This is a genomic window from Bradyrhizobium sp. 190 (genome assembly GCF_023073415.1).
In the GTDB taxonomy this organism is placed as follows: domain Bacteria; phylum Pseudomonadota; class Alphaproteobacteria; order Rhizobiales; family Xanthobacteraceae; genus Bradyrhizobium.
The window spans coordinates 393,737-499,403 of record NZ_JADPJL010000065.1; the positions used below are offsets into that span (position 1 = coordinate 393,737).

Genomic DNA, 105,667 nt, shown 5'->3' on the forward strand with positions numbered 1-105,667 from the left:
TATCATCAATGAGCCATCGAACCCCAGTGCAGTTGCCCCGTGGCCGCCCGCGAAGTTTTGACGTGGAAGCCGCTGTCGAACGCGCGATGGGTGTGTTCTGGTCGCGCGGCTATCACGCCACGGCGCTGCCGGACCTTCTTCGCGCGACGAAGCTCTCGCGTGGCAGCCTTTACGCCGCTTTCGGTGATAAGCACTCGCTCTTCTTGCGTGCGCTTGATCGCTACATTGCCGATGCCCTGACCCGGATGGATATCGAACTCGACCCCCGCGGAGAGCCGGTCGACGGCCTGCGGGCCTACCTTGCCGGCTATGTTGACCGCACGACCGGTGCCAAGGGTCGACGCGGATGCCTGCTGGTGGCCACAGCCATGGAACTGGCTGGCCAGGATGCTGAAGTTGGTCGCCGCATCGCGAGCTTTTTCAAGGCCATGGAGACCAGGGTGGCGGATGCACTTTCCCGTGCGAAGACGGCGGACAAGCTGGCCGATGGCGTTGAGCCTTCGAGTGCCGCCCGAATTCTCGTCTGTTTCGTTGAGGGGCTGCGCGTGGTCGGAAAAACGGCGCCGACACGGATCACATCGCAAGCCACCGCTGACGCGCTTCTCGATCGCTTCATCAGGTAAACAACCCGTATTAGCTAAACAACCCTTGGACGCCCCCCTCTATTGGCGCGCCGATATTTGGACTGATTGGTCTTGAAAGAAGATACCATGTCTGCCATTCAGATCGTCTGCGCGGTGGCCGTTCCCCTGCTCTGGGGTTATCAGTTCGTGGCCATCAAAGTGGGCGTTACGGAGTTTCCGCCGCTGTTCTTCCTCGCGCTGCGCTTCCTGGCCATCGCGCTGCTGCTCGTTCCGTTCGTCAAAAGGCCCGCGCGTCAACAGTTCGGCGCTATCGCGGCTATTTCGATTTTCCTTGGCGGACTGAACTTCGGGCTGTTCTATGTTGGCCTTGGGCTCGGCTCGGGAAGCATGTCGGCCGTCGCCTATCAACTCGCCACGCCCTTCACCGTCCTGTTAGCCTGGCCGCTGCTCGCGGAGAGGCCGTCTCTCGCCACGTCCGCCGGCGTGGTGATTGCATTCGTCGGCGTGGTCGTGTTGGCAGCGGAGCCTGGCCTGTCGGCAAACGCGCTTCCGCTATTGCTTGTGGTCGGGGCAGCCTTCGCATTCGCGGTGTCCAACGTCCTGACGAAACGCTACGGCCCTTTTGATCCCCTGATGTTGATGGGATGGTCGTCGCTGCTCACGGTGCCGCAGGTCATGTTGATGTCGTTGCTCCTTGAGTGTGGACAACTGGCGAGCCTTGTCACGGCGGATGAACGTGGTTGGCTGGCCCTCGCCTACACGATTTTCATCGGAGGGATTGTCGGGTTTGGCCTTTGGTTCTGGCTGATCGCCCGCTGCTCCATGGGCCGCGTCGCCCCCTTCGGTCTGCTGCTTCCGGTATTCGCCTTGATTTCGAGCGTGTTGTTCCTCGGTGACCGCATCACCCCGAAGTTGATTGTCGGTGGGCTGCTCGCGATATCAGGCGTCGCCATTACACAAGCCAGACCAAGCGCTCGACCAGTTTGAACCCGGATCGAACCAAATCTGCCGCCGTACCGACCAATCAACGCACCCAGCAGGACGCCCCTGGCGAGGACCCGGCACAACAGCTGGCTTGAAAACCGCTATGAGTCCTACGCCGGAATTACGCCAAGGCGATCGAGTTGGCCGACGCGGAGAAGATCAAGGGCAAGATCGCCCGAGGGCTGGTAAAATGAGGCGCCCGGCGGCGTGGTGACGACGCGATGCCACGTGCGCTAACTCCGCCTGGTTTACTGCCGCGCAATGCTCTCTTCGCGCGACGTCGTTCGCTTTCTCCACACCCGTAGATCAGCCATGACTTTTACGCTCGCCGCGAGGACCAGCGCGCAAAGCGCCGCCTTCGAGATCGTCTCCATCGTTCCCTCGATCAGCATGGCATGGACCACACTCCCTGCGACGATGATGATCGCGAGAGGCATATGGACGATACGCCACGTTTGCGCTCGCAGTCCCAATCGCCGGCGGAGTGCAGCTAAAGCTGCGACGGCGAAGATTGCCCACATGGCGATCACACCCCAGGGGGAAAACGGCGTCGGCGATACGAAGAGAAGCGCGTCAATCATATCAGGCGGACTGGTGATCCAAAGGCCCCCAACGTGGACCACCACCGCCACGACCAGCGCGCCTCCGATCCAGTGATGTATACGCCGTCCGCGATAGGCCGACAGTCCCGACAAGTATCCGCCAATCAGCAGAGGTTGAACGAGCACAAGACCCAGTGCGATGATCCCAGCGAAACAGGCCAGTATGTAGACTGGATCGCGCCATGCCAGCAGCGGGCTCGTCCCTGCCGCGGCGATCGGCACGCAAATGGCTGACGCAAGGGCGAGCCAGATCAGGGTGACCCGGGCCAATCTCCAGCCCTTCGTTCGCAACTCGGTCAGACCGGCTGCAGGACGAAATGCGCCTCCAGACTGGTATCCTTTGCGCTCCGCATCACGGGACGCAGAAAGACGGTTTTGAATTCACCGCTGTCATAGGCGAGATGACCATGCGGTTGGCCAAAGATGGGAATAATCTGCGGCATCTCGAGACGGAACGCCCCGTTCTTGTCGGTGAGCGTGGCTCCATGACTTTGCGGCTCATGCTCCCGACCTTCGGTCGTGTGCGCCCAAATCTGGATGCGCTGGCCGGCAAGCGGAGCCCCGTCGCCTGCGCGGCGCACCGTGCCACTCATCCAGAAGCCACCCTTGCCGATCCGATCCACGGTCGGCGCGCCCTTGAAGTAGTTGTTGGCCCCGCCCGGCATCGAAGCGGTCGGCACGACGCCTTGCGCGCGGGCGGGCAACAGGAGCCCGGAAACCCCGGTTGCCAGAACGCAGCCGCCAGCAGCGAGAAGGTTCCGGCGATTGAGTAGGACGGTGGTCATGTAGATCCCTCCTGGCGAGCGTGCCGTTGCTCCGAGGGTACAACAACAAGCGCGAGACGCCCAGTTGAGGGAGGCGAAGAGCGCGACAGGTCGCAATGTTGTGAACGGGTGTGCCGGCCGCTCGACCAGCGTCTTTCACGAGGCTTACTCAGAAGCGTCCCATGCACGCACCGTCGTTCCACGGCATCAATGCCTGCAACAGATGGTTGGAGACGGTTAGAGCATTGCCGAGCGGTCGTCGGGAACGCCTAACAAGCCCTACGCTCAACCCTCTTTCTTAGCCTTGGCCCGCATCTTCATCTCGCGGTACTTCGCCGCCCCGCCTTCGCGGTTGCTCTGCGGGCTGCGCTCCACGGCCATCGCATCATCAGGCACGTCCTTGGTGATGACCGAGCCCGAGCCGATGTAGGCGCCGTTGCCGATTTTCACCGGCGCCACCAGCGAGGAGTTGGTGCCGATGAAGGCGCCGGTGCCGATCGTGGTCTTGTGCTTGAAGAAACCGTCGTAGTTGCAGGTGATGGTGCCGGCGCCGAGATTGGCGTTGGCGCCGACATGGGCGTCGCCGACATAGGAGAGATGGTTGACCTTGGCGCCCGCTTCGATTGTCGCGGCCTTGGTCTCCACGAAATTGCCGATCCGAACGCCCTCGCCGAGCGAGGTGCCCGGGCGCAGGCGCGCATAGGGACCGACGGACGCGTGTCTGCCGATCGAGGCCTGCACGATGTGCGAGAACGAATGGATCACCGCGCCGTCGGCGATGGTGACGCCGGGGCCGATCACCACGAACGGCTCGATGGTGACGTCGCTGCCGAACGTGGTGTCGGCCGCGAGATAGACCGTCTCCGGCGCGATTAGCGTCACGCCGGCATCGAGCGCCGCCTTGCGCAGCCGCGCCTGCATCACCGCTTCCGCTTCGGCGAGCTGCGCCTTGTTGTTGATCCCGCGCACTTCGTCCTCGCTGGTCTCGATCACGACGGCCTCCAATCCCATTTCCCTGACAATGGCGACGGCATCGACCAGATAATACTCAGCCTTGCTGTTGGCATTGCCGATCCGGTCGAGAATTTCCAGCGCCCGGCTGCCGTCGAACGCCATCACGCCGGCATTGCACAGCGTCACCTTGCGCTCTTCAGGCGTCGCATCGGCATGTTCGCGGATCGCCATCAGGCGGTCGCCCTCGAGCAGCAGCCGGCCATAGCCGGTCGGATCCGCGGCGCGGAAACCGAGCACCGCGAGAGCGGCGCCCTGCTCCAGCGGCGCGCGCAGCCGCGCAAAGGTATTTGCCGAAATCAGCGGCGTATCGCCGAACGCCACCAGCAGATCATCCGCGCCACGCGCGATTGCCTCGCGGCCGGCCAGCACGGCATGCGCGGTGCCGAGGCGCTCGGCCTGAACGAAGGTCGCCGCATCGGGGCGAACACGCCTGACCTCGTCGGCAACCGCCTTGTGGTCCGGCCCGATCACGACCGCGAGCGAGGCACCCTCGCCGTGCGGGGCCGCGTCCAGCACATGCGCCAGCAGCGACTGGCCGGCGACGGGGTGCAGCACCTTCGGCAGCGAGGATCGCATGCGCGTGCCCTCACCGGCCGCAAGCACGACAGTCAGGCTGGATCGGGCGGTCATTCAATTTCCTCGGGCGAGCACAGCGGTCGGCATCGGCCGTCTTTAATTGTTTTCCCCCGGAGATGAAACCGATTCGCCGCCCCGAAAACGTCCGGATTCAAGTGGCCGGCGCTTTTCCTGTTAATGTTTGCCGTGTGATTCGGCAGGGCCTTGAGGAGGGCCAGGGGCGCTTGGCCAAGAAACCAGACCATCTCGCGGACTTCGAGGCGGATGACACCGGCGGTGTGCTGGGCGGTTTGCTGGCCGAGGAAAATGAACTCGACCGCCGCACGCTATGGCGGATCGCATCCTGGGGCGTCGGCGCCACGGCTGCGGTGATTCTGGCCGTCATGGCCAACCAGTCCTCGCTCGGATTGAAGCGGGAACAGGTCGCCGCCGTCGATCTGACGCGGCAGGCGCAGCAGATCCAGGTGGTCGCCAGGGAAACCCAGAACGAGGCGCGACGGCTTGCGGCGGCCATCGATACGCTCAATAGGGATCGTGACAGGCTGTATTCCCGGGTCACCGGCCTGGAACAGGGGCTCGAGTCCGTCACCGGGGCCATCGCGCGGCAGGGTTCCGCTGCGGCTTCGCCGCCGCCAGCAAATGCAGAACCGCAGGCCGCCCAAAGCCCGCAGCCGTCGCCTCCCGTCGCGCCGGTAGCAAGCACCCCGGCCGCGGCGCCCGCTGCAGACAAATCCGCCACCGCGGAGCCCGCCCCGGCTGCGGTTTACTCCGCCGCCAAGGATGCCGCGAAGACCGACGCAGCCAAGGCTGAGAGCGCCAAGCCGGAAGCGGCAAAGGCCGAGATGACAAAAGGGGACTTGGCAAAGGCGGACTTGGCAAAGGCAGATTTGGCAAAGGCAGATTTGGCAAAGGCCGATACCGTCAAGCCGGAGCCCGCAAAGCCTTCGCCCGCCACGCCGCTGATGGCTGCGCAGTCGATGATGGCCCCGCCCGATCCCGCAGCCGGCAAGCTGATCGAGCCGGGCAAGGCGCCAAACCCTGTCATCGCGAGCCCGATCCCTGACGTCGTGGCGTCGGCGCCATCGGCGACCGATGCGGAAGCCGACGATGACACGGCGCCAAAAGTCTCCCTGCAGCGAACCGAGTTCGGGGTCGATCTCGGCGCCGCCAATTCGGTGAACGGCCTGCGCGCGTTGTGGCGCGGGCTGTTGAAATCGCGATCGAACGCCCCCCTGACCGCGTTGCGCCCGATCATTGTCATCAAGGAGGGCACCAATGGGCTGGGCATGCAGCTTCGCCTGGTGGCGGGTCCCCTGAACGACGCCGGCGCCGCCGCCAAAATCTGCGCCGTCCTGACCGAAAACAACCGCCCTTGCGAGACCACGATCTTCGACGGCCAGCGGCTGTCGCTGAAGTCAGATGACCCGCCACCCACGGCCGCCAAGCAGCCCCCGCGCCGTCGCGCCGCCATCGCCAAGCGGCCGGCGGTGGTCGTCGAGGAGGCGCCGAAGAAGCCGGACCCGCCGCCTGCGACGACGCAGACGTCATTGTCGTCCTTCTTCAACCGGAAGAATTCGCAATAATCATTTGACTACAGAGTGTTACGCCAAATTTTTGACACGCCGTCCCGCCACATGCGAACGCTTGTCCCGGCAGCCAATCCCAACCATATTGTCCCCATGAAAAAATCCCCGTTCCGGCTCACGCCCTATCAAGTGCAATTCCTGTTGGTGGTCGGCTTCGTCACCGTCGGTTACGCGCTTTACCTGCGCTACCTCGCGGTCGAATTCTCAACCGTCGCGCTCGCCTGCGACGCAGGCCTGCAAAGCATGCTGTGCAAGTCGCGGACGCTTGCGACCTATCTGTTCAAGAATTCGGTATTCGGCATCGTCGCGCTGATCATTGCGACGCTTCACGTCATGCGGCCGTCGATTGTGCTGTTGACCGGCGGGCTGATCGCGGCGGGATTGGGGATCGTGCTCTACAATATCGTGCTGTCGGGAATCGCGATCGGCCTGCTCATTTTGGGATTTGCACGGCCCGCGCCCGCCACAGCGTGAGCGCCAGCAAGAGATAGACCGCGCAGGTCCACATCGACTGCCAGTTCTGGTTGCCCTCGTTGATGCCGGTGAAGAGCGCGGCTGCGACCAGCAGCCCGGCAAAAGTGGATTCGGCGATCGGGCGCACGCCCTCTTTCGGCCGGTTGAGCAGCATCAAGGCCGCGAACGGCACCACTGCCATGGTCAGCGAAGCAAACGGAAAATCGCGGTAGCGCGGATCGAACACAAAGCCGAGCGCGGTGCCCGCCGCGATCAGCGTGGTCACGACAAGCACGAAGCCCAGCAGCGCTGTCAGCACCGAGTTGGTCCGGCCGCCGCTCGGTCCGAGCAATTCGAGGAATGTCGGCAGCGGCCGTCCCGACATCGCAGCGTTCGCGCACAGCATCGGTGAGGCAATGGCGGCCGCCAGCAGCGCCCCCCATTGCAGCCAGCCGCCGGCGCCGTAGCTCTCGTAAAACATCTTGTCGGCGGCGACCCCGAGCAGCATGCCGGCGGTCGTCGCCGACGTTCCGACCGCGACCCATGAGGCGAACCGCGGTTTCCACGGCCGCCGTCGCAGCGTCAGCCAGCCCGCCAGGAAGACGAAGGCGCTGAGCGCCATCCCGCATCCCATCTGCAGCTTCCAGAACGGATAATTGCTGATCGGCTCGCCGGGCGGATATTTCACCGCGCGCTGCGCGTCATCGATCAGACCCCAATAGCCGCCGACCGTGCCTTCGAGCTGGCGCTTCCACGGCTGGTCATAGGCCTCGATCAGGTTGACCCGAAACTTTTCGCGCTTGGCGAGGTCGAGGATTTCGGACACGACGCGCGCCTGGTTGGTGCGCGACGGCAGCGCGCCCTCGCGCATCCTGCCCGCGCTCGGCCAACCGGTTTCGCCGATCAGGATTTCCTTATTTGGAAACGCAACCGCCATCCGCTTGCGGATGTCATCGACATGGCCGGCGGCGAATTTCGCGCGCACCGGGATGTCTTCCCAGTACGGGAGAATATGAATGGTGACGAAGTCGACGGCGTCATAGACTTCGCGGTTGCGCAGCCAGAATTCCCAGACGTCGGCATAGGTGACCGGCACGGTGACGCGCGACTTGACCGAGCGAATATTGGCCGCGAGATCCGATGTCGTCATCTCGCCGCGCAGCAGCACCTCGTTGCCGACCACCAGCGCCGTAATGACGCCTGGGTGTTCCTTGGTCAGTTCGACCGCGACCGCAATCTGGGCGATGTTCTTGATCCGGTTGCTCGATAACCAGATCCCCTGGATCACCTTCAGGCCGACCTTGGCGGCCAGCGCCGGAACCTGGTCGAGCCCGTTCTCGATCGAATAGGTCCGCACGCAGTCGGTGATCTTGGCGAGTTGCGCCAGGTCCTGCGCGATCTGTTCAGGAGAGATTTGCGTGGTCGGTATCAGCGGTGTCTGCGCGCCGCGGAACGGGGCGTAGGAAACGCATTGCAGCTTTGCGTTGGGATCGATCGGCGCGCGCGCGAGCGTGATCGGCGTGGCCAGCCACCACCAAAGGGCCGCGATCATACCTAGCGATGAAAGGAGAAGCGCCAGCGGCGTACGAAGAGAAATCGGTTCCATCCTCCGGGCGGGGACCGTCGATTACCCGTTCACCGGCGTTCTGCCAAGATGGAGTATAGCCATATTGCGCCTCATCCCCTGCGGCAGTTTTACCACCTCCATGATAAAGTTGTGACTTTGCTGGACAAAATCCGAAATACCCGTCATTTGAATCGCTGAGCGTGTCCGCCGCATTGGGGACCAATTTGGGCGGCAACAAGCCAGATCACCACACCAGCCGCGCGGCTGGAAACTAATCGGGGAATGTATGCGTCGACGGGTGCTTGATCCAAGAGTTGCGGTTTTGAGGCGCTTCGCCGCTGCCGGCCTGGCCCTTCTAATCGGATCGGCTGGAGCGTTTGCCCAGAGCGGCACCCCCGCCCCGCAGGATCAGCAAGGCAAGGCGCCGGCCGGCAATCAGGCCGACCCCACGAAGGATAATCAGCGGAAAACCGACGAATTCGTCGAGGCGGCCCAAGCCATCAACGGCCCGGGCGGAAACCCGGAATGCGTCTGGCTCGGCCGACGCGTCGTGCGCCTGATGTGGCGCGATGACCTCGACACCGCATTCCGCCACCTCGATCTCTACGATCGGTTCGGCTGCCCCGGCGGCCATGTCCAGGCGACCTTCCGCTGTCTGACCCGCTTTGGCGGACAGATCGATCCCAAGGTGGCCGAAACCCTCGACAGCCGTATCCACGTCTGCTGGATCAACCCGGGCGCCCAGCCTCAGGCTGCTGCGGCAGCCAGTCCGGCACCTGCGACCGCCGGCAACGCGACGCCAGCGCCGGCCGCTTCGCCCTCGCCGGCGCCTGCCGCGCCGGCGAAATAGACGTCCGGCATTCAGGATACGTTCAGCGGAACGATCCTATCTATCCGGTGTTGGATCGGCTGCGCGCTTAAAACGCCGTCCTTAAAAAAGTCATGGCGTCATACCAGTTGTGAAAACGTACGGCAGGACTATCCTTATGATGCCGCCGTGCCGGTCGAACCTAGGGGACAGGTTCGCTTCCCATAAATTACAGCCCCGTATGGTTTAGTCTCCGATGCGTGCCGTCGTCGCCGTTCTGCTGTTTGTGACCGCAGCTCACGCCGGGCTGTGGGGCCTGTTCCAGGAGAAGCAGGCGGCCCCCGATTTCAGGGGCATTTTGCCAAGCGTCTCCTATGCGCCGTTCGAGGGCAGCGCCCATCCCGACGTCGACAATATTCCGCAGGTCGAGAAAATCCGCGCCGACCTGAAGAAGCTGTCGACGATCACACGCGCGATTCGTCTCTACTCCTCGACCGGTGGCGTCGAACTGGTGCCGCCGATCGCCGCCGAGTTCGGCCTGAAGGTCACCGTCGGCGCCTGGATCGACAAGAATTCCGATCGCAACAAGCGCGAGATCGAGGCGGCGATCAGCCTTGCCAAGCGCAACAGCAACGTCAACGGCATCGTCGTCGGCAACGAAACCATTTTCCGCGGCGAGCAGAAAATCGACGACCTGATCGAGCTGATCAAGCAGGTAAAGAAGTCCGTCAACGTCCCCGTGACAACCGGCGAAATCTGGAACATCTGGCGCGACAATCCGGAACTGTCCTCATCCGTCGATTTCATCGCCGCGCACGTGCTGCCCTATTGGGAAAACTTCACCTCCAAGCAGGCCGTCGATCAGGCGGTGGCGATGTTCCAACTGCTGCGCGACCAGTTTCCCGGCAAGCGGATCGTGATCGCCGAATTCGGCTGGCCGAGCGCCGGGTATAATTTGAGAAACGCCGACCCCGGCCCGTTCCAACAGGCCTCGGTGCTGCGCAATTTCGTCACCCGCGCCGAAGCCATCGGCATCGACTACAACATCGTCGAGGCGATCGATCAGCCCTGGAAATTCTTCGAAGGCGGCGTCGGACCCTATTGGGGCATTCTCGATGCTTCCCGCGAACCGAAATTCGCGTGGACCGGCCCGATCGTGAACGAGAACTACTGGAAGCTGGCTGCGATCGCGCTCTTGGTCGGTATCCTGATGTCGCTGCCGATCCTGCGGATCGAGCAGCCGACCATCATGCAGGCCGTGGTGCTTTCAGCCGCGGCCAACGGCGTCGGCGCCTGGGCTTCCACCGTGTTCGCCTACTGGGCCGGGCACTATTTCGTGTTCGGCTCGGCGTTTGCGCTGACGCTTGGCCTGATCCTTCTGGTGCCGCTGGTCCTGATCGCGATGGCGCGCATCGACGAAATCGCGGCGATCGCCTTCGGCCGCGGCCCGCGCCGGCTGATCACCAAGAGCGCGCCGTTGGCGCCCGCCACCATCGGCGAGAACGTCGTCTTCCCGAAGGTCTCGATCCACATCCCCGCCTATTTCGAACCGGTCGAGATGCTGAAGCAGACACTCGATGCGGTATCGAGGCTCGACTATCCGAATTTCGAATGCGTCTGCATCATCAACAACACGCCCGATCCGGAATTCTGGCGGCCGATCCAGGACCACTGCCGCGCGCTCGGCGAACGCTTCAAGTTCATCAATGCCGAGAAGGTGCAGGGATTCAAGGCCGGCGCGCTGCGCATAGCCATGGAGCGCACGGCAGCCGACGCTGAAATTATCGGCATCATCGACGCCGACTATGTCGTGCATCCGGACTGGCTGAAGGATCTCGTGCCTGTATTCGCCGATCCGCGCGTCGGCCTGGTGCAGGCGCCGCAGGAGCATCGCGACGGCGACCGCTCGCTGATGCACTACATCATGAACGGCGAATATGCCGGCTTCTTCGACATCGGCATGGTCCAGCGGAACGAGTTCAACTCGATCATCGTGCACGGCACGATGTGCCTGATCCGCCGTTCCGCGATGGACATGGCCGGCGGCTGGTCCAGCGACACCATCTGCGAGGATACCGATCTCGGCCTGACCATCCAACAGCAGGGCTGGCTGACGCATTACACCAACGTCCGCTATGGCGAGGGCCTGCTGCCCGACACCTACGAAGCGTTCAAGAAGCAGCGCCACCGCTGGGCTTATGGCGGCTTCCAGATCGTCAAGAAGCACTGGCGGCGCTTCATGCCCGGCGCGAGCCGGCTGACACCGGACCAGCGCCGCGAATTTTCGCTGGGCTGGCTGAACTGGCTCGGCGCCGAAAGCCTGGGCGTGGTGGTCGCGATCCTCAACCTGATCTGGGTGCCGATCGTGGCGTTCGCGGACATCGCCGTCCCCGACAAGATCCTGACGCTGCCGATCATCGCTTCCTTCGTTGTCTCGCTGGTGCATTTCCTCGCGCTCTATCGCCTGCGGGTGAAGATCAAGGCCGGCCAGATGCTGGGCGCCATGATCGCAGCGATGAGCGTGCAATGGACGGTGTCGCGCGCCGTGGCCCAGGGCCTGATCACCGAGCATCTCGCCTTCGCCCGCACCTCCAAGGGCGGCCTGTCGCGGATGTCGATCGAATTCCAAGCGTTCTGGGAAGCCGTGATCGGCGTGCTGCTGCTGATCGGCGCCGCCGTGCTGATCGTCACGAACGGCTACAAGCAGGTGCACGAGATCTATGTCTTCGCGGGCGTGCTGGTGCTGCAAAGCCTGCCGTTCCTCGCGGCGGTCGCGATCGCGCTTTTGGAAAACTCCCGCACCAATTCCTTTGCCTTCTGGCGCAACAGCGCGGTGCGGACGGCGGAACTGATCGGGCTGCGCCCGGTCCGCCTGCCGACCGTCGGCAGCCAGTCCCAGCCGGTGGCGTCCGAGATTCGCCGGGAAGCGAATTGAGGTGGTGATAGTTGGTCCGGCCCGCTTGAAGAAGCCGGGCTAACCGATAGCTAAACAACGGGAATCCGCACCGGCAGAACGACACTTTTGTCGGCCGACACTATTGACCCGCAGGGGCCCGCCCCCTACACAGCGCGGCAAGTGAGCGCGTAGCTCAGGCGGTAGAGCACGTGACTTTTAATCATGGGGTCGAGGGTTCGAGTCCCTCCGCGCTCACCAAAAGAATCCTTGCAGCGCAGGCATTTCTTGAATTCTAGAAGCTCAGGTTCCGGCCGAGAAAAATCACCAAAAATCGGATTTGGGTGCATTTTTGGGTGCAAGTCGAAACGCTGGCGCCGCAACCTGTTCAGTTGACCGATTCCGCGCCCGGCACCACCCTGCGGCATGGGCGCGATCATGACGATCGAGGTTTTGATCTTGGGCGGCTATGCCAAGCTGCGGCCGGTCCTGGTCTCCCTGCCGTGCCGGCCGACGTTCCGCCCACCAAGAAGCGCCGCCACCCACGCCGTGGCCATGAGGCCCGGTTGACCAAGCGCTGGCGCCTGCGGATCAGTCGGCGCGAGCTGCAAGAGATCGAGAGCGCGACCTCGATCGGGCGAAGGCGGCGGAATCGGCACATGCACCGTAACTCCGCCGCCGCGCCGGTTGCTCACGCCGAGATATCTTCCGAGCCGCCGCTATGAGAAACTGGTTTCGCTCGACCAAAAGCGTCTATGTGTCGACTTCGTTCATGAAGATGAATGGGAACTCGATGGGACGGTTCGCATTTTATCGCACTGCTAACTCTTGCGCTCCGGATTTGCCAAGCGCACACTTGCGACCTCAAGCACCATCATAAGAACCTGCGGAGGATGCAGACCATGCCAAGGGTCAAGCAAGCTTCGAAGCAGAAAAGCACAACCAAAGCCGCCGCCGCGACGGTGCTGGGTGCCACTGGACTGGGTTTTTCGCTGCTGGGTAGCGCATCAGCATCCACGATGCCCGCTGCTGATATCGCGCAATCTGACAATACCCCTCCTAATCAGCGCTTCGTCCTTAGCGAAGAGGAAATGGCCGACATCAGTCTCGCCACGTTCCATCTCCTCGATAACGAAGAAAACGTTGGCATCGGCGTGCAGCTAGCCGCCCGCGGTGGCTGCCGTGGCTGCGCGGCCCGTGGCTGCCGCGGCTGCGCGGCCCGTGGCTGCCGCGGCTGTGCGGCCCGTGGCTGCCGGGGCTGTGCGGTCCGGGGCTGTGCGGTCCGTGCCTGCGCGGTCGGTTGCGCGGTCGGCAGCTGTTGCGCATCTTGGGGATATTGCCGCGTGTGCTAAGTTCCCACGATCTAGCGGCCCGACGCTGAGAAAATTGCATCCAACAGGCTCGATAGCCGGTTTTCCCAAGCCTTCGGGTCGAAGTCAGGCCTGCGCCGTCAGAAACACGTCATCCATAAACAACGCGTCAATGCCAGACTTGCGAAACGTGACGATGGCGTCGGTGGGTCCGCAAATGATTGGTTCGCTGTCGCCGTCGTCGAGCCGATTCACCCGAAGGCAATGCCTGTCATCCTAATGACCGATGAGGAGCGCGATGTTTGGACGCGCGCCCCGTGGGATGAGGCCAAAGCGCTGAAGCGGCCGTTGCCGGACGATGCGCTCACGTTGGTGATGCGCGGCGGGGGACGAAGACAGGGCTGCAGCATGGCGGATAACGGTGGAAAACGCTGGCGCTGCTGATCAATGGAGGCGGCGCTCCCAGCACAGCAGCCACTCCGGCATCACGTCGAGCGCATGACACAGCTTTATCAGCTCGATCGGGTACAGCCGCGCGCGCCCGCGCTCCCAGCTCACGATCTGTGCCTCACTGTAGCCCGTCAGTTCGGCAAGCTCGCGGCGATCCATGCGGGCCTTGGCCATCGCACGCGTCAGGCGCTCGCCGATCCGTTGCTGCTTGGCAGCGTAATTCTCTTGAGGCATCGCCGCGCCTCCCTCTGTCCCACTGTAGCCTACACCAGAATGTTAGGAGACGGCAGACTTTCCCGTGCCAAACAATGCGCGCCGTGGGATGAGGCCAAGGCGCTTCAGCGACCACTGCCCGATGATGCAATCAGGATCGTCGACCGCGGCGAGGACAAGGAAGATAAATCTGCCGCATGAATGCGTCCTAAGTTGCCGGGCCGAATAGGACATATATCAGGAGAACGATCATCGCCGCGGTCGCGATTGTCTCCAAAATAACGCTGGAAATCGAACGTTGCATATCGCATCGTTATCATCTCAGGTAGCGTCGTCTGCCCGATAGACAACATATGGCACACCCAGGCAAATTCACGAAGAGGATCATAGAGACGGCCGAGCTACCCAAGGCCATCGACGCCGGAGGCTGGGGTGATGGACGTTCGCCTGTCCGATCCTGAGCGAAATTCACCTGTCAGGTTTACGGTCACCACGGCAGCGACGAATGCCCCAGGAACTGACCTCACCACGTCTCGTTGCCTTCCGGAGAGGAGAACGGAGCATCGGCGCTCATGGTAACATCGTTGGAATTACCGCATTGGCTGATGATCGCAGGGACCTTGCTGGTGGTCGCCGGCTTTGTTGGTGTCCTTGTCAGCGGAAAGAAGGCGAAGGAAGTTGAGTCACCTTCCGACGAGCCGACCGATGCTTCCCACCAGCAGATGCCGCCTTTGCCAAGCCTTCTCGACTCCAGGCCAAAGAACAACGCCTAGTAACCGGTTGGGATTCTCAACGGGTCTTCGGCCATCGGCGCTGCAATCAAAGCGTCACTAACCTGCGGCAGGGTTAGCTAGCCGGCATTTCAGCAGCCGACCGGGGAAATGTTGAGAAAGTAATCGAGGTTGCCCAGCGCTTCTCAGCGTACTAATCGATCGCAACCGTGATCGCGTGGACGTGCTGATAGCAATGGCCCTCGCGCGTGGGCCCCGCTGCCGGAGTTCGGCGAACGCCTTACGCCAGGGCGAATTGTTAGACACCTCACCGTCGCACCATGTCAGGCGATCACATCACCACCGTAAGACAGAACTGGGCCGCGAGAAGCGCGCCCTTAGGGGCTAGTTCGAAATCGCAATTGCCACGGGCATTTCTAGTTATAGCATTTCGATAGTCGTGCGGTTTTGGCCGGCGCGCATTAAACCCGACCATGCGTATCGCGCGATAAGGGGCCGTTGCTCCGCTCTCGCAGCGACGACGGCCCCGCCCAGATGAGAGTGCGATGGAACTGGCTCCGTGCCAGCAGTCGCAGAATGGGCCGTCCGGTGATCGCCCGGGCGGCTTGTTCTGTGTCAGTGCGTGCCGTCTCCAAAACAGTCCTTGCGGTTTCCTAGCGGCCGATATTGCAAAGCTGGATCTCACGACCCCAAGAGCGTCAGGATAACCACGATGATCGATGAGAAGTTGGCTCGCCGGCGCGCGCACGAGAACAACATCGCGCGCTATCGCCGTTTGCTTCAGACCCGACTATCGGATGTCGAACGCCACTTCATCGAGAGCCGCCTTGCCGAAGAGCAGACTGCCCTTTCAATGCTTGCTCTTGCTCAATCGTGACGCTCGGCGACACCTTGCGGCAAGCATCCGGCGGGGCGCTTCCGCTTGGCCAAGCCATCGCCGCGCTGTCGGGAAAATGTTGGCAATCGCTGGAACTCCGGGCACGGCGAGGCGTCGAATCCTCGCTTCCGGCCGATGCCCCCAAAGCCCCCTGGCTGGAAGAAAACCTGCCTCCAGGTTGGCGGCCCCAGCCTGAAAACCTGGGGCCGTTTTGGCTCGCTGGATCGTGGAATGCCCATGCACTTCAGCCGCATTGCTCCCGCGACACAGGCGCTAGAGATATGGAGCGCGAGCGAGCGCGGCTTCTCATTCGTAATCAGTAATGAGAGTAGCAGTGGTCCTGGACTTCACGGGAAGCCCGGCTTTGTAGCCTCTTGGCGCCCCATCAATTTCAACAGGACTGCCGTCAGGGTGGGCGGATCCCCCTTTAAGACGTTCGCCGAAGCCGAGAACGCCTGTGAGGCCATGCTTGCTCACCTGACCAAATAGCTTCGGATCCGGCGTAACCCTTGCCAGCCCGGCCGCCTCGGGTTGGATATCCCGGGGGATCGTGAACGAACCGGGAGAAAGTGGCGGCCCCGGCTACCTCCTCCCAGGGTGCTGGAGGCCGCTTTTTGATCGCGTGTGGCCGCCTTAACCGGGATCTAAAAAACGGCCCCAGCAGGCTTGGGGAGGCTGGGGCCGCAAGTAAGGAATATGCGTCAGTGCCGAGAAACAAACTGGGTTCGGCACATCCACTTGATAGCAAATGGCAGATTACCTCGTACCTACTCTATTGGCTGTCCAATCGGATCTTTTGGAGTGCCCCATCAGGCCGCTGTTCGAGCCGGGCGGGAATGGGAACGGGAGGCAGCTAGGCGTTGATGCTGGCGCCAGTCATCCGTCGCCCCTTGACTTGGCGCATTGGAATGACGGCCCCAGTTATTGAGAGGGCTGGGGCCGTTTCACTCCGAAAACGAAAAGCCCGGCTTTTGGCCGGGCGAATCGAAAACATTCTGAACGTGATGAAACGCGAACATCCTAGATCAGCCTAGACACAGTGTCGGTTCGCTTTGTAACCTAGAAAGTTGAATTCATCCGACTCTCAGATTTTCAGCGGACGTCTTGCCACGGTTGCTGATTTCTTCGTAGCTTACCTTGGCACCCTCATTGAGGCCGCTCAGTCCCGCTTTTTCGACGGCCGAGATGTGCACGAAGACATCCTTGCCGCCGCTGTCGGGTTGAATGAATCCATATCCCTTCGTCGGGTTAAACCACTTCACAGTACCTGTCGCCACTGACGATCTCCCTTTTGAGCTAATGGTAACAGCCTAAATCGATAGCGCGGGGCCCCGCAACCCTCCCCAAAGGCCAATAAAACTTATGAAGTTCTGGAATGAAAGGGCCGCCATCTGAGGTGGCCTTACTCCAGGAAATATTGCCGGCCGGGTCGATTTCAAAATGAGCATTGGGTAGAGACCCAGCAAATTGAGCTGACGCTGGTCTCCGTCATCGGCACCTGTGCCGCCTATATGCCAACGTCCAGACGGAAGCGAACTGGCTGTCGCACGCGCTGGCACGGCGGGGCTGATGAAGCCCGACTGACGGGAAACCGCACCGGCCGGCCACCGTCCACCCGCACCGGTGGGTAAGGGACTAAGCGCGCTACCTGCGCGGTTGTAGGATGATTGATCAAGATCAAAGGTTGACCTCAAGCCGCGGGCAACCAATGACCCTGTTCCTGATCCGGAGGGGGTCGTGCGGAAAGTGCCAATCAACTGGGGAGTTGTGTTCTGGCTTCTATGTGGAGCCGCGCTGGTGCTGGCTTTTTGGCATTACGGCACCATGGTCAGCGGCTACACGGATTGAGCCGACCATGCGCGATCTGATCGAGTTCCCTGAGCGTGGATGGGTTCAGAATAGGAACGCTAACGGTCAATCGCCGTTAGAGTCGCGAACAAGGAACAAGCGAGACTGCGATGACGAGACCAACGATCTTACTTGGCGCCGTTGTCCTATTATTCCTATCCGCACCTGCCAGCCCGGCGTCGGCGCAACACGTAATTACCAATCCGGGCAAATGCGCCCAGTTCTATCCGAACGCAAATTGCCAGAACTACGGGCGCGGAAACCCCTACACCAGCTATGGTTGGCAGCGAGCAGGACATCGTCACTACTGGGGCCATCGTCAGTACCGCCGCCATTGGCGCTGACGCCAGCCGGCAGGACGAGCCTATCTAGACGTGAGTTAGAAAAGCCGAGGCGAGCGGGCAAGTCGGTTCAATTGCGCGATTGGGCTATGCTTCCGGCGCCCTCGCGCGTGTTGCTGGCGACTTGTGGCAAGGCAAGGGTGAAAGCATCGACCAGCCGACGTCGCCAGGGTTGCGTTAGCATCGATAGCTTCCCTTCGAGCAGAGCCGCCCTTTCCCGGGCGCCCATGCCTTCCGAGGTGGCCTTGAGCAATTCGGCCAGGAGCTTGTTGGTGCGTTCGCATTCTCTCTCGAAGTCGGCCCGATGGCCGTTGGCAATCGCCTTCGCCTCAAGCAGTTCGGCCTGCAAGGACTCAATCTTTTGCTTTAGGGCGGTGACCACCTGTTGACCGGCCGGTGTTTGCGGCTGACGGGAGATTGGGGAATGGTTGATTTCGGTGAGGTCGACCTGCACCAGTGTCTTGCCGTCGTTGGAGGGGGAACGCGGCAATCGATGTCGTTTCACCAGAGCCCGGGCGGCCTCCGGAGAAATTGTGAGCCTTTCGCCCAGTTCGGCGTACGTCAGCATCTCGACGGGCATGATATTCGCTCCCGTTTAGCCGGACGGTCACCACCCGGACACAACAAATAGTATCAATCCATGGTTAAGCGTTGGTTTACTGCGAGCGGGCGCACCTCAGGCGCGCGTGACAGCCTCGCCCCCGGTGTCTTGTCCGGCAACGATCCGCATTGAACCAAACCAACCTATCCTCTGCGACGGCGCATCCCGAGCAGGTCGAGGCCCCAGAAGGCAATGAGGATCAGGGCGCACGTGCTCACGCCCAGCAACAATACGATTGCTTCCAGCATGATCGAATCACTCCGCTGGTGTCACAAAAAGCATGCGCGAAGGTCGCGAAATTGTCATCATTCAGTTGCGGCCAACGTCCGGACGAAACCATTTTCCGGGGCCGACGAAAACGTCCTGAAACAAAGGGGTGCGTAACTGGTTGTTAACGAGACAGGGACAGCCAACATGCAACTCTTATTCGATCTCATTTGGAACCAGTCACGCAGCAGATTCCTCGCCACAATCCATAGGCGGGAGTCCGGGCAATGATCGAGCTCTCAGCAGCTATCCTCGCCCTGGTCAGCGTGGGTATCTTCGCCGCCCATGCGCTGGATGCCTACCGCACCGGCTAGGGCTCGAAGCAGAGACCGCATTGGAACCACCTTCGCCTCGAGGATCCGTAGGCGTTGCCTCAGTGGCGTTCGTCGGACACGGGCGGCCTGTAGTCGCTCTCTGTCCAATTGAACTCCGTGGACTCCGGATCGGTGGCCCCTGAGCGCGCTTTCAGAGGTAGTCCCAGTTGGTGAGCCTTGAAGGCCACCCCACCCACGCTTCGATCCATCTTTTCAGCAATCGCTTGAACGGAATACTTTTGAGCGAGCGTCATGAGGTCTTTGATATCCTCGGCACTCCAGCGCTTGGCCATGTTTATCGCTCTCCCTGCTCCCGGGCTTAAATCGGGAAAAAGCAGGAAGTTCCCTTGAGCGCCTCTGCACGAACAATTTAACCGTAATTATGCTGGTTGCTTGCCTGAAACGCTCGGGCCAATTAAATGGCTCTATTAGATTAATTAAACGCGCCGTGACGTTTGCGGGTAAGAAAATAATCCCTCAGACACGATCGTCGTAAGCCTCGACCAGGAGACCATCGCCTTTCCGGGGTCCTTTTTTGGCGGTGGCTTCCAAATCTTGGAGCGATGCCTCATGCATACGCGATCCAAAAGATACCTCCGGCGTCACCGCGCACGGTTGAGGGCGCAACGTCGAGCGTCGTTGAAGCCATTCCAGTGTGAAGACCGCCTGGCCCAACAGATCGCCGTCGGCATGAAAAAACGTTGGCCTGAGATCACCGGCTATTCGCGCGCTCACGACCCGGGCTCGAACCGCAACCCGTAAGCGCCGTTCCTGAGCCCTCCACCTGGGCCATGATGATCCTGGGGTTCGCCGGCGTCGGCTATCTGGCCTATCGCCGCCGCAACCAGGCAGCCGCGCTTCAACGCGCCTGATCCTCAACAGGCCGGATGCCTCTACCGGCATCACCCTCTACCGGTATCACAATGACAGGCCGCCTCCGGGCGGCCTTTTGTTTTCATGCCTCGGGGGCCAGCCTCAGCCAAGCTGAATGGGCGGTGAATTGCCCGTTCAGCCGCCATTGCGCGATGGTCCAAGACTGTGTCGGCATGCTGGCGGCCGCAAGAACGTTGCGCTTGAAGGACGCCCTAATTTCGCAAGCCGGCCTTCCCGACAGCACACACAGCATCGATATGGAAACGTATAATCCGCCGTAGTGTTCAGAAGAGGGACCCAAGGATGTTTGCCAGCATTGCCGGCGTAGCCCTCGCGCTACAATTAGGCGTACCTGCGCAGCCGCTGAACGAAAGCGTCCCCTTGGCCCAGGGAATCTTGGCCCATGAAATCCGCTACCGCCGTCACGGCCATCCGCCGCCATGCGGCCACGGCTACGATCTCGATGATCGTGACGGCAAGTGCTACCCGAACGGGATGGTGCCGCCGCGGTTTCAATCGGGCCGGTATTATCCCCTGGAATACGGCGGCGGCCGGCGGCCGGTACCATGCGGTCACGGCGCAGACGTCGATATTCGCGACGGGCTCTGCTACCGAACTGGTACGGTGCCACGGCAGTATCAGGCAGGCCGCCCAGGCTATCACTATCGACGAAACGGCTACTATGAAATGCGATAGCACGGCGACGCTGAACATCAGTTCGTCCGCGCCGCTGATATCCCGTGACGGCCGCTGCAGGGATTTCACTTCCGATACTTGAAATGCGTTCATCGGATATTCAGGGCATGTTTTGATATATTCGTATGGACGCAACAGCAGCCCCTCGATCGTGATCGGGCGACCGGTCAGCGCAACGTGGAAACGCCGGCAGCTTCTGGTTTGATCGGAGAAGGACCATGACCGTCAGCATTGCCGCCGCAGCACTGGCCGTTCAGTTGAGCATGACGCCTGGAAGCGCTGTTGCACCTGCCTTGGCTCAAACCGTGCAATACCGTGTACCCGCCCATCCGCCGCCATGCGGCCATGGTTGGGACCTGAGCGCGCGGGATGGCCTGTGCTATCCGAACGGCTATCTGCCGCCGCAGGAGCAGGCCGCAAGGCAGTATCCGCGTCACTATGGTGGCGGCCACTACCCCGTGCCGTGCGGGCATGGCGCAGACGTCGATAGCCGGGACGGTCAATGCTATCCGACCGGAACGGTCCCGCTGCAGTATCAGCAGGGACGTCAACGATATTACGGCGATAGGTACTACCGACACCCGCCGCAGGGCCGGTACTACTATCGGGACTGAGCCTTCCGCTACGGCCGGCGCAACACCGCGACAGCTTCGGCAACCACCGCGATGAGCGAAGCCATGGTGTACGGCTTCGGCAGCCATCCGAGCGGGGCATAGGGCTCAGCGCGCCCGCGCGTGTGCGCATCGTCATGCGCGGTTGCAAAGATGCAGCGAATGGCGAAGTCCTGATACAGTTGCCGCGCGGCGTCGATGCCGTCGCGGGTGCTGGCGAGACGAATGTCCATCACGGCGAGAGTCGGCTGCGCCTCGCCGGCCAGCGCGACGGCTTCCTCGGCAGTCGTGGCCGGCCCGACCACCTCAAAGCCAGCTGCCGCCAGCGCGACCTCGGTTTGCATGGCGATCAGAAAATCATCCTCGACGATGAGAACGCGCGGCGGGCCCTGCTTGTCTTCCATCCGTCGGGCCTCTTCAGCAGGCGACGGCGGGTTTTGGTCCGGCTCGGACGGCGACGCAAAATGCCCTGCGCTTTCGCTCTGCTGAGGCGTCATCGATCGCCGATCTAGATTTTCGCGGCGGGAAAATCGAGGCACGCCCGCGAAGGATTTTTCGTGACGCAAAGCGTTCCGTGCAGCTGGCGCGCGAGGCCGAGTACGAGCTGGAGTCCGGACGAGGTCTTGCGTACCTCCTCCAGGTCGAACCCCTCCCCGTCATCCTCGACGCAGAGCGCCAGCCGTCCGTCCTGATCGGTCAAGCTGACCCGGACGGCCTGCCTCGCATGATCCTTGATGCCGTGCTTCACGGCGTTTGTCAGAAGCTCGTTCAATATCAGTGCGAGCGGCAGCGCCACGTCGTTGGAAAGCACGCCGCGCGCAACGCCGCATTCAATTCGCGCATCCGGCGGCAGCAATTGCCGGATGGTTTCACAGACCGCCGGCAGGAATTCTTCCGCCGCGAAACGGCTGGCGTCGCTGCGGCCGTACAGCACACGCTGCGCCGCCGCCATGGCCGAGATCCGCGCGCTGGCTTCGTTCAGGACTTTCCGCGCCTCCTCGCTGTGCGCGGTTCTTGCCGCGGAGAACAGCAGCGACTGCAGCATCTGCATGTTGTTCTTGGTGCGATGATTGAGTTCATCCAGCAGAAGCCGCTGCTGCGTTTCCGCCTGCCGCCGCTCGCTGATATCCACCAGCATGTTGATGGCGCCGTTGATCCTGCCGGAAGAGTCCCGCAGCGGCGTCGGGAACGGAATGAAGGGCACCCGCGTCCCGTCCGGCCGCTCCGCGACCGCTTCGGCGCCACGCACGGCGCGCCCTTCCTTGAGCGCCACCGCCATCGGGCACTGGTCATGCGGGAGCGGCGTGCCATCCGGCAGGAACAGCTTCCACGTAACGCACCATTCGTCACTGCCGAGCGCGGGTGTCCGGCCGGAGAATTCGACGGCCGCCTCGTTGAAGTAGGTAATTTTCCCCTCCGCGTCGGTCGTGTAAATCGCGGCCGGAATCGCCGCGAGCAATTCGGTGAGACGCTGCTCGCTCTCCCGGAGCTTGCGTTCGACTTCCTTGCGATCGGTGATGTTGCGGGCGATCTTCGATGCGCCGACGATGCGCCCCTCGCCGTCGCGCACGGGCGAGACGGTCAGCGAAATGTCCAGGAGACTGCCGTCCTTCCGCCGGCGAACGGTTTCATAATGGTGGATACGTTCGCCGAGCCCTATGCGCGCGAGTATCCCGGGCTCCTCGTCTTCGCGCCCTGGCGGAAAAAGAATTGTCACGGGCTTGCCGATGGCCTCACCGGCGCCATAGCCGAACAGCCGCTCGGCGCCTGAATTCCAGGTCCGGATGATCCCATCCAGATCCTTGCTGATAATCGCATCGTCGGAGGACTCCACGATGGACACGAGCTGCTGCGCACGCTCTTCGGCGGCGCTCCGCGCCTGTTCCGCCCTCAATCTCGCAATGCCGAAACCCAGTTGCCGCGCAAGAGTCAGCGCGACGTCGATCTCCGGTTCGGTGAAGTGATGCGGCCTGTCGTAATAGGCCATGAATTTTCCGGCGAGCCGGCCGCTGATCAGGATCGGAATGAAAGCAACCGCTGAAATATGTTCTCGCGCAATCGTTTCCTTGAGCGCAACCGAAAGCGCTGAAACGCCGATATCCTCGAAGGTGACCGGACGCGGATTTCGCTCGTCCCTGTCCCATGGCGAATGGCCTTCGACGGCCTTCCGATACCCGTCCGACAGGTCCCGCCATCCGACGAAACGCATCACGTCGCTATCATCAAACAGCAGAATGGAGGCGCGCTTGCAGGCGAGCGCGGCGAGGATGGCGTCCAGGCCGGCGTCGTAGACGTCTGGAAGCGACGCCGCGTATTGGAGCCTTTCGGAGACCCGGAATAGTGCCGTCTGCTCTTCGCTGCGGCGTGCCAGCGCCTGTTCGGTCTCCTTGCGGGCGCTGATATCATGCTGAACGCGCACCGCGTAAAGGAAATTTCCCGACGCATCGCGAACGCTTGAGGACGTAACCTCCGCCCAGAAGTATGAGCCGTCCTTGCGTGCGAGGCGCTTTTCAATCGTGTAGCGATCGATTTCGCCGGCGATCTGTCGCCTGAACTGCGCAAGATCCTGCGCGACGTCCTGTGGCGCGGTCTCGTCAAAGATGGAGCGGCCGAGCAGGTCGGCCGCCTCCTGTCCCGTCAGCTCGCAGACCTTCTGGTTGACGCGCAGCATGCGCCCGGCCTGATCGATCTCGGCGATGCCCACGCCGATATGCTCGTAGGTGACAGCCAACCTGTCTTCGTGCGCAGGCAACTGTTCTTCGCGAGGCCCTCGGGCGATATCCGGGGTGGCAGACAGGCCTGGCTGGGAGAGAGGCTTGGCCGTCCGTTGCTGGATGTTCATTCCCGGCATCCCCTGCCCCAAGGGCAAATTTTGCGTCACACGATACTCGGCGTCACCACATGCAGGATCGGCACGCATGACGGCTCAGCTCATAAGTCCGGCCAGAGAAAATTGTTCCTCGCGATGGCGGGAACTCGAAATGTCCGTTCTTGCGCGCCTTCGCTACCCGCAGGACGGAGCGCTAGCACCCCCGGCAGATGCCCGTGAACGAACTCACCTCCGGTCGCGCCCGTGGCCGAACCGGCGGTTTTCGCGGGCGATGTTGGCGCGCGCTGATGATCCGTTGCGAGGCACTGGGCGGCGTCGCGACCCGTGCGCGCGGCGCCGTCGGACCAACCGTTCCATAGGAGACGGCCGGCGGTGGAGGGTTGGGCCTGAGCGGTGGGATATTCGAGGCGTTGCCGATGCCGCTGGGATCCGAGAGCGCCCTGGGATTGGCCGGGCCGAACGGCACGCCTGATATCGATGAATTGCCGGCGCCGGCCGAGCCGGCTGGCGGCGTCAATTGCGCGAATGCCGTGGCGGGGACGATAAGGGCGAGCCCCATGAAGAGAACAAGCGCCGGATTGCGGGACATCGAGGTCTCTCCAGGAGCCACTCATGCAACGATCATGTGGGGCACGCGTTCCCCTGCTTCCAGGTCTCTGCTTTCAAGTCGTCGGTTTTTCCTGCCGTCCGTCCTGCCCTGGAGTAGGCGCCGGCGGGAGAATCAGGCCTAATCATGGCGCGATCACGTTTTGAGATTCCGGCGGAATGAACCAGCCTGAGATCCTCGATTCCGATATCCGCGCCCTGCAGCAGTGGCTGCGCGCTGCCTGGCGGCAGCTCGGCGATCCCTCCCTCACCACCTTCAGCCGGCGCGAGTTGCGCAACCAGATGAAGCAGTGCAGCGCCGACCTGCGGGCGCGGCTGCAGGTGGTGGCCGAGCAACAGTCCGGGCCGGTCCAGCAACCGATCCCGGCCTACTCCCGGCCGGAGCTGCGCATCCTGTCATGGTGACGGGACAAGGTCAGGCACCTGCCGCTCCGCCGCCAGCCACGAACACACCGCCGACGGCACCGCGCCGATGAGGCCAAGCAGCAGGACATACGGCCCGTGGCCGAAGCCGATCCAGAACGCTGCTGCCAGCGGCAGGTAGGTGATCGCGTAGCCGAACAGCGCCGTGAGCGCGATGCGGTACGAGACATTTCGCTTTGCAAGGGCATGGTCGAACCACGCGGCCAATAGCGCGGGGATCAACCCGACCAGATATATCGTCGGCAGCATCATGATTTGGGCGACATCGAACGTGTTCGGGCTGCCCGCAAGCCAATTGGCAATCTGCAGCATCACCCAGAACGCGACGACGAAGCCGAGCGGCGGGGCTATGGCGGCAAAGATGAGAAGGCGCTTCATGCTGGTAATCCGTGGTTGCTGATGTTGGCCCGAACCGTAGCGCCGCGTCGTTCGTTGCCGCTGTGACGCCACTCACGCTGGCCGGCGCCGCCGCTCCGGCCCATGGTCGGAGGCGCATTGGGGAAGTCGGCGATGACGAGGACCGGCCTATGCTTGGCGGCGTTGGGCGCGCCGATCGTTTCGGCCGCGTCCGCGCAAGGCCCCGCGCCCGCCGCGTTCAGGGTCATCTCGCCGATCTTCGGCCAGCTCGTCACGTTCTCGATGCCGGCGAATTTCGTCGTCGTTTCCGACAACAGCACCGGGCCGAACTACATTCGCGAGGCTGTGCTGAAACTCATCCTTTCGTTCGTCCGGCGCTTCGGTCTCGCACAGCCGATCGTTGAAACCGTGGCGCAGCGAATACAGCGTGTGACGCTCGCTCTCGCGCAAGCCATGATCTTCAACGAACTTGTTGACCGCAGCGGAGAACGCATCGCCATTGTCGCGGTCGCAATTTTGGTCTGGGTTGTTGACAACAAATCGCGGAACAACCTTTGGTACGTAAAAACTTTAAGTGCGAACTTGAAATAATTGCTCTATAAGTTGTGTTCCCAGCGTTTGCTTTATTCACTCATTACTTGAAGACGTACCGCGATGTCTTCGTCGATGATGAGGATCTCTACGGAGACGCAGGAGCCCTTTTGCTTGGGCTGATTCAACCGCGACGGCCGCCCTTCACTTAGGCCGTGCATGTCCCAAGCGCCGGTGCCGCCCCCTTTCCGGGTAAGAAAAGCGGAGCAAGAACATGGCGAAGAACATTGTGATATTTTCCGACGGAACTGGCCAAGGTGCTAGCATGCCGAAGGCGGAGCGCACCAACGTCTGGAAGCTATGGGACGCAACCGAAAAGGCTGCCCCCGCTCGACAGGTAACCTTCTATGATGAAGGGCTGGGTGTGGAGCACAAGCGTGAGTGGTGGCGTTGGGCGTACGATCTCGCCAGCCGGGCGACAGGCCTCGGAATCTCACAAAATATCAAGGACTGCTATACAGCGCTCATCGAATATTATGAACCGGGAGACCGGGTTTTTCTTTTCGGATTCAGTCGCGGTGCGTTTACCGTACGCAGTCTCGGCGGCGTGCTGTCGCTGTGTGGTATTCCGCAACGCGACGCCGCGGGAAACAGTCCTCGCGACCGTCAGAATAAGAAGGGTCGATTGGCGCTTGTCGAGGAGGCGGTTGAAACTGTCTACAAGCACTACGGAGACAATGAGAAGCAAGAAGAGCGCATTGCCCTTGGCCTGCAATATCGCAACCGCTACCAGAGCCTTTCCATCGATTCCAGCAACCCTCCCTTTCCCTATTTTATTGGAGTCTGGGACACCGTGCGCGCGCTCGGCATTCCGGGCTCAAGCGGATTGGTCTTGTGGCGTCACGACTTCCACAATGCCTCGCTAAATCCCAGCATCCCCTACGGACGCCAAGCGCTCTCGATCGACGAAAACCGCGAAATCTTCGCGCCGGAGATTTGGGACGAGTCGGAAGAATCGCCGGAAGCCAAAGCGCGGGATCGTATCAAGCAAGTTTGGTTTCCCGGCGTACATTCCGATGTGGGCGGTGGCTATCGCGAGACGGGCCTATCCGATTTGGCGCTGGAGTGGATGATCAATGAGGCAATGGCAGTCGAGCATCCGCTCATCGTGGATATGACCAAGCTGAAACTGACGCCTTCATACGAAGGCATCCAGCACGACGAGCGGACCGGATGGGGTCGCGCCTGGACCGAGGGCACCAGGGAAGGCGTACGAGACGGCAATGGGCCGGACATCCTACATGAAGACTTTGTTCACAACCGCTTTGGCTTAGCCAAGGCACGTTGCGTGACTGGCGACCGACCCTATCGTCCAAAGGCGCTGGCGAAGCACCGAGAGTATTTGCCCTTCTATGGAAGTCCAAATGGCGCGCAATGAACGCCTAATTCACCTGCACAAACAAATACGCAAAGGATGCGCTACGACTGATGGCGGAGCTCCAATCAAACTGGGATACTGCACATCGTTTGATGAAAGAAGGAGCTCAGATCAATGGGCGATCCCTTATCCGTTCCGATGGGATCGGAACTGGGCCCTAGATTCTTGATTTGACGCGTTTTCTTGATGCGAACCGGCCTCCGATTCGCTGGAAAACGCTCTGCCTGCGCCGGCCGGCCCTGTTGATAACCCACAAGTCCCGGGCCCAGCGTCGAAACAGACCGCCATGGTGTGCTATCCGCATACCGGCCTGATTAACGACGGACAGAACATATGCGGATCACCCTGGTCGGTTCCCGCCATTTCGGCGTGACGACATTCAACACGTTGCGCCAACACGGCGTCGATATCGTCCGCGTCGTCGTCCACGATGGCGAGGATCGGCTTGCCGCGACCGCGCGGGCCGCCGGGATCGAGGTCGTCGTGCAGGCCGATCCCAAACGCGTGGTCGCACCGGAAATCGCGCCCAATACCGACCTGATCGTGACCGCCCATAGTCATGCCCGCGTCACCCGGGAAGCACTGGCTACCGCCAAACTCGGCGGCATCGGCTATCACCCCTCGCTGCTGCCCCGGCATCGCGGCATTGCCGCCGTGGAGTGGACCATCAAGGAAGGCGATCCGATCGCCGGCGGCACCATCTATCACCTCGCCGACCGCATGGATGCCGGCGCCATCGCCGCGCAGGAGTGGGTATTCGTCAGGAAGGGAGAGACCGCGCGCGAGCTCTGGGAACGCGCGCTGGCCCCGCTGGGCCAGAAACTGCTCGCTGACGTCATCTTTCACGCCAAGACCCACAACAACCTCCCGGCCACGCCGCAGGAGGAGGAGTTCGCCACCCAAGCGCCAAGCCTGTCCGACGCGAAACACTGAACCCTACCTAATTACCTCTGGCGCGGCTGTTGGTACGGAATCAGTGGCGAAATCGCAGCTTTTTTCGCTCCTCGCCCGGAACCGGATTCACCTTGATGTGTTTGAAATTTCGGGAACATTCCGCAGTGTTGCGTCGCACCCAAGTTTGGACACATTGTGACCAGATAAGGCGTGTCTTCACACACACCTCAAGGATTTGATCCATGCGCGCCAATCGCATCAGCGACATTTTGTTTGCCTCGTTTCTTGCCTCCGCCGCGACCCTGGCCGCAGCTCCGGCCTCCGCGCAGTCGCCCTATGACGGCCTTTGGCAGGTTACCGTTGTCACAAAAACGGGCAGTTGCGATGCGCAGACTACCTCGACCGTGAATGTCGCCGACGGCAAGATTTCGGGCGGTCCTGTTTCCGGCAGTGTCGGCAGCGGGGGACTTGTGCGAGTCTCGATCAATGGTGCATATGCGAACGGTCAACTCAGTGGCAACTCCGGATCGGGGAAATGGAATGGGGCTTCAGCTGGTGTCGCGTGCAGCGGTCGATGGGAAGCGTCCCGTCAGTAAGGCAAGCCAGACTTCAGAATTTTTCGCCAAAGCGCGGCGGCTGACATTCGCAGCCGTCGCGTTTTTTTTGACAGCCCTTTCGGACTCCACGAGCTACGCCCAGTCCAGTACATTCGCCGGCATGGCCGGCACCTGGTCCGGTCCCGGCACCGTGACGCTGGACGATGGTTCGAGCGAGCGCATCCGCTGCCGGGCGACCTACAAGGTGATCGGCGCCAGCATGGACATGAACCTCACCTGCGCCAGCGACGCCTACAGGTTCAACCTGCACGCGGCGGTGGTCGCGGCGGGCGGCGAAGTCACCGGCACCTGGAGCGAGACCAGCCGCAATGTCGGCGGCAGCATCCAGGGCCACGGCGCCGGCGGCAGCTTCCAGATCATTGCCCAGGCGGCCGGTTTCAGCTCCAGCATTTCGTTGAAGACGACCGGCAACAAGCAGGCGATCGCCATGAGGGCCGACAGCCAGTTCCGCGCCGCCAATATTTTGCTGTCGAAGTAGACTCGTTTCCCCCACCCTCAACTGTCATCGCCCGCCTTGTGCGTAATTGCGCACAAGGCGCGCGACGACAAGTGTGGTCGCTCACGTCGTTCTTTAACTCGTCTTTGGCTTCTCGAGTTTCGCCGCGGTCTCCTTGATCGTCTTGGCGATCAACAAAGCCTGCTCCTTGTTGAACGCAAAATCCTGCACGCCCCGCTGCGTGGTCAGCGACAGTACCATGATGTCGGGCTGGTGCTCGGGCCAGCCGGTTGCGAAGGCGGTCACGAAGTCTGCAGAGGTCGATCGAGTGGTCATTGGCTCACGATATCCTTTTGTCCTTGCCGGCGCGCTTATTGAAGCAGACAGCGCCTGGCGCTTGTGATCACAGTTACGCCTTGACAGTTAAGCCTTGGGCACGAAGGCGGTAACTTCGATTTCGACTTTCGCCCGCTGGTCGACCAGCCCGTCGATGTAGAGCAGCGTCGATGGCGGGAAATTGCGCCCGAGCGTTTCCTTCCAGGCTGCACCGATGCCGGGACCCGCGGCTTCGTATTCGCTGCGGCTGGTCAGGTACCAGGTCAGGCGGACGATGTGCTGCGGTCCCGCGCCGGCTTCTCCAAGCAGCTTGACGATGCGCTTCAGCGCCGTGCCGACCTGGTCGGCCATGTCTGGGGCATAGTCGCCCTTCTCGTCGCCGCCGGTCTGGCCGGCCAGCACGACCCATTTGCCTGAAGCGTCGACCTCGACGCCGTGCGAGAAGCCGCGGGGTTTCGACCATTCGGCCGGTTGCAAGATACGCATGCGTAAGTCCTCCTTGAGACCGCCGTCTTATAGCGTTTTCAAGCGAAGTGGGTACCGGTTCGCGTGAAGAAAACGCGTCAAAACAAGAATCTAGAGCTTCGGTTCTGATCAATCAGAACCGAAGCTCTAGCACTGAACCGGCCGCCGCTCCCACAGCGAAATTGCGACGCCGCGCATCGCTGCCCCGCTGCATATGCGCATTGCAAATTGTGGCGCGCTCGCCGATACCGGCCTGCCCTAACCCCTCAGCTTCCCGAATGGACCGCACACAATCCAAAACCCTGGCTGCGCTGTGGATGGCCGGCTGGCTCTCCCTGATGCTGATCATAACGATCGCCGGACGCGAGGCGGCGCGCGAGATCAACGTGTTCCAGCTCATGGAGATGCGCTCGGTCCTCGGCTTCCTGATGCTGTACCCGCTGATCCGCGCCAGCGGCGGATTTGGCATGATGAAGACGACGCGGCTGCCGCAGCACGTGGCGCGCAACCTCATTCACTACGGCGCACAGCTCGGCTGGTTCTTTGCACTGACGCTGATCCCGATCGGCCAGGTGGTGGCGATCGAATTCACCATGCCGATCTGGACCGCGATCCTGGCCGCGACGTTTCTCGGCGAGCGGATGACCGTCTGGAAGATTGCGGCGATCGTGCTCGGCATCGTCGGCGTCGTCGTGATCGTTCGTCCCGCCACCAGCGAAGTCGACCCGGGCCAGCTGATCGCGCTTGCCGCGGCAGTCGGGTTTGGCGTGTCGGTCGCGATGGTCAAGTCGCTGACCCGGACCGAGCAGACGCTCTCGATCATGTTCTGGATGCTGGTGATACAATCGGCGGCAGGTCTGCTTCCCGCACTCTACGTCTGGACGTGGCCGCCGACCTATCTCTGGGGCTGGATCGTGGTGATCGCGTTTTGCGGCACGTTCTCCCACTACTGCATGGCGCGCGCGATGCTGCATGCGGATGCCACCGTGGTGATCCCGATGGATTTTCTGCGGGTTCCACTGAGCGCCGCCGCCGGCTGGCTGATCTATTCCGAACGGCTGGATCTGCTCACCGTGCTCGGTGCGGCGCTGATTCTCACCGGCAATCTGTTGAACCTGAAACCGAATCCCTCGACTAAGGCGTCCGCCCCAAGCTGAAATTTATTTGCCGAGCTGTGATCTAGATCACGCGACAGCGCGTGGCGCAACGGTAACGGATGGCCCCGGATTTGGTTATTCGCCCGCTTTTTTGTGGCGCGAAGCGGGTGATTTTCTGTAATCTCCGCCCAGAGTTAAAACCAAAGCCTTTATCGATTCTGCAGGGGGATTTCCTATGCGCTACCCAACCCTCATTTTGTCCGCCATCTGCTTGGTCTTTACGGCGGGCGCCGCCAGCGCCGAGAAGCGTGTTGCCTTCGTCGTCGGTAACGGCGCCTACAAGAACGTAGCCCCGCTGCCGAACCCGTCGGTGGATGCGAAGGCGATGGCCGCTACGCTTCGCAATGTCGGATTCGAAGTGGTCGAGGGCTCCAATCTCACGCGCGACAAGATGACCGAGCGGCTGCTCGACTTCGGCAAGAAGGCGCAAGGCGCCGACGTCGCGCTGTTCTTCTACGCCGGTCATGGCATTGCCATCTCGGGCACCAACTATCTGTTGCCGATCGACGCCGACATCAAATCCGAAATGGACGTCAAGCTCGGCGCCGCGATCAACATCGACCTCACGCTCGAGCAGACCATGGGCGACGCCAAGGTCAAGCTGGTGTTCCTCGATGCCTGCCGCGACAACCCGTTTGCGGCCAAGATCAAGTCGAACTCCGCGACCCGCAGCGTCAACGTGCAAACGGGTCTCGCCGAAATGAAATCCGGCGAAGGCACGCTGATCGCGTTCGCGACCGGCCCCGGCCAGACCGCGCTCGATGGGCAGGAAGGCAGCAACAGTCCGTTCACGCGCGCCCTGCTTGCCAACCTCACCCAGCCTGGCATGGAGATCCAGCAGGCGATGACCAAGGTCCGCGCCCAGGTCAATGAGGAGACCAGCAAGGGACAATTGCCGTGGGGTCACACCAACCTGATCGGTTCGGTCTACCTGAACGGCGCGCCCGCGCCCGGAGCAGTCGCGGCCGCCACGCCGGCAGCAGGAGCTTCAAAGGCGTCGGACGTGGAACTGGAGTTCTGGCGCTCGATCAAGGATTCCAACAAGCCGGAAGAGCTCAATGCCTATCTGACCAACTATCCCAATGGTCAGTTCCGCTCGCTGGCATTGTCGCGCATTGCATCGCTTGAGGCTGGTCCCAAGCCCGATGCCACCCGCAACCTGAGCTCGGGCATTGATCCCGCGACCTTCAAGGATGAAGCGAACCAGACCACCGAGGATCAGATCGGCCTCGACAAGGGCCAGCGCCGCGACGTGCAGCGCCGTCTGACCGGCCTCGGCTTCGACACCAAGGCCACCGGCCAGTTCGATCAGGCAACCCGCGGCGTGATCACGCGCTGGCAGGCCGCCCGCGGCTATCCCAAGAGCGGCTATCTCAACAAGCTGCAGCACAAGGCGTTGCTGACCGAAATCGTCGCGGCCGCACCGACCGCGAGTTCCGACGAGGAGCGGCCGAAGCGCCGTGCTCCCAGCAACGCCCAGGCCCAACCCCAGCCGCAGCCGCAGCAAGCCCCGCCGCAGCGCCAGTATAGCAATCCCCCGCCCGATCCGGCCGGAGCCGGACGCTTCATCGGCGGTGTCGTCGGCGGCATGCTGCGCTAACGACGAGTAAAACGATCTACGCAAAAGGCCCGGGTTCATCCCGGGCCTTTTTCGTTATGCGCTTCGCAATATCAAAATGCGTGCGCGCGGCGATCTATTTGCCCGCGGCCTTTCGCAATGCCTCGTTGATGCGATCCTGCCAGCCGGGGCCGCCTTCCTGGAAATATTCCAGCACATCCTGATCGATGCGCAGCGAGATCAATTCCCTCACGCCGGGAAGCCGGGGCGTCTTCGGCGGCGCTTCCGCCACCTTGGTGGTGGTGCGTTTGAACGCGGCCTCGGCCTCGGTGCGCGCGTCGTTCAGGGTTCTCGGCCGCCGCGGCTGGTCCGCCATCGCTAGATTCCTTCAAATAGTGCGGTTGACAAATAGCGCTCGGAAAATGACGGCACGATCGCGAGGATGGTCTTTCCGGCGCTCTCGGGCCTTTTGCCGATCTCGAGTGCCGCCGCGATCGCGGCGCCCGAGGAAATGCCGCCGGGGATGCCTTCCATGCGCGCCAGCGCACGCGACATCTCGATCGCCGTCGGGCCGTTGACCCTGACGATCTCGTCAATCACCGATCGATCCAGAATGTCTGGAACGAAGCCGGCGCCGATGCCCTGGATCTTGTGCGGCGTATGCTGCCCGCCGCCCAGCACCGGACTTTCCTCCGGCTCGACGGCAACGATCCGCAACGACGGCTTGCGTGGCTTGAGCACCTGTCCGACGCCGGTAATGGTGCCGCCGGTGCCGACGCCTGCGACGAAGAAATCGATGTTGCCACCGGTGTCGTTCCAGATTTCTTCCGCCGTGGTGCGGCGGTGAATTTCGGGGTTGGCGAGGTTCTTGAACTGTTGCGGCATTACCGCGTTGGGCGTGGTCCGCACCAGTTCCTCTGCCGTCGCGATCGAGCCCTTCATTCCCTGCGCTGCCGGTGTCAGGATGATCTCGGCACCGAGGAAGGCCAGCATCTTGCGCCGCTCGATCGACATCGACTCCGGCATCACCAGTTTCAGCCGGTAGCCACGCGAGGCCGCGACAAACGCCAACGCGATGCCGGTATTGCCTGACGTCGGCTCGATCAGCACGGTGTCGGCATTGATCACGCCGGCCTTCTCCATCGCGATCACCATCGCCGCGCCAATGCGATCTTTGACGCTCGCGGCGGGACTGAAGTATTCGAGCTTGGCCAGGATGGTTGCGCTAACACCGTGCGCCTCCGGCAATTTGCCCAAGCGGACAATCGGCGTATCGCCGATCGCATCGACGATGGAGTCGAAAACCCGCCCCCGCCCCGGACGTTGCACTGCACTAGCGGCTGACGACGCATCCATCTCGACACTCCTATAGCGATCATGTGCAGGGAATTAGCGGCTCTCCTACTTAGGAGGCGGTCGCGCCGATGCGCAAGCCGAAATCGCCGGAGCAACGAGTTCGCTGCATTGCAAAACAAGAACGTCGCTAAATATCGTGAAATCAACGCATTTGTGTTGCGACAACGTCAAAGATTTCTGCTTATACTTTGGTCGTGAGCTGAACCAGAGGTGAGGTCACGATGCCAGGAATTGCCGAGCTCCTGTCGCCCGTAGCGTACCGGCCCGATCCGCGTGGTTGTGATTTGCCGACGTGCCCCGTGTGTGCCGACACCATGGTGGCAGCGGAAGCTTCCGCCTACCTCAACGACAACGTGATCAGCTATCTCTGGACCTGCGACACCTGCGGTTACGGCTTCGTGACCAAGCATTCGGTCAAGAGGTTCGCCTGTAATTGACTCAAACTATCGTGGAACAATGTCACCGCGCGCCCAACCGGCGCGCGTTTGCTTTCGGAACGTCTCGAACGTACCGCCAGCGATCGCCTCGCGCATGCCCTGCATCAGGTGCTGGTAATAGGCCACGTTGATTTCCGACAGCAGCATCGCGCCGAGCGTCTCTCCTGAGCGAACCAGGTGGTGCAGATAGGCGCGCGAGATGTTGCGCGTCGCTGGCCATTCGCTTTCCTCATCGAGCGGCCGCGGATCGTCGGCGTGGCGCGCGTTGCGCAGGTTGATCTGGCCGAAGCGGGTGAACGCCATGCCGTGGCGCCCGTTGCGGGTGGGCATCACGCAGTCGAACATGTCGATGCCGCGCGCCACCGCCTCCATCAGATCCTCGGGCGTGCCGACGCCCATCAGGTAGCGCGGACGATCCACGGGAAGTGCCGGCGCGGTTTCCTCGATCATCGCAAGCATCACCGCTTGCGGCTCGCCGACCGCAAGTCCGCCGATCGCGTAGCCGTGGAAGCCGATCTCCACCAGGCCACGTGCACTCGCGTGCCGCATCTCGGGAATGTCGCCGCCCTGCACGATGCCGAACAGCATGTAGCCTTCAGGCGTGGTCTCGAACGCCCGCTTGCTGCGCTCCGCCCAGCGCAGCGACAGCCGCATCGCGCGCTCGATGTCGTCGCGCCCGGCCGGCAGCCGCACGCACTCGTCCATCTGCATGGCAATGTCGGCGCCGAGCAGCCGCTGCACCTCGATCGAACGCTCCGGCGACAGTTCGACCTTGGCGCCGTCGATATGCGAACGGAAGGTCACGGCCTTCTCGCTCACCTTGCGCAGATCCGACAGCGACATCACCTGGAAACCGCCGGAGTCCGTCAGCATAGGCCCATTCCAGCCGGTGAAGGCCTGCAGGCCCCCCAGCGCGGCGATCCGCTCGGCGCCCGGCCGCAGCATCAGATGGTAGGTGTTGCCGAGCACGATGTCGGCGCCGGCATCGCGCACCTCGCGCCAATGCATGCCTTTCATCGCACCCGCGGTGCCGACCGGCATGAAGGCCGGCGTTTGCACCACGCCATGCGGCGTGGTCAGGCGCCCGGTGCGGGCATTGCCGTCGGCGGCGAGCAATTCGAAATGATTGGGCAGGCTCATGGCGCTGCTTATTGCGTGCCGGGAACGGCCAATCAACCGCTCAGTGGATGAAATCTGACGCTTGGTGCCCATCTTGGATTATTGTCTGCTGGCCTTAGTGGGCGGAGGCAAGTTGAAATTTAGTCCGGACTAGTGAGATAGACCGACACCTCGATCTGGAACCCCCAACGACCAAGCACGAGCGCAAAGGTGCTTGGAATGAAGAGAGAAGTGGTCATGCGGTCGTCAAGGAAAGACACGGCGATGTCGGCCCATGGCTGGCCCATTTCACCGCGTTCCACCGAGGCGGTAGTAGCGGGACCGAGACGTTCCGCTATGGTCGCGGCGCTCGCCCACGCGTCGCCGTCTTCAGGCACGTCGATTTGAGCATAGCTCAGCGGACCGTCCTTGGACGGCTCAAATCGATCCACGGGCATTGAGAGCGTCGCTTCAAATACTTCTCTTGAAAGCGACACAGCAGGAAAGCGAAACACAATCGACATCGGGTGCTGATTGGTCAACTCAAGCTTCCGATCAGTGGTGGCCATCAGTGATCACCGCCGGAGCTGTGATCGCCGACATGATCACCGCCGCTGTGGACGGCGCTCTCACCATCGCCACCCGATCCAGAGCTAGATTTAATAAAACCCCAGCGCTCCGCATCGACCATCATCGACGTGTAAAGCGCCCTGACAGCGGTGTACTCAGGATCAGAGGCCCTTAGTTCATCAAGTCTCTTTCTCAACTCAGCCAAATCTCGCAATCTAGCCTGCTTGTTGAACAGCCAGTAGATTCCGAAGCCAAGCGGAAGCAGGGCGACAAGGCCGACCACGGTTGCCCAAAGAGCCGCCGGAGCTGCGATTATTTTCGTGACTGCATCCATGCCTTGTCCGCCCACGGCCGGCTAATCGGCTTCTGTGCGAGAGATCCATATCATCTGCAACCTAACGGCGATCTGAACCAAATGACGAAAATTTGTGGACTTCTCGAAGCGTCCGAATTTGCTCTTTGCTAACTTAACGCCGCGATCCGCCATCTCCGCTGTTGGCCCATCGCGTCAGCTAGTGCGATGCAGCGATATGTCTGAAGTTGGGAATGAAACGGACTCCCAACCAACGATTGCGATCCGACGATCCAAGCTAAGGTGACGTTCACGTTTGATCGATTTCGCGTGTGGGCGTGGGCACCAAGCGTCAGATTTCATCCACCAGTGCGCGCCCCGGAGCAGCCGTGTCCGCCGGACACAATTGAACCGCCGAGAAACCCCACTTGTTAAACAAAACGATACCGTATAGTTTTATGAACGGGGCAGGACGGAATGCTGCGGGCGATGGGGCTGGCGGCGTGCGTGTGTACGGTGACTGACGGCGAATGCCCTCCCTCTCTTTCATGACTGGATCAATCCTCTCCGACAGCCGGATCAGGAGGACAGGCTCACGCCTGCTCAGGTCGGCGGTCCTGCTGTGCAGCCTCGCACTGGCGGCCTGTACATCCCTGCCGCGGACGCCTTACAGCGCCGCGGAAGCCAGCGGTTCGCGCGTGCTCGATATCGACGGCCTGCGGCGCTACACCGACGAACCCGTCACAAAATTCCGTTTCGAGAAAGACGACCGCTCCTCGACCAGGACCTATCTCGCGCTCTCCGGCGGCGGCGCCGATGGCGCCTATGGCGTGGGCGTGTTGAACGGCTGGACCGCAGCCGGGTCCCGCCCGGCCTTCTCGGTCGTCTCAGGCGTAAGCACCGGCGGCCTGATTGCGCCTTTTGCGTTTCTCGGGTCCCAATACGACGACACGCTGAGGGAGGTCTACACCAGCGGCATAGCGGAGAGCCTGCTCAATGATCCCAGCATCATCCGCGTGCTCTTCGGATCCGGCCTGTTCGGCAATAAGCGACTGCGCGAGCTGGTGGCCCGCTATGTCGGGCCGGAGATCCTGGCCGCCGTTGCACGCGAAAATGCCAAGGGCCGAAAACTGCTCGTGGTGACGACCGATCTCGACACCCAACGCACGGTCGTTTGGGACATGGGGAAAATCGCCGCGATCGGTTCGCCGGAGGCGCTGCGCCTGTTTCGCGACGTGATGGCCGCCTCCGCCAGCATTCCCCTGGTCTTCCCGCCGATCCTGATCGAAGCCGAGGGCCAGGGCCGGCGATTTGAGGAGATGCATGTCGACGGCGGCGTGACCGCTCCGGTCCTGACGTTGCCGGATGCCCTGCTGTTCCAGGGACGTCTGCCCGGAAACAGCCGGATGAACATCTACATCCTCGTCAACAAGAAGCTCGAACGAACTTTTGAGCTTGTTTCCAACAGCACGATCGATGTCGCCTCACGCAGCCTGTCATCGATCACCCAGTCCCAGACGCGCTCGGTCATCTTCTCGACCTACGATTTCGCCAAGCGCAACCGATGGGGCTTCCATCTGTCCTATATCGAGCGCGACTATCCCGCGTCTTCATCAGAAGGGTTCGACACCGCCTATATGCGCGCCCTTTATCAGTATGGCTACGAGAAGGCTGCGTCGGGCCGCGCCTGGACCTCGACGCTTCCGTGAGCCACGCAGGGAGCGGAACGACGACCTGCCCATCGCGTTTTCGAGTGAAGTGGATACGGTTCGCATAGCAACGGTTCTGACATGGTAGATTTCATGCTGCTTATGCCAGCAAGGCGTAGGAGTTCATCGTGAGCGCGAATAAAGCGATCAAACTTGCGGTGATCGGACGTGGTATGATCGGGTCGGCAGCTGCGCGACATCTGTCCAAAATGGGCCATGATGTTGCATTGATCGGGCCCGATGAGCCTGCAGATTTTTCGCGCCATAACGGCGTCTTTGGAAGCCACTACGATGAGGGCCGTATCACGCGGAGGTTCGATCCGGAGCCATTTTGGGTGCAAATGAACTGCGCTGCAATTTCGCGCTACGACGAGATTTCAGCGGAAAGCGGTGTGCAGTTCTACCGGGAAGTTGGGGTGCTGCACGTTGGTCGTTCCGAAAACCAGAACGTCACATCGGTTGGCAAAATCACCGCTGAGGCCGGGATCCTTTGTGAAGTATATAATGATACGGGGCTCGCGGAACGCTTTCCGTTTCTGAGATCAACGGCGGGAATGCAGGGGTATTTCGAGCCGCGGAATGCCGGATACATCAGCCCGCGCCGCTTGGTTCGAGCGCAGACGATCGCGGCGAAGCGCGCCGGGGCTCGGATCATCGATGAGCCTGCCCTGGGATTTCGGAAAGCGGCTCTGGTGTGACGATCCGGACGAGATCGGGCGGTGTCGATGCCGAGCGTGTTCTCGTTGCGGCAGGCGGGCATACCCAATCACTGCTCGGTCAATCATTGGGTTTTACGGTCTATGCGCGTACGGCGGCGCTGTTTCGGCTCAGTGCGGCGGAGGTTCAACGCTTAGCCGGAATGCCGTCGATGCGTTGTATCGGGCCCAAGGGCGAGAATCCCTATATTCTGCCACCAATCCCCTATCCGGACGGCCAAACCTGGTTAAAGCTCGGCGGTGATCCGGTCGATATTCCGCTCGAAAGCGAGACGGATATCAAGGACTGGTTCAAATCGGGCGGATCGATTCAGGTTGCTGATCGGCTTCAAAAACAGATCCTTAACCGTATTCGCGACCTCAATTTCGAAGAACGCCGCGTCGTGCCTTGCATGACCACCTTTGGCGACACGGGCCTGCCCTGCATCGGACCACTTTCGGAGCGCGTAGCGGTTGCATTCGGCTGCTACGGCAAGAGCGCGAAATGTTCGGACGAATTGGGTCGGTTAGGTGGCATGGCGCTACTCGGTGAGGTCACGGCAGAGCTTGCCCCCTGAAGAGCCACGGGTTCACCTTCGTCCCCTGAACCGTTGACGATAAGGCCAATTCGGCCAGATTCGCGATGACGTCCCTCCCACTGCGCGTTATAGAGCAATGACTGATATCACGACCGCGCAGGAATCAATGGGCATGGGATTGACTGCGACCAGGGCCAGACCGGCCAGACGAGACGTCCCGAAGTCGCGCGGCGGCCGGCCGACGAAGAGCGCCGCCATCGAGCGCGATCAGCGGCTGATCGAAGTCGCCACCCGTCTTTTTCTGGACCGGGGCTACGATGCGACCTCGCTTGATGCGGTTGCGGAAGCAGCCCGGGTCAGCAAGCCCACCGTCTATTCCCGCTACGGCGACAAGCGCGGGCTGTTTGCAGAGGTGCTGAGGCGCGAAATAGCGCGCTGGCTTGCGCCGCTGTCTGAAGCGGCGGAGGGGCAGCTCACGCGTTCCTCGGACATTTCGGTCGAGCAGCGCCTGATCGAGGTCGGGCGCGAGATGCTGATGTTCACCTGTGGACCCGATGCCGTCGCGTTCAGCCGCATGATGACGTCACAGGCCATCAACTTTCCCGACATTGCCAAACTTGGCAAGGAAGAAGGCTGGTTGAAGGCCGTTTCCACGACCGCGCGCTTCTTCGATAAACTGGTCGCACAAGGCGCCATGGACGTCGAGGATACCGGCATCGCGGCGGAGGTCTTTCTCGACGTGGTCGTCGGTCACACGCACCGCATGGCGACGTTCGGAACGCCGCTGGAGATGAAGTCCGCCGAAAAACGCATGCGCTCGGCGATCAAGCTGTTCCTGGCCGGTGCGCTTGGGCCATCGAGCCGCGTTCAGTCCATCCCCAAAGGAACCATTCGGCGGCGTCCTTCCCGCTGACAATTCCGTGAGAACGGCACTTTACGTCGGTAAGGCCATAGACCAAAACAAAACGATACGGTATGGTTTTGTTGTAAGCGAAGTGCGGGTTCCTGCTTTCACTGGTCCCGGTGGGGCCCGTCGCTTCGACCCGCCGCAAACGGCGGTACAGCCCCGTTTGCGACACTCCGCGGCCGACCCTATGCCTCCAAAAGGGTCGGCCGCGCGTTGTATGAGACGATCCGGCCCGTCCGCCGGCAGAGACAGGCTCAAGGATGGAGACTGCAAGCATGCGTGCCCCGAGATCTTGGAGACAGTTGCTTGCAGCCGCCCTGGTGGCGGTCATCCTCCCTGCCCCGGTCTATGCCGTAGCGTCGTCGACCGGCGAGCCAGCCTCGCTCCGCAATGAGGGCGAGGAGCGCGCTGCGTCCGACCAGCAGGCGGCCAACCGCGAGCTTGAGCTCTTCCGTGGCTCGGCGATCTCGCTCAGCCAGGCGATGGCGATTGCCGAAGCCCTGCATGCCGGTGCGACGACCGCCGATGTCAGCTTCGACGGCGCGTCGGGTTCACCGGTCTACCGGGTAAAGACCCTTCACCACGACCGCGTCTGGCAACACGCCATCGATGCCACGACTGGCAAGATCGTCGGCGGCGAAGCCGCCCTGCCCCTGAAGGAGCTCGATGCCGAGGACCGCAGCAACCTCGTTGCACTCAAAACGATCCGGCACCGCCTGGCGGATGCCGTTCGCGTGGCCGAGCAGGCGGCGGCCGGCAAGGCAATCAGCGGCGGCCTGATCCGCGAACGCAGCCGGCTGAATTTCGCGATTGTCGTCATGAGTGGCAGCGACCTGAAGGAGGTGATCCTCAAGCCTCCTGGCGCCGCAAGGCGGCGATGACGGGACCCGTCTGCCACCGCTGCAGCCCGGATAAGACCGAAACCCGTTGACGGCGGCGCCAAGCTGCCGCATAAGTCCGCGCCATGACGACTTCGACCAAAGCGACCACGAAAACCAAAGCACCCTCCGGGGGCTCGGGAGCCGTGCGCGCGTAGTCGAACGATCGCATTATCTGAACCGAAGCCCCGCCTGAAAAGGACCGGGGCTTTTTTATTGCCCGCAGCATTGATGCTCAACCAAAGAGGATAGACCCGTGAGCCACGAACCCGTTGTTGCCATTGCCGGCGTGACCGGCGCTGTCGGCGCCGAATTCATCGCCACCATAGACAGGCGCGCCTTCCCGGTCCGCAAGCTCAAGGCGCTGGCCAGCGCCCGCTCGGCCGGCAAGACCATCGATTTCCGCGGGGAGAGGATCGTGATCGAGGAGCTCACCGCAAAGTCGTTCGAGGGCGTCGACATCGCGCTGTTCTCAGCCGGCGGCGGCATTTCGCGGAAGTTTGCCCCCGCAGCGGTGAAGGCCGGCGCTGTCGTGGTCGACAATTCCTCGGCCTTCCGGATGGACCCAAACGTGCCGCTGGTGATCCCCGAGATCAACGCCAACCGCATCAGGGAGCACAAGGGCATCATCGCCAACCCGAACTGCTCGGCGATCACGGCGCTGGTGCCGCTGTGGCCGATCCACCGGCAGAACCGCATCAAGCGCATGATCGTGTCGACCTATCAGGCAGCGAGCGGCGCAGGTGCGGCCGCGATGGAAGAGCTGGTGGAATCGACCCGCGCCTATCTCGACGGCCGGCCTTTTACGCCAAAGGTCATACCGCTCCCCTACGCCTTCAACGTCTTCAGCCACAACACGGCGATCGATCCCGAGACCGGCTACAACGACGAAGAGACCAAGGTCATCAAGGAGACCCGCAAGATCTTCGAGGACGATCAGATCGCGATCGGCGTCACCTGCGTCCGCGTGCCGGTGCTGCGCGCCCATTGCGAGGCGATCACGTTTGAATGCGAGAAGCCGATCACGGAGCATGACGTGCGCGCGATCCTGGCCAACGCGCCGGGCGTAAAGATCGTGGACGACCGCGCAAAGAACTACTTCCCGATGCCGATCGATGCGTCAGGCCAGGACGACGTCCTGGTCGGCCGTATCCGCCGGGATCTCAGCGACGCAAGCGGCCACTCGATCTCGATGTTCGTGTCGGCCGACCAGCTCCTGAAGGGCGCGGCCTTGAACGCGATCCAGATCGCGGAGTTGCTGCCGCAACGCGCGATGGCGTGAGGTGGCGAGAGTTGCGGGAATCGTAGGGTGGGCAAAGGCGCACTTGCGCCGTGCCCGCCATCCATCAGCACCGGCGGTAAAAATGGTGGGCACGCTTCGCTTTGCCCACCCTACACACCTACGCGCCCGTCACGCGCCAGATGACGTTACCGACATCATCGGCCACCAGCAGCGAGCCGTCGGGGCCGAGCGTCACGCCCACCGGCCGTCCGTAGGAGACCTTCTCGTCGGGTGCGAGAAACCCGGTCAGAATATCCCGCGGCGGGCCCGACGGACGCCCGTTCTCGAACGGCACGAAGACAACGGCGTAGCCGCTCAGCGTGCTGCGATTCCAGGAGCCGTGCTGGCCGATCACCATGCCGTCTGGAAAGCCCGGCAGCGTGCCTGATGGCATCCAGCACAGACCCAACGACGCGGTATGCCCGCCGAGCGCATAGTCCGGTTGAATCGCCTTCGCGACCATGGCCGGATCCTGCGGCACGCGGTCGTCTACCGTCTGTCCCCAGTAGCAATAGGGCCAACCGTAGAAGCCGCCATCGCGCACCGAAGTCAGATAATCCGGCGGCGTCTCGTCGCCGAGGCCGTCGCGCTCGTTGACGACGGTCCAGAGCACGCTTGTGTTGGGCTCCCATGCCAGCCCCACGGCGTTGCGCAGGCCGCTGGCAAAGATGCGGCTCGTGCCGCCAGCAAGATCGAGCTCATAGATCGCGGCCCGGCCTTGCTCGACCTCCATGCCGCCCTCGGCGATGTTGCTGAGCGAGCCGACGCCGGCATAGAGTTTCTTGCCGTCCGCGCTCGGCAGCAGGCTCCGCGTCCAGTGCCCGCCGGGCTTGAACGCCACGAGCTTCCGCCCCTCGGCGGTGATGCAGTCCGCGCCCACGGCGTAGGGAAAGGCGACCACGCCGTCGGTGTTGCCGACATAGAAGGTGTCGCCGACCAGCGCCATGCCGAACGGCTGGCTCAATCTCTCCATGAATATTCCGCGTCCTTCGGCAACACCGTCACCATCGCGATCGCGCAGCAGCGTGATGCGGTCGGCACTCACGCCGAGCGCCGCGGCACGCCGCATCGTCGCCTGCATCGCATAGTGGAACACATTCCTGATCGGCCCCGCGATCTGCGTCGCCTCGGCGACGAGGACGTCGCCGTTGGGCAGCACGTTGATCCAGCGCGGGTGGTCCAGATCTTTCGCAAACACGTTGACCTTGAGCCCGGGGGCCGCGATAGGTTTCTGACCGTCACTCCAGCCCTGCGCCGTCGGCATCTTGAGCGTCGGGATGGCGCCTTGCGGCTTCGCCGTCGGAATCGCCGGTGCATTGCCCCATGCCGGTGCAGGCGCAGATCCCTGCAGACGGCGCCACTGAAGCGCAACGGCGCCGATCAGCGCGACGATGCGCGCAAAAATACCCGACATGTTCATGAAGTTCTCCAGATGATCGCGCGCACCCTATCCGACGGCAGGAACCGTTGGAACCTCGTCGTCAAGGCACGAAAGCGCCGACGCACGCCGCGCACCCGGCTGGTGGCAAGAGTGCAACAGCACACGCGGGATGCTTGGAAGCCGGTAGTTATACCATCTTGGCGATAACAGCCGAATCGGAGAGACAGATAGTGGCGCTTTATTGTCAGAGCGCCTCCTCCCTGAACCTTTGCCCGCCGCACTGGCGGGCCTTTTTTTCAAGATCAAGAGGGCGGCTTTTGCCTCAATGGGACCTGCGAAACAGCAGGCAGGCGTCCCCGTAGGAATAGAACCGGTACCCGCGGGCGATCGCGTGCGCATAGGCCTGCTTCATCGTGTCGAGCCCTGAGAAGGCCGACACCAGCATGAACAGCGTCGAGCGCGGCAAATGGAAATTGGTCATGAGGATATCGACCGCGCGGAAGCGATAACCCGGCGTGATGAAGATCGAGGTCTCGCCGTCGAACGGCCGAATGGTGCCGTCTTCGGTCGCAGCGCTCTCCAATAGCCGCAGCGACGTGGTGCCGACAGCTACGATGCGCCCGCCTTTGGCGCGCGCCGCGTTCAGCGCGGATGCGGTATCGGCCGATATCGAACCCCATTCGGCATGCATCCTGTGCTCGGCGGTCTCCTCCACCTTGACCGGCAGGAAGGTCCCTGCCCCGACATGCAAGGTCAGCCGGTGCAGGTCGACGCCGCGGCCGCGCAGCGCCGCTTCCAGCTCAGGCGTGAAATGCATTCCTGCCGTCGGCGCCGCGACGGCGCCCTCATTCACGGCGAACATGGTCTGGTAGTCGGCGGCATCGCGATCGTCGGGCGTGCGCTTCGACGCAATGTAGGGCGGCAGCGGCGGCGTGCCGAGATCGGCGATGGCCTGATCCAGTGCCGGTCCGTGAAACGAGAACGACAGCGTAACCTCGCCCTCTTCGCCCTTGGCCTCGACCTCGGCATCGAGATGGCCGAGCAGGCAGACCTTGCCTTCATTGCCGAAGCGGACGACGTCGCTAGGCGCGAGTTTCTTCGCAGGCTTGACCAGCGCCTGCCAGCGCGAGCCGTCCAGCCGCTTGATCAATGTCGCCTCGATCTTCGGCTCGGTCTCGCGGCCGATGCGGCGGCCTTTGAGTTGGGCTGATATCACCTTGGTGTCGTTGACGACGAGCTGATCGCCCGGCTGCAGCCACTGCGGCAGGTCGGCGACGCTGCGGTCATGCAACGCGCCGTCCGGCTGCACCACCAGCATGCGCGCTGTATCGCGCGGGCTTGCAGGCCGCAGCGCGATGCTGGTGGCGGGGAGTTCGAAGTCGAAGAGATCGGTGCGCATGGCCCAGCCCGTCATCGCCCGCCTTGTGCGCAATTGCGCACTGGGGCGGGACGATCCAGTACTCACGAATATCTCTTATAACCAAGGCCGGTGAGTACTGGATGCCCCGCTTTCGCGGCGCATGACATTGGAGTTTGTTTCTCGTCGATCAAGCCGCGTCGACGGCCATGTGCGCCTTGACGATCTTGTCGGGGTTCTGCACCGGCTCGCCGCGCTTGATCTTGTCGACGTTCTCCATGCCCGAGGTGACCTTGCCCCAGACCGTGTACTGGCCGTTGAGGAACGAAGCATCGTCGAAGCAGATGAAGAACTGGCTGTCGCCGGAATCCGGGCTCGCGGCGCGGGCCATCGAGGTGGTACCGCGCACATGCGGCTCCTTGTTGAATTCGGCCTTCAGCTTCTGGCCGGAACCGCCAGTGCCGGTGCCATGCGGGCAGCCGGTCTGCGCCATGAAGCCTTCGATCACGCGGTGGAACACGATGCCGTCGTAAAAACCTTCGCGCACCAGTTCCTTGATCCGGGCGACGTGGCCCGGCGCCAGGTCAGGGCGCATTTCGATGGTGACGGGGCCCTGGGTGGTTTCAAGGATCAAAGTATTTTCTGTATCAGCCATGCTCTTTTCTCTTCAGGTTTGGGTGGACGTTTACGGGATCTGAAAGTGACCGCCAAAGGCCGGCCGGCAACCGCACCGCCCAGTCCCTCGGTAAATGGCAACGGCGCACAGCGTTGCAATGTTTCCATTACGGCAATTCGGTACGCAATCCGGTCGTTATCGCTAGCATTTGCGGATTCATAGGTAATCCGTGGCTGACCAAGAATGGCGCCTGCGCGGTTGAAACTGACAATAACCGTGATGTCCATCGGGTTGGCGCGCGAGGCAGGCGGCGGCTGCCAGCACGAATACAATTTGGCGAAGACGTCCTTGATGGTGTCGAGCTGCTGTGGCTGGGCCTGCGCGTGCGCAGCCGACACTAGCCACACGAGAGCGGCGGCAAACCAGAGGGATGGCTTGCGGCGCGCCGAAATCATGGCCTCACTTGACGTCGGATGCGACCTGCACCTTCACCATCTTGTCGGGATCGGCGACCGGTTCGCCGCGCTTGATCTTGTCGACCACGTCCATGCCCGACACGACTTCGCCGATCACGGTGTACTTGCCGTTCAGCGAGGCGCCTTCGGCGAACATGATGAAGAACTGCGAATTGGCCGAGTTGGGATCGCTCGTTCGGGCCATGCCGACGATGCCGCGCTTGTACGGCACGTTGGAGAATTCGGCCGGCAGGTTCGGATGTTTCGAACCGCCGGTGCCGTTGAAATTCTTGCCGTCGCCGGTCTGCGCCATGAATCCCTCGATCACGCGATGGAACGGCACGTTGTTGTAGTAGCCCTCGCGCGCCAGGAGCTTGATGCGCTCGGCATGCTGGGGCGCGAGGTCGTTCCGCAGCTTGACCACGATGCGGCCCTTGGTGGTGTCGATCACGATCGCATTCGCCTTGTCGAGATTGGCGGGCAGCGGCTGGGCGATCGCGGGAGCCACAAGGAACAGCGCGGCGAGAACGGCGAGAATTCGGATCATGAAAACTCCGGATCGAGAGGTCGGGGACGACGAATGCGTTGAGCGCGCTATTGCGAGAACGCTATTGCGAGAACTTGGCCTTCAGGCTCGCGGCAATCTGGGGCGGCACGAAGGCGGAGAAGTCGCCGCCCATCCCGGCGATCTGGCGCACCAGCGTGGCGGTGATCGGGCGGACGGCCGGCGACGCCGGGACGAACACGGTGTGCACCTCCGGCGCCATGGCCTCGTTCATGCCAGCAAGCTGCATTTCGTAGTCCATATCGGTTCCGTCGCGCAGTCCGCGAATCATGATCGTAGCGCCGACCTGACGCGCCGCAGCGACGGTGAGGTTGTCGTAGGTAGTGCAGTCGAAGGCGCAGCCTGCCTGTTGCGCGATCGGCTCACATACCGCCCGAACCATGTCGAGCCGCTCCTCGGTCGAAAACAGCGGCTTTTTGCCGGAATGGACGCCGATGGCGACAATCAGGCGGTCGCACAGCGTCACGGCGTGCCGGAGCACGTCCAGATGGCCGTTGGTGATGGGGTCGAAGGAACCGGGATAGAGCGCGATACGGGACATAGGTCCCTCCTACCCCGCCCCGGGCGGCCCGGCAAGCCGGGCTGGTTCCTCACCGGTCCGGGTTTTTATTTCGGATCGGCCAATGAACCACTCTTGGGGCCGGGCGTCTTCCTGGGCGGGCCGGCAATGTTTCATCAGCCAATGGACGACGAAACAAAACTGGGCCGGGACGAAACCATTTTCGGACTTGGCGAAGACAGCCGGAAACTTGCGCTGGCTACAAGTCCATCCAACGAACGACGGGCCGCGAAGGCCCACGACAGGGGACCGTTATGATCAAGGCTTTTTCCGCAATCACTGTTGCTGCGTTCATTGCTGCCGCGCTCACCGTATTGCCCGGCTTTGCCCCCCAGGTCGAAGCCAGTGTTCCGCAGGCGCTTGCCAAGGGCGACCGCCTGGATATCCGCACCGTCGGCAAGGATTGCTCACAGCAGGCCTGGCCGAATTTCGAGGCTTCCTGCCTCCGTTCGGCCGGCTCCAAGTCGATGGTGAGGGAAGCCCGCCTGGTGACTGCCGACCGTACCCCGTAACGGCGCAATTTTCGTTCCGACCAACCTCCAAGAAACCACAGTATTGGCGAGCAGGGATGCCCCCCGCTCGCCATTTGCGTTCTGGCCGCTTTGGCTTAGCGCGTAGCCCGGATGGAGCGAAGCGTAATCCGGGGACGGTATCGCCGGCGGATAGACTGATCCCGGGTTGCGCTGCGCTCCACCCGGGCTACTGCGCTGCCTCAGGCCCGCGATCTCGTCTTGCCGGAAGTTCGCGGCGCGCGGCCGTCTGCCGGCCCCGGCTTGGCGACGCGCTTCAGCACCGACGTCACGACGTATCGGCCGGCGGGATGGATGCTTTCCGATATCTCGAACAGGCGGCCGTGCGCGTCCAGATACCGGCGGATGACTTCGAGCGCGGGCGATCCTGCTTCTGCTCCCAGCGGTTTGGCAAACTCGTTCGGAACTACCGTCGCCGCAACGGTTTGATGCACTTCGGAGGCGATCACGCCGTAACTGTCTGCAATCATGTCGCAGACCAGGCGGCGGTCTTTTCGGATGTCACTCACCGCATCCGCATAGCTTTCTTCGACATAGCAATCGACCCAGGCCAATGGCGGGCTCTTGGGCTTTGTCGATGCACGAACATAGGCGATCCGCAGCCAGCGCGACCCCGGCTGACAGCCGAGGCGCCGCGCCGCCTTGCGATCCATCACGACGGTGTCGATGCTTCTGATGTCGCGTTCGGTCGCAGCGGCCAGCGCCACGAGATCGCTCAATGAGCCGAGCGTCTGCTGAAAACTCTCCTGCGGACGTTCGCGCGTCTCAACCCGCGTGCCGGAGCCTTTCCGCCGCGAAACCGCCCCAAGCTCCGTGAGCCGACGCATCGCCGCACGTACGGTCTGCCGGCTGACCTCGTAGCGCGCGGCAAGCTCCAGCTCGGTCGGTATCAGCCCGCCGACGGGGTATTGGCCCCGGTGGATCGCCTCCAGCAAATCGCGGGCGATATCCTCGTAAATTGGCATGTCGAACGGTTCTCTCGGTCGGGGCGACGCTTAGCACGACTTCGACGGACCGGCACCCGCGCTTGACAAATTTGTACATATCAATCATATGGCCGTACATATTAACGGGGAGTGAAATGACCGCGGTGGCCAGCACCATCTTCGACAGCATCCTCTATCGCGACGTGTTCTCGACGCCGGCCATGCGCGCGGTGTTTTCCGACGACGCCCAGCTCAGGGCCTATGTGCAGGCCGAGGTGGCGCTTGCCGTGGCCCAGGGCGAAATCGGCGTAATTCCGCAAGAGGCGGCACAGGCGATCGCGCAACAGGCCCCGGCGATCGCGCTCGATAGCGAGCAGCTGAAACGCGACACCGAGAACGTCGGCTATCCCATCGTCGGCCTGGTGCGCCAGCTCTCGCAGCACCTCGGCGAAGCCGGCCGCTACGTGCATTGGGGGGCGACCACCCAGGACATCATGGACACGGCGACGGTGCTGCAACTGCGCGAAGCGGTGGCGCTGATCGAAGCCCAGCTCGTCGAGGTCATGGCCACGCTTGCCGATCTCGCCCGCCTCCATCGCGATACGCCGATGGCGGGGCGAACCCATCTTCAGCAGGCCCTGCCGATCACCTTCGGGCACAAGGCTGCGATCTGGCTCTCGGCGCTGCAGCGCTCCGCCGATCGGCTCGAACAAGCCAAGCCTCGCGCCCTTCAGGCGCAGCTCGGTGGCGCAGCGGGAACGCTGGCCTCACTCGGCGCGCACGGACTGGACGTGCGTGCCGCCTATGCGCGCGTCCTCGGTCTTGCCGAACCCGATATCACCTGGCACGTCGCCCGCGACGGGCTGGTCGAACTGGTCCAGACGCTGGCGGTGATCTGCGGCGCGCTCGGCAAGATCGGCTATGACGTCATGATCCTGATGGCGACCGAGATCGGCGAGGTGTTCGAACCTTTCGCCTCGCATCGCGGCGCGTCCTCGACCATGCCGCAGAAGCGCAATCCGATCTCGTCGGAAATTCTGCTGGCGAACGCAAAGATGTCGCGCGACGCCGCTTCGCTGATGCTCGACAGCATGGTGCAGGATCTCGAGCGTGCCACCGGGCCCTGGCATTGCGAATGGCTCGCATTGCCCCAGGTCTGTCTTCTCACGGCCGGCTCGCTGGCACAGGCGCAATTCATGCTTTCCGGCCTGATCGTCGATCAGGCGGCGATGAAGCGAAACCTCGATTCCACGCGCGGGCTGATCGTCGCCGAAGCTGTCATGATGGGGCTCGCGCCCGTGCTTGGCCGCCAGCTAGCGCATGACGAGGTCTATGCCGCCTGCCGCGATGCGTTCGACCGTGGCGACGCGCTCCTTGAGGCATTGCTGCGGCGTCCGGCGATCGCATCCGCCCTGCCCCACGATCGGCTCGCCGCCTTATGCGAACCATCGAACTATCTCGGAACAGCCGGGGCGATGGTGGACCGCGTGCTCGCCCGTCACATCAAACGATAAACAAAACGATAAATACTTGGGAGGATCTCTTCATGGCGTCCCGAATTATTGACCGCCGCGCGGTTACGTTCGGCCTGGCAGGCGCACTCTGCATGCCGTCCATTCTTCGCGCTCAAACGAACTATCCGGACCGGCCGATCAACGTCATCGTGCCGTTCGCCGCCGGCGGGCCGACCGACGCCATCGCGCGCATCTATGCGGAATTCGTTTCGCGTGATCTCGGACAAACGCTGGTGATCGAAAACGTCGCCGGGGCCGGCGGGACGATCGGCTCGACCAGGGCCGCGCGCGCGACGCCTGACGGCTATACGATCCAGATCGGCCAGGCCGGCACGCATGTGTCCAGCGTCGGGCTCTACAAGAACCTGAAGTACAACCCCATCAAGGATTACGAACATCTCGGACTGCTCGGCGATCTTCCGCAGGTGCTCATCGTCAAACGCGACCTTCCGCCTGATAACTTCAAGGCATTCGTGGAGTATGTCCGCGCCAACGAGGCCAAGCTCAATGCCGGCACCGCCGGGCCCGGCTCGTCGGCACACATGGGCGCAGCCATGCTGAACGTCCGGCTCGGCACCAAGGTCAATCTGGTCTCCTATCGCGGAACGGGTCCTGCGATGAACGATCTCATCGCCGGCCAGATCGACTACATGGTCGAAGTGTCGCTCACGGCGCTGGCCCAGATTCAGGCCAAGACTGTGCGCCCCCTGGCGGTCTTCCGCTCGGCGCGGATTTCCACCATGCCCGAGGTGCCCTCCACCAACGAGTTCGGCGTTGATGGCCTCGACTTTCCGGTCTGGCTCGGATTCCTCGCACCCAAGGGAACGCCGCAACCGATCGTGGAGCGATTGAACGCCTCGATCCGCAAGGCAACCCAGGATGCGACCCTGCGCGCCCGCCTCGCCCCGCTCGGCCTGGAAATGCCAGAGGAAGCGACCAATACCCCGACTGGCTTCCGCGACTACGTCCAGTCGGAAATCAATCGCTGGGTGCCGCTGATCCAGAAGGCCGGCTTGACCATCGATTGATGCCTGCGCGTAGCCCGGATGCAGCGAAGCGCAGTCGGGAACGGTATCTTCCGGCGGATCAGATGCCTCGCGGGTCGGTATCTCGGTTCGAGGCAACGTAGTCAATCTCGCCGCGAGTAGTACCGATATCCTTCAGCTCCCAGTCGCTCAGGTCGCACAAGGCGGTTTGCAACCTCTGGCGTTCGCGCCGTTCCTGAAACGCATCCCAATATTTCTTGAAAAAGCTGGATACGCGCTGCGTCGATGCGGCGGCCCGTCCCAACCCTGCTTCACTATAGATCGTGCTCATCGCCGTATCTCCCTTGGGTGTTGTTTCTACCCAAGCGAGGCTGCCAAGGCATCGAAGGGCACGCTTGACATTTGGCTTACATTTTCCTCACCAGCGGCTTATTCTTTGCGCTCTAAGCGGTGCCAGAGCTCCCGGCAGAGATGGGAGTTGTCCCAAGGGAATGGCAGCTTGCGCTATCTTTTCGAGGCGTTCGCGTTCGACACTGACCGGCGCGAGCTGCATCGCGGGACGGACGTCGTCTCCATCGCGCCCCAGGTCTTCGACCTGCTCGATTACCTGATCCGCAACAGGGAGCGCGTCGTCAGCAAGGATGACCTCATCAGCGCCATCTGGAATGGGCGTATCGTATCCGATGCTGCATTGACGACCCGCCTGAATATCGCTCGGAGCGCGATCGGCGATACCGGCCATGAACAGCGCCTCATCAAGACCCTGCCGCGCAAGGGCTTCCGTTTTGTCGGTCCCGTGCTGGAAGCGCAGGATCCCGCAGGCGGGGTAGTTGCCGACAACCCGGTAGAACCGTCGAAAGTCGCCCTTACACTCCCCGATAAACCCTCTATCGCCGTACTAGCGTTTCAGAACATGAGCGGCGATCCGGATCAGGAATACTTCGCTGACGGCATGGCCGAGGACATATTGACGGGGCTTTCACGGCATCGCTGGCTATTCGTAATCGCTCGTAACTCAAGCTTCACATACAAGGGTCGCGCCGTGGACGTGCGCCAGGTCGGGCGCGAGCTTGGCGTACGGTATGTGTTGGAGGGGAGCATCAGGCGCTTCAGTACCCGCGTCCGCTTCACTGCGCAGCTCGTCGATACGGCAACCGGCAACCACGTGTGGGGCGAGAAGTACGACGGAAAAGCGGAAGACTTGTTCGACTTGCAGGACCGGATAACCGAGGCGGTGGTAGGCATTCTGGAACCGACAATCCAGCTTGCTGAAATCGAGCGCACGCGGCGAAAGCGACCCGAGAATTTGGGCGCTTACGACTACTATCTGCGCGCCCAGGCGCTGACCGATGCATTTACGCGTAACAGTGTTCAGGCGATGCTGAACAACTGTCTTCAAGCGATCACACTCGATCCAACGTTTGCTCCGGCCTACGCCTTGGCGGCGCGCGCCTACATACAGAGGCATACGCAAGGTTGGGTTGTTGACGAGCCGAGAGAACATGCCGAGGTTCTCGATCTCGTCGAACGTGGTCTTCGCGCAGACCGCCTCGATCCGCTCATGCTCGGCACTGCTGGTCACTGCTTTGCCTGGTTCGCCCATGACCTTGCGAAAGGCATCGCCTACATCGACGAGGCGCTATCCGTGAATCCAAACCACGCGCACGCCTACTTGCAAAGCGGCGTCGTCAGGACGCGGGCCGGTGATACGGAAGTTGCTATCAAGCACCTCAACCATGCGAGACGCCTCAGCCCGCGAGATTCTCGTGGTTACGCGATCTTTCAGGCGTTGGCGTTGGCGCACCAACTCGGTGGAAATCTCGAAATGGCAAGTGACTGGGCCCATCGAGCCGTGCAGCACAATCCGAACTATCTGCCCGGCTGGGTCGTTCTGGCTTCGAGCGCAGCCTCGATTGGCAGAGACGCAGAGGCGAAGGCGGCCGCGCAAACGTTGCTCGGACTCGACCCGCAATTCTCAATAAGACGGCTCATTCGCCGTTATCCGATCGCCATGCGCGACAAGTTCGAGCCTTATTACGAAGGGCTTCGCCGCGCTGGTGTTCCTGATTAAGGCCGCCCAAAGCAAAGGCACCACTCAGAAACTGTCCAGAGGGGTGCACGCGCGATGTCGCCTATGGCACAAAGCCGACGTGCCCGCCGCCGCTGCCGATGTTCGCGTTCGGGCGCAGCTCTGACTGATCGGAGTCACCAGACGGCGGCAGACTGTGGGTTCTTCCCTACACCTCACGCTCGAAATTTCCTCGGGTACCGCCGCGAATTTCTGCCAGCGCGAGGATTGATCGTAAGAAATGTCCACATCGGAAAGCCCCGTGCCCGTCGAGGCGTTTTTTGGCCGCCCGTCGCGTTTGGCAGCGGTCTGTTCACAGCCGATGCAACCCCGGCAGCGGCGTTTGGTGCTCGATATACCAAGCACTCGACTAATCCGTAAAAACGACCACGCATATTCACCGCCGTTCCGCTTCCAGGTCACAGCGTTCCGAGGAGCGTTGCACCAGGCAATTCTTGCTTGCGCGCCCCGACGAGATACATGCCCTTGGCTGCGGTACAGGGGGCTGGGTTGAGCCAACGCGGTTTTCTCGCCGGAGCGCGCACACAAGAGAGCTCCTCTGTTCGCGATATTATGAAAACTGAACCGTTCGGAAAAGCCGGCAATCTGGATGTACCAATTTTGGTAGTGCTGCCAGCTGTCAGAACCGATCCGGCTCATGTTCGCGGCTAGGGAGCAATCCCGATCCCGATGCCGATCCCGATAATCGCCAGCGATATGACGATCACCAGCACGTCAATCGTCAGCCATGTGGGTATGCGCTTTGCAGGTTGGGTCATAGCGTGTGCCCTCCGCAGCCACGTTATGTACCGGAAGAGCGCAAGTGGCTGTGAACGAGTTCACATGTTTGAACAATCGCTGCCGTCATCGCCAGGCTCCCGCGTCGATAGCGCTCACGCTGATCACCGGGATACCACCGTTCGCCGCTAATGCATCATTCTGTGGGATGATCTTCGGTGAACTGTCACTCCAATCAGCACCGCTGACAGCGCCATCAACATGATGATCACCATGATGATAGTCCTGGTCTTCATCAGCGATGGCTCTTCAACCGCCGCCGGCCTGGTCCGGTGCTGCGGCAGTTCTTTGTCGGGCCAGCGATCCAGGATCGTCACAATCGGCTCTGACGGCATCGCCGCCATGCTGTTTGCCCATTTGCGCAAATCATCTGGCGTTAGCGTTCCGTTGGCTCCCGTCGGCACCGGGCTGGGGTCGACCACTTCAACCTTTACTTCCGGCTTGGGTCTAGCGTTGGCTTTATGCAACGCCTCGATCCGCTTCGCCCTTGCGGCCGCCACTTTTTTAAGACGGTGCGAGGCACGCGGCGAGGCATCCCAGCAGCGACCCTTGCCATGCCAGTACAGATACGAGGTGCGATAGACGTTGCGGGCCTCCGCTTTGGTCATGCAGTCTTTCGATGCATGCGCGGCGGCTGGCGACAACAACAGTACAACAGCAATGGCGACAATACGCATGTTCGGCATGATCGAGAGCCGTACCTGTTCTATGTGCCCGGCAATCTTATCGCACCGTGGGTCGGTCACAACGAAACCTGCGTATTAAGCTTGGCGATTAAGCTTGATGTGCGCTGTGCAGGTTAATTCTGGAACAGCAAGGGCATCCGGCCGGGGCCCACAACGCGGCAAAAACCAGCCGCGACTTTTGTTTTGACCCAAGCAGACGACGGCGCCCTTCCCCTTTGCAGGCTTATGCGCGTAGCCCGGATGCAGCGAAGCGAAATCCGGGAACAGTCTCGCCAGCGGATAGGGTGGTAATCCCGGGTTGCGCTGCGCTCCACCCGGGCTACTCACCATCACAAGGCCGGCGGCGCTAGCCGCCGTTGCCGTTCTCGCCGTTCTCCCCGTCGTCGCCGATGTGCTCGACCGACACCACGTGTTCGTCCTCGGCGGTATCGAACACGATGACGCCTTGGGTCGAGCGGCCGGCGATGCGGATGTCCTCGACCGGGCAGCGGATCAGTTGGCCCTTGTCGGTCACCAGCATGATCTGATCGCTGTGCTCCACGGGGAACGACGCCACCAGCTTGCCATTGCGGTTGTTGACGGACATCGCGACGATGCCTTTGCCGCCGCGGCCGGTGGTGCGGTACTCGTAGGACGAGGTGCGCTTGCCGTAGCCGTTGACGGAAACCGTCAGCACCACCTGCTCCTGCGCCGACATCTCGACATAGCGCTCCGACGAGAGCTGGATCGCGGTCGACGCCTCCTCGGTCTCCGCCTCGGCGGTTTCCTCGGCAGCGGTCTCGCCTGCCACCGCGCGGCGCATCTTGAGGTAAGCCGACCGCTCCTCGGAGATGGTCTCGACATGGCGCAGGATCGCCAGCGAGATCAGCGTGTCGTTCTGGGCCAGGGCGATACCGCGCACGCCCATCGAGGTGCGGCCGGTGAAGACGCGCACATCGGTGACAGGGAAGCGGATGCATTGGCCGCCGGCGGCCGTCAGCAGCACGTCGTCATGCTCGGTGCAGATCTGCACGTCGACGATCGCCTCGCCCTCCCCGAGCTTCATGGCGATGATGCCGGAGCGGCGGACATCGACGAAGTCGGACAGCTTGTTGCGGCGGACGGTGCCGCCGGTGTTGGCGAACATCACGTCGAGATTGCCCCAGGAGGATTCGTCCTCCGGCAGCGGCATGATGGTGGTGATGCGCTCGCCCTGCTCCAGCGGCAGGATGTTGATCAGCGCCTTGCCGCGCGCGTTGGGAGCTGCCACCGGCAGCCGCCAGACCTTTTCCTTGTAGACCTGGCCCTTCGAGGAGAAGAACAGCACCGGCGTGTGGGTCGAGGCCACGAACAGGCGGCTGACAAAATCCTCGTCGCGGGTCTGCATGCCCGCGCGGCCCTTGCCGCCGCGGCGCTGGGCGCGATAGGTCGAGAGCGGCACGCGCTTGACGTAGCCGGCGTGCGAGACCGTGACCACCATGTCCTCGCGCTGGATCAGGTCCTCGTCCTCGACCTCGCCTTCCTGCTCGATAATGACGGTTTTGCGCGGGGTAGCGAACTCGCCCTTCACCGCCGCAAGCTCTTCCTTGATGATGCCCTGCACGCGCGCGCGCGACCGCAGGATCTCGAGATAGTCGGCGATTTCCACCGCGAGCTTGTCGAGCTCTTCGGAAATCTCCTCGCGGCCAAGCGCGGTCAGCCGCTGCAGGCGCAGTTCGAGAATAGCCTTGGCCTGCTCCAGCGACAGCCGCGCGGTGCCGTCGGGCGCCATCCGGTGCCGGGGATCGTCGATCAGCGTGATCATCGCCTCGACGTCCCGCGCCGGCCAGTCGCGCGACATCAACGTGTCACGCGCCGTGGTCGGATCGGGCGAGGTTCTGATAACGCGAATGATCTCGTCGATGTTGGCGACCGCGATCGCAAGGCCCACCAGGATATGGGCGCGGTCGCGCGCCTTGTTGAGCAGGAACTTGGTGCGCCGCGTGACCACCTGCTCGCGGAACGCGACGAACAGCGTCAGCAGGTCCTTCAGGTTCATCACCCGCGGCCGGCCGCCGTCGAGCGCCACCATGTTGGCCGGAAAATTCGTCTGCAGCGGCGTGAAACGATAGAGCTGGTTCAGCACCACGTCGGGCACGGCGTCGCGCTTCAATTCGACGACGACGCGGAAACCGTCACGGTCGGATTCGTCGCGCAGGTCGGAGATGCCCTCGATCTTCTTCTCGCGCACCAGCTCGGCGATGCGCTCCACCATGGTGGCCTTGTTCACCTGGAAGGGAATTTCGGTGACGATGATCGCTTCGCGATCCTTGCGGATGGTGTCGATCGTGACCTTGCCGCGCATCACGATCGAGCCGCGGCCGAGATGATAGGCCGAGCGGATGCCCTGCCGTCCCAGGATGATGCCGCCGGTCGGGAAATCCGGTCCGGGCACGATGTTGATGAGGTCGTCGATCGTAAGCGCGGGATTGTCGATCAGCGCCACGCAGGCGTCGATGACCTCACCGAGATTGTGCGGGGGAATGTTGGTCGCCATGCCGACGGCGATACCGCCGGCGCCGTTGACCAGAAGGTTCGGGAACTTGGCCGGCAGTACCGTCGGTTCGCGGTCGCGGCTGTCGTAATTGGCCTGGAAATCGACGGTGTCCTTGTCGATGTCGTCGAGCAACGTATGCGCGATCTTGGTCAAGCGGGATTCGGTGTACCGCATGGCGGCCGCCGTATCGCCGTCCACCGAGCCGAAATTGCCCTGGCCGTCGATCAGCGGCACGCGCATGGAGAAATCCTGCGCCAGACGCACCAGCGCGTCATAGACCGACTGATCGCCGTGCGGATGGTATTTACCGATGACGTCGCCGACGGTGCGCGCCGACTTGTTGTACGACTTGTTCCACTCGAAGCCGTTCTCGTGCATCGCGTAGAGAATGCGGCGGTGCACGGGCTTGAGCCCGTCGCGCGCATCCGGCAGCGCCCGCGCCACGATCACGCTCATGGCGTAATCGAGGTAGGAGCGTTTCATCTCGTCGAGGATGGAAACGGGACGAATATCGGAAGGCTCCGGCGGCTCGCCGGGCTTGTTATCTTCAGGGTCAGACAAAGGGGAAATCCGGTCAATTCTCAGCTGAGAATCATATAGCGCATTGGGGGTCCGATAACCACCCCGAAGCGCTCCGGATCGGCTGTTTTTCCGCCCGTTTTTTCATGGACTTACGGGATCGGAAGCGCCTTGCGGCGGGCTAGCTGGAGCGGACATTTTCAGGCCCCGAAAAGGAGCCGCCGGAACGCTGTTTCCTGCATCGGCCTAATGGCCGAAAACCACCGCGTGCATGATCCGGCCCGGCAGGAAGGTGAACAGGCCGGCGACGACAAGCCCTCCCGTGAAGATGCCGATCATCGTCTTGCGGTGACGGCTCACATTGTGACTGCGCGCGGCAACGACTGCGACCGGCAGCAGCACCAAAACCATGATCGACAGCAGATGGATCGGGCTCCAGGGGCCGAGCAAGCGGATCTCGTGGATCCAGAACGAACTGGCGGCGACGACAGCCATCAGGCCTACCCAGATCCAGCCGACCGTTCGATGCGGTAGCGTTCCCTTCGGCGCGGCGAACTGGACGACGCCAAGGGCGAACGCGGCCATCGCAGCCAAGGCATGAACTGGTATTACGGGACCAGCATCTAGCAGCGGCGCGAGGCTCATGGAAGACGCTCCGAAACTCGATTGCGGGCGCGATTAGGTGCCGCGGAGAGCGTTAGATCGAGCTCCTAATGTTAATATCATTAACATCGATCAAAAGTCAAAACGTGGAACCGCAATCGAAGTGGACTTAAAATCAAACTGTTGGAGGGCATTCCCGCGAACGTAGGCGAGCGAAGCGCACGCTCGCCCGCCGCCGCAATCCCCGGGAAAAGTCGAGGCCCAAAGCAGAACCGTCGTCGCAATGGCTGTGCAACAGCGGGTTTGATCGGGCTACTGGTCAAGCAGCAGGACGCCCAAACGGCAGATAATCGCGGCCGAGTTGTCGATGGAGCTGCAGCCAGATGGGAAGCTGTCGCGCCATCCGTCGATCGCCCTCGATCGACAATGCTTTCCCCTCGACCTCCTGCCAACTCACCTGCCCGAGATAAAGCCTGACAAGGGTAGCAACATCGCCGCGAACGGTCAGATCGACGGTATATCCCGGATCCTTGAAGCAGATATCGACGCCTGTCCGTTCGAGGATCAGCCACATGATGCGTAACGTCGTTCGGCTTTTGGGAACGCCGGAGAATTCGAAGCGGATCACCACACGACGCTCCGGCAACGCGCCGATGTCCACGCGCTTGCGCATTCGCCACATCAGCAGGCCGGGATTCAGATCGTCGGCGGTGAGCCGATCGCGAGCGTGCGCCAAGCCCCAGCGCGAGAGATCTCGCAAGACGTCGTGAAACGCTTCGCCTGACGGCGTCAGCCAATATTCACAGCCTGTATCGTTGGGGTGAGTTCTTCTTGCGACGATTCCGTTTTCTTCCAATTGCCGCAGGCGCTCGGCCAGAAGAGACCGCGACATCAGCGGCACCCCGCGATGAATGTCATTGAAGCTATGTGCGCCCAACATCAACTCGCGCAGCACGAGCGGCGTCCAACGTGTGGCGAAGACCTCGGACGCCTTTGCGATCGGGCAGAACTCGCCGTAACCGCCTTTCATGGCGGGAATTCAAACATCTTTGGGTCGCAGGGACCAGTCCAGATTTTGGACTTGTCGCCATCAGGCGTTCGGCAAACGATGCGGTCGAGCGGAACCCCAAAGCGAGCAGCTTGTGGAGGGATCCATGTGGCAGCGTAGCCATGGTCTTGCAGGTCTTTCACGCCGGCAGGCGTTAGCAGCGTTCGGCGGGGCGGCAATGTTGGCCGCAGCAATCCCGGATGCCTCGAATGCGCGGTCGCGAGAGGACAACAGGATGACCTATGTACTGATCCATCCGGCCTGGTTCGGCGGCTGGTGCTGGAAAAAGCTGACGCCGCTGCTGCGTGCGCAAGGGCACGAGGTGTTCACTCCGACGCTGACCGGGCTCGGCGAGCGCGCGCATTTGGCAAGGCCGGAAACCGGGCTTGAAATGCACGTCCGCGACATCATCAACGTCATCGAATACGAGGACCTGCGCAACGTCATCCTTGTCGGCAACAGCTCGGGCGGGATGGTGATTACTGGCGTCGCCGATCACATGCCTGAACGGATCGCACATGTAGTCTTTCTCGACGCCTTCGTGCCGACGGATGGCCAGAGCATGCTGGACGTGATCCCGCCCGATCGTCGGCCCGCTCTGGAAGCATTCGTGCAGAAAGAAGGCAACGGCTGGCTGCTGCCGCGTTTCGCGCCGCCGCCATGGGAAAAACTTGTCACCGAAACCTGGCAAGTGACGGAAAAGGCGGACCTCGATTGGATACTGCCCCGGCTGTGCCCGACACCGTTCGGCCATTTCAAGGAGCCGGTGAAGCGCAGGAATCCTGCCGCCGAGAAGTTGCCACGCACCTACATCCGCACCCAGTGGCCGCATCCGGGCTTCGATCGTTATGCGGGGGCTGCGAGCGCGGCGGGGTGGCAATCACGCAAAATCGCGAGCTCACACCTGCCATACATCACGCATCCAAGCGAACTGGCGGCCCTGCTGCAGGAAGTCGCGGGCTGACGGCGTTGCGCGCAACCGCGCCAACACATTTGAACGCTGCAGAGGCCATGCTGTGGCTACAAACTGAAACAGGCGAACCCTTGCACCCCTCTGGGGGCGAAGGATTCGCCTGCCGTCTTTGCAGAAAGTGTCTACCTACATTCTAGAACGGAATATCGTCGTCCATGTCGCTGTTGCGCGCGCCGGCCGCGACCGGGCGCCGCGGCGCGGAGCTGACCGACCCGCCGGAACCGAAGTCACCGCCGGAATCGTCGGAGCCGAAACTGCCGCCACCGCCGCCGCTGCGGCCATCGAGCATGGTCAGGGTCGAGTTGAAGCCCTGCAGCACGACTTCGGTCGAGTACTTTTCGACGCCGCTCTGATCGGTCCATTTGCGGGTCTGCAGCGCGCCCTCGATGTAAACCTTGGCGCCCTTCTTCAGATACTGCTCGACAATCTTGCAAAGCGGTTCGGAGAAGATCACGACGCGATGCCACTCGGTCTTTTCCTTGCGCTCGCCGGTGCCCTTGTCGCGCCAGGTCTCCGAGGTCGCTATGCTCAGATTGGCAATCGGCCGCCCGTCCTGTGTCCGCCGGATTTCAGGATCCTTGCCGAGGTTGCCGACCAGAATCACCTTGTTCACGCTTCCCGCCATCGCCGCTCTCCACTCGATATCGCCGGCAAAAATCATTGATTGGGCCGCCACATGCCGGCCGCCTTCAATTCTTGACCTGTCGCCAGTTCTTGACCTGTCTTGTTGTCCGCTCGCTACGTCCGCTTCCGGACATCTGAAGCGACCCTATACGCTCGCAAGCCCCGCCGACTTAGCGATCCCTCGGCAAGTCGGCGGTTATCCACATATAGCACCGCCCTGGTCAATGTTCCAACTTTGTTCCCGCAATTCACGTCGCCGTGAGCCGAATTCGCGCTCAACTCGATGGCGACTTCAATTCGCCGCAATTAAGTCTAGAAAACGCCAAAATGGAACCGGGAGTTCCGCACGCTAACGGGAATAACGTATATAGATCATGAGCTTGGCTCCATACTTTGGTTCATGAGTGTTGCAATCGGGAGACGCAATTTTCCCGCGAGTCGCGCTATAGAAATTGCTCAGCGGCGCGGTGCTCGCGTCATCACGGGAACGCTTCGGGACCAAGGGAAGCGGCCAAGAGCTGGAGATAGAGGATGAAAAAGTTTCTGTTAGGTACGGTTGCTCTCATTGCGTTCGCTGCCCCTGCGGCGGCTGCTGACCTCGCTGCGCGTCCTTACACCAAGGCGCCGCCGGCGCCGATCGCCGTCGTGTACGACTGGAGCGGTTTTTACATCGGTGCCAACGGTGGTTGGGGTACGAGCCGCAAGTGCTGGGATTCGGTGTCGCCTACTCCCTTCTTGATCGGCCATGAGGGTTGCCATGACGCGGACGGCGGCACCGCCGGCGGTCAGCTCGGTTATCGCTGGCAGGCCAGCAGCTGGGTGTTCGGCCTCGAAGCCCAGGGCAACTGGGCGGACTTCCGGGGCAGCAATGAGAGCATACTTTTCCCCGGCTTCGCGAACGAATCGAAGATCGACGCCTTCGGCCTGTTCACCGGTCAGGTCGGCTGGGCCGCCAACAACGTTCTGTTCTATGTCAAGGGTGGTGCGGCCGTTACCGCGGATCGTTTCCGCATCCGCGATATTCCCACGGGCGCTATAATCGGCACCACGGGTGATGACACCCGCTGGGGCGCCAGCGTCGGCGCGGGCCTCGAATTCGGCTTCGCCCCCAACTGGTCGGCCGGCATCGAATACAACCATCTGTTCATGCAGGACCGCACCCACACCTTCGTCGACCCCGTGGTCGGCGGCGTCGTCGGTGTCGATCGCATCAGGCAGGACGTCGATGTGGTCACGGCGCGCATCAACTACCGCTTCGGCGGCCCGGGCATCACGAGGTACTGATCTTCGCTTTCAGCAAACCGAATACCGAAAGGCCGGCCTCGCGCCGGCCTTTTTGTTTGGTTGTACCGCGGCCTGGTCAATACTCGCATCGGTTGCATCGCGCATACATTTGCCGCGGATGTGGTTTTTCGGCGACAGCCTTTTGCGATCTCTTCACGTATATGGAACCGCAACCTCAAATTGACGGCTGAGGAAGTTTGCGTTGAAGAGCCGCGAAAGGAAAAACGAAGTGAAGAAAATTCTGCTGACCACCACTGGTTTGATCGCGCTCGGGATGGCGCCCGCGATCGCCGCCGATCTTCCCGCAAGGGCCTACACCAAGGCGCCGCCGATGGCGGTTGCCGTGTACAACTGGGGCGGCTTCTACGCCGGCGTTAACGGCGGCTGGGGATCGAGCCGCAATCGTTGGGACGAGACCAGCCTCGGCGTCGCTCTCTCGATGGGCAGTCATGACGCAACCGGCGGCACTGTCGGTGGTCAGATCGGCTACCGCTGGCAGGCTGCTTCGTGGGTGTTCGGCGTGGAAGCGCAGGGCAACTGGGCTGACTTCCACGGTAGCAATGCGATCCCGCTTGTTGTTCCGTCGATCACCAACGATACTCGTGTCGATGCCTTCGGACTGTTCACCGGTCAGGTCGGCTATGCCGCGAACAACGTCCTGTTCTACGTCAAGGGCGGCGCCGCCGTGACCTCCAATCGCTACCGTATGCTCGCGACCGGCACCGGTGTCCAGCTTGCCAACAGCGTCGATGAGACCCGTTGGGGTGGCGTGGTCGGCGTTGGCCTAGAATATGGCTTCGCCCCGAACTGGTCGGCCGGCATCGAATACAATCACATGTTCATGCAGGACAAGACCTATAACTTCGTGAGCAACGGCGCCTTCGTCCTGGCCCCGGCTGGATCGCTGCTTGCCCAGAGCCGCATCCGTCAGGACGTTGATGTGGTCACCGCTCGCATCAACTACAAGTTCGGCGCGTACTGACCTCCGCGTCACCTGAGTTCCCAAGATTGAGAAAAGGCCGGCCTTGCGCCGGCCTTTTTTTGTGCGGCGCTGCTGACTGCTGCTGCCAAAAAAATAGCAGTGCAAACAATCCGTTGATGATTCGCACACGGCACTGGAAATTCCTCATCGTTCTTCCTATGTTCCGACTTTCAATCATCGGCGCCTGATCCCGGCCTGCCCGGAAATGCGCGCCCAACGTGGCGCGCGCCTGCACGCCTGGAAAATGCCGATATGGATGAAGTGCTCAGGGCGAAGCGCCAACCACCCGCCGGCTCCGCATCGCGCGCGATAACCATCCGCGGCGCGCGCGAGCACAATCTCAAGAACGTCGATCTCGAGATTCCCCGCGACAAGCTCGTGGTGTTCACCGGCCTCTCCGGCTCCGGCAAATCCTCGCTTGCCTTCGACACCATCTATGCGGAGGGGCAGCGGCGCTACGTCGAGTCGCTCTCGGCCTATGCGCGCCAGTTCCTGGAGATGATGCAGAAGCCGGATGTGGACCAGATCGACGGCCTCTCGCCCGCGATCTCGATCGAGCAGAAGACCACCTCGAAAAACCCGCGCTCCACCGTCGGCACCGTCACCGAGATCTACGACTATATGCGCCTGCTGTGGGCGCGCGTCGGCGTGCCCTACTCGCCCGCCACGGGATTGCCGATCGAAAGCCAGATCGTGTCGCAGATGGTCGACCGCGTGCTTGACCTGCCCGAGGGCACCCGGCTCTATCTGCTGGCGCCGGTCGTGCGCGGCCGAAAGGGCGAGTACAGGAAGGAGCTCGCCGAATGGCTCAAGAAGGGCTTTCAGCGCGTCAAGATCGACGGCACGTTCTATGAACTCGCCGAGGCGCCAACGCTCGACAAGAAATTCCCACACGACATCGACGTCGTCGTCGACCGCATCGTGGTCCGCCCGGACATCGGCCAGCGCCTCGCCGAAAGCTTTGAGACCGCGCTGAAGCTCGCCGAGGGGCTCGCCGTGATCGAATACGCCGACGCGCCGGCGGGCGCGGCGGAAGAGAAGAAGTCCGACAAGAAGACCGCAAAGATTCACGACAAGAGCGGGCCGGAGCGGATTCTGTTTTCGGAAAAGTTCGCCTGCCCGGTTTCCGGCTTCACGATCCCCGAAATCGAGCCGCGGCTGTTCTCGTTCAACAACCCCTACGGCGCGTGTCCTGCGTGCGGCGGCCTCGGCGTCGAGCAGCATATCGACGAGGACCTCGTCATTCCCGACAAGGAGCTGACGCTTCGCAAGGGCGCGATCGCGCCGTGGGCCAAATCGTCCTCGCCCTATTACATCCAGACGCTGACTGCGCTCGGCAAATTCTACAAGTTCACGCTCGACACCAAGTGGAAGGACCTGCCGAAGAAGACGCAGGCAGCCCTGCTGCACGGCTCCGGCGACGACGAGATCAAATTCTCCTACGAGGACGGCGTCCGCTCCTACGACACCAAAAAACCGTTCGAGGGGGTCATCACCAATCTCGAGCGCCGCTTCCGCGAGACCGAGAGCGAATGGGCGCGCGAGGAGCTGGCAAAATATTTCTCCGACATTCCCTGCGGGGGCTGCCACGGCCATCGCCTCAAGCCCGAGGCGCTGTGCGTCAAGATCGGCGGCAAGCATATCGGCGAAATCTCGGAATTGTCGGTGCTCCGGGCCGGCGAATGGTTCGAGACCGTGCCGAAGGCGCTCAACGCGCAGCAGAACGAGATCGCCACGCGCGTGCTGAAGGAGATCCGCGAGCGGCTTTCGTTCCTGCTCGACGTCGGCCTGAACTATCTCACGCTCGCCCGCGCCTCGGGCACGCTATCCGGCGGCGAAAGCCAGCGCATCCGCCTCGCCTCGCAGATCGGCTCGGGGCTCACAGGCGTGCTCTACGTGCTGGACGAGCCTTCGATCGGCCTGCACCAGCGCGACAACGCGCGGCTGCTGGAAACGCTGAAGCGGCTGCGCGACCTCGGCAATACCGTGATCGTGGTCGAGCATGACGAGGACGCCATCAGGCTTGCCGATTACGTGCTCGACATCGGCCCCGGCGCCGGCATGCATGGCGGCCACATCGTGGCGCAGGGCACGCCAGCAGAGATCATGAAGAACCCGAACTCGCTGACGGGCAAATACCTCACCGGCGAGATGTCGGTGGCGATCCCCGAGCGCAAGCCGCCGAACCACAGGCGAACCATCAAGGTCGTCAACGCCCGCGGCAATAACTTAAAGAATGTCTCGGCGGAGATTCCGCTGGGGCTGTTCACCTGCGTCACCGGCGTCTCCGGCGGCGGCAAGTCGACGCTGCTGATCGACACGCTCTACAAGGCGATCGCCCGCAAGCTGAACAATGCCAGCGAAGGCGCCGCCCCCCACGACCGCATCGAGGGGCTGGAGCATATCGACAAGATCATCGACATCGACCAGTCGCCGATCGGCCGCACGCCGCGCTCGAACCCCGCGACCTATACCGGCGCCTTCACGCCGATCCGCGAATGGTTCGCCGGCCTGCCCGAAGCCAAGGCGCGCGGCTACGAGCCGGGACGATTTTCCTTCAACGTCAAGGGCGGCCGCTGCGAGGCCTGCCAGGGCGACGGCGTCATCAAGATCGAGATGCACTTCCTGCCCGACGTCTACGTCACCTGCGACACCTGCAAGGGCAAGCGCTACAACCGCGAGACGCTCGAAGTCCTGTTCAAGGGCAAGAGCATCGCCGACGTGCTCGACATGACGGTGGAAGAAGCCGCCGAATTCTTCAAGGCGGTGCCCCGCGTCCGCGAGACGTTCAAGACGCTGCACCGCGTCGGCCTCGACTACATCCATGTCGGCCAGCAGGCGACAACGCTCTCCGGCGGCGAAGCCCAGCGCGTCAAGCTGGCGAAGGAGTTGTCAAAGCGCGCGACGGGACGCACGCTCTACATCCTGGACGAGCCCACCACGGGGCTACATTTCCACGACGTCGCAAAACTATTGGAAGTGCTGCACGAGTTGGTTTCGCAGGGCAACACAGTGGTGGTGATCGAGCACAATCTGGAGGTCATCAAGACCGCCGACTGGGTGATCGACCTCGGCCCCGAAGGCGGCGACGGCGGCGGCGAAATTGTCGCCTGGGGTCCGCCGGAGGACATCGTGAAGGCGCCGCGGAGCTACACGGGGAAATTCCTGGCGCCGGTGCTGAAGAAGGCGGATGGCAAGCCGAGGAAGAGCAGCAGCGCGAGCGAGGCGGCGGAGTGAGGATCAGTTGCGCACGATGACTGACTCTCCATTTCTCCAGTCTTTCGTGGCTCCGATTTGCCGATTTACAGGAAATCACGATGTTACTGTAGAGGAGCTCTACGGTACGTGCTTTCTTATTGGCTCCGATGGAATTTTTCTTACGGCTCGACATGTGCTCGAAAAGGTCTTCACCGAAATCAAAGCACGTGGTGGTTCTGCGGGAGCTTTTCCGATGCAAGTCGTTTCTGATCGAGTAGTGAGTCTCGCGGCAACAATTCTGGATTATGAATTCGCGCCTGAGCCCTTTGACATAGCTGTATTCACCACTGCGTATCGCTCCAACACGCCATTCCGCCTCGTCCAGCGAACGGTCGAAGTTTGGCAGGATGTTGCCGCAATGGGATATCCTGCGTCGAACGTGCACAAGTCTGCGGAGAGACTTGAAATACAGCAGCGTGCCCACAAAGGATACATTCAGCGCTGCATTCCTGCCGGACGTCTACACCCAGGCAACCACCCAAATTGCTTTGAACTGAACTTTTCTATCACTAACGGGCTCAGTGGATCGCCTTTGTTTATCTATCGAGGCGCCACTGATGAGGTAATCGGCGTATGCACGCATTCTCACGAGTCGCGCATCGTGCTCCATTCACATATGGATGTAATTGAGGAAAATGCAGAATTTCATGAAGTGATATCACGCGTCGAAGAGTTTGGAATAGCGCAGGATCTTCGCCCGTTGATCGACTGGGCACCCGGCTGTCTGAATGGCCGTACGATTGGTCAAGTAATGCAGCAGGTTTAGGATGGGTGGAGCGGAACGATACCCCATCACTGTGACAATGGGGTCTCGCTTCGCTCTACCCACCTAAACCCTTACTCCGCGATCGCCCGCTACACCGTCCAATAATGCGGATGCGGGCGCGAGCGGTCGCCCCAGTCGAAGGATTCTTCATCGAGTTCGGACGGGCCGGCGCGCAGATCTTCCGGCGTCACATCGGTTTGGTAGGCCTGACGCGCGGGATCGAATCTGAGGGCGTCCCACCGGATCGGACAATGGTGGTGGCTGCCGAGCAGCCCTCCGGTCTTGATGACGGCGTAGGCTACCGTTCCGCTGGCCTTGTCGAGCATCAGGCGTTCGATGAAGCCGAGCCTTGTGCCGTCGCGCCCGTAGACGCTCACGTGCTCGACGCGATCACTGGGCACCAGGGTATGAGGCATGGCGTCCTCCCCGTTTTTGTCTGTTTTCTCCTTGGCATTATAGCACAGGCGGGCCCGGCATGTGCGGTGTCCGGTCGCCGCGGCGCACGGACGCATGTAGGATGGGTAGAGCGCAGCGAAACCCATCAATCCCGCGCGCGGAGGGAGGATGGTATCGCTTCGCGCTCCACCCATCCTACGGCCTCTACCGCCGCAGAAACGTCCCGAACGCGCGGGGCCCGTCGCCGACCTTGATCTCGCCGGTCACCTTCAGCTCGGTCGCATCGATCACGCTGATCGAGTTGCTTTCCCAGTTCGCCACGATGATGCGCCGGCCGTCCGTCGTCGCCGCGATCCCTTCCGGGTAATCGCCGACCTTGACGCGCTTGACCGGCGCCAGCGTTATGAGATCGAACACGCTGACGGTGCCGTCATACTGGTCGGTGACGAAGCCGCGCCCTTGCGCGAGTGCGACCGCATAGGGGCGCAGGCCCGTCTTCACGCGCCCGATCTCGCTGTTCTTGGCGATATCGATCACGGACACGTCGTTCGAGCCGACATTGGCGGTGTAGGCGCGCCGGCCCTCGGCATCGATGGTCATGCCAAACGGGCGCTCTCCGACCTTGATCGTGGCCCGCCGCTGGCGCGTCGCGGTGTCGATGACGGACACGCTGTCGGCGTCGCGGTCCGCCGAGAGCAGGAGCCGCCCGTCCGGCGTCACCGCGAGGCCCGACGGCGAGGCGCCGACCGCGATATCGGCGATCACGCGCTGCGCTACCGGATCGATCACCCGCACCGCCGCGGCGTACCAGTCGGCCACGTAGACGGTGGCGCCATCCGGCGCCACTGCGACACCGAGCGGACCACCGCCGGTGTTGATCCTGCCTACGACCCGGCGTGCGGCGGCATCGATCACCGTCAGCGCCTTGGCGTCGGGGCTCGTCACATAGGCGAAGCGTCCATCCGGCGTGATGGCGACGCCCGCGGGCTTGCCGCCAATCGCGATGGTTGCGACCGGCTGCAAGGATGTGAGATCCACGACCGTCAGGTTTTCGCTGAGCTGATTGGTGACGAAGGCTTCCTCGGCCCACGCCTGCCCGGTCCAGGCGGTACCGATGCTGGCGACGAGCGCCGCCAGAGCGATCGGCCGCACGATCAGCTTCCGCTTTCGACCTTCTTCTTCAGCGCCTCGAGGCCCGCGCGATAAAGCCCGCTCACCGCCTTCACGGCGGCCTGGTCGCTCAGCTCCGGCGGCGGATCGTTGTTCGGAAAGCCGCGATAGAACGCGCCGGCCCACTCCAGGCTGCTGCCCTTGCCGTCGGCGCTGGGGGTTACGGTCAGGGTGGACGAATAGTTGGTGACCGGCAGCACCTTCACATCCACGGCGGTGATCCGGTACGAATAGGTCATCTTCTCGGCATCGTATTTGTAGAGTTCCTCATCGACGGTCGCACCATCAGCCAGCGTCAACCGCCGCGTGGCCTCGATCGCGTTGCCTTTGTCGCCCGCGGTCTTGCTGACCGGCGGCAGCCAGCTCATGTCCTGAAAATTGCCGATCGCGGCCCACACCTTGGCCGGCGGCGCATTGATCTCGATCGATTCCCGCACCTTCTGGCGGGTCGGCCCATGCGCCCAGGCTGCGCCTATCACTGCCAGCGCCGCCACCACGGCCCCCACCCTCGCGAGCGTCGTCCTCATGTCGCTTCCTCACTGTGTCTTGTTGGCCCGCGCTAGCCGCGCAGCGGCGTTACCGTAACGCATTTTCAGACCAAAGGAGGCTGGTTTGTGGCAACGCCTGGACGCGCGGGTTGCGTCGGATAATACCGTAGGATAGGTGGAGCGAAGCGATACCCATCACTTCTTGAAATGGCGGGTTTCGCTTCGCTCTACCCACCTACGTGCTCACTCCTCCATCGCCGCTTCCACAAACCCCGCCGGGTCCTGGCAAAATTCCCGCATGACCTTGTAGTGATCGGTCTCCTTCACCGTCACTGGCTCCAGCCCGTACTTCGTCAGCCGCAACAGCGTCGCGTTCGGATACGCCATCAGCATCGGCGAGTGCGTGGCCATGATGATCTGGCAATGGCCGATATTCTCCATCCGCCGTATCAGCTTCAAAAACTCGATCTGGCGCGCGGGCGACAGCGCGGATTCCGGTTCGTCGAAAATAAAGATGCCCTGTTTCTGGCAACGCTCCTCGAAGAAACGCAAAAACCCTTCACCGTGAGAATGGGACAGGAAGTCCGGCGGAGGGCCTCCTCCCATTGGATATTTCTGGGCCATCTCGTCTAAGTATCGGGCAACCGAGAAAAAGCTTTCGGCACGGAAAAACCAGCCATTGGTGATTTTGGGTAGCCAGCTCGCCCGCAACGCGCTGGACAATCGGCCTCCCATTTTTTCCAACGCCCATGAGTGGTCGACCGTCATGTACCCCTTGCCGCCGCCGGCTTCGTCATAGCCGGCGAGCACGGCGATGCCCTCGAGCAAGGTGGATTTGCCGGTGCCATTCTCGCCGACGATGATCGTGATCGCCCGGTCGAAACTCAGCTCGAAATCATCGCGCAGCAAGGGCAAGCAGAACGGATAGGCCTCGCGGTTGGTGATCCGCGATGGCTCGAGCCAGATGCGCTTGAGATATGGCGCCGGCAGGTTGATTGGGCGATTTCGTTTGGAAGCCATTGGCTCGGATCCCGGGGAAACAAAGTGGTTCGACACGGTTATACAGGGAAAGTCGTACAATCCTAGATGGCACGCCCGCCATGCAAAGCGCCACCTACACCCTCTTCCGCAACGCCATCCTCGGCGAGCAGCAGATCGTCTGCCGCTACGACGGCCGCCTCCGCGAACTATGTCCGCACATCATCGGGACCAACAAGCGTGGCGACGAAGTCGTTCTGGCCTGGCAGTTCGGCGGCGAGAGCTCAGGGCCGCTGCCGCAGTGGCGGTGCCTGAAGCTGGCCAACGTCAGCAATGCCTGTGCGCGCCAAGGCCGTTGGCATGAGGGCGGGTCGCATCGCACGACGCAGACCTGCGTCAGCGATATCGATCTCGATATCAACGTTCACGTCCGCAAGCGGCGTTGAAGCGACGCTGCGCAGGAGGGCTAGACCGTTTGGACCGCCAAATGCCGTCTGGGGCGCTGCGCCAAGCCGTAAAGCCATTGCGCAGGGGAGGCCGGAGTGTTTTCGCTGAACCTGTATGCTCGTGTGCGTTTTTGTTTGCGCTGCGCCCTCTATTCATTGCGAGCGAAGCGAAGCAATCCATGCGCCGCCGCAAAGAAAGAGTGGATTGCTTCGCTTCGCTCGCAATGACGTGGAGAGGCCGCCGCGCATACTAAACACCCGCACACGCGCGCGTAACGACCTCAATCGCACGAACACAGTCACAGCTCTCTCGCAGATCGAGAACACATCACGCGCCACACGCCGCCGCACTGCTGTCGAAATAGCAACCTGCCCGCGCCAATGCGCGGACGCGCTTCGGTCCAATTTTCGCCGGCATACGCAACGTATGGTTAACCCGCAAGCGAACGTTCTCACATCCGCGCAAACGTCGCTTGCAGACGGCTCTTCGGGGGCGCGTTCGCGCCCGCTTTCACAAACGATACGTCACCATGCCGGTGCGATCGGTTCGCTATCGAGCCCGCAGGGGGTTATACGAATGTTCAACTTTAGGGGACAAGAAATGAAACAACTACTTCTAGCTGGTGTGGCCCTCTCGGTCGCGACCGCGGCCTCGGCCGCCGACATGCGGGCGCGGCCCTATTCCAAAGCGCCCCCGGCGGCTGTGGTTGCGGCGTATAACTGGTCCGGCTTCTATATCGGCGCGATGGGCGGCTATGGCTGGGACAGCGGGGATGCCAGCGGCGGCTTCGGCGGCGGCACTATCGGCTACAACTGGCAATTCCCAGGCAGTCAGTTCGTTTTCGGTCTCGAAGTCGACGCCGCCGGCGCCAGCATCAAGGACAGCCTCACCCTAGACGACGGCTTCGGCATCGTGGCCACGGAGGAGCTCAAGATCAACTCGTTCGGCAGCGTGACCGGCCGCGCGGGCTTCGCATTGGATGCGGCCCTCATCTACGCCAAGGGCGGTTATGCGTGGGCCAACAGAAAGGACTCCGTTTCAGTGCCAGCGTTCGGCGTGTCGATTTCGGATAGCCAGTCTCACACTGGATACACCATCGGCGGCGGCCTCGAATATTTGTTCACGCCGAACTGGTCGGCCAAGGGCGAATACATGTACACCAGCCTCGGCGGCAAGACCTACAATCTGGGCGGCGAGCTGTTTGACTCCGGCACCATCGACTTCCACACCATCAAGGTCGGGGTGAACTATCACTTCAGGTAAGTCGAGAACTGTAGGGTGGGCAAAGCGTAGCGTGCCCACCCTACGGGCCCTCACTCTGGGCTCACACAACCTCGAGCACCAGCTCCATCGTCATCAGCACCGGATTGTCGCCGCGCATCAGCCGGCCTTCGGCGATGCCGCCGAGATAATCGACCAGCGCGACGTCGAGCTCCGCCTGCAGCGTGCCATCAGCGCTGGATGCGACGGTGCCGGCCTTGATCGCGAGTTCGGTCGCAAACGGCACGACACTCCGCCCATCGGTGAAATGCGCGCCAATGGTGGAACCGACGCCGCCGTGAATCCGCGCGCGCAGGATTCCGTGCTGCCGGCAGAAGGTCTCCAGCGCCGCGGCAAAATCCTGATTCGGTCGTAGCCGCAGCGCGAAGGCGCGGCGCTCGGCCTTCACATCCGTGCCAGCGCGCGCGACGGGACCGAACAACTTGAAATTGGTCTCGGCATCGGGCTCGGCCACAAACATCGCGCCGTCGATGCCGAACGCTTCTACCGCGAACGATTCGGCGACGATGCTCTCCTCGGGCAGAATGTGGCCGCCGTGCAGATGTCCGTCGGCCTCAGTCCACAGCCCATGGCAATGGAAGAACGGTGCACCATCGCGCTCGCCGAGCGTCATCGCGCCGAGCTTGAGCCGCGTAATGCCGGAGGGCCGAAAGGTGTCGCTGTAGAACGCCGCATTGGCGCCGGTCTTCGACAGCGCCGGCATCACATAGGCGAACGGCCCAAGCGCCCCTCCCCGCATGCTCAACACGCCACCTGAGAATCCAGCTTCCGCAAAGCCGCGGCGCGCGGCCTCCAGCAGCGGCAGGCCGGCGGCAAGCGTGAATGAAAACGCCCGGCCCCGCGCCTCGACCCATTGGATGCGTTCGGGCACCGCCGCGCCGGGCTGGTCAATGCTGCGCATCCCTCAGGTACCCGTCGACTTCGCAACGAGCTCAAGCAACCCTCGCGCCTCGAGTTCATCGCGGACCAGCCGCTTCGGAATCTTGCCGTAGCCGGATTTCGGCAGCGCCTCCCAGAAGAAGAAGCGCTTCGGCATCTTGTAGCGCGGCACCTTCGGCGCCAGGAACGCGGCCAGCTCCGCCTCGCCCACCGCGGCCGCGCCTTCGCGTGCGACGCAGACGGCAACGCCGACCTCGCCCCAGAACGGGTCGGGCACACCGAGAACGGCGACCTCGCCGATCGCCGGGTGCGTGAGAATCTTCTCCTCGACCTCACGCGGATAGATGTTGGAGCCGCCGGAGATGTACATGTCCGAGGCGCGGCCGGTGATATAAACGAATCCCTCCTCGTCCATGTGGCCGAGATCGCCGGTACGAAACCAGCCGTCGCGAAACGCCTTCGCGTTGGCCTCGGGGTTGTCGTAGTAGCCGGCGAACACGGCGGGACCAACCACGCAGATCTCGCCGGTCTCGAAGGGCTTGAGCTCGCGCCCGTCGTCGCCCTGGATCGAGACCTGCATGCCCGTGCGCTCGAAGCCGCAGGTGCCGATGCGAGCCTGCGGGCCGTCCTCAGGGTCGTGCAGGCTGGCCGGCATCACCGTGATGTTGCCGGTAACCTCGCCGAGACCGAAATACTGCACCAGCACCGGGCCGAGCTTGGCGAGCGCCGCCTTCTGGTCCTCGCGATACATAGGTGCACCGGCATAGATCACGAAGCGCAGCGAGGAGTGATCGAATTTATCGACTGCGGGATGCTCGACCATCATCTTCAAAATGGTCGGCACCGTAAAAATGTTGCTGACGCGGTGCGCCTCGATCAACCGGAACGCTTCGGTGATATCGAATTTCTCCGAGGGCAGCAGGATGGTCGGCACGCCGCGCGCGGCCTGCACGAGCTGGTGCACGCCGGCGCCGTGCGACAACGGCGCGACCACCAGCGAGGCATCGGTCTCCGTCGTGCCCGGCATCAGGTCGGCGAGATGATTGGTGACGACGAAGGCCATCTGGCCATGGGTGAGGACCGCCGCCTTGGAGCGGCCGGTGGTGCCCGAGGTGAAGAAGAACCAGCAGGGATCGTCGTAGTCGACCGCCGCATTCTCGACCCTGGCGCCGGCCTGCGACGCGATCGCCTCGCTCACCGCCCGCTCGCCAAACGTCCCCTCGCCGATCCGCCAGATGAATTCCAGCGCCGGATTGGCGGCCGCCGTGGCGTGATCCGGAAAATCGCCATGGCACAAGAAAGCCTTCGCGCCGGAGGCGGTGGCGAGATAGGCGACCTCGTCCGGCATCAGGCGAAAATTGGTCGGCACCCAGACCGCGCCAAGACGAAAGGCCGCGAACATCGACCAGAACATCTCGTCGCAATTCTTGGAATGGACCAGGATGCGGTCGCCCTTGACGACGCCCCGCGCGGCGAGGCCCGCCGCCAGCGCGGAGACGTGACCATCGATCTCGCGCCAGGTCCAGGATTTGTCGCCCCAGATAAAGCCGATGCGGTCGCCATGGCGGCGGGCATTCTGGGTCAGCATATGCGCCAGATTCATCACCCGGCGCGACATCCGCGCCAGGCCGCCGCGCGGGGTGGGATTAGTCACGGTTTCAGTCACAGGGAATCAACCATCACGCTTCGAAAAACAGACATGGAACACCTCATGGCAACGATAGCAGAAAGCCCGGCACCTGCTCAAATCCGCCGCGGGCCGACGTCACCGTACGCCCGTCCCCTTGCAACGCTGGCACTTGACGACCCTGTCACCCTTCTTCAGCAAGCCCTTGCCCTCGCAATTCTTGCATTTCTGCTTCTTCTTGATGTTGGGGCCTTTTTCATTGGCCATGATAATCCCCGGCAAGTGTTGCACGCATCACCATAGCCAACTCCGCACTCCCGTCCATAAGCCCGCAAACGGTTTAAGGGATCACCATGGTTACCCGTCGAAAGCTGATATTGTCAGGCACAGCCGCCGTGCTGGCCGTTACCTTGCCGCACCCTGCGTTTGCGGCCGACGACCCCGCCGGCATCCTCACCGCGATCTACACCCGCGTGGCCAAGGGCAAGGGCGGGGGCGCGTTTGTGATCCAGACCAAGGCCGCGAAGGCAAAGTATCTGTCGAAATCGCTGATTGGGCTTTGGGCCAAGGCGGATGCCCGCACGCGAAAGGGCGATGGCGGGCCGGTCGGTTTCGATCCCGTCACCAACTCGCAGGACCCGGACGTGAAATCATTCAAGGTGGCTGCAGAGAAGCAGGAGGCCGACAAGGCCGTCATCGCCGTCACGATCGACAGCCACCAGCGGCTGCGGCCGAAGGTAGCCGACCAGACCATTCGCTATGATTTCGTCCGTGAGCCCGGCGGATGGAAGATCGATGAGATCAAAGGTGCCGTGGACGGCGAAGCGTGGTCGCTCCGCGCAATAATCACCGACTTTCTAAAATACTAGAACCTTGAACGGTTGCCTGCCGATCCTGCAGGACCGGCAGGCCATCATCGTAAATTACTGCGGATGGTTGGCCAGTTCCTGGTCGCTCAACCGCCAGTCCTGCCAGAGCTGAAGCGCGCCTAGCAGGACGACGATTGCACCGAGAGCAACATGCCAGGCCCGAAGCACGTCGTCACCGGCATAGCCAAGGACGAATGGTGAGGCCATCAGCCAGAGGCCGAGCGCGATCTCGCCCACCTCCTCCCAGCGCTGCAGTGCGACATATTCGAGCTGGGCCAAGCCGAAGACCAGCATACCCACCACGAACGTATTGAGGATCATGGTGCTGCGTTCGGCGTCCATCACATCGTGGCTGGAGAAAGGAAACCACGGCGATATCACGATCAGCACGCCAAGCAGCATGCCGAACCAGTCTTCCCACGTGCGATGTTTGTTGAAGAAACCAAAGCCCGACATAGTAAACCTCCCCTTGAAAAGAGGCATACGTCGGCGGCCGCGATCACAGCATTTCCGATATCGAACCCAGACCCGGCCGCTTCGGCGGCGTATGTCATCCGAAAGACGTAGGAACCCCATAACCCCTTGCAAGGCCTCGCCTGCAAAGATCGCGCGAGCGGAAACCGCCTGCGCCCCTGTTGCGCTGCACCAGCCGTTGCAGACTGATCTCCAGCGCCTTGCGGAAATCGGCAATCGCGCCCGCTCGATCGCCGAGCCGCATCCTGGGCCTGGCCACGGTTGTTCCAGGAATAGGCGTCGGCCGGATCGTATTGCAGCGCCTTCCCCCTTCGTCGCCCCCCTTCGTCGCCGGTTTGCATCGGTGGGTTCACGTCCCTAAATGAGACGGTGAATCATTTGGGAATCGCCGCATGGCCGTCCGCGACAACAAGGCTCAAAACCGCTTCGAACTCGACGTCGACGGTGCGGTGGCGTTCGCGAATTATCGCGTCACGCCCGCGGCTGTTATCATCACCCATACGGAGACGCCCCGCGCGCTGCGTGGCCGTGGCATCGCTTCCGAACTGGTCAGGGGCGCGCTCGAACTGATCCGCGCCGACGGACGCAAGGTCATCGCCGGCTGCGGCTTTGTCGTGGATTATCTACGCAGAAACCCGGAATTTGCCGACCTGATGGGGTGACACCGTAGCCCGGATGGAGCGAAGCGCAATCCGGGATAAGTCTCTCGCCGCGAGAAGTCCCGGATTTCGCTTCGCTCCATCCGGGCTACGTATCCGTCACGTAATCCGGATCGACATATCCGGCAGGCCGTCGAGCTTGCACAGCAGCACGTCGCCCTTCACGACCGGGCCGACATTTTCCGGCGTGCCCGAATAGATGATGTCGCCGGCCTTTAGTTCGAATGCTTCCGAAAGCTTGGCGATCTGCTCCGCCACGTTCCAGATCATGTTTCGCAGATCGGAGTTCTGCTTGACCGTGCCATTCACCGCCAGCGAAATCGCGCCCTTGGTGAAATGTCCGGTCTTGGCTGCGGGGTGAATCGGCCCGAGCACGGCGGAGCGATCGAAGCTCTTGCCGATTTCCCATGGCTTCTTCTCGTCGCCCATCGCGCGCTGCAGATCGCGCCGCGTCATGTCGAGGCCGAGCGCATAGCCGTAAACGTGGTCGAGCGCCTTGTCCGCTGAGATGTTGATGCCACCCGATTTCAGCGCCGCCACCAGTTCGACCTCGTAATGATAGTTCTTGGTGAGCGAGGGATAGGGGTGATCGCCGACACTCCCCATCGCGACGTTCTGGATCGCGTCGGTCGGTTTCTGGAAGAAGAATGGCGGCTCGCGATTGGGGTCAGAACCCATTTCGCGCGCATGCGCGGCATAGTTTCGCCCGATGCAATAGATCCGCCGCACCGGAAATACATCAGTCTCACCCACGATCGGGATGGTCGTTGTGCCAACCGGAAAAATCGATTTCGGGCCAGCCTGCGCTGCGGCCGTGCCGGCCTCCACGCCCGCGGCGGCCAGCGCCAGCGCGACCGTTGTCAGGATGGTCCTGCGATCGACATTGCTCATTGGCGTCCTCCTTGTTCTGCGAGTCTTCTTGTCCCGCCAGCATCTACAGCGTTTTCTCCACGAAGTGGATACCGTTTGCGCGTTGTTGCATTGCAATTGCACCAAAAAAGAAGGCCCGCGTCGCCGCGGGCCTTCTTATGTGTGAACCGGGTTATGTGTGAACCGGGCGAAGCGTCAGTGCTTGATATCAGCCGGCAGCTTGCCGCCATTGGCGGCCAGCTTGGCCATGACCTGCTTGTGCAGCCAGATGTTCATGCTCGCGGAATCGTTGCTGTCGCCGGTGTAGCCGAGCTCCTTCGCGAGATCCTTGCGCGCAGCGAGGCTGGAATCGATGTCGAGCGCCTTCATCAGGTCGACGATCGAGGTACGCCACGCCAGCTTCTCACCCTTGGCGGTCACCGCCTTGTCCAGGATCGGCGCAACGTCGACGGTCGCGGCAGCAGGTGCAGCGCCCGCACCAGACGATCCAGCGCCCGCCGCCTCGCCGCCGCCGGCAGCTGCGCCGCCGGCCGGTGCAGCGTCAGCTTTGGTGCCGAAGATACCGCTCATGATTTTTCCGAAAATACTCATCGTTCGCTCCCAATGACTTGTAGCTGGGTGACTTGAAGATGGTGAGTCTTTAGCGGCACTGTTTGACCGGCAGCGCCACGCCGGGATCATTCATGAGTTTAACCACCCCGACGTGACTTGCCAATGTAACATTCACCTAAGCGTGAGTGCGTTTGTTCCTGTTTGGGGGTACGCTGTCAGCTCAGTTCGCGACATGGCCAGTTTCGCGTCTGGCCTGATCGTGATCGTTTTATGAAACGGCGCTTGGCGTCTTTCGGTTGGCGCACAATGCGACCCACGAGGGAGTCAGCGACCATGGCGACATCTCACGGCAATGTCACATCGATGGCGCAGGGCGGACCAGACACCGCCGCCGCGCCCGTTATCCGAACCATCGGCCTATCGGAACTCCATCGGGCCTTGCAACTCGGCTGGGAAGATTTCAAAGCCGTGCCAAGCCACGCCATCATCCTGTGCATCATCTATCCCGTGCTCGGATTGATGCTCGCACGCGCCGTGCATGGCTATTCGGTGCTGCCACTGCTGTTTCCGCTCGCCGCCGGCTTTGCCCTGCTCGGCCCGTTTGCTGCGCTCGGCCTCTACGAAATGAGCCGTCGTCGCCAACGCGGCGAACAGGCAACGGCCTGGGATGCGCTCGAGGTGCTGCGCTCGCCGTCATTTGGTGCGATGCTTGGCCTCGGCGTGCTGCTGCTGACGCTTTTCGTGACCTGGGTGACCACCGCGCAGGCGATCTACATCGCCGCGTTCGGCTATGCAGGCTCGACCGGTATTTCCGATTTCGCCGAACGTGTGCTGACGACGCCGCAGGGTTGGTGGCTGATCGTGGTCGGCTGCGGTGTCGGCTTCCTGTTCGCCCTCGTCGCGCTGTGCATCAGCGTGGTGTCGTTCCCGTTGATGCTCGACCGTCATGCCGGCGCCGGCGATGCGATGGTGACCTCGCTGCGCGCGGGTGCACGCAATCCCGTGCCGATGGCAGCCTGGGGATTGATCGTCGCGGTGCTGCTGGTGGTGGGATCGTTGCCGGCCTTCCTCGGCCTTGCCATCGTCATTCCCCTGCTCGGGCACGCCACGTGGCATCTCTATCGGGAGACGATTGAGCCGGAACTCAATCCGCAGCCGCTTCCGCCCCGCGCGCACCGCGAACGCAAGCCTGCCGCCGATTTCCCCGCCAATCTGTTCCCCTGGCGGCACAAGAACAGCGCGTAGGGTGCAGGGAACTCGATTTGAAAAGACCGCCGGTCGATACCTGACCGGCGGTTTGCCATTCGCGATGCGCAGCAGCGCCCGGATGGCAGGTTAACGATGAATTGACCGTCCGGACAGCAATGCATGCAAAGCCGTGATGAGAAGCCTTGTTTTGGCCGCTCTTGCTTCGAACATTCGGTGTGGTTTCGACACTAACGTCGATGGCGAATCGACCTTGGAGCGAACGACACGATGACCTCTCGCTTTTCCATCCGCGCGTTGACCATGGGCGCGCTGCTGCTGACAGTCGCAGCGCCTTCGTTCGCGGCGCCCTGCGGTACCGGCTCGTTCGAAGCCTGGCTCGAGGACTTCAAGAAGGAAGCCGCCACCAAAGGGATTTCGGCGTCCGCAATTCAGACCGGCCTGACCGGCGTCGTCATCGACAAGAGCGTGCTGGCCCGCGACCAGTCGCAAAAGGTCTTCACGCAAAGCTTCGAGGAATTTTCCGGCCGCATGGTCCCGCCGCGGCTTGCACGCGGCGCCAACATGCTCAAGCAATACGGCTCGGTGCTCGGGCGCATCGAACAGGCCTATGGCGTACCGGGCGAGGTGCTGGTGGCGATCTGGGGCCTGGAAACCGATTACGGTGTCAACATCGGAAAATTCCCGACTATCCGCGCGCTGGCTACACTCGCCTATGATTGCCGTCGCACCGACATGTTCAAGGCCGAGTTGATGGATGCGCTTCGCATCGTTGAGCGCGGCGATATCGCCCCTCAGGAAATGCGCGGCGCGTGGGCCGGTGAAATCGGCCAGACCCAGTTCATGCCGTCGTCCTACATCAAGTTCGCAGTCGATTTCGACGGCAATGGACGTCGCGATCTCCTGCGCAGCCCGCCGGACGTGCTCGCCTCGACTGCAAACTTCCTCGCCGGCCATGGCTGGCAAAAGGGCAAGGATTGGGAGCCCGGCAGCGCCAATTTCGCCGTGATCAAGGAGTGGAACAAGAGCGAGGTCTACGCGAAGACCATCGGCTCTTTCGCCACGCAGCTTTCGCGCGCGCCTTGAACAGAACAATTCAAAGGGCCGATCTCAAGTCGATCGGCCCTTTGCAGGCCAATCTACTTCGCAGTACCCACGTGCATCGCCTTGCTCAGATGCGCTGCGCAGGCACCCGCCTTGCCGTTCAGCATGGCATCCTGCGCAGCGGCAATTTCCTTCTGAGCGGCGATCTTGCCCTCGCCGTCCGCCATGTTCTCGATCATTGTTTCAGTCTTGCTCAGATTGTCGCCGCTGCAGCCCGCTTTTACTCGCGCGGCGTCGGCTGGAGAGACGGCATATGCCAGGGCAGCTATCGCAATGGCTGCGAGCAATTTGTTGAGCATGGTAACTCCCGTTTTGTTTTTGGACAGACAGCGTCATTGCTGCCTGCAAAAGCAATTGTTCGCCGAAGCGGGAGAACTTCAGAATGAACTTCGCGCGAGGTTGTGAGCGCAGCGCGCAGAGGCCTTATGCGGAATCGTGCTTTTTCATTACGGTCTGGTAACGAAGGCAGGCGCGTCTTGCGACGATCGCCTTCGATCGCGTTATCAATCATTCCACCGCAACGATAGTCGACAGCGGCAAGCGCACCAGCGACGCAGACGACGAGCGATAGGCCGAATGAGTCGGGGCTACCTCGTGCATGACACGCCGCAAGGCACCCGCGCACATGGTCCGTTTCGCGTGGGCCGTGTTGACATATTAGCCTGTCAGACACATTCGCCGTCGCTGCCGAGCCTTGAATTCAGCGTAATTCGCGACCTGTAATAATGAATATATATTCATTCCTGAGCGATGGATTGCATGCGATTCGCGCATAAGAAAGTTTCAAAAAGACCGTCATTTGAAGCACATTTCGTGCGCACCCGGCGCTTGCGGACTTCTGTACAGCCTTCCTGATTGCCACTTGGCAGACGGCAAGGGTTAATCTTGAAATTACAAAAACCCGCAAATTTACGGCATAAATTGCATGAACAGGGCACGCCAGCGAGGACGCGGGTCGCCTGATCCGACAGCCATGCGCAAAGGTTAAGCGGATCCTACCGTAGTCATGCGTTCTAGGATTAGCTGCACCGCAACATCGGAACTTCTGCACTGCGGTATCTAAGTCTATATTCATTTCAACGATGAAGCCGTCCTCCAAGAGCTGAATCGAAACTGCAAGGAGACTACGATGTTACTCTCGCTCATCCGCATGATCCAGGCGTTCCGGGATTATCAGCGCAATGTCAGCGAACTGTCCCAGCTCAGCGATCGCGAACTGGCCGATATCGGGCTCGATCGTTCGGACATTCCGCGTGTTGCCGCCGGGACCTATACGGCCTGATTTTTTTCAGCCGCCTGACGAACGGATAACGCCCGCCCCGCTGCGGGCGTTGTCGTTTCCAGTCTTTGGTTTGACGCGTTTTCTTCACGCGAACCGGCATTCCACCCACGGATTGAGTCCGAGGGCATGCTTTGCTCGAAAACGCTATGGTAGGTGCACTAGACCTGAAAACGCGCTAACCCTGCGCGCATGATTTCCTCAACTCCCCAAACTGACACCGTCCATGTGATTGGCGGCGGTCTAGCCGGTTCGGAAGCCGCCTGGCAGGTCGCCAATGCGGGCGTTCGCGTCGTCCTGCATGAGATGCGCCCGTTGCGGATGACCGAGGCGCACCGCACCGAGGGCCTCGCCGAACTCGTCTGCTCCAATTCGTTCCGCTCGGACGACGCCGCCAACAACGCCGTCGGCCTGCTGCATGCCGAGATGCGCCGGCTGGGCTCGCTGATCATGCGCTGCGCCGATTCCAATCAGGTGCCCGCGGGCGGGGCGCTGGCGGTTGACCGCGATGGATTCTCCGCAGCCGTCACCCGCGCCCTGCACGACCATCCCCTGATCGAAATCGACCGCGCCGAAATCGCCGGTCTGCCGCCTGCCGAATGGAGCAATGCGATCGTCGCGACCGGCCCCCTCACCTCGGCGTCGCTGGCCGAGGCGATTCGCGAGCTGACGGATGAGAACGCGCTGGCGTTCTTCGATGCGATCGCCCCGATCGTGCACAAGGATTCCATCGACATGTCGGTGGCGTGGTTTCAGTCGCGTTACGACAAGGTCGGGCCCGGCGGCACCGGCGCCGATTACATCAACTGCCCGATGACGAAAGAGCAGTATGACGCCTTTGTCGCCGCGCTCCTGGCCGGCGAGAAGGTGGATTTCAAGGATTGGGAGACCAACACGCCCTATTTCGACGGCTGCCTGCCGGTCGAAGTGATGGCCGAGCGCGGCCACGAGACGCTGCGGCACGGACCGATGAAGCCGGTCGGGCTGACCAATCCGCACAACCCGACCGTCAAGCCCTACGCCATCGTGCAGCTGCGGCAGGACAACAAGCTCGGCACGCTCTACAACATCGTCGGTTTCCAGACCAAGCTGAACTATGGCGCGCAGCAGCGCGTGTTCCGCACCATTCCGGGCCTCGAGAACGCCGAATTCGCCCGGCTCGGCGGCCTGCACCGCAACACCTTCCTGAACTCGCCAAAACTCCTCGATGGGCAGTTGCGCTTGCGCGCACAGCCGCGGCTGCGCTTCGCCGGCCAGATGACCGGCTGCGAGGGCTATGTGGAATCCGCCAGCATCGGCCTGATCGCAGGCCTCTACGCCGCGGCAAACGCGCGGGCGCAGTCGCTCGAACCGCCGCCCGTGACCACGGCGCTGGGCTCGCTGCTCGGGCATATTACCGGGGGCCATATCGAGACGTCAGAGGCCGGAACGCGCTCATTCCAACCGATGAATATCAATTTCGGTCTGTTCCCGCCGCTTGCGAGCTTGCCGACCAAGAAAGCGGATGGCACGCGGCTGCGCGGCAATGAGAAGACGGTTGCCAAGAAGCAGGCGCTCAGCGCCCGGGCGCTCACCGATCTCGATCGCTGGATCGCCGATCATCTTCGTGTAGCGGCGGCGGCGTAACACCATGAGCTTGCCGAAAGATGACGCCGCCATTCTGTCGGCGCGATGGACCGAAGGCGTGCTGCTGAAGCGCGACGTGTTCTCGACCGTCGAACGCGGCCGGTTTCGCGATGATGCCGGCGAGGTCGACGCGGTGCTGCGCCGGCTCGATCAGGTGCCGCTGTGGTCCTACCCGCTCGCCCGCCATCTGTTTGCCCGCGAACGCCGCGCGCTGACGCTGGCGCGCGATCTCGACGTTGGCCCGAAACTGCTCTGGGCCGGCCGAAATGCGCTGGTGCGCGGCTTCATCGACGGCGTCGCGCTGCATCTGGCCAAGCCCCATGGCGAGCTCGCCTATTTCCGCTCCGCCAAGCTGGCCCTGCGCAAGCTGCACCGCGCCGGCATCTGCCATAACGATCTAGCCAAGGAGCAGAACTGGCTGCGCGGCAGCGATGGCCGCGCCTATGTGACCGATTTTCAACTGGCGGCCTGCTTCAAGACAAGAAGCCGCCTGTTCCGGATCGCGGCCTATGAGGATTTGCGCCATCTGCTGAAGCACAAACGCAGCTATGCGCCACAGGCGCTGACCCCGATGGAGCGCAAGATTCTCGCGCGCAAATCCTTGGTCGCCAGCATCTGGCTCAAGACCGGCAAGAAGGTCTACCAGGCCGTCACTCGCGGCCTGTTCAACTTCACCGATCGCGAAGGTGGCGGCCGCCGGCTGGTCAACGACGCGCCCGTCCTGATCGACCTGATTAGGAAGAACCCTGACGTGCGCGACACCGCCATTGTCGCATTCGCCGACCGCCGCACCGGCGTGGGGCTGTACGCTTTTGTCGAGGCCGACAATGTCGCGCTGGAAAAGCAGTTGCGCAGCGAACTGTCCTCTGCCAAGGGCGTCAAGCCACCGGAGCATATCCAGGTGGTGCACGCCTTGCCGCGCGATGCCGCCGGCAAGCCGCGCACCGAGATTCTGCAACTCGTCGCGATGAACCAGCTCGACCTGATCGAGCCGCTGATCACGAGCGAGGTCGACCGCGCGTTCCTGAAAGACATTCTGGAGAGCCGCAAGAATTTGCGGGACCGGTTCAATTTCGAGAGCAGCGAGTTGAACTCGCGTTAGGTACTCCAGCGTCATTGCGGCAGAAATCGTAGGGTGGGCAAAGGCACGCAGTGCCGTGCCCACCATCAAGCGTCATCCTGATCTGCAGATGGTGGGCACGCTCCGCTTTGCCCACCCTACGATTCTTGCCGCAATGACGGTCTGAGCTTCGCTACCCGCCGAACTCCCGCGATCGCGACGCCCGCCACAACGTCCACAAGGTCTGCAACCGCGACGTCGTGTACGGCACGAAAGGATCGACGTCCGCACGCGACATGCGCTTCAGATCGTGGCGGACCAGCGCCAGCGGCAGGAACACCGGCCGCACCTGCGGCGGCACGTGTGAGAGCAGCTCGAAGGCCGTGCCGAGATGCTTTCGGGCGTCTCCCACCAATTGATCGATCGCGGCGCGCGCATTTGGTGTCTGCTTGCCGGAAAAAACTTGCTCCATCCCGCTGCCGTGTTGCTGCAGCAACTGCAGCGGCAGGAGCAGTTGCCGCCGCGCGGCATCGAGCGGCAGCGCTGCGATGACATGCGCCATGCCTTGGGCCAGCCCGGCATGGCGCGCGATATGGTCGATCACGGCCGATGGCGGCGTTACGATCCGCGCGCCGAGCGAGAACAGCACCGAGGAGGTGTCGGTGACATAGCCTTCCAGCGCCGCCATCGACGGCATCGGATCGTTGTAGAGGTCGAACTGATGCTCCTCGATCAGCCGCGACAGCGGCTCAACCGGCAGGCGGAATTCGCCGATGGTCTGCAGCAGTTCGGCCGCGACCGGATTGCCTTCGACGCCGCCATGGCCGGCGCCTTCCAGCATGTCGGTCCACCATTGCAGCCGTATTTCGCCCGGCAACGGCTGGCTGACCTGCTCGCGCACGCGCGATATCTCGACATTGAAGGCGTAGACCGACAGCAGCGCGCGGCGCTGGCTCGCCGGAAGAAACAGCGTCGATGCGTAGCGGGCGAAGTCGTGCGTGCGCACCAGATCGGCGCAGAACGCGGCGGAATCCTTCGACGTCGCCGCCCCGCTCATGGCACCGCGATCAACGCCGCCGCGACCCGCCGGCGCTCGCCCAGCATGATGTTGTAGGTGCGGATCGCAGGTCCGGTCTGCATCGCATCGAGCACCACGCGCACGGCGCGCAGCGCCTCACGAAGGCCCCGCGGCGGCACCCAGACTTCAGTGCCGGTGCCGACGATCAGCGTGTCGATGGAATTGGCGGCCTTGAATACGCGCGCAAGCGAATATTCGTCGATCTCCGCAGGCCTGGTCACCTGCCAGGTCCAGATCGCATCCGGCAGGCACAACAGCGAGCCGCGATGCGACATGTCGGCGAAGGCGAAGCCACCCTTGCCGTAGGCTTCGATCGGCGCCGACCTCGGAAGATGCGGAGCGTCCGAGGATGTGGCCATGACTACTTCTTTGCCGGCGTATCCGGCTTCTTCGCAGGCGTATCCGGCGCGTCGCGGTGCTCACCGACGCCGAGATAAATCAGGATCGGCGCCGCGATGAAGATCGAGGTGTAGGTGCCAACCAGCAGCGCGCCGAACACCATGACGGCCGTAAAGCTGTGGATCGCGTGTCCACCGAACAACAACAGCGCCAGCAACGCCAGCGTCACCGTGACGTGGGTGATGATCGAGCGCGACAGGGTCGAATTGATGGATTCGTTCAGCAGTTGCGGCATCGGCATTTTCTTGTAACGCCGCAGCATTTCCCGGATGCGATCGTAGATCACGACCGTATCGTTCAGGGAGTAACCGAGAATCGTCAATAACGCGGCAATACTCGTGAGGTCGAAATCGACCTGCGAGATCGACATGAAGCCGATCGTCAACACGATATCGTGGACGTTGGCGATCATGGCGCCGAGCGCGAACTGCCATTCGAACCGGAACCAGAGATAGATCAGGATTGAGAAAATCGCGAGCATCATGCCGAGCATGCCGTAAGCCAGCAATTCGCCGGAGACGCGCGGCCCCACCACTTCGACGCGGCGATATTCCACGGTGTCGCCGAGCGCACCGCGGACCTTCTGCACCGCTACCTGCTGCGCGGCGTCTCCCCCGGGCTGTTCGGCTACGCGTATCAGTACGTCGGCCGGGCCGCCGAACTGCTGCAACTGAATGTCGCCGAGCCCGAGATTGCTCAGTGACGCGCGCATTGCGCCGATGTCGGAGGAACCGGACTTGGACTGCACCTCAAGCAGCGTGCCGCCCTTGAAGTCGATGCCGAAATTCAGCCCGTGGGTGAAAAACAGCACGATCGCGAGGATCGAAAGAGCCGCGGAGATCGGGAAGCTGATGCGACGAAAGCGCGTGAAATCGAAATGCGTGACGTCAGGGACGATGCGCAAGGGCGGCAACAGGTCCAGCACGCTGACCACGGTCAGCACGATAATCAGAATGCCAAGTCCAATGAGAACGTATTCAGTCACAAACCAGATTCCTAGATCGGCACGGTTTTGGGCCGCTTCCACCGCACCCAGCCGGCGACGATCAGGCTGGTGAGCGTAAACGCTGTAAAGACCGTGGTGATGATGCCGATGCCGAGCGTGACGGCGAATCCGCGGACCGGACCGGTGCCGATATAGAACAGCACCGCGGCGGCGATGAAGGTAGTGATATTGGAGTCCAGAATAGTCGCCAGTGCGCGCCTGAATCCGGCATCAATCGCCGAAATCGCATTGCGCCCGCCGCGCAGTTCCTCACGGATGCGCTCGTAGATCAGCACGTTGGAATCGACCGCGATACCAACGGTCAGCACGATGCCGGCGATGCCGGGCAGCGTCAGGGTAGCATTCAGCAGCGACAGAATGCCGAAGATCATCGCGACGTTGATGGCAACCGCGATATTGGCGAACACGCCGAACAGCCGGTAGGTCAAAAGCATGAACGCGACGACCAGGATCGAGCCGACGTAAGCCGCGAGTTTGCCCTTCTCGATTGAATCCTGGCCAAGACCGGGACCAACGGTGCGTTCCTCGATCACGGTCAGCGGCGCCGGCAGCGCGCCGGCGCGGAGCAGCAGCGCCAGCTCGTTGGCCTGCTGCACCGTGAAGCTGCCGGAAATCTGGCCTTGCCCGCCGGTGATCGGCTCGCGGATCACGGGGGCAGAGATCACCTTGTTGTCGAGGATGATGGCAAAGGGTTGCCCGACGTTCTCCGACGTCGCTTGCGCGAATTTGCGCGAGCCCGAACTATTGAACTTGAAGCTCACGATCGGCTCGTTGGTGCGCTGGTCGAAGCCCGGCTGCGCGTCGGTGAGATCGCCGCCCGATACCAGTACCTGCCTCTTGATGAGGTAGGGCACCTTCGGCGATTGCTCGCTCATCAGAACTTCCGAATCGGCCGGCACCCGTCCCTGTTGCACCTGATCCGGCGAGACCGACGGATCGACCATGCGGAATTCCATCTTGGCGGTCTGGCCGAGGATGCGCTTCAACTCGGTTGGATCCTGCAAACCCGGCACCTGGACCAGGATACGATCGGTGCCTTGCCGCTGGATCAGAGGCTCGACAGTGCCCAACTGGTTGATACGGCGCTCGACGATCTGGATCGACTGTTCGATCGTTTGCCGTATGCGCTCGGTAATGGCGGCTTGCGGCACCGTGAGGCGGATCAGGCCGCCGCCGGCATCCGAGACTTCGAGGCTGCGCTGCCCTGAGGAGCCGAGCAGACCGCCAAGCGGCTGCGACAGCTCGCGCAGCTTGGTGAGGGCCGCCTGCTGATCACTCTCCTTGACGCGGACTTCGGCGGCGTCGCCGCGGACGGCAAGGCCGGTATAGCCGATCTTGGCATCACGCAGCACGCGGCGGACTTCGTCGCGCACCTGATCGAGCTTTTCCTTCTTCACATAGTTGGAATCGACTTCGAGCAGCAGGTAGGAACCGCCCTGCAGATCGAGGCCGAGCACGATGTGGCGCTGCGCCCAGAGCGGCCAGGTCTTCACCTTGTCCTGGGGGAAGAAATTCGGAACGGCGAACAGGCAGACGACGAGCGCCGTCATAATGATCGCCAGCGCCTTCCACCGCGTGAAATACAACATCGAGTAGACCCGTCAGACCCAGGAAAAATGCGCCGCGGTTGCGGCGCGTAAATCAGCTCGCGGACGTCTCGTCCTTGGCGGTTTCAGCTTTTTCCTTGGCCGGCTCGCCCTTGGCGCGGACGCCGGAAATCATCTGCCGCATCTGCCGCACGCGGACACCGTCCGAAATCTCGAACTCGATCTGGTCGTCATCGACAACCTTGGTCACCTTGCCGACGAGGCCGCCCGAGGTCACCACCGTGTCGCCGCGGCGGATATTCTTCACGAGTTCCTGATGATCCTTCACCTTTTTCTGCTGCGGGCGCAGAATCAGGAAATACATGATCACGAAGATCAGCGCGAACGGCAGCAACGACATCAACATGCTGTTGGCATCGCCACCGGCTGCAGCCTGGGCGTACGCAGGGGTAATCAGCATTCGAACAATCCTCGTGAGACGGGAAAGAACCGGCCATGCCTGGGCATAGGGCTTGGGCACGTCGCCGGTTCGGGCAAATTCGCGCGGACTATAGCGGCGGCGGGCCCAATTGCAACGTGGCCCGCCCCCTCATTTAGGCCGCTTGCGGGACCATCCAAGGCCCGATAAGGCTGCGCGGTCAGGAACTGCAAAAATGTCCAAAAAAGCCAAGAAAACAACGGCTCGCGCCACCCCCAAAGCAGCCTCGCGAGCCATTGCAAAAACCGCGACAAAACGTCCGGCAAACAGCCTTAACGGTGCCACGGCCGAGCGGATCGCCACGGCACTGGAAGCTATCGCCGGTCACCTTTCCGCAGCCTCTCCGGCGGGTGGGACCGCTGAGTCGTTCGGCTCCGCCGACGCCTTTGTCTGGCATCCGGACGGACGCCTTTCGCCGGTGCCGCGCGTCAGCCGCGTCGACCTCGGCCTGCTCAGGGGTATCGACCGGATGCGGGATATCCTGATCGAAAACACCGAACGCTTCGCCGACGGCCTGCCCGCCAACAACGCGCTGCTCTGGGGCGCCCGCGGCATGGGCAAATCCTCGCTGGTGAAGGCAACTCACGCCAATATCAACATCGACCGCAAACCGGCCGACCGGCTGAAGCTGATCGAGATCCACCGCGAGGATATCGAGAGCCTGCCGGGCCTGATGGATCTCCTGCGCAGCTCCGATTTCCGCTTCATCGTGTTCTGCGACGACCTCTCTTTCGACGGCAACGACGCTTCCTACAAGTCGCTGAAGGCGGTGCTGGAAGGCGGTATCGAGGGACGTCCCGACAACGTCATCCTCTACGCCACCTCGAACCGGCGGCACCTGCTGGCGCGCGAGATGATCGAGAACGAACGCTCGACCGCGATCAACCCGGGCGAAGCGGTCGAGGAGAAGGTGTCGCTGTCGGACCGTTTTGGTCTCTGGCTCGGCTTCCATCGCTGCAGCCAGGACGAATATCTGGCGATGGTACGCGGCTATTGCGGCCATTTCGGCATCGAGATGGGCGACGAGGAGCTGGAGCGCGAGGCGCTGGAATGGTCGACCACCCGTGGCTCGCGGTCGGGCCGCGTCGCCTGGCAGTTCACGCAGGAACTGGCGGGACGGCTGGGTGTGAGGCTTTCGGGGAAGTGACGCGGTCGTGCCCTACCCCTGGCGTCATCCCCGCGAAGGCGGGGACGCCGCGGCTTCACGGCTCAATCGCACGTGCTCTGGAATACTGGATCGCCCGGTCAGGCCGGGCGACGACAGTGGTGGGTGTGGCGACGCCGCTGCGCAGCTAGCCGATCACGCCCCGTTCAGGAATTGAAGCGGGTCAACCGGTGAAGATCCCTTGCGGATCTCGAAGTGGAGCTGCGGCGATCCCACCTCGCCAGATTGACCCGATTTGGCAATGATCTGGCCGCGCTTGATCGTATCGCCGCGCTTTACCAGCAGTTCACTCGCATGGGCATATGCGGTGACGTAACCGTTGGAATGCCGCACCAGAACCAGATTGCCGTAACCCTTGAGCTCGTTACCGGAATAGGCAACCACGCCGTCTTCCGCCGCCTTCACCGGCGTGCCTTCGGGCACCGCCAGGTTGATGCCGTCATTCGACTTGCCGTTGGTCTTGGCGCCGTAGCTGGTGATCACCTTACCGCGCACCGGCCAGCGGAAGGTCGGCAGCGCGCCGGTGGCTTCGCTCGGCTTGATCGACGCGGGTTCGGCGGCGGGCTTTTCTTCCACGACATTGGTGGTGGCGGACGCCAGCCGCGCGCTCTGCGGCGGACCGCCGGCGGACGCCATCTTGGTGGCTGGTGCTGCAACCTGGGCAACCGGCTGGGCGGGTGCGGCGGCAACGGGCTGCGCCACTGGCGCAACGGCCGCGGACCTCGAACCGGGCACGGTGAGCTTCATGCCAAGGCTGAGCTTGGCGGATTGATCGAGATTGTTGGCCTTGGCGAGTTCGGTAACCTGGACATTGTTCCGGCGCGCGATGCTCATCAGCGTATCGCCGCGATTGACAATATGAACGCTCGGCGGCGTGGCCGCAGCGGCGACCGGCTTGCTGGCCGGGGGCGCGAGCGCCGGCGCGGCCGCAGCCACCGCGGTCTGCCGCGGAATGATCAGTTGCTGGCCGGGCGACAGCACGCGCGGTCCCTTGTAGCCATTGGCCTGCAGGATCGCGGCAGATGAAACGTTGTAGCGCTTGGCCAGAATGTCGAGCGTGTCGCTGGTGCCGACGATGATCGTGGTGCCGTTCGGCGCAGCCGGACGCGCGGCCGCTACCGAGCGCGGCGGTACCGTGGCGGTGGTCTCGATGGGGGAATGGGACGGCGGCGCATAGGACGAAATCCCGCGCCCTCCTCCCGACACCCCGCCCGAACTGGCCGGATAGGCGGGCGGTGCAGCAACGGCTGGCGGCGGCAAGGCCTGGGACTGGAATTGCGGCGTGGACGCCTGCGGCCGGGCGTATTCCGGCGACTCGCGGCGTTCTGCGGCGGGCGACCGCACCGAACCGGTCGCTTCGGGCTGCGAGGCAAAGGGATTGGAGAAATCGGAAAAGCGCGTCTGCATATCGGCGCTGCAGCCGGCAAAGCCGACCGACATCAGCGCCAGCACCGCGACCTGCGGCATCCGACGCGAGCGAAGCAACTCGGCGACACGGGACATGGTTACTCACTCGTACGCAACAAAATACTGTTTTGAGTAAACACGTATCGAGTAAATAACCGCTTAACCCTTGGAATAAGATGTTGGCGGGAACTGCCAATCCGGGCTTCTACAGCTCGCGCGCAATTCCCGGCAGGGCTGGGACGAAGCGGACATCGACCAATTCCTTGCGCTCGAACCCGCTGTCCGTCCTGATCATCCTGACCAGCGTCTGGCTGCCGTGATGGGGGCCGACCGGCGCGATCAGGATGCCGCGCGGCACCAGCCGCTCCAGCAGCTTTTCCGGAATTTGCTCCATCGCGGCGGTGACGATGATGCGGTCGAAATCGCCCGCGCCCGCCGGTATGTCGAAGCCGTCGCCGTACATCACCTCGATATTGTAATAGCCGAGCGCTTCGAGCCGGTCGCGGGCCGTGTCCGCCAGCGTCCGGTAGCGCTCGATGGTCAGGACATGCGCGCACAACCGCGACAGCACCGCGGCCTGATAGCCGGAGCCGGTACCGATCTCGAGGACCTTGTGGCCCTTTTGCAGTTGCAGTTGCTCGGTCATGTAGGCCACCACGAAGGGCTGGCTGATGGTCTGCCCGCAGGCGATGCCGAGCGCGCTGTCCCGGTAGGCATGACCGCGATCGCCAGCCGCCACGAAAACCTCCCGCGGCACCGCTTCCATGGTGCGCAGCACCGCCTGATCGCTGATCCCCCGCCGCCGCAGGGTGAGCTGAAACATCATTTTCTCGGGCGGTTCTTGCGACATTGCGGTCTCGCGGCGGGCTCAGGCCTCGCCGAGATGTAATAGCCTGCGCGCACTTAAGGAAGAATTTCCTCAAGATTTCGGTTCCTGCTAAGGGAACCGTTGTCGCGCCCGCGGCGTTAGGGCACGGCAAATCCACAGCCGGAGCCTTTGCTTCAAAGCGTGCCGGTTCATGTCGACGTTGCGCCAAGGGGTGTTTTTTGCGAACCTCAAAGCCTTGGAAGGGCAAGGATTCCCCTCATGATAGCGACACGGCCGGCGGGCTGTTCTGTTTTCCTCGTTGAAGACGAGGTTATGATCCGGATGATGGTCGCTGACATGCTGGAAGAGCTGGGCCACAGCGTAGCTGCCGAGGCCGGCGAAATCGGTGAAGCGGTCAAGCTGGTGCAATCGACCGAATTCGATCTCGCCATTCTCGACGTCAACGTCAACGGCAAGGTGATCACGCCGGTGGCCGAACTGATCACGGCGCGCAACCGGCCGTTCATCTTTGCAACCGGCTACGGCTCCTCCGGCCTGCCCCAGGAATATCGCGACCGCCCCGCGCTGCAGAAGCCATTCCAGCTGGAAACACTGGCTCAGGTCATCGCCGCGACCATGAAGAGCGCGCCGGTTTAGGCGGCGCGTTGCGAACGTAGCCCGGATGGAGCGGAGCGCAATCTGGAGGCGATCTCGCAAGCCGACAAGCCGATCCCGGATTGCGCTCCGCTCCATCCGGGCTACTGCGCAGTCGCTTCACGTCATTTCAGCGTCGTCGTCAGCGCTTCCGAGAACGCTTCATCGGTCCGATCGAGCCGCAGCGGCGTGACCGATACATAGCGTGCAGCAAGTGCGGCAAGGTCGGTGCCTTCGGCCGGCGTATCCATCATCGCGGCGCGCTCGAAGCCGATCCAGAAATAGGGATTGCCGCGGCCATCGTGGCGCTTGTCGACCTTGAGGAAGCCGAGATTGCGCTTGCCCTGCCGCGTCACGCGAACGCCGTTGACCTGGTCCGGCGTGCAGGCCGGAAAATTGACGTTGATCACAGTGTTCTTCGGCACGCCCGCATCGATCACCTTGCGCAGGATGTCCGGACCGAATTTCAGCGCGGTGTCCCACAGCGGCGCGTGACGGGTCTCGATGGAAAATTCCTGGCTCAGTGCAAACGACGGGATTCCCAGGATCGTGCCTTCGAGGGCACCGGCGATGGTGCCGGAATAGACGACATCCTCGGCCACGTTGCGGCCCTTGTTGACGCCGGACAGCACCAGATCGGGCATCTTCTCGCCGAGGATGTGGCGCGAACCCATGATCACGCAATCGGTCGGCGTGCCCCGCACCGCGAAATGGCGCGGACCGACTTCGCGCAGCCGCAAGGGATCGTTCAGCGACAGCGAGTGCGAGACGCCGGACTGATCGAGCTCCGGCGCCACGATCCAGACGTCGTCGGACAGCGCGCGGGCGATCTCCTCGACGATCTTCAAGCCCGGGGCATGGATGCCGTCGTCGTTGGTGCAGAGAATTCGCATCCGTCAAAATGCCTTCTGGTTCAGGTCGCGGCAGGCTCTTGCCTTTGGGCGTCGTCTTATCCGGCTATCGCGGCTGAGGCAAACCGGCCCATTTCCTCATGTTTTCTTCACCCAGACGCGCCAAGGACGCGCGAATCTAGCGCCGCCGTCGATTTTCATCTGCAGGTCTGGCGATTCCTGCTTTGGCCGCTCGAGAGGCTGTGGACTCACGGCCTCCGGTGGTGCCGGAGGCGGCTGCGGCGGCTCAACGGTAGCAGGCCGCTCCGGCTTCGGCGGCGGAGACGGTGCGATGGGCTCGATCGCTACAACCGGCGGCGGCGCTACCGATGTCGATTCCGCCTGCGTGTGCGGATGTCGCGTTCGCGCAACCGCCAGCCCCTTGTCGAAATCCGCAGCGTTAAGCCACTCCTTGGCATGCATGCGCTCGATCAGATCGTCGTCCCACAGGCGCGCCACTTCGATATCGAAGGCGCCCATCAGCCGCTGGTCGATCAATTGCATCCCGTGGCCGGTAACAGCCCATTGCCTCCCGATCCAAAGGATGTCGCGATGCAATGCCATTTTCGCCTTGCGCTATTTGTCCCGCTCGATCGTCTTGAGCCCGCCCATATAGGGCTGCAACATTTCGGGCACCGCGATCGCGCCGTTTTCCTGCTGATAGGTTTCCATGACCGCGATCAGCGCGCGGCCGACCGCTGTGCCGGAGCCGTTCAGCGTGTGCACGAAGCGCGGCTTGCCGTCGGGCCCACGCGAGCGCGCGTCCATGCGGCGCGCCTGGAAGTCGCCGCACACCGAGCAGCTCGAGATTTCGCGATAAGCGCCGCCCTCGCCCTGCCCCGGCATCCAGACCTCGATGTCGTAGGTTTTTTGCGCGGAGAAACCCATGTCGCCAGAGCACAGCGTCATCACGCGGTAATGCAGATCGAGCCGTTTGAGCACTTCCTCGGCGCAAGACAGCATGCGCTCATGTTCGTCGCGGCTGGTCTCAGGCGTTGCGATCGACACCAACTCGACTTTTGTAAACTGATGCTGTCGGATCATGCCGCGGGTATCGCGGCCTGCCGCGCCCGCTTCCGCGCGAAAGCACGGCGTCAGCGCGGTCAGCCGCATCGGCAGCTCTTTTTCGTCGACGATGGATTCGCGAACGAGATTGGTCAGCGAGACTTCGGCGGTGGGAATGAGACCGAGACGTTCGGTCTTCAATCGTTCGTCGGGCGCCACTAGCAATTCGCCCTTGATAGCCCAGAACTGGTCGTCCTCGAATTTCGGCAATTGGCCCGTGCCGAACATCACAGCGTCGCGCACTAGCAACGGCGGGTTGACCTCGATGTAGCCATGCTCGTTGGTGTGCAGATCGAGCATGAACTGTCCGATCGCGCGCTCGAGCCGCGCCAACCCCTTCTTCAGCACCACGAAGCGGGCGCCACTCAATTTCGCGGCCGCCTCGAAATCCATGTAGCCGAGCGCGCCGCCGAGATCGTCATGCGGCTTCGGCGTGAAGGCATAGTTGCGGATCTTGCCGTAGACGTGGCGCTGCACATTGCCCTGCTCGTCTGCGCCTTCGGGCACATCGTCGAGCGGCAAGTTCGGGATAGCTGCGAGCTCTTCCCCCAACTCCTCGTCGGCCGTCTTGGCTGCAAGCTCGAGCCCCGGCATCGTGGTCTTGAGTTCGGCGACTTCCTCCATCAGCTTGTTGGCGCGCGCGTCATCCTTGGCCTTCTTGGCCTCGCCGATTTCCTTCGACGCCGCATTGCGCCGCGCCTGCGCTTGCTCCGACGCGAGGATCGCCGCACGGCGTTTTTCATCGATCGTCAGCAGCGCAGCCGACAGCGGCGCCAGCCCGCGGCGCTTCAGTCCGGCATCGAACGCCTGGGGGTTGTCGCGGATCGATTTGATGTCGTGCATAGCGGGTCAGGTCCTCAAGCGTGCGCGTTGGAAGTCAACCCATTATGTTGACATTCAACGGTGCGCCTCCGTACCACACCCGTCATCACCCGCGAAAGCGGGTGATCCAGTATTCCAGAGCAGATGCGATAGAGTCGAGAGGCCTCGGTGTACTGGATTCCCCGCTTTCGCGGGGAATGACGGCCGATTAGGGGGCGAGAACGACGCCCTACTCGGCCGGGTTGGTTTCCGGAGGCGGGCTGGCGGGCGGTGTGCCTGACGCGGCCTGCGCGGCCGCGGCCTTCTTTTCCACCATGCGGACCGCGACGATCGCGCCCTCGTACAGCAATAACAGCGGTATCGCGAGCGAGGCCTGGCTGATGACATCGGGCGGCGTCAGAACGGCGGCGATCACGAAGGCGATCACGATGAAATAGCGCCGCTTCTCGCGAAGCATCTGCGAGGTGACGATGCCGATCCGCCCCAAAAGCGTCAGGATCACCGGAAGCTGGAACGCGATGCCGAACGCGAAGATCAACGACATCATCAGCGACAAATATTCGCCGACCTTCGGCAACAACTGGATCTTCGCACTCTCATCGCCGCCCATCTGCTGCATGCCGAGCGAGAACCGCACCAGCATCGGCAGCACGATGAAGTAAACCAGTAGCGAGCCGAGTATGAAGAAGAACGGCGTGGCGACCAGGTAAGGCAGGAACGCACCGCGCTCATGCTTATAGAGGCCGGGCGCCACGAACATGTAGATCTGCCCGGCAACGATCGGGAACGAGATGAAGGCAGCGCCGAACATCGCCAGCTTCAATTGCGTCAGGAAATATTCCAACAGCGCGGTATAAATGAATGTCGAATTCTCGGCGCCCGCCACCCAGACGAAGGGCCAGACCAGCACGTTGTAGATCTGCTTGGCGAAGAAGAAGCAGAAGATGAACGCAATACCGAAGGCCAATAGCGCCTTGATCAGCCGCGAGCGCAGCTCGATCAAATGATCCATCAATGGCGCCTTGCTGGCCTCGATGTCCTCGACGGTCATGACGCTTTGGCGTCCTTGAGAACGTCAGGCGCCGCCGGCGCGATATCCTGCGCCGCCGCCTGAACTTCACGCGTGATCACAAGTGGCTCGGACGCCGCCGCATGCGCCTCGGCTTCCGCAAAGGTCTCCGGCGTCGGTGCGGCCGGCGTTGTCGGGGTGACGGGTTCGCCGATCGCGGACGCCACCTGCGCGTCGTTGGGTTGGGTGGCGGCAGGCTTGTCGATGTCGCCGATCTGCAGGGCGTCGCCGACATCCTTCTGCAGCGAGGTCATGACGTTGGCGGGGGAGAGGCCTGTCGCCACGTCCTTGACCTCGTCAAAGCTCTTCTTGAGGTCGGCCATTTCGGCCTCGCGCATGGCCTCCTGAAACTGGCCCTGGAATTCGGACGCCATCTTGCGCGCCTTGCCCATCCATTGTCCGACCATGCGCAGCACGCCCGGCAGCTCTTTCGGGCCGATGGCGATCAGCGCGACAACCGCGATGACGACCAGTTCACTCCACCCGATGTCGAACATGAATTCTTCCGCTCGCGCGAGACGTCCGCGCCCAAATCCCTATTTAGCAAGATTTGGGGACGCCCGCGCCTTTTCTCAAACCGGCTTTCAACCGATGTCCGGTTCAGACAGCCTTGCTGCCGACATCCGTCCGTGCCGCCGTCGGCGCCGGCGTTGCATTGTGGTCGATGCTCTTCACCGGCTCGGCGGGCTTTTCGGGTGCCTTGTCATCGTCCTGCAAGCCCTTCTTGAAGGACTTGATGCCCTGCGCGACATCACCCATCAGGTCCGAAATCTTGCCGCGGCCGAACAACAGCAGGACCACTGCGATCACGACGATCCAGTGCCAAATGCTAAGCGAACCCATCCTGCAACCCTCCAAAAAAGAGACGGCCGGCTTCCGGCCAAGCTTTGGCGGAAGGTAGGCCCGAGAGGTATCAAAAACAAGGACCCCTGCCGCGGCAAATCGCTGTCGCGGCTACGTATTATGGCTATCATTAACCCCGATTGCGGGGCTAGCCGGCTGAGCCTTCAGAACCAGTTCCACCGCCCTCTTCGGGATCGGCGGCCGGCGCCAGCAGGAGTTCCAGAGTATCGCCGGCGTCGAGCGGATCCTCGTCCTCACGCAACGCCACGTCGTCGGACGGCGTCGGAACGCTGAATCCGGAGGGCAGCCGCGAATCCAGTAGCCCCGTACCCTTCAACTCTTCCAGGCCCGGCAGGTCGCCGAGCGCTTCCAGGCTGAACTGCGACAGGAACGCTTCGGTCGTGCCGAAGGTGAGCGGCCGGCCCGGCGTCTTGCGACGACCGCGGGGACGGATCCAGCCGGTTTCCAGCAGCACATCCAGCGTTCCCTTGGACGTGATCACGCCGCGGATCTCCTCGATCTCGGCGCGCGTCACCGGCTGGTGATAGGCGATGATCGCAAGCACCTCGATCGCCGCCCGCGACAGGCGCCGTGTCTCCGTGCTTTCGCGCGTCATCAGCCACGACAGATCGCCGGCGGTGCGAAAGGTCCATTTGTTGGCGACGCGCACCAGGTTGACGCCGCGCGGAGCATATTCCGCCTGCAGTTGCGCCAGCGCCGCCTTGACGTCGACGCCATCGGGCATGCGCTTGGCAAGCGTCGCCTGATCGATCGGCTCGGCAGAGGCAAACAGCAGCGCTTCGAGAAGCCGCAATTCCTCGGGCCGCGCCTCAACTTCGATATTCTGGTCGATGGGATGATCCTCGGCATCTTCCATGCGTTTTTCCGCCAGGCTTGCCATGGCTAGGTCTCCTTCCACTACTCGACCGTCATATCCGGCGCGGGCATCGCTGCCTGCGGCGGACGCTTACGAAAATACAGCGGCGCGAACGCCTCTTTCTGGTTCAATTCCATCTCGCCTTCGCGCACCAGTTCGAGTGCAGCGGCGAAGCTCGACGCAAACACCGTCGCCCGCTGCGAGGGATCGACGACGTAGCTGAGCAGGAAATCGTCGAGGCAGCTCCAGTCCCCGGCCTCGGTCATGCCGACTAGCCGCTCCAGCGAGGCGCGTGCCTCGGCCAGCGACCACACCGTGCGCTTGGCCAGATGCACCGTCGCCAGCACGCGCTGCTGGCGCTGTACGGAATAGGCGGTGAGCAGATCGAACAGGGTTGCGGTGAATTTGGGGTGACGGATTTCGGCGATCGATTCCGGATTGCCGCGCGGAAAGATATCGCGCTGGAACTGCGGGCGGTTCATCAGCCGGTTGGCGGCTTCGCGGATCGCCTCGAGCCGGCGCAGCCGGTTGGCAAGCGCGGTCGCCATTTCTTCCGCACTCGGTCCGTCCGGCGTGGGTGGTTCAGGCAGCAGCAGGCGTGATTTCAGGTAGGCGAGCCAGGCAGCCATCACGAGGTAATCGGCTGCGAGTTCGAGGCGGATCTTTCGCGCGGCCTCGATGAACGTCAGATACTGGTCGGCCAGCGCCAGGATCGAAATCTTGGCGAGATCGACCTTCTGCTGCCGCGCCAGCGTCAGCAGCAGGTCGAGCGGGCCTTCATAGCCCTCGACGTCGACGACGAGCGCCGCCTCGCTGTCGGTGATTTGGGCGGGCCGTCCGGTTTCAAACGATAGAATCTCAGCCGTCATGCCGTTCCTACCCGATCCATCAACGCTTCAAGTTCAGCCCGTGCCGCCTGCCGGTCGAAGGGCTCGGGCTGTTTTCGCGAGGCCAGCGCCCGCCTGGCGCGATCCAGGGCTTCGCCCGCCAGCTCCGGCGTCTCGCGCGCCACGTCGCGCATCTCGTCGAGCCTGCCGTTGCAATGCAGGACCATGTCGCAGCCGGCGTTGACGATGGCGCGGGTCCGCTCGGCGATCGATCCCGCCAGGGCATTCATGGACACGTCGTCACTCATCAACAAGCCTTGGAACCCAATTACGCCGCGAATCACCTGCCGGATGATTGTCGCAGAAGTCGTCGCCGGTTGGGCGGGGTCAAGCGCGCTAAACACAACATGTGCGGTCATCGCCATCGGCAGGTCCGCCAGCGGTTGAAAGGCCGCGAAATCGGTCCGTTCCAGCTCATTGCGCGACGTATCGACCGTCGGAAGCTGGTGATGGCTGTCGGCAGTGGCCCGGCCGTGACCGGGAATATGCTTCAGAACCGGCAGGACGCCGCCCTGTTCCAGTCCCTCGGTGACGGCGCGGGCGATCGCCGCGACCTTGGCCGGCTCGGTTCCATAGGCCCGGTTGCCGATCACGGCGTCGGCCCCAGCCACCGGGACGTCCGCCAGCGGCAGGCAGTCGACGGTGACGCCGAGGTCGATCAGGTCAGCCGCGATCAGCCGCGAGCTGAGCCGCGCAGCCTTTAGCCCCAGCGCCTTGTCGAGGTCGTAGAGCGCGCCGAACACGGCGCCAGGCGGATAGACCGGCCAGTGCGGCGGCCCAAGCCGGGCGACCCGCCCGCCTTCCTGGTCGATCAGCACCGGCGCATCCGCCTCGCTCAGGCAATTCCGCATTTCCCCAACAAGCGCAGCGACTTGATCGGGGGTCTCGATATTGCGTTTGAACAGAATGAAGCCCCACGGCCGCATCCCACGGATGAACTCGCGCTCCGTGGCGCTCAGTTCCAGTCCCGATACGCCCGTGATGAATGCGTGGCTGCTCATGGGGGCCGATTAGGCCCCTCGCAGCCCCGGGGTCAAGGAAACCGCCGTTAATTCCTTTGGACGAAGCACTGCCCGCCGGCAGATTTCAGGCTGCTGCAGACCTGCGCCGCCTCCTCGGACGAGCCGAACGGGCCGGCGAAGGCGCGGTAATAGACGCCCTTTTCGCCGAGATCGACGCGTTTCACCAGCGACGAGTGCGGCCCCAGCACGCTCGGGAACTTACCCTGGAGCGCGCGATAGGAGGCCTGTGCGTCGGCTTCGTTCTTCTGCGAGGAGACCTGAACCAGATAGCCGCCGCTGGTCGGAGCCGGAGCGGCCGTCTGGGCCGGATTGGTCGCCGCCATCCGGGCCGGCGGCGCGGAATCGGGCGCTTGTCCTGCTTGGGGAGCGAGCGACATCGGCGTATTGGCGCTGGCATTGGCGGATGCCGGGTTACGCGCCGGCGGTACGGTGGGACCGGGACCAGGAGCCGCGGCCTGGGCAGCGACGGATCGCGTCGGCAGCGCTGGCCTCTGCGGCGCGTTGGCGCCTGCCGGGATACCGCCGTTCTCGGCAGCGTCGCCCTTGACCGCGAGCGTCCTGATCCTGCGCGGTTCGTTGTTCGGCATCGTGCCGTTGGCGGCCGAAGCCATCGGCGCCGACGGAGAAACACTCGAGGCCGGCGGCGGGTTGGCGTTCTGGTTCAGCGGCGGAAACACCACGCGCGGCCCGCCGGACCTCGAATTGACGTCGACCGGAGTTTCTTCGCGCGACACCAGCTTCTCGCCGCCATCGCCCGACAGCATGCGGTCGGGGGTCTTGCCAGCGCCGGCGTCTGATGGCGCCGGCACCACCTTGGTCGGGCTGTTGTCGGCCCTGATGATCGGCGGCTCGCCACTGCGGGGCGAACCGACAAAGGTGCGGTAGGCAAAAGCAGCCCCGGTCCCCACCACTGCCAGCGCCAGCACGGCGGCGACCGTCATCAGGCCGCTCGAGCGCTTCTTCGGCGCGGGCTCTTCCTCATATTCGCCCTGGTAGGCGTAGGGATCGTCCGGATAGGCCGGATCGCGCTGATAGTCGTGCTCACCGGTCTCTAACCGTCCATACAGCGCATCGTCGTAGCGCGACGGGTCCTGCTGCTGCTCGTCGGCATATTGTTGCTGAGGCTGCTCGTAATAGTCCTGCTCGGGCGGCGCTTGATGCGCGGGCGCCTGCGGCGGCTGGGCCGCGTAGCGATGCAAGGGATGCACCGGCGCCGGCTGGTACTCCGGCTCGTCATCGTATTCCTGCGGCAGCGGCGGCGGTGGCAGCGGAGTTTCGTGGCGCGCGCGCTGCATCCATGCCGGCGGGCTCAGAGGAGCATCGGGCAACTCTTCCGGCGGATCATACTGCTGTGGCCGCACGTTGGCGCGCGACTGCAGCGGGTACGGCGCGGATTTGGCCGCGGCCCCGACCGGATCGGTCTGCCCGATCAGCCTTGCGAGCTCGGCAAGCGGATCACCCTCGCCGCGATCCTGGTCGGCGGAGGGAAAATGTCGGTCCTGATATCGATCAGCCATCGTGATGATGCATCCCCTACGGGACAGCGCCAACTCGCCATGTCAAACAAACCATGACGAGCGGCCCCTGCCAGATACCCCCACGAACCCCCATTCGTGACGGCCTTCGCCCCTGCCTACCGCATCTCGGTCGGAGCGTGGACGCCGAGAACGGCTAAGCCCGATGCCAGAACCGAGACGACGCCCTGGACCATAGCCAGCCGCGCCCTCGTGATCTCTGCATCATTAGTTATAATGAAGCGTAAATAGGGCAAATCCCGCCCTTTCGTCCACAACGCGTGAAATTCACTGGCCAAATCATATAGATAAAAAGCGATTCGGTGCGGTTCATGTGCGACCGCCGCCGCCTCGACCATCCGGGGATAGAGCGCCAGCCGCTTCAAAAGATCCAATTCGGCCGGATCGGTCAGCAAGCCCACCGGGGCATCCCCCAGATAGGCCGCCCGGGCCGCGTCGTCCTCCGGAAGATCGGGAACCACCTCTCGGGCATTCTTGAAGATCGAATGGCCGCGGGCATGCCCGTACTGGACGTAGAAGACGGGATTGTCCTTCGATTGTTCGAGCACCTTGGCGAGGTCGAAATCGAGCACCGCGTCGTTCTTGCGGAACAGCATCATGAACCGCACGGCATCCGAACCGACCTCGTCCACCACCTCGCGCAGCGTGACGAAATCGCCGGAGCGTTTCGACATCCGCACCTGTTCGCCGTTGCGCAACAGCCGCACGAGCTGCACGACCTTGACGTCGAGCGCGGCCTTGCCACCGCTGACGCCCTTCACGGCTGCCTGCATGCGCTTGATGTAGCCGCCATGATCGGCGCCGAACACGTCGATCATGTCGAGGAAGCCGCGATCGACCTTGTTCTTGTGATAGGCGATGTCGGAAGCAAAATAGGTATAGGCGCCGTCCGACTTGATCAGCGGACGATCGACATCATCGCCATAGGCGGTGGCGCGGAACAGCGTCTGGATGCGGTCCTCGTAATCCTCGACCGGCTTGCCTTTCGGCGGCGGCAGGCGGCCTTCGTAGATGTCGCCCTTGGCGCGCAGGAAATCGATGGTCTCGGTGACCTTGTTGTTGCCGGTCTCGATTAGCGACCGCTCCGAGAAGAACACCTCGTGCTTGATATTGAGCGCGGCGAGATCGCCCCTGATCATGTCCATCATCATGGCGATCGACTTCGCGCGCACAATCGGCAGCCAGGCGCTTTCTGACATCGCCTTCAGCTTGTCGCCATACTCCGCGGCCAGCGTTTGCCCGACGGGGACGAGGTAATCGCCGGGATAGAGCCCTTCCGGAATTTCGCCGATGCTCTCGCCGAGCGCCTCGCGGTAGCGCAGGAACGCGGAGCGCGCGAGCACATCGACCTGCGCGCCGGCGTCGTTGATGTAATATTCGCGCGTGACGTCGTAGCCGGCAAAGTCAAGCAGACCGCACAGCGCGTCTCCGAACACGGCGCCGCGGCAGTGACCGACATGCATCGGCCCGGTCGGATTGGCCGAGACGTATTCGACATTGACCTTGGCGCCGTGGCCGATCGCGCTTTTGCCGTAAGCTGCGCTTTCGCGCAGCATTGTCAGCAGTTCGTCCGCCCAGACCTGAGGCTTCAAAGTGAGATTGATGAAGCCGGGACCGGCGACCTCGACGGAAGCCACCAGATCGTCGGCGCGCAATTTTTCCGCGATTTTATCGGCGAGCTCGCGCGGCTTGGCCTTGGCGTCCTTGGCCAGCACCATCGCGGCATTGGTCGCCATGTCGCCATGGCTCGCATCGCGCGGCGGCTCAACCACGACGCGGGAGAAATCGATGCCGGCGGGCCATTGGCCCTCGGCCGCGAGCGCGGCGCAGACCGCGTGCACGCGCGCCAGCGCGTCGGCAAACAGATGTTGTGGGGCTGACTTGTCGGACATGGCCGCCGCCTAACGCAAATCCGGGGTCGAGTCAAAAAGCCTTTGGTGCTCGATCAAGGCGAAACGGTCGGTCATTCCGGCGATGAAATTACCGATCCGGCGCGCCCGCTCGCCCTCGCTCTCGCGCTCTGACCCTTCGACCCATTCGGGCGGCAGGTCGCCCGGGGAGGTCTGGTAGCGCGCGAACAGGTCGAACAGGATCCCTTCCGCCTCGCCCATCACCCGCATGACGCGAGGGTGGCGGTACATATGCAATTTCAGGAACGCCTTGATCGCGGCCTCCTCCTCCGCGACCTCGGGCGGGAAGGCGACCAGCGGCTGATGGTGGTGACGGACGTCATACGCCGATTGCGGTCTCGCCGCCGCAAGCCGCCTGCCCGCCTCCGACATGACCGCCCCGATCATGTAGGAGATCAGCTCCCGCACCAGTTCCGCGCCGCGCCTGGCATCGTCGAGATTGGGATAATGCTGGTCGATCTCAGCGATTACAGCGGCCGTGAGCGGCATGACCTTCAAATCATCGACGCTGAACAAGCCGGCGCGCAGGCCGTCGTCGATATCGTGGGCGTCATAGGCGATATCGTCGGCGAAGGCCGCGGCCTGCGCCTCCAGCGAGGCGTAGCTCCACAGCTCCAGATCGAATTTTTGATTGAAGTCGGCGATGCCGACGGGAATGCCGCTTTCGCGGTATGGCCCGGCCGGGGCCCCGCCCGGTTCGGTCAGCGGACCATTGTGCTTGACGATGCCCTCGAGCGCTTCCCAGGTCAGGTTCAGCCCGTCGAACTCGGGATAACGATGCTCCAGCGAGGTCACCACCCGCAGCGCCTGCGCGTTGTGGTCGAAGCCGCCATGGGCCTTGAGGCATTTGTCGAGCGCCCGCTCGCCGGCATGGCCGAAGGGGGGATGGCCGAGGTCGTGCGCCAGCGCCAGCGTTTCGGTCAGGTCCTCGTCGAGGCCGAGCTGCCGGGCCAGCGCGCGGGCAATCTGCGCCACTTCCAGCGAATGGGTCAGCCGCGTGCGGTAATGGTCGCCCTCGTGGAACACGAAAACTTGTGTTTTGTGCTTCAGCCGCCGAAACGCGGTGGAATGGATCACCCGGTCGCAATCGCGCCGGAACGGGCTGCGGGTTCGGCTCGGCGGCTCGGCGAACAGCCGGCCGCGGCTGGAATCGGGGTCGCAGCCATAGGGCGCGCGGGGGGCAGCCATTCCGACCGACACGATTTTTTAGTCCTTATCCATTTGATTCCGCGAGATTATGCACTTAACTATGTCTGACGCCCCATACCAAATGAATTGGGTATGACGGGCCGGAGAGCATGCCATGACCACTGCCATCACCGTCAGCGAGCGGGCCGCCCGCCGCATCGGCGAAATCCTCAAGACCGAAGGCGGCGGCGCCATGCTGCGCATCTCCGTCGAAGGCGGCGGCTGCTCCGGCTTCCAGTACAAATTCGACGTCGACCACGCCCGGGCCGAGGACGACCTCGTGATCGCGCGCGAGGGCGCGGTGGTGCTGGTCGATCCGGCCTCGGTGCCGTTCCTCGCAGGCTCCGAAGTCGATTTCGTCGACGATTTGATCGGCGCCTCGTTCCGCGTGGTCAATCCGAACGCCACCGCGTCGTGCGGCTGCGGGACCAGCTTTTCGGTCTGAGAACGCAAATCAATCCGCACGCCACATGCGGAGAGATAGTGTGTAGGGTGGGCAAAAGCGAAGCGTGCCCACCATCAAGCAGCGCAATCGGTGATGGATGGTGGGCACGTCGCTAGCACTCCTTTGCCCACCCTCATATGGGGATTTGTGAGTCAAGTCCTTTGACGGGCTTGGGTTGGGTTTGGCAGGGCGCGAGGGCGGCGCGCGAAGCCATGCGAAG

The 105,667-nt window shown here is 62.5% G+C and carries 107 protein-coding genes, 1 tRNA gene and 3 pseudogenes; 47 read left to right on the forward strand and 64 right to left on the reverse strand.

Features of this window, described 5'->3' with window-relative positions; all coding sequences use genetic code 11:
• Window positions 1-8: 8 nt before the first annotated feature.
• Both IVB22_RS33780 and IVB22_RS33785 read left to right on the forward strand, forming a co-directional pair.
• On the forward strand, window positions 9-623 hold the full coding sequence (locus IVB22_RS33780; RefSeq protein WP_247521475.1) for a TetR/AcrR family transcriptional regulator: 615 nt from the start codon (window positions 9-11) through the stop codon (window positions 621-623).
• Window positions 624-710: 87 nt separating this feature from the next.
• Window positions 711-1,571 (forward strand): DMT family transporter, encoded by an 861-nt coding sequence (locus tag IVB22_RS33785; RefSeq protein WP_247521476.1) that lies wholly within the window; start codon window positions 711-713, stop codon window positions 1,569-1,571.
• Between the two features lie 245 nt (window positions 1,572-1,816).
• On the opposite strand, the gene IVB22_RS33790 is transcribed toward IVB22_RS33785, so the two are convergent.
• The 3 genes from IVB22_RS33790 to glmU all read right to left on the reverse strand — a co-directional run bounded on the left by IVB22_RS33790 (window position 1,817) and on the right by glmU (window position 4,578).
• Window positions 1,817-2,392: a ferric reductase-like transmembrane domain-containing protein gene (locus IVB22_RS33790; RefSeq protein WP_247521477.1), complete on the reverse strand. Its 576-nt coding sequence runs from the start codon at window positions 2,390-2,392 to the stop codon at window positions 1,817-1,819.
• 74 nt (window positions 2,393-2,466) lie between these two features.
• Window positions 2,467-2,955: a Twin-arginine translocation pathway signal gene (locus tag IVB22_RS33795; RefSeq protein WP_247521478.1), complete on the reverse strand. Its 489-nt coding sequence runs from the start codon at window positions 2,953-2,955 to the stop codon at window positions 2,467-2,469.
• A 264-nt stretch (window positions 2,956-3,219) separates the two neighbouring features.
• Window positions 3,220-4,578, reverse strand: coding sequence for a bifunctional UDP-N-acetylglucosamine diphosphorylase/glucosamine-1-phosphate N-acetyltransferase GlmU (gene glmU, locus IVB22_RS33800; RefSeq protein WP_247521479.1), 1,359 nt, complete (start codon window positions 4,576-4,578; stop codon window positions 3,220-3,222).
• Window positions 4,579-4,748: 170 nt separating this feature from the next.
• Here glmU and IVB22_RS33805 point away from each other — a divergent pair, with 170 nt between their 5' ends.
• Both IVB22_RS33805 and IVB22_RS33810 read left to right on the forward strand, forming a co-directional pair.
• On the forward strand, window positions 4,749-6,107 hold the full coding sequence (locus IVB22_RS33805) for a hypothetical protein (protein WP_247521480.1): 1,359 nt from the start codon (window positions 4,749-4,751) through the stop codon (window positions 6,105-6,107).
• Window positions 6,108-6,203: 96 nt separating this feature from the next.
• On the forward strand, window positions 6,204-6,584 hold the full coding sequence (locus IVB22_RS33810) for a hypothetical protein (protein WP_214490146.1): 381 nt from the start codon (window positions 6,204-6,206) through the stop codon (window positions 6,582-6,584).
• Here IVB22_RS33810 and IVB22_RS33815 read toward each other — a convergent pair.
• Window positions 6,544-8,169, reverse strand: a complete 1,626-nt coding sequence (locus IVB22_RS33815) for a beta-(1-6) glucans synthase (protein ID WP_374207778.1) — start codon at window positions 8,167-8,169, stop codon at window positions 6,544-6,546. The two genes, IVB22_RS33810 and IVB22_RS33815, sit on opposite strands and share 41 nt — an antisense overlap.
• 247 nt (window positions 8,170-8,416) lie before the next feature.
• On the opposite strand from IVB22_RS33815, the gene IVB22_RS33820 reads away from it, so the two are divergent.
• From IVB22_RS33820 to IVB22_RS33830, 3 genes are all read left to right on the forward strand, one after another.
• A complete protein-coding gene (locus IVB22_RS33820) occupies window positions 8,417-8,980 on the forward strand; it encodes a beta-1-3, beta-1-6-glucan biosynthesis protein (RefSeq protein ID WP_247521482.1) in 564 nt (187 codons plus the stop codon).
• Window positions 8,981-9,194: 214 nt separating this feature from the next.
• A complete protein-coding gene (locus IVB22_RS33825) occupies window positions 9,195-11,873 on the forward strand; it encodes a glycosyltransferase (protein ID WP_247521483.1) in 2,679 nt (892 codons plus the stop codon).
• Between the two features lie 143 nt (window positions 11,874-12,016).
• Window positions 12,017-12,092, forward strand: a tRNA-Lys gene (locus IVB22_RS33830).
• Between the two features lie 1,175 nt (window positions 12,093-13,267).
• On the opposite strand, the gene IVB22_RS41465 is transcribed toward IVB22_RS33830, so the two are convergent.
• The gene (locus IVB22_RS41465; protein ID WP_256467491.1) at window positions 13,268-13,396 is read right to left on the reverse strand and encodes a hypothetical protein; all 129 of its coding nucleotides are present in this window, start codon (window positions 13,394-13,396) and stop codon (window positions 13,268-13,270) included.
• On the opposite strand from IVB22_RS41465, the pseudogene IVB22_RS33835 reads away from it, so the two are divergent.
• Window positions 13,376-13,585: pseudogene (locus IVB22_RS33835) on the forward strand (hypothetical protein); the annotation flags it as partial. The gene IVB22_RS41465 and the pseudogene IVB22_RS33835 overlap by 21 nt on opposite strands.
• Here IVB22_RS33835 and IVB22_RS33840 read toward each other — a convergent pair.
• The gene (locus tag IVB22_RS33840) at window positions 13,586-13,825 is read right to left on the reverse strand and encodes a helix-turn-helix domain-containing protein (RefSeq protein ID WP_247521484.1); all 240 of its coding nucleotides are present in this window, start codon (window positions 13,823-13,825) and stop codon (window positions 13,586-13,588) included.
• A gap of 584 nt (window positions 13,826-14,409) precedes the next feature.
• Here IVB22_RS33840 and IVB22_RS33850 point away from each other — a divergent pair.
• Both IVB22_RS33850 and IVB22_RS33855 read left to right on the forward strand, forming a co-directional pair.
• Window positions 14,410-14,577 (forward strand): hypothetical protein, encoded by a 168-nt coding sequence (locus IVB22_RS33850; RefSeq protein ID WP_247521485.1) that lies wholly within the window; start codon window positions 14,410-14,412, stop codon window positions 14,575-14,577.
• A gap of 670 nt (window positions 14,578-15,247) precedes the next feature.
• A complete protein-coding gene (locus IVB22_RS33855) occupies window positions 15,248-15,412 on the forward strand; it encodes a hypothetical protein (protein ID WP_247521486.1) in 165 nt (54 codons plus the stop codon).
• A gap of 1,073 nt (window positions 15,413-16,485) precedes the next feature.
• Here IVB22_RS33855 and IVB22_RS33865 read toward each other — a convergent pair.
• The 3 genes from IVB22_RS33865 to IVB22_RS33875 form a co-directional block, all read right to left on the reverse strand.
• Window positions 16,486-16,689, reverse strand: coding sequence for a cold-shock protein (locus IVB22_RS33865; RefSeq protein WP_247521488.1), 204 nt, complete (start codon window positions 16,687-16,689; stop codon window positions 16,486-16,488).
• Window positions 16,690-17,671: 982 nt separating this feature from the next.
• Window positions 17,672-18,181 carry a hypothetical protein gene (locus IVB22_RS33870; RefSeq protein ID WP_247521489.1) on the reverse strand — a complete coding sequence of 170 codons (510 nt, stop codon included), beginning with the start codon at window positions 18,179-18,181 and terminating at the stop codon, window positions 17,672-17,674.
• Window positions 18,182-18,842: 661 nt separating this feature from the next.
• Entirely contained in the window at window positions 18,843-19,076 is a 234-nt protein-coding gene (locus IVB22_RS33875) for a hypothetical protein (RefSeq protein WP_247521490.1), read from the reverse strand.
• A 474-nt stretch (window positions 19,077-19,550) separates the two neighbouring features.
• Between IVB22_RS33875 and IVB22_RS42150 the strand changes: the two are divergent.
• Window positions 19,551-19,655, forward strand: a pseudogene (locus IVB22_RS42150) (PEPxxWA-CTERM sorting domain-containing protein); the annotation flags it as partial.
• Between the two features lie 343 nt (window positions 19,656-19,998).
• Here IVB22_RS42150 and IVB22_RS33880 read toward each other — a convergent pair.
• Complete coding sequence (locus IVB22_RS33880) at window positions 19,999-20,487, reverse strand: hypothetical protein (RefSeq protein WP_247521491.1); 489 nt, start codon at window positions 20,485-20,487, stop codon at window positions 19,999-20,001.
• 83 nt (window positions 20,488-20,570) lie between these two features.
• On the opposite strand from IVB22_RS33880, the gene IVB22_RS33885 reads away from it, so the two are divergent.
• Window positions 20,571-20,966 carry a hypothetical protein gene (locus IVB22_RS33885; protein ID WP_247521492.1) on the forward strand — a complete coding sequence of 132 codons (396 nt, stop codon included), beginning with the start codon at window positions 20,571-20,573 and terminating at the stop codon, window positions 20,964-20,966.
• An 8-nt stretch (window positions 20,967-20,974) separates the two neighbouring features.
• Here the strand turns inward: IVB22_RS33885 and IVB22_RS33890 are convergent, their stop codons facing one another.
• From IVB22_RS33890 to IVB22_RS33900, 3 genes are all read right to left on the reverse strand, one after another.
• Window positions 20,975-21,367: a response regulator gene (locus tag IVB22_RS33890; RefSeq protein WP_247521493.1), complete on the reverse strand. Its 393-nt coding sequence runs from the start codon at window positions 21,365-21,367 to the stop codon at window positions 20,975-20,977.
• A gap of 104 nt (window positions 21,368-21,471) precedes the next feature.
• Window positions 21,472-23,694, reverse strand: coding sequence for a PAS domain S-box protein (locus tag IVB22_RS33895; RefSeq protein WP_247521494.1), 2,223 nt, complete (start codon window positions 23,692-23,694; stop codon window positions 21,472-21,474).
• A gap of 292 nt (window positions 23,695-23,986) precedes the next feature.
• Window positions 23,987-24,382 carry a hypothetical protein gene (locus IVB22_RS33900; RefSeq protein WP_247521495.1) on the reverse strand — a complete coding sequence of 132 codons (396 nt, stop codon included), beginning with the start codon at window positions 24,380-24,382 and terminating at the stop codon, window positions 23,987-23,989.
• Between the two features lie 176 nt (window positions 24,383-24,558).
• On the opposite strand from IVB22_RS33900, the gene IVB22_RS33905 reads away from it, so the two are divergent.
• Window positions 24,559-24,804, forward strand: a complete 246-nt coding sequence (locus tag IVB22_RS33905; protein ID WP_247521496.1) for a hypothetical protein — start codon at window positions 24,559-24,561, stop codon at window positions 24,802-24,804.
• On the opposite strand, the gene IVB22_RS33910 is transcribed toward IVB22_RS33905, so the two are convergent.
• Window positions 24,796-25,200, reverse strand: a complete 405-nt coding sequence (locus tag IVB22_RS33910; protein ID WP_247521497.1) for a DUF5413 family protein — start codon at window positions 25,198-25,200, stop codon at window positions 24,796-24,798. The two genes, IVB22_RS33905 and IVB22_RS33910, sit on opposite strands and share 9 nt — an antisense overlap.
• A gap of 153 nt (window positions 25,201-25,353) precedes the next feature.
• On the opposite strand from IVB22_RS33910, the gene IVB22_RS33915 reads away from it, so the two are divergent.
• The 5 genes from IVB22_RS33915 to IVB22_RS33935 all read left to right on the forward strand — a co-directional run bounded on the left by IVB22_RS33915 (window position 25,354) and on the right by IVB22_RS33935 (window position 29,137).
• Window positions 25,354-25,770, forward strand: a complete 417-nt coding sequence (locus IVB22_RS33915) for a hypothetical protein (protein ID WP_247521498.1) — start codon at window positions 25,354-25,356, stop codon at window positions 25,768-25,770.
• Window positions 25,771-25,984: 214 nt separating this feature from the next.
• The gene (locus IVB22_RS33920; protein ID WP_247521499.1) at window positions 25,985-27,148 is read left to right on the forward strand and encodes a DUF2235 domain-containing protein; all 1,164 of its coding nucleotides are present in this window, start codon (window positions 25,985-25,987) and stop codon (window positions 27,146-27,148) included.
• 333 nt (window positions 27,149-27,481) lie between these two features.
• The gene (locus tag IVB22_RS33925; protein WP_247521500.1) at window positions 27,482-28,081 is read left to right on the forward strand and encodes a formyltransferase family protein; all 600 of its coding nucleotides are present in this window, start codon (window positions 27,482-27,484) and stop codon (window positions 28,079-28,081) included.
• Between the two features lie 203 nt (window positions 28,082-28,284).
• Window positions 28,285-28,638 (forward strand): hypothetical protein, encoded by a 354-nt coding sequence (locus IVB22_RS33930; protein ID WP_214490206.1) that lies wholly within the window; start codon window positions 28,285-28,287, stop codon window positions 28,636-28,638.
• A gap of 67 nt (window positions 28,639-28,705) precedes the next feature.
• Entirely contained in the window at window positions 28,706-29,137 is a 432-nt protein-coding gene (locus IVB22_RS33935; protein WP_374207779.1) for a hypothetical protein, read from the forward strand.
• Between the two features lie 93 nt (window positions 29,138-29,230).
• Here the strand turns inward: IVB22_RS33935 and IVB22_RS33940 are convergent, their stop codons facing one another.
• Both IVB22_RS33940 and IVB22_RS33945 read right to left on the reverse strand, forming a co-directional pair.
• Window positions 29,231-29,431, reverse strand: coding sequence for a hypothetical protein (locus IVB22_RS33940; protein WP_214490208.1), 201 nt, complete (start codon window positions 29,429-29,431; stop codon window positions 29,231-29,233).
• An 87-nt stretch (window positions 29,432-29,518) separates the two neighbouring features.
• Window positions 29,519-29,917, reverse strand: a complete 399-nt coding sequence (locus IVB22_RS33945) for a RidA family protein (protein ID WP_247521501.1) — start codon at window positions 29,915-29,917, stop codon at window positions 29,519-29,521.
• A gap of 257 nt (window positions 29,918-30,174) precedes the next feature.
• On the opposite strand from IVB22_RS33945, the gene IVB22_RS33950 reads away from it, so the two are divergent.
• Together IVB22_RS33950 and IVB22_RS33955 are read left to right on the forward strand one after the other, a co-directional pair.
• On the forward strand, window positions 30,175-31,053 hold the full coding sequence (locus IVB22_RS33950) for a DMT family transporter (protein ID WP_247521502.1): 879 nt from the start codon (window positions 30,175-30,177) through the stop codon (window positions 31,051-31,053).
• Window positions 31,054-31,228: 175 nt separating this feature from the next.
• Window positions 31,229-32,653, forward strand: coding sequence for a caspase family protein (locus IVB22_RS33955; protein ID WP_247521503.1), 1,425 nt, complete (start codon window positions 31,229-31,231; stop codon window positions 32,651-32,653).
• A gap of 94 nt (window positions 32,654-32,747) precedes the next feature.
• On the opposite strand, the gene IVB22_RS33960 is transcribed toward IVB22_RS33955, so the two are convergent.
• Window positions 32,748-32,987 carry a BrnA antitoxin family protein gene (locus IVB22_RS33960; RefSeq protein WP_247521504.1) on the reverse strand — a complete coding sequence of 80 codons (240 nt, stop codon included), beginning with the start codon at window positions 32,985-32,987 and terminating at the stop codon, window positions 32,748-32,750.
• Window positions 32,988-32,989: 2 nt separating this feature from the next.
• Complete coding sequence (gene cysK / locus IVB22_RS33965) at window positions 32,990-33,967, reverse strand: cysteine synthase A (RefSeq protein WP_247521505.1); 978 nt, start codon at window positions 33,965-33,967, stop codon at window positions 32,990-32,992.
• Between the two features lie 221 nt (window positions 33,968-34,188).
• Between cysK and IVB22_RS33970 the strand changes: the two genes are divergently transcribed.
• Window positions 34,189-34,404, forward strand: coding sequence for a hypothetical protein (locus tag IVB22_RS33970; RefSeq protein ID WP_247521506.1), 216 nt, complete (start codon window positions 34,189-34,191; stop codon window positions 34,402-34,404).
• A 6-nt stretch (window positions 34,405-34,410) separates the two neighbouring features.
• On the opposite strand, the gene tgt is transcribed toward IVB22_RS33970, so the two are convergent.
• The 3 genes from tgt to IVB22_RS33985 all read right to left on the reverse strand — a co-directional run bounded on the left by tgt (window position 34,411) and on the right by IVB22_RS33985 (window position 36,406).
• A complete protein-coding gene (gene tgt / locus IVB22_RS33975; protein ID WP_247521507.1) occupies window positions 34,411-35,544 on the reverse strand; it encodes a tRNA guanosine(34) transglycosylase Tgt in 1,134 nt (377 codons plus the stop codon).
• Window positions 35,545-35,663: 119 nt separating this feature from the next.
• Window positions 35,664-36,071 carry a hypothetical protein gene (locus IVB22_RS33980; protein WP_247521508.1) on the reverse strand — a complete coding sequence of 136 codons (408 nt, stop codon included), beginning with the start codon at window positions 36,069-36,071 and terminating at the stop codon, window positions 35,664-35,666.
• On the reverse strand, window positions 36,071-36,406 hold the full coding sequence (locus IVB22_RS33985; RefSeq protein ID WP_247521509.1) for a hypothetical protein: 336 nt from the start codon (window positions 36,404-36,406) through the stop codon (window positions 36,071-36,073). Before IVB22_RS33985 ends, IVB22_RS33980 begins: the two co-directional genes overlap by 1 nt.
• Before the next feature lie 488 nt (window positions 36,407-36,894).
• On the opposite strand from IVB22_RS33985, the gene IVB22_RS33990 reads away from it, so the two are divergent.
• From IVB22_RS33990 to IVB22_RS34010, 5 genes and pseudogenes are all read left to right on the forward strand, one after another.
• Window positions 36,895-38,073, forward strand: a complete 1,179-nt coding sequence (locus tag IVB22_RS33990; RefSeq protein WP_374207780.1) for a patatin-like phospholipase family protein — start codon at window positions 36,895-36,897, stop codon at window positions 38,071-38,073.
• Between the two features lie 209 nt (window positions 38,074-38,282).
• Window positions 38,283-39,346: pseudogene (locus IVB22_RS42155) on the forward strand (NAD(P)/FAD-dependent oxidoreductase).
• A gap of 133 nt (window positions 39,347-39,479) precedes the next feature.
• Entirely contained in the window at window positions 39,480-40,220 is a 741-nt protein-coding gene (locus tag IVB22_RS34000) for a TetR/AcrR family transcriptional regulator (protein WP_247521587.1), read from the forward strand.
• A gap of 269 nt (window positions 40,221-40,489) precedes the next feature.
• Window positions 40,490-41,095 carry a PepSY domain-containing protein gene (locus IVB22_RS34005; RefSeq protein ID WP_374207781.1) on the forward strand — a complete coding sequence of 202 codons (606 nt, stop codon included), beginning with the start codon at window positions 40,490-40,492 and terminating at the stop codon, window positions 41,093-41,095.
• A gap of 253 nt (window positions 41,096-41,348) precedes the next feature.
• Complete coding sequence (locus tag IVB22_RS34010) at window positions 41,349-42,374, forward strand: aspartate-semialdehyde dehydrogenase (protein ID WP_247521511.1); 1,026 nt, start codon at window positions 41,349-41,351, stop codon at window positions 42,372-42,374.
• A 118-nt stretch (window positions 42,375-42,492) separates the two neighbouring features.
• Here IVB22_RS34010 and IVB22_RS34015 read toward each other — a convergent pair whose 3' ends face one another.
• The 6 genes from IVB22_RS34015 to coaD all read right to left on the reverse strand — a co-directional run bounded on the left by IVB22_RS34015 (window position 42,493) and on the right by coaD (window position 47,289).
• Window positions 42,493-43,794, reverse strand: a complete 1,302-nt coding sequence (locus IVB22_RS34015) for a sorbosone dehydrogenase family protein (RefSeq protein ID WP_247521512.1) — start codon at window positions 43,792-43,794, stop codon at window positions 42,493-42,495.
• Between the two features lie 283 nt (window positions 43,795-44,077).
• Entirely contained in the window at window positions 44,078-45,154 is a 1,077-nt protein-coding gene (gene queA, locus IVB22_RS34020) for a tRNA preQ1(34) S-adenosylmethionine ribosyltransferase-isomerase QueA (protein WP_247521588.1), read from the reverse strand.
• Window positions 45,155-45,302: 148 nt separating this feature from the next.
• Window positions 45,303-45,767 (reverse strand): peptidylprolyl isomerase, encoded by a 465-nt coding sequence (locus tag IVB22_RS34025; protein WP_247521513.1) that lies wholly within the window; start codon window positions 45,765-45,767, stop codon window positions 45,303-45,305.
• The gene (locus tag IVB22_RS34030) at window positions 45,743-46,183 is read right to left on the reverse strand and encodes a TonB C-terminal domain-containing protein (protein WP_247521514.1); all 441 of its coding nucleotides are present in this window, start codon (window positions 46,181-46,183) and stop codon (window positions 45,743-45,745) included. The genes IVB22_RS34025 and IVB22_RS34030 overlap by 25 nt, the downstream gene beginning before the upstream one ends.
• Before the next feature lie 4 nt (window positions 46,184-46,187).
• Window positions 46,188-46,730: a peptidylprolyl isomerase gene (locus tag IVB22_RS34035; protein ID WP_247521515.1), complete on the reverse strand. Its 543-nt coding sequence runs from the start codon at window positions 46,728-46,730 to the stop codon at window positions 46,188-46,190.
• 61 nt (window positions 46,731-46,791) lie between these two features.
• Window positions 46,792-47,289, reverse strand: coding sequence for a pantetheine-phosphate adenylyltransferase (gene coaD, locus IVB22_RS34040; RefSeq protein ID WP_247521516.1), 498 nt, complete (start codon window positions 47,287-47,289; stop codon window positions 46,792-46,794).
• Window positions 47,290-47,561: 272 nt separating this feature from the next.
• Here coaD and IVB22_RS34045 point away from each other — a divergent pair, with 272 nt between their 5' ends.
• Window positions 47,562-47,819, forward strand: a complete 258-nt coding sequence (locus IVB22_RS34045) for a hypothetical protein (RefSeq protein ID WP_247521517.1) — start codon at window positions 47,562-47,564, stop codon at window positions 47,817-47,819.
• 200 nt (window positions 47,820-48,019) lie between these two features.
• Here IVB22_RS34045 and IVB22_RS34050 read toward each other — a convergent pair whose 3' ends face one another.
• A complete protein-coding gene (locus IVB22_RS34050; protein WP_247521518.1) occupies window positions 48,020-48,802 on the reverse strand; it encodes a GntR family transcriptional regulator in 783 nt (260 codons plus the stop codon).
• A 116-nt stretch (window positions 48,803-48,918) separates the two neighbouring features.
• On the opposite strand from IVB22_RS34050, the gene pcaB reads away from it, so the two are divergent.
• Complete coding sequence (pcaB, locus tag IVB22_RS34055; protein ID WP_247521519.1) at window positions 48,919-50,277, forward strand: 3-carboxy-cis,cis-muconate cycloisomerase; 1,359 nt, start codon at window positions 48,919-48,921, stop codon at window positions 50,275-50,277.
• Window positions 50,278-50,309: 32 nt separating this feature from the next.
• Window positions 50,310-51,305 (forward strand): tripartite tricarboxylate transporter substrate binding protein, encoded by a 996-nt coding sequence (locus IVB22_RS34060; protein ID WP_247521520.1) that lies wholly within the window; start codon window positions 50,310-50,312, stop codon window positions 51,303-51,305.
• Window positions 51,306-51,363: 58 nt separating this feature from the next.
• On the opposite strand, the gene IVB22_RS34065 is transcribed toward IVB22_RS34060, so the two are convergent.
• The gene (locus IVB22_RS34065; protein WP_247521521.1) at window positions 51,364-51,594 is read right to left on the reverse strand and encodes a DUF1127 domain-containing protein; all 231 of its coding nucleotides are present in this window, start codon (window positions 51,592-51,594) and stop codon (window positions 51,364-51,366) included.
• Between the two features lie 168 nt (window positions 51,595-51,762).
• On the opposite strand from IVB22_RS34065, the gene IVB22_RS34070 reads away from it, so the two are divergent.
• Window positions 51,763-53,334, forward strand: a complete 1,572-nt coding sequence (locus IVB22_RS34070) for a winged helix-turn-helix domain-containing tetratricopeptide repeat protein (RefSeq protein WP_247521522.1) — start codon at window positions 51,763-51,765, stop codon at window positions 53,332-53,334.
• 923 nt (window positions 53,335-54,257) lie between these two features.
• Here the strand turns inward: IVB22_RS34070 and IVB22_RS34075 are convergent.
• From IVB22_RS34075 to IVB22_RS34090, 4 genes are all read right to left on the reverse strand, one after another.
• Complete coding sequence (locus tag IVB22_RS34075; RefSeq protein ID WP_247521523.1) at window positions 54,258-54,806, reverse strand: hypothetical protein; 549 nt, start codon at window positions 54,804-54,806, stop codon at window positions 54,258-54,260.
• Window positions 54,807-55,161: 355 nt separating this feature from the next.
• Window positions 55,162-57,891, reverse strand: coding sequence for a DNA gyrase subunit A (gyrA, locus tag IVB22_RS34080; protein WP_247521524.1), 2,730 nt, complete (start codon window positions 57,889-57,891; stop codon window positions 55,162-55,164).
• A gap of 204 nt (window positions 57,892-58,095) precedes the next feature.
• Window positions 58,096-58,494, reverse strand: a complete 399-nt coding sequence (locus IVB22_RS34085) for a DUF2306 domain-containing protein (protein ID WP_247521525.1) — start codon at window positions 58,492-58,494, stop codon at window positions 58,096-58,098.
• Between the two features lie 277 nt (window positions 58,495-58,771).
• Window positions 58,772-59,482 carry a helix-turn-helix domain-containing protein gene (locus tag IVB22_RS34090; protein WP_256467492.1) on the reverse strand — a complete coding sequence of 237 codons (711 nt, stop codon included), beginning with the start codon at window positions 59,480-59,482 and terminating at the stop codon, window positions 58,772-58,774.
• A gap of 253 nt (window positions 59,483-59,735) precedes the next feature.
• Here IVB22_RS34090 and IVB22_RS34095 point away from each other — a divergent pair, with 253 nt between their 5' ends.
• Complete coding sequence (locus IVB22_RS34095) at window positions 59,736-60,464, forward strand: alpha/beta fold hydrolase (protein ID WP_247521527.1); 729 nt, start codon at window positions 59,736-59,738, stop codon at window positions 60,462-60,464.
• Between the two features lie 142 nt (window positions 60,465-60,606).
• Here IVB22_RS34095 and IVB22_RS34100 read toward each other — a convergent pair whose 3' ends face one another.
• Window positions 60,607-61,098, reverse strand: a complete 492-nt coding sequence (locus tag IVB22_RS34100) for a single-stranded DNA-binding protein (protein ID WP_247521528.1) — start codon at window positions 61,096-61,098, stop codon at window positions 60,607-60,609.
• A gap of 530 nt (window positions 61,099-61,628) precedes the next feature.
• Between IVB22_RS34100 and IVB22_RS34105 the strand changes: the two genes are divergently transcribed.
• The 4 genes from IVB22_RS34105 (at window position 61,629) to IVB22_RS34120 (ending at window position 67,387) form a co-directional block, all read left to right on the forward strand.
• Window positions 61,629-62,381 (forward strand): outer membrane protein, encoded by a 753-nt coding sequence (locus IVB22_RS34105; protein WP_247521529.1) that lies wholly within the window; start codon window positions 61,629-61,631, stop codon window positions 62,379-62,381.
• Window positions 62,382-62,610: 229 nt separating this feature from the next.
• Window positions 62,611-63,363 carry an outer membrane protein gene (locus IVB22_RS34110; protein WP_247521589.1) on the forward strand — a complete coding sequence of 251 codons (753 nt, stop codon included), beginning with the start codon at window positions 62,611-62,613 and terminating at the stop codon, window positions 63,361-63,363.
• Between the two features lie 252 nt (window positions 63,364-63,615).
• Complete coding sequence (gene uvrA / locus IVB22_RS34115) at window positions 63,616-66,600, forward strand: excinuclease ABC subunit UvrA (RefSeq protein WP_247521530.1); 2,985 nt, start codon at window positions 63,616-63,618, stop codon at window positions 66,598-66,600.
• Between the two features lie 16 nt (window positions 66,601-66,616).
• Window positions 66,617-67,387, forward strand: a complete 771-nt coding sequence (locus tag IVB22_RS34120; RefSeq protein WP_247521531.1) for a serine protease — start codon at window positions 66,617-66,619, stop codon at window positions 67,385-67,387.
• Between the two features lie 89 nt (window positions 67,388-67,476).
• Here IVB22_RS34120 and IVB22_RS34125 read toward each other — a convergent pair whose 3' ends face one another.
• From IVB22_RS34125 to IVB22_RS34140, 4 genes are all read right to left on the reverse strand, one after another.
• A complete protein-coding gene (locus IVB22_RS34125; RefSeq protein ID WP_247521532.1) occupies window positions 67,477-67,803 on the reverse strand; it encodes a PRC-barrel domain-containing protein in 327 nt (108 codons plus the stop codon).
• Between the two features lie 184 nt (window positions 67,804-67,987).
• Entirely contained in the window at window positions 67,988-68,935 is a 948-nt protein-coding gene (locus tag IVB22_RS34130; protein WP_247521533.1) for a cytochrome D1 domain-containing protein, read from the reverse strand.
• Window positions 68,936-68,937: 2 nt separating this feature from the next.
• On the reverse strand, window positions 68,938-69,480 hold the full coding sequence (locus IVB22_RS34135) for an SRPBCC family protein (protein WP_247521534.1): 543 nt from the start codon (window positions 69,478-69,480) through the stop codon (window positions 68,938-68,940).
• A gap of 204 nt (window positions 69,481-69,684) precedes the next feature.
• Window positions 69,685-70,461, reverse strand: a complete 777-nt coding sequence (locus IVB22_RS34140; RefSeq protein ID WP_247521590.1) for an AAA family ATPase — start codon at window positions 70,459-70,461, stop codon at window positions 69,685-69,687.
• Window positions 70,462-70,541: 80 nt separating this feature from the next.
• Here IVB22_RS34140 and IVB22_RS34145 point away from each other — a divergent pair, with 80 nt between their 5' ends.
• The gene (locus IVB22_RS34145) at window positions 70,542-70,865 is read left to right on the forward strand and encodes a hypothetical protein (protein WP_247521535.1); all 324 of its coding nucleotides are present in this window, start codon (window positions 70,542-70,544) and stop codon (window positions 70,863-70,865) included.
• Between the two features lie 601 nt (window positions 70,866-71,466).
• Complete coding sequence (locus tag IVB22_RS34150; protein WP_247521536.1) at window positions 71,467-72,129, forward strand: outer membrane protein; 663 nt, start codon at window positions 71,467-71,469, stop codon at window positions 72,127-72,129.
• A gap of 61 nt (window positions 72,130-72,190) precedes the next feature.
• On the opposite strand, the gene IVB22_RS34155 is transcribed toward IVB22_RS34150, so the two are convergent.
• The 3 genes from IVB22_RS34155 to IVB22_RS41470 form a co-directional block, all read right to left on the reverse strand.
• Window positions 72,191-73,048 carry a PCC domain-containing protein gene (locus tag IVB22_RS34155; protein ID WP_247521537.1) on the reverse strand — a complete coding sequence of 286 codons (858 nt, stop codon included), beginning with the start codon at window positions 73,046-73,048 and terminating at the stop codon, window positions 72,191-72,193.
• A gap of 3 nt (window positions 73,049-73,051) precedes the next feature.
• Complete coding sequence (locus IVB22_RS34160; protein WP_308200489.1) at window positions 73,052-74,680, reverse strand: acyl-CoA synthetase; 1,629 nt, start codon at window positions 74,678-74,680, stop codon at window positions 73,052-73,054.
• A gap of 111 nt (window positions 74,681-74,791) precedes the next feature.
• Window positions 74,792-74,920 (reverse strand): hypothetical protein, encoded by a 129-nt coding sequence (locus tag IVB22_RS41470; protein ID WP_256467493.1) that lies wholly within the window; start codon window positions 74,918-74,920, stop codon window positions 74,792-74,794.
• Between the two features lie 86 nt (window positions 74,921-75,006).
• Here IVB22_RS41470 and IVB22_RS34165 point away from each other — a divergent pair, with 86 nt between their 5' ends.
• Complete coding sequence (locus IVB22_RS34165) at window positions 75,007-75,522, forward strand: DUF3828 domain-containing protein (protein WP_247521538.1); 516 nt, start codon at window positions 75,007-75,009, stop codon at window positions 75,520-75,522.
• A 54-nt stretch (window positions 75,523-75,576) separates the two neighbouring features.
• Here IVB22_RS34165 and IVB22_RS34170 read toward each other — a convergent pair whose 3' ends face one another.
• Window positions 75,577-75,978 carry an SPW repeat protein gene (locus IVB22_RS34170; RefSeq protein ID WP_247521539.1) on the reverse strand — a complete coding sequence of 134 codons (402 nt, stop codon included), beginning with the start codon at window positions 75,976-75,978 and terminating at the stop codon, window positions 75,577-75,579.
• Window positions 75,979-76,388: 410 nt separating this feature from the next.
• Here IVB22_RS34170 and IVB22_RS34175 point away from each other — a divergent pair, with 410 nt between their 5' ends.
• Window positions 76,389-76,658 (forward strand): GNAT family N-acetyltransferase, encoded by a 270-nt coding sequence (locus IVB22_RS34175; RefSeq protein ID WP_247521540.1) that lies wholly within the window; start codon window positions 76,389-76,391, stop codon window positions 76,656-76,658.
• 96 nt (window positions 76,659-76,754) lie between these two features.
• Here the strand turns inward: IVB22_RS34175 and IVB22_RS34180 are convergent, their stop codons facing one another.
• Window positions 76,755-77,546 (reverse strand): fumarylacetoacetate hydrolase family protein, encoded by a 792-nt coding sequence (locus tag IVB22_RS34180; protein ID WP_247521541.1) that lies wholly within the window; start codon window positions 77,544-77,546, stop codon window positions 76,755-76,757.
• A gap of 174 nt (window positions 77,547-77,720) precedes the next feature.
• Window positions 77,721-78,116: a DUF3597 domain-containing protein gene (locus tag IVB22_RS34185; RefSeq protein WP_247521543.1), complete on the reverse strand. Its 396-nt coding sequence runs from the start codon at window positions 78,114-78,116 to the stop codon at window positions 77,721-77,723.
• A gap of 294 nt (window positions 78,117-78,410) precedes the next feature.
• Here IVB22_RS34185 and IVB22_RS34190 point away from each other — a divergent pair, with 294 nt between their 5' ends.
• Window positions 78,411-79,322 (forward strand): DUF2189 domain-containing protein, encoded by a 912-nt coding sequence (locus tag IVB22_RS34190; protein WP_247521544.1) that lies wholly within the window; start codon window positions 78,411-78,413, stop codon window positions 79,320-79,322.
• 231 nt (window positions 79,323-79,553) lie between these two features.
• Window positions 79,554-80,369, forward strand: coding sequence for a lytic transglycosylase domain-containing protein (locus IVB22_RS34195; protein WP_247521545.1), 816 nt, complete (start codon window positions 79,554-79,556; stop codon window positions 80,367-80,369).
• Between the two features lie 53 nt (window positions 80,370-80,422).
• Here the strand turns inward: IVB22_RS34195 and IVB22_RS34200 are convergent, their stop codons facing one another.
• Complete coding sequence (locus IVB22_RS34200) at window positions 80,423-80,686, reverse strand: hypothetical protein (RefSeq protein WP_247521546.1); 264 nt, start codon at window positions 80,684-80,686, stop codon at window positions 80,423-80,425.
• 830 nt (window positions 80,687-81,516) lie between these two features.
• Between IVB22_RS34200 and IVB22_RS34205 the strand changes: the two genes are divergently transcribed.
• From IVB22_RS34205 to IVB22_RS34215, 3 genes are all read left to right on the forward strand, one after another.
• Entirely contained in the window at window positions 81,517-81,669 is a 153-nt protein-coding gene (locus tag IVB22_RS34205) for a DUF1127 domain-containing protein (protein WP_247521547.1), read from the forward strand.
• Between the two features lie 189 nt (window positions 81,670-81,858).
• Window positions 81,859-83,292, forward strand: coding sequence for a methylenetetrahydrofolate--tRNA-(uracil(54)-C(5))-methyltransferase (FADH(2)-oxidizing) TrmFO (trmFO, locus tag IVB22_RS34210; RefSeq protein ID WP_247521548.1), 1,434 nt, complete (start codon window positions 81,859-81,861; stop codon window positions 83,290-83,292).
• Between the two features lie 4 nt (window positions 83,293-83,296).
• Window positions 83,297-84,394 carry a serine/threonine protein kinase gene (locus IVB22_RS34215; RefSeq protein WP_247521549.1) on the forward strand — a complete coding sequence of 366 codons (1,098 nt, stop codon included), beginning with the start codon at window positions 83,297-83,299 and terminating at the stop codon, window positions 84,392-84,394.
• A gap of 151 nt (window positions 84,395-84,545) precedes the next feature.
• Here the strand turns inward: IVB22_RS34215 and IVB22_RS34220 are convergent, their stop codons facing one another.
• From IVB22_RS34220 to yajC, 5 genes are read right to left on the reverse strand one after another with little or no spacing between them, the layout of a single operon-like run.
• Window positions 84,546-85,409 (reverse strand): phytoene/squalene synthase family protein, encoded by an 864-nt coding sequence (locus IVB22_RS34220; protein ID WP_247521550.1) that lies wholly within the window; start codon window positions 85,407-85,409, stop codon window positions 84,546-84,548.
• A complete protein-coding gene (locus tag IVB22_RS34225; RefSeq protein WP_247521551.1) occupies window positions 85,406-85,789 on the reverse strand; it encodes an Mth938-like domain-containing protein in 384 nt (127 codons plus the stop codon). Before IVB22_RS34225 ends, IVB22_RS34220 begins: the two co-directional genes overlap by 4 nt.
• Before the next feature lie 2 nt (window positions 85,790-85,791).
• Window positions 85,792-86,814: a protein translocase subunit SecF gene (gene secF, locus IVB22_RS34230; protein WP_247521552.1), complete on the reverse strand. Its 1,023-nt coding sequence runs from the start codon at window positions 86,812-86,814 to the stop codon at window positions 85,792-85,794.
• 11 nt (window positions 86,815-86,825) lie between these two features.
• Window positions 86,826-88,424 (reverse strand): protein translocase subunit SecD, encoded by a 1,599-nt coding sequence (secD, locus tag IVB22_RS34235; RefSeq protein ID WP_247521553.1) that lies wholly within the window; start codon window positions 88,422-88,424, stop codon window positions 86,826-86,828.
• Between the two features lie 52 nt (window positions 88,425-88,476).
• Window positions 88,477-88,842 (reverse strand): preprotein translocase subunit YajC, encoded by a 366-nt coding sequence (gene yajC, locus IVB22_RS34240; RefSeq protein WP_247521554.1) that lies wholly within the window; start codon window positions 88,840-88,842, stop codon window positions 88,477-88,479.
• Window positions 88,843-89,035: 193 nt separating this feature from the next.
• Between yajC and IVB22_RS34245 the strand changes: the two genes are divergently transcribed.
• The gene (locus IVB22_RS34245) at window positions 89,036-90,007 is read left to right on the forward strand and encodes an ATP-binding protein (protein ID WP_247521555.1); all 972 of its coding nucleotides are present in this window, start codon (window positions 89,036-89,038) and stop codon (window positions 90,005-90,007) included.
• Between the two features lie 153 nt (window positions 90,008-90,160).
• On the opposite strand, the gene IVB22_RS34250 is transcribed toward IVB22_RS34245, so the two are convergent.
• Both IVB22_RS34250 and IVB22_RS34255 read right to left on the reverse strand, forming a co-directional pair.
• A complete protein-coding gene (locus tag IVB22_RS34250; protein ID WP_247521556.1) occupies window positions 90,161-91,528 on the reverse strand; it encodes a peptidoglycan DD-metalloendopeptidase family protein in 1,368 nt (455 codons plus the stop codon).
• A 109-nt stretch (window positions 91,529-91,637) separates the two neighbouring features.
• A complete protein-coding gene (locus IVB22_RS34255; protein WP_247521592.1) occupies window positions 91,638-92,255 on the reverse strand; it encodes a protein-L-isoaspartate(D-aspartate) O-methyltransferase in 618 nt (205 codons plus the stop codon).
• A gap of 264 nt (window positions 92,256-92,519) precedes the next feature.
• On the opposite strand from IVB22_RS34255, the gene IVB22_RS34260 reads away from it, so the two are divergent.
• The gene (locus tag IVB22_RS34260) at window positions 92,520-92,897 is read left to right on the forward strand and encodes a response regulator (protein WP_214493662.1); all 378 of its coding nucleotides are present in this window, start codon (window positions 92,520-92,522) and stop codon (window positions 92,895-92,897) included.
• A 122-nt stretch (window positions 92,898-93,019) separates the two neighbouring features.
• Here IVB22_RS34260 and surE read toward each other — a convergent pair whose 3' ends face one another.
• The 12 genes from surE to IVB22_RS34320 form a co-directional block, all read right to left on the reverse strand.
• A complete protein-coding gene (gene surE / locus IVB22_RS34265; RefSeq protein ID WP_247521558.1) occupies window positions 93,020-93,787 on the reverse strand; it encodes a 5'/3'-nucleotidase SurE in 768 nt (255 codons plus the stop codon).
• Window positions 93,788-93,883: 96 nt separating this feature from the next.
• The gene (locus IVB22_RS34270) at window positions 93,884-94,348 is read right to left on the reverse strand and encodes a hypothetical protein (protein WP_247521559.1); all 465 of its coding nucleotides are present in this window, start codon (window positions 94,346-94,348) and stop codon (window positions 93,884-93,886) included.
• Between the two features lie 12 nt (window positions 94,349-94,360).
• Window positions 94,361-95,692 carry a serine--tRNA ligase gene (gene serS, locus IVB22_RS34275; protein WP_247521560.1) on the reverse strand — a complete coding sequence of 444 codons (1,332 nt, stop codon included), beginning with the start codon at window positions 95,690-95,692 and terminating at the stop codon, window positions 94,361-94,363.
• Window positions 95,693-95,900: 208 nt separating this feature from the next.
• A complete protein-coding gene (gene tatC / locus IVB22_RS34280; protein ID WP_247521562.1) occupies window positions 95,901-96,722 on the reverse strand; it encodes a twin-arginine translocase subunit TatC in 822 nt (273 codons plus the stop codon).
• Window positions 96,719-97,237 (reverse strand): Sec-independent protein translocase protein TatB, encoded by a 519-nt coding sequence (gene tatB, locus IVB22_RS34285; protein WP_247521563.1) that lies wholly within the window; start codon window positions 97,235-97,237, stop codon window positions 96,719-96,721. Before tatB ends, tatC begins: the two co-directional genes overlap by 4 nt.
• Window positions 97,238-97,340: 103 nt before the next feature.
• Window positions 97,341-97,583 carry a twin-arginine translocase TatA/TatE family subunit gene (locus tag IVB22_RS34290; protein ID WP_247521564.1) on the reverse strand — a complete coding sequence of 81 codons (243 nt, stop codon included), beginning with the start codon at window positions 97,581-97,583 and terminating at the stop codon, window positions 97,341-97,343.
• A gap of 148 nt (window positions 97,584-97,731) precedes the next feature.
• Entirely contained in the window at window positions 97,732-98,484 is a 753-nt protein-coding gene (scpB, locus tag IVB22_RS34295) for an SMC-Scp complex subunit ScpB (protein ID WP_247521565.1), read from the reverse strand.
• 17 nt (window positions 98,485-98,501) lie between these two features.
• On the reverse strand, window positions 98,502-99,329 hold the full coding sequence (locus IVB22_RS34300) for a ScpA family protein (RefSeq protein ID WP_247521566.1): 828 nt from the start codon (window positions 99,327-99,329) through the stop codon (window positions 98,502-98,504).
• Window positions 99,326-100,348, reverse strand: coding sequence for a beta-N-acetylhexosaminidase (nagZ, locus tag IVB22_RS34305; protein ID WP_247521567.1), 1,023 nt, complete (start codon window positions 100,346-100,348; stop codon window positions 99,326-99,328). The genes IVB22_RS34300 and nagZ overlap by 4 nt, the downstream gene beginning before the upstream one ends.
• A gap of 47 nt (window positions 100,349-100,395) precedes the next feature.
• Window positions 100,396-101,886, reverse strand: a complete 1,491-nt coding sequence (locus IVB22_RS34310) for an SPOR domain-containing protein (RefSeq protein ID WP_247521568.1) — start codon at window positions 101,884-101,886, stop codon at window positions 100,396-100,398.
• A gap of 116 nt (window positions 101,887-102,002) precedes the next feature.
• Complete coding sequence (gene argS / locus IVB22_RS34315; RefSeq protein ID WP_247521569.1) at window positions 102,003-103,796, reverse strand: arginine--tRNA ligase; 1,794 nt, start codon at window positions 103,794-103,796, stop codon at window positions 102,003-102,005.
• 9 nt (window positions 103,797-103,805) lie between these two features.
• On the reverse strand, window positions 103,806-105,014 hold the full coding sequence (locus IVB22_RS34320; protein WP_247521570.1) for a deoxyguanosinetriphosphate triphosphohydrolase: 1,209 nt from the start codon (window positions 105,012-105,014) through the stop codon (window positions 103,806-103,808).
• Between the two features lie 103 nt (window positions 105,015-105,117).
• Between IVB22_RS34320 and erpA the strand changes: the two genes are divergently transcribed.
• Entirely contained in the window at window positions 105,118-105,447 is a 330-nt protein-coding gene (gene erpA, locus IVB22_RS34325; protein WP_247521571.1) for an iron-sulfur cluster insertion protein ErpA, read from the forward strand.
• The last annotated feature ends 220 nt before the right edge of the window (window positions 105,448-105,667 follow it).

Excerpts from the sequence above, each read along its gene's own strand:
- IVB22_RS33780 (WP_247521475.1), top strand. The coding sequence starts at position 9 with ATGAGCCATCGAACCCCAGTGCAGTTGCCCCGTGGCCGCCCGCGAAGT.
- IVB22_RS33785 (WP_247521476.1), top strand. The coding sequence starts at position 711 with ATGTCTGCCATTCAGATCGTCTGCGCGGTGGCCGTTCCCCTGCTCTGG.
- IVB22_RS33795 (WP_247521478.1), bottom strand. The coding sequence starts at position 2,955 with ATGACCACCGTCCTACTCAATCGCCGGAACCTTCTCGCTGCTGGCGGC.
- glmU (WP_247521479.1), bottom strand. The coding sequence starts at position 4,578 with ATGACCGCCCGATCCAGCCTGACTGTCGTGCTTGCGGCCGGTGAGGGC.
- IVB22_RS33810 (WP_214490146.1), top strand. The coding sequence starts at position 6,204 with ATGAAAAAATCCCCGTTCCGGCTCACGCCCTATCAAGTGCAATTCCTG.
- IVB22_RS33815 (WP_374207778.1), bottom strand. The coding sequence starts at position 8,169 with ATGGAACCGATTTCTCTTCGTACGCCGCTGGCGCTTCTCCTTTCATCG.
- IVB22_RS33820 (WP_247521482.1), top strand. The coding sequence starts at position 8,417 with ATGCGTCGACGGGTGCTTGATCCAAGAGTTGCGGTTTTGAGGCGCTTC.
- IVB22_RS33825 (WP_247521483.1), top strand. The coding sequence starts at position 9,195 with ATGCGTGCCGTCGTCGCCGTTCTGCTGTTTGTGACCGCAGCTCACGCC.
- IVB22_RS33840 (WP_247521484.1), bottom strand. The coding sequence starts at position 13,825 with ATGCCTCAAGAGAATTACGCTGCCAAGCAGCAACGGATCGGCGAGCGC.
- IVB22_RS33850 (WP_247521485.1), top strand. The coding sequence starts at position 14,410 with ATGATCGCAGGGACCTTGCTGGTGGTCGCCGGCTTTGTTGGTGTCCTT.
- IVB22_RS33855 (WP_247521486.1), top strand. The coding sequence starts at position 15,248 with ATGATCGATGAGAAGTTGGCTCGCCGGCGCGCGCACGAGAACAACATC.
- IVB22_RS33870 (WP_247521489.1), bottom strand. The coding sequence starts at position 18,181 with ATGCCCGTCGAGATGCTGACGTACGCCGAACTGGGCGAAAGGCTCACA.
- IVB22_RS33875 (WP_247521490.1), bottom strand. The coding sequence starts at position 19,076 with ATGGCCAAGCGCTGGAGTGCCGAGGATATCAAAGACCTCATGACGCTC.
- IVB22_RS33885 (WP_247521492.1), top strand. The coding sequence starts at position 20,571 with ATGACCGTCAGCATTGCCGCCGCAGCACTGGCCGTTCAGTTGAGCATG.
- IVB22_RS33890 (WP_247521493.1), bottom strand. The coding sequence starts at position 21,367 with ATGGAAGACAAGCAGGGCCCGCCGCGCGTTCTCATCGTCGAGGATGAT.
- IVB22_RS33900 (WP_247521495.1), bottom strand. The coding sequence starts at position 24,382 with ATGTCCCGCAATCCGGCGCTTGTTCTCTTCATGGGGCTCGCCCTTATC.
- IVB22_RS33905 (WP_247521496.1), top strand. The coding sequence starts at position 24,559 with ATGAACCAGCCTGAGATCCTCGATTCCGATATCCGCGCCCTGCAGCAG.
- IVB22_RS33910 (WP_247521497.1), bottom strand. The coding sequence starts at position 25,200 with ATGAAGCGCCTTCTCATCTTTGCCGCCATAGCCCCGCCGCTCGGCTTC.
- IVB22_RS33920 (WP_247521499.1), top strand. The coding sequence starts at position 25,985 with ATGGCGAAGAACATTGTGATATTTTCCGACGGAACTGGCCAAGGTGCT.
- IVB22_RS33925 (WP_247521500.1), top strand. The coding sequence starts at position 27,482 with ATGCGGATCACCCTGGTCGGTTCCCGCCATTTCGGCGTGACGACATTC.
- IVB22_RS33930 (WP_214490206.1), top strand. The coding sequence starts at position 28,285 with ATGCGCGCCAATCGCATCAGCGACATTTTGTTTGCCTCGTTTCTTGCC.
- IVB22_RS33940 (WP_214490208.1), bottom strand. The coding sequence starts at position 29,431 with ATGACCACTCGATCGACCTCTGCAGACTTCGTGACCGCCTTCGCAACC.
- IVB22_RS33945 (WP_247521501.1), bottom strand. The coding sequence starts at position 29,917 with ATGCGTATCTTGCAACCGGCCGAATGGTCGAAACCCCGCGGCTTCTCG.
- IVB22_RS33950 (WP_247521502.1), top strand. The coding sequence starts at position 30,175 with ATGGACCGCACACAATCCAAAACCCTGGCTGCGCTGTGGATGGCCGGC.
- IVB22_RS33955 (WP_247521503.1), top strand. The coding sequence starts at position 31,229 with ATGCGCTACCCAACCCTCATTTTGTCCGCCATCTGCTTGGTCTTTACG.
- IVB22_RS33960 (WP_247521504.1), bottom strand. The coding sequence starts at position 32,987 with ATGGCGGACCAGCCGCGGCGGCCGAGAACCCTGAACGACGCGCGCACC.
- cysK (WP_247521505.1), bottom strand. The coding sequence starts at position 33,967 with ATGGATGCGTCGTCAGCCGCTAGTGCAGTGCAACGTCCGGGGCGGGGG.
- IVB22_RS33970 (WP_247521506.1), top strand. The coding sequence starts at position 34,189 with ATGCCAGGAATTGCCGAGCTCCTGTCGCCCGTAGCGTACCGGCCCGAT.
- tgt (WP_247521507.1), bottom strand. The coding sequence starts at position 35,544 with ATGAGCCTGCCCAATCATTTCGAATTGCTCGCCGCCGACGGCAATGCC.
- IVB22_RS33980 (WP_247521508.1), bottom strand. The coding sequence starts at position 36,071 with ATGGCCACCACTGATCGGAAGCTTGAGTTGACCAATCAGCACCCGATG.
- IVB22_RS33985 (WP_247521509.1), bottom strand. The coding sequence starts at position 36,406 with ATGGATGCAGTCACGAAAATAATCGCAGCTCCGGCGGCTCTTTGGGCA.
- IVB22_RS33990 (WP_374207780.1), top strand. The coding sequence starts at position 36,895 with ATGCCCTCCCTCTCTTTCATGACTGGATCAATCCTCTCCGACAGCCGG.
- IVB22_RS34000 (WP_247521587.1), top strand. The coding sequence starts at position 39,480 with ATGGGATTGACTGCGACCAGGGCCAGACCGGCCAGACGAGACGTCCCG.
- IVB22_RS34005 (WP_374207781.1), top strand. The coding sequence starts at position 40,490 with ATGCGTGCCCCGAGATCTTGGAGACAGTTGCTTGCAGCCGCCCTGGTG.
- IVB22_RS34015 (WP_247521512.1), bottom strand. The coding sequence starts at position 43,794 with ATGAACATGTCGGGTATTTTTGCGCGCATCGTCGCGCTGATCGGCGCC.
- queA (WP_247521588.1), bottom strand. The coding sequence starts at position 45,154 with ATGCGCACCGATCTCTTCGACTTCGAACTCCCCGCCACCAGCATCGCG.
- IVB22_RS34025 (WP_247521513.1), bottom strand. The coding sequence starts at position 45,767 with ATGGCTGATACAGAAAATACTTTGATCCTTGAAACCACCCAGGGCCCC.
- IVB22_RS34030 (WP_247521514.1), bottom strand. The coding sequence starts at position 46,183 with ATGATTTCGGCGCGCCGCAAGCCATCCCTCTGGTTTGCCGCCGCTCTC.
- IVB22_RS34035 (WP_247521515.1), bottom strand. The coding sequence starts at position 46,730 with ATGATCCGAATTCTCGCCGTTCTCGCCGCGCTGTTCCTTGTGGCTCCC.
- coaD (WP_247521516.1), bottom strand. The coding sequence starts at position 47,289 with ATGTCCCGTATCGCGCTCTATCCCGGTTCCTTCGACCCCATCACCAAC.
- IVB22_RS34045 (WP_247521517.1), top strand. The coding sequence starts at position 47,562 with ATGATCAAGGCTTTTTCCGCAATCACTGTTGCTGCGTTCATTGCTGCC.
- IVB22_RS34050 (WP_247521518.1), bottom strand. The coding sequence starts at position 48,802 with ATGCCAATTTACGAGGATATCGCCCGCGATTTGCTGGAGGCGATCCAC.
- pcaB (WP_247521519.1), top strand. The coding sequence starts at position 48,919 with ATGACCGCGGTGGCCAGCACCATCTTCGACAGCATCCTCTATCGCGAC.
- IVB22_RS34060 (WP_247521520.1), top strand. The coding sequence starts at position 50,310 with ATGGCGTCCCGAATTATTGACCGCCGCGCGGTTACGTTCGGCCTGGCA.
- IVB22_RS34065 (WP_247521521.1), bottom strand. The coding sequence starts at position 51,594 with ATGAGCACGATCTATAGTGAAGCAGGGTTGGGACGGGCCGCCGCATCG.
- IVB22_RS34075 (WP_247521523.1), bottom strand. The coding sequence starts at position 54,806 with ATGCGTATTGTCGCCATTGCTGTTGTACTGTTGTTGTCGCCAGCCGCC.
- IVB22_RS34085 (WP_247521525.1), bottom strand. The coding sequence starts at position 58,494 with ATGAGCCTCGCGCCGCTGCTAGATGCTGGTCCCGTAATACCAGTTCAT.
- IVB22_RS34090 (WP_256467492.1), bottom strand. The coding sequence starts at position 59,482 with ATGAAAGGCGGTTACGGCGAGTTCTGCCCGATCGCAAAGGCGTCCGAG.
- IVB22_RS34095 (WP_247521527.1), top strand. The coding sequence starts at position 59,736 with ATGACCTATGTACTGATCCATCCGGCCTGGTTCGGCGGCTGGTGCTGG.
- IVB22_RS34100 (WP_247521528.1), bottom strand. The coding sequence starts at position 61,098 with ATGGCGGGAAGCGTGAACAAGGTGATTCTGGTCGGCAACCTCGGCAAG.
- IVB22_RS34105 (WP_247521529.1), top strand. The coding sequence starts at position 61,629 with ATGAAAAAGTTTCTGTTAGGTACGGTTGCTCTCATTGCGTTCGCTGCC.
- uvrA (WP_247521530.1), top strand. The coding sequence starts at position 63,616 with ATGGATGAAGTGCTCAGGGCGAAGCGCCAACCACCCGCCGGCTCCGCA.
- IVB22_RS34120 (WP_247521531.1), top strand. The coding sequence starts at position 66,617 with ATGACTGACTCTCCATTTCTCCAGTCTTTCGTGGCTCCGATTTGCCGA.
- IVB22_RS34125 (WP_247521532.1), bottom strand. The coding sequence starts at position 67,803 with ATGCCTCATACCCTGGTGCCCAGTGATCGCGTCGAGCACGTGAGCGTC.
- IVB22_RS34135 (WP_247521534.1), bottom strand. The coding sequence starts at position 69,480 with ATGAGGACGACGCTCGCGAGGGTGGGGGCCGTGGTGGCGGCGCTGGCA.
- IVB22_RS34140 (WP_247521590.1), bottom strand. The coding sequence starts at position 70,461 with ATGGCTTCCAAACGAAATCGCCCAATCAACCTGCCGGCGCCATATCTC.
- IVB22_RS34145 (WP_247521535.1), top strand. The coding sequence starts at position 70,542 with ATGCAAAGCGCCACCTACACCCTCTTCCGCAACGCCATCCTCGGCGAG.
- IVB22_RS34150 (WP_247521536.1), top strand. The coding sequence starts at position 71,467 with ATGAAACAACTACTTCTAGCTGGTGTGGCCCTCTCGGTCGCGACCGCG.
- IVB22_RS34155 (WP_247521537.1), bottom strand. The coding sequence starts at position 73,048 with ATGCGCAGCATTGACCAGCCCGGCGCGGCGGTGCCCGAACGCATCCAA.
- IVB22_RS41470 (WP_256467493.1), bottom strand. The coding sequence starts at position 74,920 with ATGGCCAATGAAAAAGGCCCCAACATCAAGAAGAAGCAGAAATGCAAG.
- IVB22_RS34165 (WP_247521538.1), top strand. The coding sequence starts at position 75,007 with ATGGTTACCCGTCGAAAGCTGATATTGTCAGGCACAGCCGCCGTGCTG.
- IVB22_RS34170 (WP_247521539.1), bottom strand. The coding sequence starts at position 75,978 with ATGTCGGGCTTTGGTTTCTTCAACAAACATCGCACGTGGGAAGACTGG.
- IVB22_RS34175 (WP_247521540.1), top strand. The coding sequence starts at position 76,389 with ATGGCCGTCCGCGACAACAAGGCTCAAAACCGCTTCGAACTCGACGTC.
- IVB22_RS34180 (WP_247521541.1), bottom strand. The coding sequence starts at position 77,546 with ATGAGCAATGTCGATCGCAGGACCATCCTGACAACGGTCGCGCTGGCG.
- IVB22_RS34185 (WP_247521543.1), bottom strand. The coding sequence starts at position 78,116 with ATGAGTATTTTCGGAAAAATCATGAGCGGTATCTTCGGCACCAAAGCT.
- IVB22_RS34190 (WP_247521544.1), top strand. The coding sequence starts at position 78,411 with ATGGCGACATCTCACGGCAATGTCACATCGATGGCGCAGGGCGGACCA.
- IVB22_RS34195 (WP_247521545.1), top strand. The coding sequence starts at position 79,554 with ATGACCTCTCGCTTTTCCATCCGCGCGTTGACCATGGGCGCGCTGCTG.
- IVB22_RS34200 (WP_247521546.1), bottom strand. The coding sequence starts at position 80,686 with ATGCTCAACAAATTGCTCGCAGCCATTGCGATAGCTGCCCTGGCATAT.
- IVB22_RS34205 (WP_247521547.1), top strand. The coding sequence starts at position 81,517 with ATGTTACTCTCGCTCATCCGCATGATCCAGGCGTTCCGGGATTATCAG.
- trmFO (WP_247521548.1), top strand. The coding sequence starts at position 81,859 with ATGATTTCCTCAACTCCCCAAACTGACACCGTCCATGTGATTGGCGGC.
- IVB22_RS34215 (WP_247521549.1), top strand. The coding sequence starts at position 83,297 with ATGAGCTTGCCGAAAGATGACGCCGCCATTCTGTCGGCGCGATGGACC.
- IVB22_RS34220 (WP_247521550.1), bottom strand. The coding sequence starts at position 85,409 with ATGAGCGGGGCGGCGACGTCGAAGGATTCCGCCGCGTTCTGCGCCGAT.
- IVB22_RS34225 (WP_247521551.1), bottom strand. The coding sequence starts at position 85,789 with ATGGCCACATCCTCGGACGCTCCGCATCTTCCGAGGTCGGCGCCGATC.
- secD (WP_247521553.1), bottom strand. The coding sequence starts at position 88,424 with ATGTTGTATTTCACGCGGTGGAAGGCGCTGGCGATCATTATGACGGCG.
- yajC (WP_247521554.1), bottom strand. The coding sequence starts at position 88,842 with ATGCTGATTACCCCTGCGTACGCCCAGGCTGCAGCCGGTGGCGATGCC.
- IVB22_RS34245 (WP_247521555.1), top strand. The coding sequence starts at position 89,036 with ATGTCCAAAAAAGCCAAGAAAACAACGGCTCGCGCCACCCCCAAAGCA.
- IVB22_RS34250 (WP_247521556.1), bottom strand. The coding sequence starts at position 91,528 with ATGTCCCGTGTCGCCGAGTTGCTTCGCTCGCGTCGGATGCCGCAGGTC.
- IVB22_RS34255 (WP_247521592.1), bottom strand. The coding sequence starts at position 92,255 with ATGTTTCAGCTCACCCTGCGGCGGCGGGGGATCAGCGATCAGGCGGTG.
- IVB22_RS34260 (WP_214493662.1), top strand. The coding sequence starts at position 92,520 with ATGATAGCGACACGGCCGGCGGGCTGTTCTGTTTTCCTCGTTGAAGAC.
- surE (WP_247521558.1), bottom strand. The coding sequence starts at position 93,787 with ATGCGAATTCTCTGCACCAACGACGACGGCATCCATGCCCCGGGCTTG.
- IVB22_RS34270 (WP_247521559.1), bottom strand. The coding sequence starts at position 94,348 with ATGGCATTGCATCGCGACATCCTTTGGATCGGGAGGCAATGGGCTGTT.
- serS (WP_247521560.1), bottom strand. The coding sequence starts at position 95,692 with ATGCACGACATCAAATCGATCCGCGACAACCCCCAGGCGTTCGATGCC.
- tatC (WP_247521562.1), bottom strand. The coding sequence starts at position 96,722 with ATGACCGTCGAGGACATCGAGGCCAGCAAGGCGCCATTGATGGATCAT.
- tatB (WP_247521563.1), bottom strand. The coding sequence starts at position 97,237 with ATGTTCGACATCGGGTGGAGTGAACTGGTCGTCATCGCGGTTGTCGCG.
- IVB22_RS34290 (WP_247521564.1), bottom strand. The coding sequence starts at position 97,583 with ATGGGTTCGCTTAGCATTTGGCACTGGATCGTCGTGATCGCAGTGGTC.
- scpB (WP_247521565.1), bottom strand. The coding sequence starts at position 98,484 with ATGGCAAGCCTGGCGGAAAAACGCATGGAAGATGCCGAGGATCATCCC.
- IVB22_RS34300 (WP_247521566.1), bottom strand. The coding sequence starts at position 99,329 with ATGACGGCTGAGATTCTATCGTTTGAAACCGGACGGCCCGCCCAAATC.
- nagZ (WP_247521567.1), bottom strand. The coding sequence starts at position 100,348 with ATGAGCAGCCACGCATTCATCACGGGCGTATCGGGACTGGAACTGAGC.
- IVB22_RS34310 (WP_247521568.1), bottom strand. The coding sequence starts at position 101,886 with ATGGCTGATCGATATCAGGACCGACATTTTCCCTCCGCCGACCAGGAT.
- argS (WP_247521569.1), bottom strand. The coding sequence starts at position 103,796 with ATGTCCGACAAGTCAGCCCCACAACATCTGTTTGCCGACGCGCTGGCG.
- erpA (WP_247521571.1), top strand. The coding sequence starts at position 105,118 with ATGACCACTGCCATCACCGTCAGCGAGCGGGCCGCCCGCCGCATCGGC.